99 protein-coding genes and 7 pseudogenes (2 of these 106 cut by a window edge) are annotated in these 115343 nt (G+C 64.6%); 76 read left to right on the forward strand and 30 right to left on the reverse strand.

Going from position 1 to position 115343, the window contains the following annotated elements; translation table 11 throughout:
• The 4 genes and pseudogenes from QM693_RS06895 to QM693_RS06910 all read left to right on the forward strand — a co-directional run.
• Window positions 1–181, forward strand: a pseudogene (locus QM693_RS06895) (transposase) (its annotated part extends 145 nt beyond the left edge of the window); the annotation flags it as partial.
• 891 nt (window positions 182–1072) lie between these two features.
• Window positions 1073–2068, forward strand: a complete 996-nt coding sequence (locus QM693_RS06900) for an NADP-dependent oxidoreductase (protein WP_283335107.1) — start codon at window positions 1073–1075, stop codon at window positions 2066–2068.
• Between the two features lie 105 nt (window positions 2069–2173).
• Window positions 2174–3040, forward strand: a complete 867-nt coding sequence (locus QM693_RS06905) for an alpha/beta fold hydrolase (RefSeq protein ID WP_283335106.1) — start codon at window positions 2174–2176, stop codon at window positions 3038–3040.
• A 395-nt stretch (window positions 3041–3435) separates the two neighbouring features.
• Window positions 3436–4038 carry a TetR/AcrR family transcriptional regulator gene (locus tag QM693_RS06910; RefSeq protein ID WP_283335185.1) on the forward strand — a complete coding sequence of 201 codons (603 nt, stop codon included), beginning with the start codon at window positions 3436–3438 and terminating at the stop codon, window positions 4036–4038.
• A 67-nt stretch (window positions 4039–4105) separates the two neighbouring features.
• On the opposite strand, the pseudogene QM693_RS06915 reads toward QM693_RS06910, so the two are convergent.
• Window positions 4106–4357: pseudogene (locus tag QM693_RS06915) on the reverse strand (AMP-binding protein); the annotation flags it as partial.
• 65 nt (window positions 4358–4422) lie between these two features.
• On the opposite strand from QM693_RS06915, the pseudogene QM693_RS06920 reads away from it, so the two are divergent.
• Window positions 4423–4701 (forward strand): annotated as a pseudogene (locus QM693_RS06920) (transposase); the annotation flags it as partial.
• Between the two features lie 235 nt (window positions 4702–4936).
• Window positions 4937–6142: an IS110 family RNA-guided transposase gene (locus QM693_RS06925; RefSeq protein WP_283351837.1), complete on the forward strand. Its 1206-nt coding sequence runs from the start codon at window positions 4937–4939 to the stop codon at window positions 6140–6142.
• A gap of 46 nt (window positions 6143–6188) precedes the next feature.
• On the opposite strand, the gene QM693_RS06930 is transcribed toward QM693_RS06925, so the two are convergent.
• The 3 genes from QM693_RS06930 to QM693_RS06940 all read right to left on the reverse strand — a co-directional run bounded on the left by QM693_RS06930 (window position 6189) and on the right by QM693_RS06940 (window position 9212).
• The gene (locus tag QM693_RS06930; protein ID WP_283351838.1) at window positions 6189–7211 is read right to left on the reverse strand and encodes a LacI family DNA-binding transcriptional regulator; all 1023 of its coding nucleotides are present in this window, start codon (window positions 7209–7211) and stop codon (window positions 6189–6191) included.
• A 358-nt stretch (window positions 7212–7569) separates the two neighbouring features.
• The gene (locus QM693_RS06935; protein WP_283335103.1) at window positions 7570–8352 is read right to left on the reverse strand and encodes an SDR family oxidoreductase; all 783 of its coding nucleotides are present in this window, start codon (window positions 8350–8352) and stop codon (window positions 7570–7572) included.
• Window positions 8349–9212, reverse strand: a complete 864-nt coding sequence (locus QM693_RS06940) for a sugar phosphate isomerase/epimerase family protein (RefSeq protein WP_283335102.1) — start codon at window positions 9210–9212, stop codon at window positions 8349–8351. Before QM693_RS06940 ends, QM693_RS06935 begins: the two co-directional genes overlap by 4 nt.
• A gap of 163 nt (window positions 9213–9375) precedes the next feature.
• On the opposite strand from QM693_RS06940, the gene QM693_RS06945 reads away from it, so the two are divergent.
• From QM693_RS06945 to QM693_RS37770, 3 genes are all read left to right on the forward strand, one after another.
• On the forward strand, window positions 9376–10728 hold the full coding sequence (locus tag QM693_RS06945) for an MFS transporter (RefSeq protein ID WP_283351839.1): 1353 nt from the start codon (window positions 9376–9378) through the stop codon (window positions 10726–10728).
• Window positions 10725–12482: an FAD-dependent oxidoreductase gene (locus QM693_RS06950; protein ID WP_283351840.1), complete on the forward strand. Its 1758-nt coding sequence runs from the start codon at window positions 10725–10727 to the stop codon at window positions 12480–12482. The genes QM693_RS06945 and QM693_RS06950 overlap by 4 nt, the downstream gene beginning before the upstream one ends.
• 164 nt (window positions 12483–12646) lie before the next feature.
• Window positions 12647–12943, forward strand: coding sequence for a hypothetical protein (locus QM693_RS37770; RefSeq protein WP_283351841.1), 297 nt, complete (start codon window positions 12647–12649; stop codon window positions 12941–12943).
• A gap of 728 nt (window positions 12944–13671) precedes the next feature.
• Here the strand turns inward: QM693_RS37770 and QM693_RS37590 are convergent.
• The 3 genes from QM693_RS37590 to QM693_RS06970 form a co-directional block, all read right to left on the reverse strand.
• Window positions 13672–14244 carry a DUF3263 domain-containing protein gene (locus tag QM693_RS37590; protein ID WP_349307488.1) on the reverse strand — a complete coding sequence of 191 codons (573 nt, stop codon included), beginning with the start codon at window positions 14242–14244 and terminating at the stop codon, window positions 13672–13674.
• A gap of 889 nt (window positions 14245–15133) precedes the next feature.
• Window positions 15134–16477: an APC family permease gene (locus QM693_RS06965; RefSeq protein WP_283351842.1), complete on the reverse strand. Its 1344-nt coding sequence runs from the start codon at window positions 16475–16477 to the stop codon at window positions 15134–15136.
• Window positions 16478–16506: 29 nt separating this feature from the next.
• On the reverse strand, window positions 16507–17385 hold the full coding sequence (locus tag QM693_RS06970; RefSeq protein WP_283335098.1) for a carbon-nitrogen hydrolase family protein: 879 nt from the start codon (window positions 17383–17385) through the stop codon (window positions 16507–16509).
• Between the two features lie 205 nt (window positions 17386–17590).
• Here QM693_RS06970 and QM693_RS06975 point away from each other — a divergent pair, with 205 nt between their 5' ends.
• From QM693_RS06975 to QM693_RS07035, 14 genes and pseudogenes are all read left to right on the forward strand, one after another.
• The gene (locus tag QM693_RS06975) at window positions 17591–18487 is read left to right on the forward strand and encodes a LysR family transcriptional regulator (RefSeq protein ID WP_283335097.1); all 897 of its coding nucleotides are present in this window, start codon (window positions 17591–17593) and stop codon (window positions 18485–18487) included.
• 119 nt (window positions 18488–18606) lie between these two features.
• Window positions 18607–20439 (forward strand): serine hydrolase domain-containing protein, encoded by a 1833-nt coding sequence (locus QM693_RS06980; protein WP_283351843.1) that lies wholly within the window; start codon window positions 18607–18609, stop codon window positions 20437–20439.
• Between the two features lie 251 nt (window positions 20440–20690).
• Window positions 20691–20921: a DDE-type integrase/transposase/recombinase gene (locus QM693_RS06985; protein WP_283335095.1), complete on the forward strand. Its 231-nt coding sequence runs from the start codon at window positions 20691–20693 to the stop codon at window positions 20919–20921.
• 606 nt (window positions 20922–21527) lie between these two features.
• Window positions 21528–21991, forward strand: a pseudogene (locus QM693_RS37775) (transposase); the annotation flags it as partial.
• A gap of 201 nt (window positions 21992–22192) precedes the next feature.
• On the forward strand, window positions 22193–22387 hold the full coding sequence (locus QM693_RS37780; protein WP_502942620.1) for a transposase: 195 nt from the start codon (window positions 22193–22195) through the stop codon (window positions 22385–22387).
• A gap of 122 nt (window positions 22388–22509) precedes the next feature.
• Entirely contained in the window at window positions 22510–22698 is a 189-nt protein-coding gene (locus QM693_RS06995) for a hypothetical protein (protein WP_283335094.1), read from the forward strand.
• A gap of 72 nt (window positions 22699–22770) precedes the next feature.
• The gene (locus QM693_RS07000) at window positions 22771–23985 is read left to right on the forward strand and encodes an oxidoreductase (protein ID WP_283335093.1); all 1215 of its coding nucleotides are present in this window, start codon (window positions 22771–22773) and stop codon (window positions 23983–23985) included.
• A 47-nt stretch (window positions 23986–24032) separates the two neighbouring features.
• Window positions 24033–25769 carry an FAD-dependent oxidoreductase gene (locus QM693_RS07005; protein ID WP_283351844.1) on the forward strand — a complete coding sequence of 579 codons (1737 nt, stop codon included), beginning with the start codon at window positions 24033–24035 and terminating at the stop codon, window positions 25767–25769.
• 154 nt (window positions 25770–25923) lie between these two features.
• A complete protein-coding gene (locus tag QM693_RS07010; RefSeq protein WP_283335091.1) occupies window positions 25924–26454 on the forward strand; it encodes a winged helix-turn-helix transcriptional regulator in 531 nt (176 codons plus the stop codon).
• A gap of 1677 nt (window positions 26455–28131) precedes the next feature.
• A complete protein-coding gene (locus tag QM693_RS07015) occupies window positions 28132–29130 on the forward strand; it encodes an NAD(P)H-binding protein (RefSeq protein ID WP_206031602.1) in 999 nt (332 codons plus the stop codon).
• A 64-nt stretch (window positions 29131–29194) separates the two neighbouring features.
• Complete coding sequence (locus tag QM693_RS07020) at window positions 29195–30565, forward strand: hypothetical protein (protein WP_283335083.1); 1371 nt, start codon at window positions 29195–29197, stop codon at window positions 30563–30565.
• Window positions 30566–30647: 82 nt separating this feature from the next.
• The gene (purU, locus tag QM693_RS07025; protein WP_283352168.1) at window positions 30648–31520 is read left to right on the forward strand and encodes a formyltetrahydrofolate deformylase; all 873 of its coding nucleotides are present in this window, start codon (window positions 30648–30650) and stop codon (window positions 31518–31520) included.
• Window positions 31521–31566: 46 nt separating this feature from the next.
• Window positions 31567–32397 (forward strand): bifunctional 5,10-methylenetetrahydrofolate dehydrogenase/5,10-methenyltetrahydrofolate cyclohydrolase, encoded by an 831-nt coding sequence (locus QM693_RS07030; RefSeq protein WP_349307489.1) that lies wholly within the window; start codon window positions 31567–31569, stop codon window positions 32395–32397.
• 360 nt (window positions 32398–32757) lie between these two features.
• On the forward strand, window positions 32758–36036 hold the full coding sequence (locus QM693_RS07035; RefSeq protein WP_283335082.1) for a protein kinase domain-containing protein: 3279 nt from the start codon (window positions 32758–32760) through the stop codon (window positions 36034–36036).
• 442 nt (window positions 36037–36478) lie between these two features.
• On the opposite strand, the gene QM693_RS07040 is transcribed toward QM693_RS07035, so the two are convergent.
• A complete protein-coding gene (locus tag QM693_RS07040) occupies window positions 36479–37813 on the reverse strand; it encodes an MFS transporter (protein ID WP_240960385.1) in 1335 nt (444 codons plus the stop codon).
• Window positions 37814–38050: 237 nt separating this feature from the next.
• The gene (locus QM693_RS07045) at window positions 38051–38992 is read right to left on the reverse strand and encodes an NAD(P)H-binding protein (RefSeq protein WP_095869821.1); all 942 of its coding nucleotides are present in this window, start codon (window positions 38990–38992) and stop codon (window positions 38051–38053) included.
• A 288-nt stretch (window positions 38993–39280) separates the two neighbouring features.
• On the opposite strand from QM693_RS07045, the gene QM693_RS07050 reads away from it, so the two are divergent.
• The 8 genes from QM693_RS07050 to QM693_RS07085 all read left to right on the forward strand — a co-directional run bounded on the left by QM693_RS07050 (window position 39281) and on the right by QM693_RS07085 (window position 46286).
• Window positions 39281–40480, forward strand: coding sequence for an acyl-CoA dehydrogenase family protein (locus tag QM693_RS07050; protein ID WP_167114308.1), 1200 nt, complete (start codon window positions 39281–39283; stop codon window positions 40478–40480).
• A gap of 70 nt (window positions 40481–40550) precedes the next feature.
• Window positions 40551–41018, forward strand: coding sequence for a flavin reductase family protein (locus QM693_RS07055; RefSeq protein ID WP_240960373.1), 468 nt, complete (start codon window positions 40551–40553; stop codon window positions 41016–41018).
• A complete protein-coding gene (locus tag QM693_RS07060; protein ID WP_095869824.1) occupies window positions 41015–41299 on the forward strand; it encodes an antibiotic biosynthesis monooxygenase family protein in 285 nt (94 codons plus the stop codon). Before QM693_RS07055 ends, QM693_RS07060 begins: the two co-directional genes overlap by 4 nt.
• A 185-nt stretch (window positions 41300–41484) precedes the next feature.
• Window positions 41485–41676, forward strand: coding sequence for a ferredoxin (locus QM693_RS07065; RefSeq protein WP_095869825.1), 192 nt, complete (start codon window positions 41485–41487; stop codon window positions 41674–41676).
• Complete coding sequence (locus QM693_RS07070) at window positions 41673–42869, forward strand: cytochrome P450 (RefSeq protein WP_095869826.1); 1197 nt, start codon at window positions 41673–41675, stop codon at window positions 42867–42869. The genes QM693_RS07065 and QM693_RS07070 overlap by 4 nt, the downstream gene beginning before the upstream one ends.
• Window positions 42866–44257 carry an MmgE/PrpD family protein gene (locus tag QM693_RS07075; protein ID WP_283335080.1) on the forward strand — a complete coding sequence of 464 codons (1392 nt, stop codon included), beginning with the start codon at window positions 42866–42868 and terminating at the stop codon, window positions 44255–44257. The genes QM693_RS07070 and QM693_RS07075 overlap by 4 nt, the downstream gene beginning before the upstream one ends.
• Complete coding sequence (locus tag QM693_RS07080) at window positions 44254–45066, forward strand: HTD2 family dehydratase (RefSeq protein ID WP_283335079.1); 813 nt, start codon at window positions 44254–44256, stop codon at window positions 45064–45066. The genes QM693_RS07075 and QM693_RS07080 overlap by 4 nt, the downstream gene beginning before the upstream one ends.
• A 5-nt stretch (window positions 45067–45071) precedes the next feature.
• Complete coding sequence (locus QM693_RS07085) at window positions 45072–46286, forward strand: NAD(P)/FAD-dependent oxidoreductase (protein WP_283351846.1); 1215 nt, start codon at window positions 45072–45074, stop codon at window positions 46284–46286.
• Here QM693_RS07085 and QM693_RS07090 read toward each other — a convergent pair.
• Window positions 46250–47209 (reverse strand): LysR family transcriptional regulator, encoded by a 960-nt coding sequence (locus QM693_RS07090; RefSeq protein WP_095869829.1) that lies wholly within the window; start codon window positions 47207–47209, stop codon window positions 46250–46252. The genes QM693_RS07085 and QM693_RS07090 overlap by 37 nt on opposite strands.
• A 115-nt stretch (window positions 47210–47324) precedes the next feature.
• Between QM693_RS07090 and QM693_RS07095 the strand changes: the two genes are divergently transcribed.
• The 11 genes and pseudogenes from QM693_RS07095 to QM693_RS07145 all read left to right on the forward strand — a co-directional run bounded on the left by QM693_RS07095 (window position 47325) and on the right by QM693_RS07145 (window position 58754).
• Window positions 47325–48533 carry an FAD-dependent oxidoreductase gene (locus QM693_RS07095; protein ID WP_095869830.1) on the forward strand — a complete coding sequence of 403 codons (1209 nt, stop codon included), beginning with the start codon at window positions 47325–47327 and terminating at the stop codon, window positions 48531–48533.
• A 43-nt stretch (window positions 48534–48576) separates the two neighbouring features.
• Window positions 48577–49740: a CaiB/BaiF CoA transferase family protein gene (locus tag QM693_RS07100; protein WP_283335078.1), complete on the forward strand. Its 1164-nt coding sequence runs from the start codon at window positions 48577–48579 to the stop codon at window positions 49738–49740.
• Window positions 49741–49742: 2 nt separating this feature from the next.
• The gene (locus QM693_RS07105) at window positions 49743–50597 is read left to right on the forward strand and encodes an HpcH/HpaI aldolase/citrate lyase family protein (protein WP_241031741.1); all 855 of its coding nucleotides are present in this window, start codon (window positions 49743–49745) and stop codon (window positions 50595–50597) included.
• A gap of 414 nt (window positions 50598–51011) precedes the next feature.
• A pseudogene (locus QM693_RS07110) lies at window positions 51012–52487 on the forward strand (aldehyde dehydrogenase); the annotation flags it as partial.
• A complete protein-coding gene (locus QM693_RS07115; RefSeq protein WP_240960383.1) occupies window positions 52479–52904 on the forward strand; it encodes a nuclear transport factor 2 family protein in 426 nt (141 codons plus the stop codon). The pseudogene QM693_RS07110 and the gene QM693_RS07115, both read left to right, overlap by 9 nt.
• Before the next feature lie 67 nt (window positions 52905–52971).
• Entirely contained in the window at window positions 52972–53991 is a 1020-nt protein-coding gene (locus tag QM693_RS07120; protein WP_095869833.1) for a fumarylacetoacetate hydrolase family protein, read from the forward strand.
• 2 nt (window positions 53992–53993) lie between these two features.
• Complete coding sequence (locus tag QM693_RS07125; RefSeq protein WP_095869834.1) at window positions 53994–55199, forward strand: VOC family protein; 1206 nt, start codon at window positions 53994–53996, stop codon at window positions 55197–55199.
• 51 nt (window positions 55200–55250) lie between these two features.
• Window positions 55251–56048 (forward strand): SDR family NAD(P)-dependent oxidoreductase, encoded by a 798-nt coding sequence (locus tag QM693_RS07130; protein ID WP_283351847.1) that lies wholly within the window; start codon window positions 55251–55253, stop codon window positions 56046–56048.
• Window positions 56045–56764 (forward strand): alpha/beta fold hydrolase, encoded by a 720-nt coding sequence (locus QM693_RS07135; RefSeq protein ID WP_206031601.1) that lies wholly within the window; start codon window positions 56045–56047, stop codon window positions 56762–56764. The genes QM693_RS07130 and QM693_RS07135 overlap by 4 nt, the downstream gene beginning before the upstream one ends.
• Window positions 56761–57834 carry a maleylacetate reductase gene (locus tag QM693_RS07140; protein ID WP_095869836.1) on the forward strand — a complete coding sequence of 358 codons (1074 nt, stop codon included), beginning with the start codon at window positions 56761–56763 and terminating at the stop codon, window positions 57832–57834. The genes QM693_RS07135 and QM693_RS07140 overlap by 4 nt, the downstream gene beginning before the upstream one ends.
• Window positions 57831–58754 (forward strand): hydroxyquinol 1,2-dioxygenase, encoded by a 924-nt coding sequence (locus tag QM693_RS07145; protein ID WP_167114301.1) that lies wholly within the window; start codon window positions 57831–57833, stop codon window positions 58752–58754. Before QM693_RS07140 ends, QM693_RS07145 begins: the two co-directional genes overlap by 4 nt.
• A 9-nt stretch (window positions 58755–58763) precedes the next feature.
• Here the strand turns inward: QM693_RS07145 and QM693_RS07150 are convergent, their stop codons facing one another.
• The 6 genes from QM693_RS07150 to QM693_RS07175 form a co-directional block, all read right to left on the reverse strand.
• Window positions 58764–59666: a LysR family transcriptional regulator gene (locus QM693_RS07150; protein WP_095869838.1), complete on the reverse strand. Its 903-nt coding sequence runs from the start codon at window positions 59664–59666 to the stop codon at window positions 58764–58766.
• 91 nt (window positions 59667–59757) lie between these two features.
• Window positions 59758–60321, reverse strand: coding sequence for a hypothetical protein (locus tag QM693_RS07155; protein ID WP_283351848.1), 564 nt, complete (start codon window positions 60319–60321; stop codon window positions 59758–59760).
• Window positions 60322–60407: 86 nt separating this feature from the next.
• Window positions 60408–61373, reverse strand: coding sequence for a LysR family transcriptional regulator (locus tag QM693_RS07160; protein ID WP_283351849.1), 966 nt, complete (start codon window positions 61371–61373; stop codon window positions 60408–60410).
• A gap of 226 nt (window positions 61374–61599) precedes the next feature.
• Complete coding sequence (locus tag QM693_RS07165) at window positions 61600–63918, reverse strand: ATP-binding protein (RefSeq protein ID WP_283351850.1); 2319 nt, start codon at window positions 63916–63918, stop codon at window positions 61600–61602.
• A 10-nt stretch (window positions 63919–63928) separates the two neighbouring features.
• Window positions 63929–64075, reverse strand: coding sequence for a hypothetical protein (locus tag QM693_RS07170; protein WP_167114292.1), 147 nt, complete (start codon window positions 64073–64075; stop codon window positions 63929–63931).
• Window positions 64076–64094: 19 nt separating this feature from the next.
• The gene (locus tag QM693_RS07175; protein ID WP_283351851.1) at window positions 64095–64670 is read right to left on the reverse strand and encodes a TetR/AcrR family transcriptional regulator; all 576 of its coding nucleotides are present in this window, start codon (window positions 64668–64670) and stop codon (window positions 64095–64097) included.
• A gap of 325 nt (window positions 64671–64995) precedes the next feature.
• Between QM693_RS07175 and QM693_RS07180 the strand changes: the two genes are divergently transcribed.
• The 4 genes from QM693_RS07180 to QM693_RS07195 are packed head-to-tail and all read left to right on the forward strand — an operon-like array spanning window position 64996 to window position 68973.
• Window positions 64996–65601 carry a cupin domain-containing protein gene (locus QM693_RS07180; RefSeq protein ID WP_283335072.1) on the forward strand — a complete coding sequence of 202 codons (606 nt, stop codon included), beginning with the start codon at window positions 64996–64998 and terminating at the stop codon, window positions 65599–65601.
• The gene (locus tag QM693_RS07185) at window positions 65598–67577 is read left to right on the forward strand and encodes an acetoacetate--CoA ligase (RefSeq protein WP_283351852.1); all 1980 of its coding nucleotides are present in this window, start codon (window positions 65598–65600) and stop codon (window positions 67575–67577) included. The genes QM693_RS07180 and QM693_RS07185 overlap by 4 nt, the downstream gene beginning before the upstream one ends.
• Window positions 67574–68017, forward strand: coding sequence for a hotdog fold thioesterase (locus QM693_RS07190; protein ID WP_133987342.1), 444 nt, complete (start codon window positions 67574–67576; stop codon window positions 68015–68017). The genes QM693_RS07185 and QM693_RS07190 overlap by 4 nt, the downstream gene beginning before the upstream one ends.
• Window positions 68018–68019: 2 nt before the next feature.
• Window positions 68020–68973: a fumarylacetoacetate hydrolase family protein gene (locus QM693_RS07195; RefSeq protein ID WP_179443364.1), complete on the forward strand. Its 954-nt coding sequence runs from the start codon at window positions 68020–68022 to the stop codon at window positions 68971–68973.
• Here QM693_RS07195 and QM693_RS07200 read toward each other — a convergent pair.
• The 4 genes and pseudogenes from QM693_RS07200 to QM693_RS07215 all read right to left on the reverse strand — a co-directional run.
• Window positions 68970–69782 (reverse strand): annotated as a pseudogene (locus QM693_RS07200) (IS481 family transposase); the annotation flags it as partial. The gene QM693_RS07195 and the pseudogene QM693_RS07200 overlap by 4 nt on opposite strands.
• Before the next feature lie 422 nt (window positions 69783–70204).
• A complete protein-coding gene (locus tag QM693_RS07205; RefSeq protein ID WP_095869845.1) occupies window positions 70205–71065 on the reverse strand; it encodes an oxidoreductase in 861 nt (286 codons plus the stop codon).
• A 78-nt stretch (window positions 71066–71143) separates the two neighbouring features.
• A complete protein-coding gene (locus tag QM693_RS07210; RefSeq protein WP_095869999.1) occupies window positions 71144–72082 on the reverse strand; it encodes a VOC family protein in 939 nt (312 codons plus the stop codon).
• A gap of 49 nt (window positions 72083–72131) precedes the next feature.
• On the reverse strand, window positions 72132–73652 hold the full coding sequence (locus tag QM693_RS07215; protein ID WP_283351853.1) for a bifunctional 3-(3-hydroxy-phenyl)propionate/3-hydroxycinnamic acid hydroxylase: 1521 nt from the start codon (window positions 73650–73652) through the stop codon (window positions 72132–72134).
• A gap of 130 nt (window positions 73653–73782) precedes the next feature.
• Here QM693_RS07215 and QM693_RS07220 point away from each other — a divergent pair, with 130 nt between their 5' ends.
• Complete coding sequence (locus QM693_RS07220; protein ID WP_166680756.1) at window positions 73783–74682, forward strand: ABC transporter substrate-binding protein; 900 nt, start codon at window positions 73783–73785, stop codon at window positions 74680–74682.
• Between the two features lie 259 nt (window positions 74683–74941).
• Here QM693_RS07220 and QM693_RS07225 read toward each other — a convergent pair whose 3' ends face one another.
• The gene (locus QM693_RS07225) at window positions 74942–75907 is read right to left on the reverse strand and encodes a LysR substrate-binding domain-containing protein (protein ID WP_167114277.1); all 966 of its coding nucleotides are present in this window, start codon (window positions 75905–75907) and stop codon (window positions 74942–74944) included.
• A gap of 122 nt (window positions 75908–76029) precedes the next feature.
• On the opposite strand from QM693_RS07225, the gene QM693_RS07230 reads away from it, so the two are divergent.
• The 10 genes from QM693_RS07230 to QM693_RS07275 all read left to right on the forward strand — a co-directional run bounded on the left by QM693_RS07230 (window position 76030) and on the right by QM693_RS07275 (window position 86882).
• Window positions 76030–77328: a cytochrome P450 gene (locus QM693_RS07230; RefSeq protein WP_283351854.1), complete on the forward strand. Its 1299-nt coding sequence runs from the start codon at window positions 76030–76032 to the stop codon at window positions 77326–77328.
• 18 nt (window positions 77329–77346) lie between these two features.
• Window positions 77347–77673 carry a 2Fe-2S iron-sulfur cluster-binding protein gene (locus tag QM693_RS07235; protein ID WP_164060992.1) on the forward strand — a complete coding sequence of 109 codons (327 nt, stop codon included), beginning with the start codon at window positions 77347–77349 and terminating at the stop codon, window positions 77671–77673.
• A gap of 1 nt (window position 77674) precedes the next feature.
• Window positions 77675–78913 (forward strand): NAD(P)/FAD-dependent oxidoreductase, encoded by a 1239-nt coding sequence (locus QM693_RS07240; RefSeq protein WP_283351855.1) that lies wholly within the window; start codon window positions 77675–77677, stop codon window positions 78911–78913.
• Window positions 78914–79341: 428 nt separating this feature from the next.
• The gene (locus QM693_RS07245; protein ID WP_283351856.1) at window positions 79342–80049 is read left to right on the forward strand and encodes an MFS transporter; all 708 of its coding nucleotides are present in this window, start codon (window positions 79342–79344) and stop codon (window positions 80047–80049) included.
• Window positions 79989–80618 (forward strand): MFS transporter, encoded by a 630-nt coding sequence (locus QM693_RS07250; RefSeq protein ID WP_283351857.1) that lies wholly within the window; start codon window positions 79989–79991, stop codon window positions 80616–80618. Before QM693_RS07245 ends, QM693_RS07250 begins: the two co-directional genes overlap by 61 nt.
• A gap of 70 nt (window positions 80619–80688) precedes the next feature.
• The gene (locus QM693_RS07255; protein WP_095869852.1) at window positions 80689–81708 is read left to right on the forward strand and encodes a fumarylacetoacetate hydrolase family protein; all 1020 of its coding nucleotides are present in this window, start codon (window positions 80689–80691) and stop codon (window positions 81706–81708) included.
• A 174-nt stretch (window positions 81709–81882) separates the two neighbouring features.
• Window positions 81883–83076, forward strand: coding sequence for a thiolase family protein (locus QM693_RS07260; RefSeq protein ID WP_061042174.1), 1194 nt, complete (start codon window positions 81883–81885; stop codon window positions 83074–83076).
• 242 nt (window positions 83077–83318) lie between these two features.
• Complete coding sequence (locus QM693_RS07265; protein WP_283351858.1) at window positions 83319–84299, forward strand: ornithine cyclodeaminase family protein; 981 nt, start codon at window positions 83319–83321, stop codon at window positions 84297–84299.
• A 10-nt stretch (window positions 84300–84309) separates the two neighbouring features.
• A complete protein-coding gene (locus tag QM693_RS07270) occupies window positions 84310–85794 on the forward strand; it encodes an NAD-dependent succinate-semialdehyde dehydrogenase (RefSeq protein WP_283351859.1) in 1485 nt (494 codons plus the stop codon).
• A 68-nt stretch (window positions 85795–85862) separates the two neighbouring features.
• On the forward strand, window positions 85863–86882 hold the full coding sequence (locus QM693_RS07275; protein ID WP_283351860.1) for a dihydrodipicolinate synthase family protein: 1020 nt from the start codon (window positions 85863–85865) through the stop codon (window positions 86880–86882).
• A gap of 1276 nt (window positions 86883–88158) precedes the next feature.
• Here the strand turns inward: QM693_RS07275 and QM693_RS07280 are convergent.
• The gene (locus tag QM693_RS07280) at window positions 88159–88953 is read right to left on the reverse strand and encodes an SDR family NAD(P)-dependent oxidoreductase (protein WP_283351861.1); all 795 of its coding nucleotides are present in this window, start codon (window positions 88951–88953) and stop codon (window positions 88159–88161) included.
• A gap of 1616 nt (window positions 88954–90569) precedes the next feature.
• Between QM693_RS07280 and QM693_RS07285 the strand changes: the two genes are divergently transcribed.
• Entirely contained in the window at window positions 90570–90896 is a 327-nt protein-coding gene (locus QM693_RS07285; protein ID WP_283335055.1) for a 2Fe-2S iron-sulfur cluster-binding protein, read from the forward strand.
• The gene (locus QM693_RS07290) at window positions 90896–91330 is read left to right on the forward strand and encodes an FAD-dependent oxidoreductase (RefSeq protein WP_283351862.1); all 435 of its coding nucleotides are present in this window, start codon (window positions 90896–90898) and stop codon (window positions 91328–91330) included. Before QM693_RS07285 ends, QM693_RS07290 begins: the two co-directional genes overlap by 1 nt.
• 420 nt (window positions 91331–91750) lie before the next feature.
• Here the strand turns inward: QM693_RS07290 and QM693_RS07295 are convergent, their stop codons facing one another.
• Entirely contained in the window at window positions 91751–92500 is a 750-nt protein-coding gene (locus QM693_RS07295) for an IclR family transcriptional regulator (RefSeq protein WP_283335053.1), read from the reverse strand.
• Window positions 92501–92759: 259 nt separating this feature from the next.
• Between QM693_RS07295 and QM693_RS07300 the strand changes: the two genes are divergently transcribed.
• Genes QM693_RS07300 through QM693_RS07335 form a run of 8 tightly spaced genes read left to right on the forward strand, consistent with a single transcriptional unit; the run spans window position 92760 to window position 100445 of the window.
• Window positions 92760–93794 (forward strand): NrtA/SsuA/CpmA family ABC transporter substrate-binding protein, encoded by a 1035-nt coding sequence (locus tag QM693_RS07300; protein WP_280780093.1) that lies wholly within the window; start codon window positions 92760–92762, stop codon window positions 93792–93794.
• Window positions 93791–94651, forward strand: coding sequence for an ABC transporter permease (locus QM693_RS07305; protein ID WP_411194594.1), 861 nt, complete (start codon window positions 93791–93793; stop codon window positions 94649–94651). Before QM693_RS07300 ends, QM693_RS07305 begins: the two co-directional genes overlap by 4 nt.
• Window positions 94648–95454, forward strand: a complete 807-nt coding sequence (locus tag QM693_RS07310) for an ABC transporter ATP-binding protein (protein ID WP_280780094.1) — start codon at window positions 94648–94650, stop codon at window positions 95452–95454. Before QM693_RS07305 ends, QM693_RS07310 begins: the two co-directional genes overlap by 4 nt.
• Window positions 95451–96494 carry an ABC transporter substrate-binding protein gene (locus QM693_RS07315; protein ID WP_283335051.1) on the forward strand — a complete coding sequence of 348 codons (1044 nt, stop codon included), beginning with the start codon at window positions 95451–95453 and terminating at the stop codon, window positions 96492–96494. Before QM693_RS07310 ends, QM693_RS07315 begins: the two co-directional genes overlap by 4 nt.
• Window positions 96491–97597 carry an LLM class flavin-dependent oxidoreductase gene (locus QM693_RS07320; RefSeq protein ID WP_283351863.1) on the forward strand — a complete coding sequence of 369 codons (1107 nt, stop codon included), beginning with the start codon at window positions 96491–96493 and terminating at the stop codon, window positions 97595–97597. The genes QM693_RS07315 and QM693_RS07320 overlap by 4 nt, the downstream gene beginning before the upstream one ends.
• Window positions 97594–98748, forward strand: a complete 1155-nt coding sequence (locus QM693_RS07325) for an LLM class flavin-dependent oxidoreductase (protein WP_283335049.1) — start codon at window positions 97594–97596, stop codon at window positions 98746–98748. The genes QM693_RS07320 and QM693_RS07325 overlap by 4 nt, the downstream gene beginning before the upstream one ends.
• A complete protein-coding gene (locus tag QM693_RS07330; protein ID WP_283335048.1) occupies window positions 98745–99452 on the forward strand; it encodes a class II aldolase/adducin family protein in 708 nt (235 codons plus the stop codon). Before QM693_RS07325 ends, QM693_RS07330 begins: the two co-directional genes overlap by 4 nt.
• 51 nt (window positions 99453–99503) lie before the next feature.
• Window positions 99504–100445, forward strand: coding sequence for an ABC transporter substrate-binding protein (locus QM693_RS07335; protein WP_283335047.1), 942 nt, complete (start codon window positions 99504–99506; stop codon window positions 100443–100445).
• A gap of 678 nt (window positions 100446–101123) precedes the next feature.
• On the opposite strand, the gene QM693_RS07340 is transcribed toward QM693_RS07335, so the two are convergent.
• The 4 genes from QM693_RS07340 to QM693_RS07355 all read right to left on the reverse strand — a co-directional run bounded on the left by QM693_RS07340 (window position 101124) and on the right by QM693_RS07355 (window position 105409).
• On the reverse strand, window positions 101124–102071 hold the full coding sequence (locus QM693_RS07340; protein ID WP_283335046.1) for a carbohydrate kinase family protein: 948 nt from the start codon (window positions 102069–102071) through the stop codon (window positions 101124–101126).
• The gene (locus QM693_RS07345) at window positions 102071–103474 is read right to left on the reverse strand and encodes a sugar porter family MFS transporter (RefSeq protein ID WP_247251708.1); all 1404 of its coding nucleotides are present in this window, start codon (window positions 103472–103474) and stop codon (window positions 102071–102073) included. The genes QM693_RS07340 and QM693_RS07345 overlap by 1 nt, the downstream gene beginning before the upstream one ends.
• A complete protein-coding gene (locus tag QM693_RS37595) occupies window positions 103471–103704 on the reverse strand; it encodes a hypothetical protein (RefSeq protein WP_349307435.1) in 234 nt (77 codons plus the stop codon). Before QM693_RS37595 ends, QM693_RS07345 begins: the two co-directional genes overlap by 4 nt.
• Before the next feature lie 835 nt (window positions 103705–104539).
• Window positions 104540–105409 carry a LysR family transcriptional regulator gene (locus QM693_RS07355; RefSeq protein WP_283335045.1) on the reverse strand — a complete coding sequence of 290 codons (870 nt, stop codon included), beginning with the start codon at window positions 105407–105409 and terminating at the stop codon, window positions 104540–104542.
• A gap of 104 nt (window positions 105410–105513) precedes the next feature.
• On the opposite strand from QM693_RS07355, the gene QM693_RS07360 reads away from it, so the two are divergent.
• The 4 genes and pseudogenes from QM693_RS07360 (at window position 105514) to QM693_RS07370 (ending at window position 108681) form a co-directional block, all read left to right on the forward strand.
• Entirely contained in the window at window positions 105514–106542 is a 1029-nt protein-coding gene (locus tag QM693_RS07360; RefSeq protein ID WP_283335044.1) for an NAD(P)H-dependent flavin oxidoreductase, read from the forward strand.
• A gap of 38 nt (window positions 106543–106580) precedes the next feature.
• Window positions 106581–106991, forward strand: a pseudogene (locus QM693_RS37785) (LysR family transcriptional regulator); the annotation flags it as partial.
• Between the two features lie 97 nt (window positions 106992–107088).
• Window positions 107089–107448: a LysR substrate-binding domain-containing protein gene (locus tag QM693_RS37790; protein WP_411194593.1), complete on the forward strand. Its 360-nt coding sequence runs from the start codon at window positions 107089–107091 to the stop codon at window positions 107446–107448.
• Between the two features lie 42 nt (window positions 107449–107490).
• Window positions 107491–108681 carry a YbfB/YjiJ family MFS transporter gene (locus tag QM693_RS07370; RefSeq protein ID WP_283335043.1) on the forward strand — a complete coding sequence of 397 codons (1191 nt, stop codon included), beginning with the start codon at window positions 107491–107493 and terminating at the stop codon, window positions 108679–108681.
• A 59-nt stretch (window positions 108682–108740) separates the two neighbouring features.
• On the opposite strand, the gene QM693_RS37600 is transcribed toward QM693_RS07370, so the two are convergent.
• Window positions 108741–108887: a helix-turn-helix domain-containing protein gene (locus QM693_RS37600; RefSeq protein WP_283335042.1), complete on the reverse strand. Its 147-nt coding sequence runs from the start codon at window positions 108885–108887 to the stop codon at window positions 108741–108743.
• On the opposite strand from QM693_RS37600, the gene QM693_RS07375 reads away from it, so the two are divergent.
• A complete protein-coding gene (locus QM693_RS07375) occupies window positions 108855–109025 on the forward strand; it encodes a hypothetical protein (protein WP_283335090.1) in 171 nt (56 codons plus the stop codon). The two genes, QM693_RS37600 and QM693_RS07375, sit on opposite strands and share 33 nt — an antisense overlap.
• Before the next feature lie 664 nt (window positions 109026–109689).
• Complete coding sequence (locus tag QM693_RS07380) at window positions 109690–110940, forward strand: reverse transcriptase family protein (protein WP_283335041.1); 1251 nt, start codon at window positions 109690–109692, stop codon at window positions 110938–110940.
• Window positions 110941–110952: 12 nt separating this feature from the next.
• On the opposite strand, the gene QM693_RS07385 is transcribed toward QM693_RS07380, so the two are convergent.
• Window positions 110953–111699, reverse strand: a complete 747-nt coding sequence (locus tag QM693_RS07385) for an SDR family oxidoreductase (RefSeq protein ID WP_283335040.1) — start codon at window positions 111697–111699, stop codon at window positions 110953–110955.
• A 180-nt stretch (window positions 111700–111879) separates the two neighbouring features.
• Here QM693_RS07385 and QM693_RS07390 point away from each other — a divergent pair, with 180 nt between their 5' ends.
• The 3 genes from QM693_RS07390 to QM693_RS07400 all read left to right on the forward strand — a co-directional run bounded on the left by QM693_RS07390 (window position 111880) and on the right by QM693_RS07400 (window position 114418).
• Complete coding sequence (locus tag QM693_RS07390) at window positions 111880–112707, forward strand: NADPH-dependent oxidoreductase (RefSeq protein ID WP_283335039.1); 828 nt, start codon at window positions 111880–111882, stop codon at window positions 112705–112707.
• A 514-nt stretch (window positions 112708–113221) separates the two neighbouring features.
• Complete coding sequence (locus QM693_RS07395; RefSeq protein WP_283351864.1) at window positions 113222–113554, forward strand: MFS transporter; 333 nt, start codon at window positions 113222–113224, stop codon at window positions 113552–113554.
• A gap of 309 nt (window positions 113555–113863) precedes the next feature.
• Window positions 113864–114418 (forward strand): TIGR03086 family metal-binding protein, encoded by a 555-nt coding sequence (locus QM693_RS07400; RefSeq protein WP_283335037.1) that lies wholly within the window; start codon window positions 113864–113866, stop codon window positions 114416–114418.
• A gap of 286 nt (window positions 114419–114704) precedes the next feature.
• On the opposite strand, the gene QM693_RS07405 is transcribed toward QM693_RS07400, so the two are convergent.
• On the reverse strand, window positions 114705–115343 hold the 3' portion of the coding sequence (locus QM693_RS07405; RefSeq protein ID WP_283335036.1) for a dihydrofolate reductase family protein. 6 nt of this gene lie beyond the right edge of the window; the window shows 639 of its 645 coding nt (coding positions 7–645); its start codon lies beyond the right edge, outside the window; the stop codon is at window positions 114705–114707.

The raw sequence follows: 115343 nt of genomic DNA on the forward strand, positions 1-115343 counted from the left end.
ACGCACCGGCGCCTCCACGGCCGAGCTCCGGGCCAGCGGGGCGGCGCGGCTGGCGTCCCGGCCAGGCGAGGTACCGTCCGAGTCCGTGTTGGAGGACGAGAACAGGCAGCTCAAGACCCAGATCCGGAAGCTCGAGGCCGAGCGGGAGATCCTGCGCAAGGCCGCGCAATATTTCGCGGGCGAGACGTGCGCCACGAGGCGCTGGGTTGGTCGAGAGGTGGTGAAAGACCGCCTCCCTCGGGTCGTCGCAGTGGCCTGAGTGAAGCTGGGGCAGCCCTTGCCGGGGAACGATGGTCAAGGGTGGCAAGCGGCCCCGACGAAGGCGAGTCGCGCCGGAACTACCAGACGGTGCGGGCTCGCTGAGCAAGGTCAGAAGGTACAGCGCGAGCGAACCAGTGGTAGACGCTCCATAAACGGGAAGCCGGCTCAAACCTGGTGGATATCGGGCCGGTATGCAGCGCACCGAACCTGGGCCGTTCGACCCGGGTTTCGACTCCGAAGCCGTGTGTCTCGAGCGGTGAGGAGGCCGCGCCGAATGTCTGCGGCGTAGGCGCGGCGATGCTGCCGGAGTACAGCTGGGTGCTCCCTGACCGATCGATCACCTGGTGAACGTGGGAACCGCCTTAGTGGAAGGACTGGAAGGTCAGGAGGGAAGGTCGCCGGTGAACACCGACGAACCCGAGCACGTAGCGGGATTGAGAGAACTAGCGCGATTTCAGCCTGGCCGGTTCGTTTCCGGCATCGGATCGGCTTCGAGGCCAGACCTTGACAAGGGTTATGAGCACACTCATAATTGAGTTTACTCGGCTAGGGTGCGGAGTGAAGCTCACGAGATGGACATGGCCAGTGCTCATCGTTCACGGTGACCGTGAACCGATGGTGCCGGTCGCGAATGCCACCGAGGTGGCGCGCCGTCTGCCGGGCGCACAAATGGTTGTACCCAGATTCCGGTCATTGGGGTCGACTTTCCAAACTCACCGCGAGTTCGGCGCCGCCGCAAGGGACTTCCTCTGCCGTGAGCAGCGTGCCCTGCGTCAGCCCGGGTCCATCACCGAAGAAGGAGTATCACGCTATGAGAGCGTTCGTCGTCGACAAGTACAAGGGTCCACTGCAGGAGCGGGACGTGCCCGAGCCCGTAGTCGGGGAGGGTGATGTGCTCGTCCAAGTGCAGGCCGCCGGACTCAATCAACTCGACGAAAAGATCCGGGCGGGCGAATTCAAGCAGATCCTGCCGTACACGCTGCCGCTGATCCTCGGCAACGACGTGGCCGGCACCGTCATCCGGGTCGGCGCGCGGGTACGGGGATTCAAGGCCGGTGACGAGGTATTTGCCCGGCCGGACAAGGACCGCATCGGCACGTTCGCCGAACGTATTGCCGTCGCCGAGACCGATCTGGCGTTGAAACCGGCATCGATCAGCATGGAGGAGGCGGGTTCGCTTCCCTTGGTGGCGTTGACCGCGTGGCAGGCACTCGTCGAGCGCGGCAACGTACAGCCCGGGCAGAAGGTCCTTATCCACGCCGGTGCAGGGGGAGTCGGGTCGATCGCGATCCAGCTCGCCAAGCACCTGGGTGCGATTGTCGCGACCACGGCCAGCGCCACCAACGCCGACTTTGTCCGCGAACTCGGTGCCGACACCGTCGTCGACTACCGCAGCGAAGACTTCGAGCAGGTCCTGGGTGGCTACGACCTGGTTCTGGACAGCCTGGGCGGGAAGAATCTCGAGAAGTCGCTGCGTGTGTTGAAGCCGGGTGGCACGGCGGTCGGGATCGCCGGACCCCCGGACCCGGCCTTTGCTCGTGAGGCCGGGCTGAACCCGATACTGCGCCTGGCGACCATCGCCCTCAGCAACCGCATTCGCCGCCAAGCGCGAAAGCTGGGTGTGAACTACCAGTTCCTCTTCATGCGCGCCGACGGCGATCAGCTACGCCGCATCGCGCACCTGGTCGACACCGGGGCGCTACGTCCAGTCGTCGGACGTGTCTTCCCATTCGATCAGACCATCGAGGCTCTTGGGCGGCTCGAGCCAGGCGGCATCCGCGGCAAATCCGTGATCAGCAACACCTGACCGTACGCACCGACCGGACCAACCATCCCGTCTTTACGCCAATCTCACAGCACGAATAGCACCACCTCACAACACGAACGGCAGTCGACAGCGCAAGGGAACATCATGAACACCAGCAACCACACACCCGAGAACATCACCACCACGTACAGAGACGCTCCGGCACGCACCGTCACCGCGGGCGGAGTCACCTACGCGTATCGTGAGCTGGGACCGAAAGGCGGAATCCCCGTCGTCTTCTTCGTCCACCTCGCCGCGACCCTGGACAACTGGGACCCCCGCATCATCGATCCCATAGCCAAGAATCACCATGTCATCGCTTTCGACAACCGTGGCGTCGGTGCCTCCACCGGCACCGTTCCCGACAGCATCGAGGCGATGGCCGACGATGCCGTGACGTTCATCAACGCCCTCGGCTTCGACAAGGTCGATATTTTCTCGTTCTCTCTCGGCGGCATGATCGCCCAGGACCTCGTCGTCAAACACCCTGAACTGGTGCGCAAGCTGATTCTTGCCGGCACCGGCCCTGCCGGTGGGAGGAACATCGACAAGGTCGCAGGCACCACCTATTACGACACGCTGCGGGCGACCCTGACTCGGTCGGACCCGAAGGAGTTCCTGTTCTTCAACCGCAACGCCACCGGCAAACGTGCCGCGAAAGCGTTCGTGAAGCGCCTCGAAGAGCGCACTGCCGACCGCGACGCATCCATCAAAGTGAAAGCATTTCAGACACAGCTGAAAGCGATCAAGAAGTGGGGCCGGGCAACGCCGGTCGATCTGTCCACGATCACTCAGCCCACCCTGATCGCCAACGGCGATAACGACCGAATGGTGCCCTCGGTACTCTCCGGCGACCTCCACCACCGAATCAAGGGCTCCGAGCTCATCATCTACCCCGACTCGGGTCACGGCGGCATCTTCCAGAACCACGACAAGTTCGTCCCCGCAGTGCTCGAGTTCCTCGCCCACTGACCGGGCACGTGCATCGTGTTCGTGCGCACGAGACACTACGAAGCAGCGCGGTTGGCCATACATCGCGAAACGAGCGGAGCAGTTGGTCGTCGCCGATGTAGTCAATGTGTAGGTAGGCCAGGTTCAGCGTGGCGAGCTCACCGACCAGGTGCCATGACTGAGCCCGCACGTCCACGCCGCCGAGTGTGAACGGCTGCCAGAGTGGGGAACTGGTCACATGAGGGTTGATCGTTTACGTCGATCGGTCAAGGAAGGTCGCCGCAGACTGGAGTCGAGCATGCTAGGCCATCCACGTCGACGAGGGATGGTGCGCGAGGGCGATGCATCTCCAGACCCGGGTGACTATACTCAGAACCGAGCGTAGTCAAGAATCTAAATCCGAAGGATTCCCCGTCATGTCAGTCACACCCCGGTCGGTCGGTCGTCGCGAGCGGAACAAGCAGCAAAAGCTCGACCGCATCACCGCGGCCGCTCGCGAGCTCTTCACCGAGCACGGGGTCGACGAGGTCACCACTCAGCAGATCGCGGACAAAGCCGACATCGGTACCGGGACGCTGTTCCTCTATGCGAAGACCAAGAGTGAGCTTCTTCTGCTCGTGCAGAACTCCAGTTATGCCGACGCGCTCACCAGAGGCAGGGTGGCCGCTGAGAGCACGACCGACGTGCTCGAGGCGGTGATCGCGATCGTCCGTCCGGTCGTGGAATGTAACCGAACCCAGATCGACAACGGGCGAACCTATTTGCGGGAAATCGTGTTCGGTGACCCTGAGGAACCCCATCATCGTGACGCGCTTGACCTGACCGTGCAGACCGAGGAAGCGATCGCTGCCGTATTGAACCGCGACGAGAGTGTCAGCGCACGCGATGCAGCCACGTTGGCACACATCGTATCCGCGATCATGCTCCTCAGCATGGCGGCCACGACCAACATCGCCAGCACCGTCGACGACATAGTGCAGGACATCGAACACCAGGTTCGTGTCCTCCTCCAGCACTGAAACCTCGTACAGAATTGAATACCTCCGTAACCGCCTTGCACGTTCCGGGGTTACGGTGCTTGGCGCTGGACTCGAGGAATCCGCTGTGTCCTTCGGCGCCCATGGGCAGGGCCGGGGTGCCTTCGAAGCAGAAGTACGCCACGGCGTCGGAATCGGCGAGTTGGTAGGCGATCTCACGGGTCTTCAAGAGAACGTTGAGGGGGACGACGACGGCGCCCGCCTTGAGAGCCCCGTAGTACATGATGGGAAACCACGGGATGTTGGGGCTGCTGAGGGCAATCTTGTCGCCGGGCTGGATGCCTCGTTCGACCAGTAGGGACTGCCCCGGCTCTGGTTGACACCTGACCTGTGAGGGATCGCCCTCACGGTGGAAGGATGATCGACATGCCGAAGCCGTACCCGGAGGAGTTCCGCGGCGACGTCGTCGCCGTGGCCCGCAAACGCGAAGCCCCGCTGGAGCAGATCGCGAAGGATTTCGGGATCTCCGAGACTTGCCTGAAGAACTGGCTGCGCAAGGCCGACATCGAGGACGGCACCCGACCGGGCCTCACACGAGACGAATCCGACGAGCTCCGCGAGGCCCGCAAACGTATCCGGCTGCTCGAACAGGAGGCGGAGGTGATGCGCCGGGCGGTGGCCTACCTATCGAGGGACGTCAACCCGTTACCCTTTTCGTAGTCGGAAACAACCCGCTTCCGACCACTGAACTGGACACCTCGGCATGACTACGTCAACCTGTCGCACAATGATCAATTTTGTGATGTCACCGAGGTGGACAGGCGATGAGTGATCGCTGATAGGGGCCGGACCCGCACATACAGGCCGTCGTAACGTGGATGCCGAGACTCACTCGCCACACCCAGCAGTGCACAACATCTCTTTCTCACGAGAGGATGCGATGACCGTCCCGACACACGAACAAATCGAAGTCTTCCTCGGCGTCGACGTAGGCAAGGGACAACACCACGCCGTCGCCGTATCCCGCAGCGGCACCATTTTATTCGACCGGACACTACCCAACGACGAAACCCGCCTCCGCGAACTCATCGGCACACTCACCCACCACGGCCCGACAATCCTCGTCGTCGATCAACCAGCCACCATCGGCGCACTTGCCGTCGCAGTCGCCCAAGACGTGGGCATCAGCGTCGGCTACCTCCCAGGATTGGCGATGCGACGCATCGCCGACCTCTACCCCGGCGAAGCGAAGACCGACAAGAAAGACGCCGCGATCATCGCCGACGCGGCACGCACACTCCCACACGCGATCCGACACCTGCAGACGACGGACACACAGGTCGCCGAACTGTCGATCCTCAGCGGATTCGACGACGACCTCGCCATGCAGATCACGGCCACCAGCAACCGACTGCACGGCTTGCTCACCCAGATCCATCCCGCACTCGAACGCGCCATCGGCCGGCACATCGCCCACCCTGCCATCCTCGAGCTGCTCGAGCACTACCCAACCCCAGACCGGATCCGCCGGCTCGGACACTCCCGCCTCAGGACACGGCTGAGCAAGAAGGCCCCACGCATGGGAGCAAGACTGGCCGGCGACATCACCACTGCACTCTCCGAACAGAACGTGGTCGTCATCGGAACCAGTGCTGCCGAGACCGTCATTCCTAAACTTGCAGAGCAACTTTCATCACTGCAGCGGCAACGATCAGACGTCGCGGCCAAAGTCGAAGCGCTGGTCGAAGCGCACCCTCTTTACCCGGTCCTGACCTCGATGCCCGGAGTCGGGATCAGGACCACCGCCCGCATCATCACCGAAACCTCCGGCAAGCACTTCGCCACCGCCGGCCACCTCGCCGCCTGCGCCGGCCTCGCACCGGTCACCCGCCGATCCGGGTCCTCGATCCGCGGTGAGCACCGATCGCGACGCGGCAACAAGAAACTCAAACGCGTGCTCTATCTGTCCGCGTTCGCAGCCCTGCAAGACCCCGACTCACGCGACTACTACGACCGCAACCGAGCCCAGGGCAAAAGCTACAACCAAGCCCTCGTCGCACTCGCACGTCGTCGCTGCGACGTCCTCTTCGCAATGCTCCGCGACGGCACCACCTACCAAGCCCACCCGCGACCCTCAGCTGCTTGACGAACAGCATAGGGGCACAAAATCCGGCTACACCGCTTCTGGCTACCTAGCCGGTGGACGCGGAGCGTAGCGGGGCTGGGCCGGTGGTACCCCGGATCTGAAGGCTGACCGGGAAGACTCGCTTGCCGGGTTGTTCCGGTGTGTTGTCGTCGAGTCGTGCGAGGAGGAGCTGGACCGCTTCGGCGGCCATGTCCTCGATGGGCTGGTGGATGGTGGTGAGGTTGATCATTGCCCATCGCGCTTGTGGTGAGTCATCGAAGCCGATCACGGACAGTTCGGCGGGTACGGACACGCCGAGACGCGCGGCCGCGTCCAATGATGCGAACGCCAATTCGTCTGTGACGCAGTAGATCGCTGACGGTGGATGATCCATCGACAGCAGTGATGTCGCCATGTCCACGCCGTGCTCGTGAGTCATGGTTGCCCGGCGGATGTAGTGGTCGGGTAGGGCGATGCCGCGGCGTTGGAGTGCGTGCCGGGCGCCGTCTTCGCGGGCGGCACCATTGGTGCGGTCGCGCGGTACCGACAGGATCGCGATGTCGCGGTGACCGAGGGCGGTCAGGTGCTCGATCACCAGCTCGCCGGCACCTTCGTCGTCGGAGAGGACCACTTCGAGAGAGAGGGTGGGATCGTCGCGGCTCAGGAGCACCACTGGGGTGTTTCGTTCGAGAACTCGGCGCACGGTGCGGGATTTGCGGCGAGCGGATACGAAGATCATCCCGTCCACGGTCGCCGGGTCGAGGACGTCCACGCTGTCGACGCCCTCGGGGACGTCCGGGTCGCGTATGAGGGCCATGCGATAACCACGTTCGCTGAGCCGGTGCTGAATGGCGTCGACGACGGTGGGGTAGAACGGCGAGGTCAGGTCGGCGACCACGACACCGATCGCCCGCGCCCGTCGGGTGACCAGGCTGCGAGCCGCCGAGTTGGGGACGTAACCGAGTTCCCGGGCTGCGGCAAGTACCCGTTTGGTCGTCCGCTCGGCGACGGCGGGGTCTCCTCGCATGACACGGGAGACTGTCGACTGGCTCAGTCCCAGGTAGGCGGCGAGATCGACACTGGTTACCACGTGCGGATCATACCCAACGGTGGGCCGGGTTCGGATGACGTCGCCGCGGGCTCCGAGGCCTGGGCGTGGCGCCGTGTGGTCGGCCTCGAACGACTTCGACGGGTCGTCCTCGCACACACCTCGATTGCTGGTGGGTGTGCCTTCCTCGCGGGTTTCATCGGACAACCCCTCCCTCCTCGGTCCGGGATTGGTGTTGCGGGAGTGGGGGAGATTGGCGGCGGGTGCGCCGCGGTCCGGGATTCCCGGCCGCGGCACGCGCGCGGATCGCCGTCGAAGTATGCGCCGGCAACGGCCGTACCTCCGGTTCGGCCCGGCCGAGCGCGGCGCCGGGGGCCGACCCGGATGCGGCTACCCACTGTCAGGCGGTGTTCCGGCCACCGCTGAGGTCCAGTGTCTGTCCGGTGACGTAGCTGGCCTCGGTCGAGAGCAGCCAGGTCGCCAGGGCAGCGAATTCTGCTGTGCTGCCGACCCGGCCCATGGGAACCCGGGCCAGGAGTGCGGCGTTGCGTTCGGGACTGAGGTCGTCGAGCATCCGGGTGTGCATCATCGAGGGTGCGATCGCGTTGACGGTGACGTTGTGTGTGGCGACCTCCTTGGCGGCGGTTTTGACCAGGGACACCACGGCCGCTTTCGATGCGGAGTAGGCGGCCTGGAAGGGATTACCTTCCCGCGCCGAGATTGAGGACAAGATGGCCACCCGGCCGTAACCCTGCTCGGTCAGCGTGGGAAGTAGTGCGGCGAGGCCGTGGAAGCAGCCGTCCAGGTTGACACTCATGGTCTTCGACCAGCCCTCGAACGGCATGGCCGTGATCGTGGTTTCCGGTCCTTGGATGCCGTGCGCGAAGAGTGCGCCATCGAGGCGTCCATGGGTGGCCAACACACGGGCGAGGGTCTCGTCCCAGGCTGCACGGTCGGTCACGTCGAGAGCCGCGATGTCGCGGCCCGTCCCGTCCCCGTCCCCGACGACGTCGGTGCACACCACCGAGGCGCCTTCGTGGATGAGTCGGTCCACTGCCGCTGATCCGAGGCCACCGGCAGCGCCGGTGACGAGGATGACGCGTCCGGCGAATCGGCCGGGATAGAACGTCGAGGGGTCGGCGGTGGTGACGTGCAGGGAGTCGGTGGTGTCGACTGCGGTCATCGAATCGCTTCCGTTCGTTCGGTGTCGGCGGTGGTGATCAGCTGTTGTGTTGCGGTCATGAGTCTGTGCAAATGTTCTGTGATGCCGTGTGATTCGACGAAGGCGACGTCGGGAACTTCCACGCTGACCGGGACGTCGGGCAGCGCCGCGAGGATCTCGATCAGGGGAAACGCGCCGTCCCCGGGCACCTGACGTTTCGCGCGCGATTCGATCTGGCGGTCGGACCCGTTGGTGTCCTGACCGAGCGGCATCCGCGGTGGCGCCTCCAGGTGTGGGACCGCGGCGGGACCGTCGCACAACTGGATCACCTGCACCGCTCCCGGCGGAGCAGCCGCGAGGTCGCCGACGGTGCCCCCGGCGCGGACGAAGTGCAGGACGTCGAGCATGATCCCGCACCCGGTCTGTTCGGCCACGGCGGCGGCGGCGTGGAAGGTATCGACCTTCTGATACGAGATCGGCTCGATCGAGGCGGTGATACCGAACTCGTGGGCATCGCGCACCAGCGCAGCCAGGGAATCGGTCAGGCGATGGCGGTCGTCGTCACCGCCGATCACGTTGAGTACCCGGGCACCGAGGGCGGCGCCGGCCTCGAGCACCGGCATCCACTCACCGCGATTGCGCATCCCGTCGAGGGTGAACACCTCGACATCGAACACGCTCACACCGGTGTCCTCGAGTCGGGCGAGGGTCTGCGCCGACATCGGGGAGCCCGCGGCCATGGGGTACCGGGTCTCCGACGTGGTGGCGGGATGCACCCGCGTACCGATGGAGGTGAAGCCGCAGTCGGCCGCAGCTTCGACCAACTCGGGAGGGGGTAGATGCAGAGCCGACAGGTGGGCCAGCCCGATGGGTCGTGTCATGAACAGTCCTTTACGCGGTTTTCAAGGGTGGGAGTTGACGGACAGCTGCGCCCTACTTATGCTGTGAATCACAAATTTACTACGTAGTCATTCAAGCACTGCGCCCCCTCGGCCGCAACCGCCCCTTCGGCTCGGGCTTCACTCCTTAGAAAGAACCCCACCCATGACTGTTTCGAATGTTCCAGCCTCGGAACCTTATTCGTCCTCCGGCCGCACCGGACCGGTCGACGGCGAGGCGCCCGCACCGGCACCGACCGGCTCCCGGCGGGCGGCGATGGCCAGCACGGTCGGTGCGATCGTCGACTGGTACGACTTCTTCCTGTACGGGACCGCCGCCGCCCTGGTGTTCGGACCGATGTTCTTCCCCTCCGAGGACCCGACCGTGGGTGTGCTCGCCTCGCTGGGCTCGTTCGCGGTCGGGTTCGTCTTCCGCCCGATCGGTGGGGCGATCTTCGGCCACTTCGGTGACCGGGTCGGCCGCCGGAAGATGCTGGTGATCACCATCTTGATCATGGGTCTGGCCAGCACCGCCATCGGTCTGCTGCCCAGCTACGCCGCCATCGGCATCGCGGCCCCGATCCTGCTGGTCAGCCTGCGCGCGGTGCAAGGCATCGCCGTCGGCGGCGAATGGGGCGGAGCGGCCCTGATGGCGGTGGAGAACGCGCCGAAGAACAAGCGCAACTTCCTCGCCAGCGGGGTACAGATCGGATCGTTCCTCGGCCTACTCCTGGGCACCCTGGCGTTCTCGATCGTCACCAATCTCACCACCGAGGCCCAGTTCGACACCTGGGGCTGGCGTCTGCCGTTCCTGGTCAGCATCCTCTTCGCGCTCGTCGGGCTCTGGATCCGCAGCGGCGTCCCCGAGTCGAAGGTGTTCGCCGAGCTCGAAGAGACGAAGAAGAAGCAGGCCGCACCGCTGCTCGAGGCCCTCAGGACCAGCCCCAAGCAGATCCTCGCGATCATCGGGATGCGCCTGGTCGACCAGAGCACGTTCTACATCGGCTTCACGTTCTCGCTGGTCTACGTCAAGAACTACACCGACACCCCGCCGAGCAGCGTGCTCACCGCATCGATGGTCGCCCTCGTCCTCGCCGTGCCGACCACCTCGCTGTGGGGGCTGCTCGCAGACCGGTTCGGTGCCCGCTGGTTCTACATCGTCGGCCCGCTGTGCGCGGCCGCGGCCGGTGTCCCGTTCTTCTCCGCCCTCGAGAGCGGATCGATGCCGATGATGATTCTCGGGTTCTTCATCCTGATCAACCTCGGACACAACATCTCCGCCTCGGTGCAGCAGACCTGGTTCACCGACATGTTCGACGCCCGCATCCGCTACAGCGGCGCAGGCTTCGGCTACGCCGTCGCCGGGGCCGTGGGCGGCTTCGTGCCCCTGACCGCCACCGCCCTGCTCGGCGACAGCGGAAACTGGACCCCGGTGGCCATCCTGCTCGCCGCCGCGTCCCTCGTGGCGCTTGTGACCGGACTGTGGTCGTACAAGTGGACCGGGCAGGGCCGGCGATGACCGACACCCTCTCGTGCGATCTGCTCGTCATCGGCGCCGGAGCCGGTGGCCTCGCTGCCGCCGTCACCGCCGCCTACCACGGCGCGAAAGTCATCGTCGCCGAAAAGGCCGACGTCTGCGGCGGGGCCACCGCCTGGTCGGGCGGATGGATGTGGGCGCCGCGCAACCCCCTCGCCCGCGCCGACGGCGTCGACGAGGACATCGAATTGCCGCGCACCTACCTGCAACACCGGCTCGGGAAGAACTTCGACGCCGCCAAGGTCGATGCGTTCCTGGCGCAAGCGCCGCGCATGGTCGGGTTCTTCCACGACAAGACCAGGCTGCAGTTCGTACCCGGAACCACCATCGCCGACATCCACGGCGGCACCCCCGGCGCCGGAACCGGACACCGATCGGTGGCACCCCAACCCATCGACGCCTACAAGATCCCCGCCCCGGTTCGGGCGAAGCTGCGCTGGCAACTCTACGAAACCTCATTCCTCGGCATGGGAATCATGGCCGGACCCGACCTCCAGGCGTTTCTGCACGCCACCCGCTCCCCGAAGGCCTTCGGGCACGCCGCACGCCGCGTCACCCGGCACATCATCGACCTGGCCACCGCACGCAAGGGCATGCAACTGGTCAACGGCACCGCCCTGATCGGCCGGCTCCTGGCTTCGGCCGACGAACTCGGCGTCGACGTCCGCGTCTCGTCGCCGGCGCGCACGCTGACCACCGACCACTCCGGGGCGGTGACCGGGGCACAGCTCGACGGCCCCGACGGCACGGTCACCATCCACGCCGCCCGGGGAGTGATCCTCGCGACCGGTGGCTTCCCGAGCAACGTCGAGATGCGCAAAAAGTACTTTCCGCGCACCCCGACCGGGCGTGAACACTGGACCCTGGCGCCCGACACCACCACCGGCGACGGGATCGCGCTCGCCGAATCCGCCGGCGGCCGGCTCGACACCACCCTGGCCTCACCGGTCGCCTACTGCCCGGTGTCGCTGGTGCCGTACCGCAATGGCGGGACGGGGGTGTTCCCGCACATCCTCGACCGCGGAAAGCCCGGTGTCATAGGGGTATTGGCATCAGGCAAGCGGTTCGTCAACGAGGCCGACGGCTACCACGACTACACCACCGCGATGATCGACGCCGTTCCCGACGGGCAGCAAGTGTGCTCCTGGTTGGTCTGCGATCACCGGTTCCAGCGCCTGTATCCGTTGGGCATGTCGAAGCCGCGCCCCATCCCGGTCTGGCCGTACCTGCGCTCGGGTTACCTCAAGACCGGCCGCACCCTCACCGTGCTGGCACAGCAATGCGGCATCGACCCCGCCCAACTCCACACCACGGTCGCATCGTTCAACGACAATGCCCGACGCGGAAAGGACCCCGAATTCCACCGCGGCGAAACGCCGTTCAACCGCGGCTCCGGGGACCCGGACAACCCGTTCCCGAATCCCTCACTCGCCCCACTGGAGAAGGGACCGTTCTACGCCGTCAAGGTCGTACCCGGAAGCTTCGGGACCTTCGCCGGTATCGTCACCGACGCCTCCGCGCGTGTGCTCGACGATTCCGACACCCCGATAGCAGGCCTCTACGCCGTGGGATCCGACCAGGCCAGCGTCATGGGCGGGCACTACCCGTCCGGCGGCATCAACATCGGACCTGCCATGACCTTCGGATACATCGCAGCACGACACGCCACCAGCGCCACGGATTCGGAGGAGGAGTCCGGCAACACCAACGTCCGTGACGCACAACCTGCTGGTTGACACCAATGTCAGCGGTCGGACGACGCCGGCGGACGATTCGAGAACGTCACCGGCGCCGCCCGACCCACCCACCCCGCCGATCCTCGACGACATCACGGCAGTGCTCTGTCGGCACGACCCACCAGCCCGCCGCTTCCGAAGTCCGATCAGACCTGTGAATTCCCATGAACTCTCGTGAGTATCGCCAATGGCGCCAAAGGCGCCGCGCCACCTGGATCGAAGCCAACCGCACACGCAGCCACCCTGATACCGAGGCGGAGCACCTCATCGAGTTCGCCAGGACGTGGGCACCGTACGGGGGCGCTGCCGAGGAGGAAATACTTGTGCACTTCGGCATGACAACATCCCGATTCATCGAGCGATTGTGGCAGGTGATCCCCGAATCGGACTGTGCCCAAACCGAGATACGTAATTTGGCGAACGCATACCCTCACCCACGGACCGGCGACCTGGACCGCTGACCGTCCGACAGGTCGGAACCTGAGTGGAGATCGGGATAGGCAAAGCCGTCGACAGGTGCGACATGTGGAATCGCCACGACAGTCGCATTCTCGACAGCCCCTGACTGTTAAGGGAGGGTTCCAATGGCTGTGCGGCCAACTCAGGGCTTGGTTGTCTCATCCTCATACACACGCGCTGACGAGTTTAAATTTAGTTTAGGTGTGGTCGACACTGGGGTCGGATGGTCTGGGTCAAGCCGGAAAGCGAATCTCCTGCAACTGAATCTTCGGTGCTGCGTCTAGAGGTCCTACATAGAGCACGTTTCCGGGGTCGTCTCCTGCTGATGTCTTCGGAAGCCCACTTCGCACTCGTGGCGAACAGCGCAACCGCGGTGGAGGTGTCGGCGATCGCTGCGGCGAGGGAGATCAGCACTGGCCCGCCGCATCAGACGATCTCCTGGGAAAGGGCGTCGAAGGAATGGAGGGCGGTGTGTTGGAAGGCAGGTACGAGCGCAGGGGTGATTGTCCGGGTGGCGGCTTGGATTGGCGAGGCAGTTAATCCATCGGCGACGGCGGCTGCAACGACTCCCCACCCGTTCAGAGGAAGGACACCGATGGCCATCAGTATCGCCGGGCTCGTCGCGGCGATCAGTATCAGAACCGGACGGATCCGCGGTGGCTGATTCTCGTGTGCGCTTCCCAACTGCGAAACTTGGTCATCGGGGAGGTTGCCTCGCGATAGACCCACATCAATTGTGTTCTTCGAGACTGTCGCAACCGATCTCGTCTATAATCTGCTTCACTCTTGCTTCGAATCGTTTGGTTGACATTCCAAAGTTGACGAAAATATCTTCCTCGGATGGACCCCCGTAGGGGGCCCATCTCCGCGCAAAGGTGAGTATGTCCTCGACTTCTCTACTGCGTTCAGGGAGTTGGGTACGTCGGCGCTCTGCCTCACGTCGTCTATCGCGCCATCGACGGTAACGACGGATCTCCATCTCAACTGGTGTTGTTCGCGCAATTTGTAGATCCGGTGTTTCCCCCTGGCGTCCCCCGGTTTCGGTTGCTGACATGGCATTCTCTGTTTCGAAGTGAAGACCTGTGTCTAGTCGACCAGGTGGCGGGGGGTTAATCGCAGGTTTCGGGGTTCGGATCGACCGAATGTGTTGGTAAGGACGGTGTGTGATGATGCTGTACGGCGAGTGCCGCCAGAACGGATGGGGAGTACACCCGGTCAAGGGTCGCAGCATCGCAGGGGACGACCGGCCGCTGCTGGTGCCGTTGTATCGCGGCCAAAAGTAGTCGTCGGTACTCGGCGACATCGATGCCGAATTCGGACTGGATCGTTCCGGGTGTAGGTTCGCCGATCGGTGCCCAGAAGATCGCGAGATCGAGGACGTCGTCGAGATGAACGCGTGGCGCCATCATGGCCGCTTTCTGGCTTGTTGCCGGAGCCGTTATTGCACCCGTGGGTGGCGTGGTGATGTGCGGTTTGTTGCGCGCGATCTCTGCGTCATCGCCTCGCGGTCATTCTCGTGTGGAGCGCGACCGGATTTTGAGGATGATCAACTCGGAATCGTTCGCGTCGCTGAGTGTGCCGAGAAGAGTGAATGGCTGACTATCTGCCAGGGGCGCCTCGTGCGCGAGTGTTTGTGCATATCAATCCTGAGGGTCTGGGATCGTGAGCTGCTTCGCGGAGTGTCGAATGTAGTGCGGGCCAGTGCTGTTAGTTCGAGCGAGAGTGGTTCCGCCTGCTCGGCAGCTACCGATGGGCGACTCTGTCGTGTCGGATCTTTGGGCTGCGACCGATTCGCCGGCGAGATGGCCCGGATTGGTACTTAGGAACTGTGCGGTGACATCAGGGTCGACGATATGCGCGGTGCTCCATCGTTCGGTTGCGTACGTTTGTGCCGCAACCGCAAGAAGCGATCCTGCATTCGGCACGCGGCGGCGCAGGACGATCGACATGACTGTGATGACGGCATGGATCAGAAGGAATAGCACTGTGAACGGTCCTGCTGGTCGGAGATTAACGATATTTCGGTAATAGTGTGTCGTTGCGCGTGATTCGCACCGTGCTGGCGCGGCCCGTGGCACGACCGGGCACGTCAGGACCGCTGTTCCTGCTCCACGACCCAGCGTAGGGCGCGCCTCACCCGGCCGGTGACGGCGTCGCGATACCGCACGACGCCGCCGGGCGAGGAAGGGGAACTACGCGGTGGCTCTGTCGGTGGCCACGGTGTCGTCGTCGAAGGTCATTTCCGGTGCGGGTCGGCGGAAGCCCTTGGTCAGAACGGCCAGATAGACAACGCCGATCGCCAACCATACGCCGCCGATTTGGAGAGCGACGTCACCGAGCCTCGTGAGCAGATAGACGGAGACGGCGCCGCCGATGACCGGCATCACCAGGTACGAGAAGAGGTTGAGGGTGCGACCGTGTCTGTGCTCTCGGACCAGGTGGGCGATCACGCAGACGTTGACCACGGCGAAGCCGAGGAAAGCGCCGAAGTTGATGAACGAGGTGGCTGTGGTCAGGTCGAGTTTCATGGCGATGACACCGGCGGCCGCGGTCAACAGCAGGTTGTTGACCGGGGTGCCGGTCTTCGCCGACAGCCTGCCGAAGACGGCCTTGGGCAGTACGCCGTCGCGTCCCATGACGTACATGAGGCGGGCGGCGGACGCCTGCAGGGCGATGCAGGAGGCAATGGATCCGGCGATGGTGACGAAGTTGATGATCTCGGCGTACGTCTCGCCACCGACCTGGACCTTCAGATGGTAGGCGGCAGCGTCGACGTCGGCGAAAATCGCACCCGGGTGGACGAGTTGCATCACGAAGGACAGCACGAAGAAGATCGCGCCGGCGGCGATGACGCACCCGACGATGCCTCTGCCGATCGTCCTCGCCCCGCCCCTGGCCTCCTCGCCCAGCGTGGAGAGGGCGTCGAAGCCGAGGAAGGAGTACGCGGCGATGGCGGCGGCCGCAGTGACCGCGCCGATCGAAGTGCCGGAGTTCCACAGGGCGTCCGTGGCGGGCGCGGAGGAGCCGTGTTTGCCGAGGAAGACGACACACAGGGTGGCGAAGAGGACCAGCGACCCCAGAGCGATGAACATCAGGACCTTGTTGACGCGGTCCGCGAGTTTCATGCCGAAGACGTTGATGGCGGTGGTGATGCCCACCGAGACGATCAGCCAGACCCACTTGGGTATGCCAGGGAACTGGGCGTTGAAGTAGATCGCCGTGATCAGCCAGCCGACCATCGGAATGAAGAAGTAGTCGAGCAGCATCGCCCAGCCGGACAGGAAACCGATGCGGCTGTCGAGCATCTTGCGGGCGTAGGTGTAGACCGACCCGGAACCGGGCACCGCGCGCGCCATCTTCGCGTAACTCAGCCCGGTGAGCACCATCGCGAGGGTGGCGACGGCGAACGCCGTCGGGGCCACGCCGCCGCTGGTGGCGGCGACCACGCCGAAGATCGTGACGACGATGCCGGGGGAGATGTAGGCCAGGCCGAACAGGATGACGGAGAAGAGGCTCAGGTCGCCTTTCAGTCTCATGGTGTTCCCAGTTGTCTCTGTCTCGCTGTTCATCGTGGGGGCTCCTCGGTGGTGCGGGCGGCGGTCCAGGTGGCGGGGTCGATACGGCCCCCGTACAGCGGGAGTTCGAGGGGCGCGTCACCGGGGCGGAACTGGTCCCAGACGCGGTTGAGGCCAGCGGTGCCGTAGCGCCGGACGTTGCTGACCTCGTCGAGGTCGATCACGTCGGTGAGGGTGGAGTCGCCGGCATCGACGGTTTCGGCGCGCACCGTGCCCTGTGGATCGACGACGAGGCTGCGGCCGATCCCGGACGGGGCGGCGGAGTTGACGCTGGCGACGAAGACCTGGTTGGTGATGGCGTTGGCGCGGCTGAGGACGACTTCCTGCGCGCGGTCGTTCGTCGGGGTGCGGACCACGTTGACGATCAACTCTGCGCCCATCCAGGCCAGATGGCGGGAGACCTCCGGGAACCAGGTGTCGTAGCAGATGGACAGTCCGATACGGCCGACCCCGGCGAGGTCGACGACCTCGAACCGGTTGCCGGGTGCGGTCGTCTCGTAGGGGCGCCACGGGCAGATCTTGCGGTACGCGGCGAGGCGCTCGCCCTGCGGCGAGTAGACGGCTGCCGTGTTGTGGACGCGACCGTCGGCGCCGCGTTCGTAGACGCTGCCGGGTACCAGCCAGATGCCCAGGTCGCCCGCGAGTTCGGCGAGGGCAGCGTCCCGTTTGCCGTCGAGCGGCTCGGCGGCCTTCTCCGGCGCGGCCGGAACGCCTGGGGCGCTCTCGCCGAGGTGTAGCTCGGGGTAGACGACGAGGGCGCCTGGTGCGCGCAGCTTCACGCGCCGCTCCACGTCGGAGATGAAGCCGGCGAGGTCGTCGGCCGGGCGGCCAGGCGCCTGGGCGAGGATCAGGGGCAGGGGGCGGGCCATGCGGGGAACACCAGCCAATCGAAGGTAGGGCTCTGGAGGGAGCAGTTGATGGTGGTTCAGGCGCCGGGGGCGGTGGGCCGGGCGGCCGAGGTGAGACAAGCGTGGGCCCCGTCACATATAATTTCAAATACTTTCTAGGGCTGACTTGCATGCCTTTGAGGCATGCAAGGTCATGTCTCCTCCGTCTTCCGAGAGGCCACTACCAATGGAACTACGGGTGCTGCGCTACTTCCTGACCATCGTGGAGACCGGTTCCGTCACCAAGGCCGCCGAGGAGGTCCGCGTCGCCCAGCCCTCGCTGTCGCGCCAACTGCGCGGCCTGGAGGCGTCGTTGGGCATGACGCTCTTCGACCGCGGCGGCAAACAGCTGATCCTGACCGCCGCCGGCCGGCGCTTCCTTCCGTTGGCCCGAGATCTGGTCGCCCGAGCGGACGCCGCCGAGGCCGCAGTCGGAGCACTTGCTTCCGGTCGCGCCATGCGGATCACCGTGGCGGCGCCGCCCACCACCATCACGGACGTGATCGCACCGTTCCTGTCCACCTGGGGACCGGAGGATCCGCTCGTCACGGTGCAGGCGGAGAGCCCGGCCCGTGCGTACCAGGCCCTGGGGAGGGGCGCCGACGTAGCCATTTCCACGGCGCCTCCGAGGCGCCGTTTCGCCGGGCTGCCCGTGGCGCGGCTACCGCTGTGGGCCTATGTGCGGGCCGACCACGCCTGGGCGAACCGGGACGGCGTCACGATCGGGGAACTCGCCGCGGCGCCCCTCATCGTCCTCACCCCGGCGCACGGCACCCGACGCGTCCTGGACCATGCCGTGCAGGACGCAGACGCCTCGTACGACATCGTGCTCGAATGCGACACTCCGCACGTCGCCCAGGCCATGGCGGCGTCAGGCCACGGAATTGCGGTGGTCTCCGACGATCCCCGCTTCGACCTGCACCCGCTGCTCATCCTCGACGGCGCGGGCGAGCCGCTGCAGATCCATCTGCACGCCGCGTGGGACCCCAGCCACTATGCGCTGCGCAGCATCGAGACCTTCGCCACGGGGCTGTCACGCTTCTGCGTCGAGCAGTACGGGCCTCAGGTCACCGCCCGCAGATGAGCTGGACGTATACCTGGCGGGCAGCCTGATCAGACCGGACAGGCATTGGACGGCGGCCCCGGCGGGCCCCAGGATGCGGCGATATCCGTATCTGCTGCCGGCCCCAGAGGACACACACCATGCCAAGACCGTTCTATGCCCGACGGCTGAGCCGTGCCATCGTCGTTACCGTCGCACTCGCGGCGGCGTGCACCGTCTCGCCAACGACGATCGCAGCGCCCGCCGAAGCCGTGCCCGTACCGGGCGATCCGCTCACCGGAAGCGGGGCGGTGAACCGGACCGAACTCACCGCCGGCCAACTCACCGAGGGCGCCGCCACGGACACGGTCCCCGACAGCGCCTTCGCACTGCCCGCCCAGGCAGCACCACCCACCCACAGCTTCGAAGGCACCCTCACCCTCAACGGTCTCTCCGCCACCGGCGGCTTCCGCGTACTGAAAGACCCGTACGGATACGGAGATACAGCGGCCACCCGGCACCTGCCACCGGTCGACATCGCCCTCGTGCAGAATGGCAGCCACCTCGTCCCGGCCAAGCGCGGGTTGCAGTACACGGGGAACCAGGCGTGGAACCTGGCGGTGGGCCCCGGCCGCGCGTGGAACGAGGACGGCGACGGCGAACGCACCCGCGCCTCACTGCCGTTCGCGCTCGTCGAACGCAACGCGAACTGCGTGCACAACGGCACCCTGATGTTCCTCTTCGACGCCACATCGGTCTCCGAAATCCGCTACCAAATCACCACGGAGACCTGCGTATACTTCCAGCTCGACATGTGGGGCCAGGTACCGGCCGACTACCGGCCCGGCCCCGTCGCCGGCGCCGAGAACCTGCGCGACGCGTACGCCTCCGAGGTCGGGGACCGGCTCCCGACCAAACCCATCTCGGCGCTGGCCACCGACTACCCGGACAGTGGGGTGGACGTAACGAAGTTCAGCGCCGGCATCACGCCGTCCGCGCTGAGCACCTTCGGCTTCTACTTCGGCGGAGTGCACTATGTGGGCAACTGCCGGACCCGGCAAGGGGAGTACCCGTTCTGCGGCCAGATGCTGTTGCCTTCGTACTCGACCGCGAAGTCGGCGTTCGCGGGAACAGCCATGCTGCGGCTGGCGAAGCGCTACGGCCCTGCCGTGGCCCAGGAGAGGCTCTCCGACCGAATCCCCGAGACCGCCGGCAACACCGCCTGGAGCGGCGTCACCCTCGACCAGACTCTCGACATGGCCACCGGGAACTACATCTCGCACGGCTACGAGACCGACGAAGCGGGCCCCACCATGGCGGACTTCTTCGCAGCCGAGCCCTACGCCGACAAGATGCGACTCGCCCTGTCCTTCCCGCGTAAGGCCGGCCCCGGCAGCCAGTGGGTCTACCACACCTCGGACACCTTCCTCGCCACCCGCGCGATGAACAACTACCTGCAGGACAAGGCCGGTTCGGACGCCGACATCTTCGACATGCTCCGTGACGACGTGCTCGAACCCGTCGGCGTCGGGCCCGACTCGCTCGTCTCCTCCCGCACCGACAACAGCCCCGGCGGAGCAGCCTTCGGCGGGTACGGCATGTTCTGGACGCAGGACTCCGTCGCCCGGTTCGCCAAGTTCCTCAACAACGACCACGGCGCCGTCAACGGCACGCAGATACTCGACCCGGCACTGCTCACGGCTACCATGCAACGCGACCCGGAGGACCGGGGCATGACCACCACCGGCGCCAAGCCCATGAAGTACCAGAACGGCTTCTGGGGCCAGGAGTTCACCTCCGCCGACAACCCCGCCTACACCAGCCCCTTCTACGTACCGTTCATGTCGGGGTACGGCGGCATCACGGTCGCGATGATGCCGAACGGCGCCACCTACTACTACTTCAGCGACAACAACGAGTTCAGTTGGAGCGCCGCCGTCGCCGAGGCCGCCAAGCTCGCGCCCATGCCCGGCGCGGCAGTTGGTGCGAGATAGACCCAGCGAACGTACCCTTATCGGCATGGGATGCGCTTCGCCTGACTATGACCGTTGACGGGGGTGCCCCACCCGAACCCCTTCCAGGTTCGATCGGAGACTTCATCCAACGCCGCGCTTGTGGTCGGCCCCACCGCCGACGACGACGAGGTCGTCGCGCAGGTCTGACCTGCGGTGAAGGTGAAATGTATCTGTGTGCGATTAAGGATGAGCATTCGAAGAAGGTTCTGGGGTGAGCGGTGGCGGATCACATGCGCACCGAACTGGTCCTCGAAGCGCTGAACATGGCTGTCGACGAACGTGGCGGAGACGTCGCAGGCGCAATCATGCGCTCGGACAGGGGAAGTCAATATACCGCCGAGATCATGAAGCAGGCGTGCGCACGGTACGGGTTGCGGCGTTCGCTGGGCGCGACCGGCATCAGGTCATGCTCGAAGCGCCTGGCGTTGCGCCGGTGTGGTGGACGCGGGTTGCTCCGCTGATCGTGGAGACGATGACCGCGCGCTGCGCCGAGTGGGTTCGCTGGTTCAATGCGGACCGGTTGCATTCGTCGAACGATCGGGTCTGGTGCGGGTTGGTTCGACATCCCTCCACTGCGTGGATGCTTCCCCGCCGTGGAGGGATGTCCTCACACTGGAGGCGTTCTCGATACGAGAAGTTTCGCAGCGACGTCATCGCCCTCGCACGCAAGGGGGACTGCAGCTGCGCCAGATTGCGACCTCGGTTTCAGCGAGGATTATTTGTGCGGATGGTTGAAAGCGCGACGACGGCATCAAGACAGGTGGCGCCTCGACCTCGAACTCAGGCGAGTCCCCGAACTGAAAGAAGCCGCCAACCGATCAAACCGCGGTTGCGTTCATGAAGATGGTGTACCGACCGGATTCGGATCTGACCGGCGTGTCCTAGCCCAATAAAGGCGGCCATCGCGTGACTCTTCGAGAGACCGACCAAAGTCACTCGATGAAGGACCACGCGATGACCACTGCCCACGATATCGACCTGCACCAGTTCCTGACCGACCGCCGCACCGACGCCAGCCCCGACCTGCTGCGCAGCCTGCTATCCACGTTCATCGACGCGCTAAACTAATGGGTGCCGAGGCCAGCAGCCTGTGCGGTGCCGATTTCGGTGAACGCTCCGACGACCGCACCAACAGCCGGAATGGCTACCGGCACCGCGACTTCGACACCCGTGCCGGCTAACTCGACGTCGCGATCCCCAAGCTGCGCTCCGTTCGTAATTCCCGGACTGGTTGCTGCAGCGCCGCAAAACGCGCCGAGAAGGCCCTGACCTCGGTGGTGGCCCCCTGTTACCTGCTCGGCGTCTCCACTCGCCGGATGGAGAAGCTCGTCGATTCCCTTGGCATCACCAGCCTGTCCAAGGCGCAGGTGTCCGTGATGGCGAAGGACCTCGACGCCCAGGTCGAGGCGTTCCGCAGCCGACCGTTGGATGCAGGCCCGTACCCGTTCGTCGCAGCCGACGCCCTGGTCCTGAAGGTCCGCGAGAACGGTCGGGTGGTGAACGTGCACGCCTGGTGGCGGTCGGGGTAAACGCCGAGGGCTACCGCGAGATCTTGGGGATCGAGGTGACCTCCGCCGAGGACGGTGCCCGGTTGGTTGGCGTTCTTCCGGTCGCTGGTCGCCCGCGGGCTGTCCGGAGTGCGGTTGGTGACCTTCCCGAAGCAGATCTGGCGTCAGACCTGGTCGAACAATCCCCAGGAACGGCTCACAAGGAGATCCGGCGCAGAACCGACGTGGTCGGGATCTTCCCCAATCGCACCACCCTGATTCGGCTTGTCGGCGCGGTACTCGCCGAGCAGCATGACGAGTGGATCGAAGGCCGCCGCTATCTCAGCCTCGACGTGCTGGCCCGCTCCCGCGGTGTCCACCCCGACGGCACCGCCACCGAACCCACGCAGGAGGTGACTCAAGCGGCGCTGACCGCATAACCACCCAGACGAGGAATCACGCGACGATGTCGTACACCACCTCACGGGACTTGACCCAAACCGCTGCGAGAATTTGAGGGCACAAGTCGCGCAGTCGCCGATCTCTCAGTAGGACGATCCGAATGAGCGCGAATCACTACCTAAGCATCGTTGATGATCTGTACTCAAATCAGATCGTCGAATACTCGATCGACTCGCGCGATGTTGCCGAACCTCATGGTGCGATCGACCGTCTGCGGACCTCTTTGATCACGCTGCCGAACGAAACCGACCGCTCGGCACACTGCGTGGCGTTAGTAGGCACCAAATAGTTCCTAATTGTCACCCAACTGTGACGGACTTAACGTCTTCGGTGACTCGATTTCCAACCGTAAGGCGGTCAGATGCAGACGAACTATGCCGAAGAAGCTGTGTTGAAAGATACAGACGATCTACTGTTTTCGCCTCTTCGAATCAATACCATGACGGTCCGTAACAGGTTTCTTCTTCCTGCCATGCAGCGTGGCTCGCGGGGTTACAAGCCAACTGTGGGCATGGCGGATACGCTGCGCTCGACCGCTGAACGGGGCCCGGGAATAATCATTTCCGAGGGGGCCGCACCAGACCATCCGGCGGGGTACTGGCAGCCGGCGTTCAGCATTCTCGGCCGTGACACCATCAAGGAATGGGGACATGTCGTCCGTGAGGTCCTCAGTACCGGCGACGTAGTCTTGTTGATGCAGCTGTGGCATCCAGGTGCCCTGCGACTGGTTGTCGACGGTATTGAGAATCCACATCCGGACCATCCTGCATGGAGCCCATCAGGGTTGATCCAGGAGGGCCGTACCAACGGTGTTGCAATGTCGAAGCAGGACCTTGAGGATACCAAAAATGCATATGTCGAGAGTTCTCTTATCGCCCAGCGGCTCGGCGCACACGGGATTGAGTTGCATTGCGCTCATGGCTACCTGTTGGATCTATTTTTGTGGCATGAAACGAATAGGCGAACCGATGAATACGGCGGTGAAACCCTAGCCGACCGCGCCGCATATCCTGCTGAAATAGTTTCGGCAATCCGTGCTGCGACGGGCCCTCAATTCATAATTTCAGTGCGTTTCTCGCAGTGGAAGGAGGTGGATTACGGAGCCAAAATCGCGGCGCATCCTGACGAACTGGGCCCGTTTCTGGAACGTTTGCAGCAAGCGGGAGCCGACGTCTTTCATGTGTCGGCTCGCAGATTCGACGCTGTCGCCTGGCCGGAACTCGACTCTAGACGGAGTGTCGCTTCCTGGGTGAAGACAATGACAGATCGCCCGGTCATGACGATCGGCAGCGTCGGGTTGTCCACCGATCTCGCGAGTGATGTCTTCGACAACCAAGACCCCGTACTGCAGGTGGAGGATGACATCATCCGTGTACGGCGCGGTTTGGAGGCCGGCGACTTCGACATGATCGGGGTTGGTAGGGCGCAGATTTCGAATCCGGACTTCGTCGAGCGCGTACGCAGGGCCGACTATTCGAATTTACGAGACTTTCGAAAATATCGCGATTTGGCCGAAGCATACGAAAGCTACTCGCATGAGGGGCAACTCGTGGACCAGTCGCGGAAGAAGGATTAATCGATGAGCCTAATATGTGAATATTTTCAAACCCTAGGAGTTTTATTGTGACAACCGGGACGCCGAAGTACTGGTGGATGGAAGGGCTTTTCAATCCCCCGCCCCGACCTACTGGTTTCTCGACAACTGATCGAGATGAGTTCGATGTAATCATTGTCGGTGCCGGAATGGCGGGAATGTGTGCTGCAATTTTGGCTCACGATCGTGGTGCCGAGGTCCTTCTATTGGAGGCATCAGATGAAGTCGGCGGTACAGCTTACAAGTCCGGCGGGGCGATGTGGATTCCAGACAACTCACTTATGCACGTCTTAGGAATTCGCGACGATCGCGATAGCGTCTTGCGCTACGTTGTCCAGGTCGCGCATCCCGACCAGTACGACGCCGATGCCGAATACTACGGCGCAGAAGAGTGGCAGTGGGAAACAATAGGCGCGTTTTACGATAACGCCGCGAAAGCGATTGATGCGCTGGTTGCGGCAGGTGCCTTCCGGGTCACCACCTGGCCATCCTTTACGGAACGGTACCCAGCCATTGTCAGCTATCACCCGGAATTGGATAACTCTATTCAAGGATTTTTACGGCATCTAGGACCAGCGCGAGAGGACGGCTCCGCTGCACCTGGAGCAGATTTGGTCGATCAACTGGGGGTAGCCGTTAGAAGCCGGGGTATCGAGGTGCGCACAGATCATCGTGTGCAGCGGCTGCTGCAAGATGAAACTGGTGCAGCCGTCGGAGTTGGGGGGACGTGGGGTGATCCCATCTACGCGAGACGAGGGGTGGTTTTCGCTAGCGGTGGCTTTGCACATAACGCGGATTTGATCGATGAATACTGGCGCGGGCCGCTTTACAGCAGTTGCGCAGTTGCCACCGCACAGGGTGATTTCATCCCTATCGCGCACGAGGCCGGAGCTGAACTCGCTCACATGCAGAATGGCTGGCTGTACGAGGACATCTTGGAAAAGGCTGCCATGAATCGCGTGAACGAGGATAAAGGTATTCCCGTTCCGCCCGGAGACAGCATGATTTATGTCGATCGCAATGGTAACAGGGTCGTCAACGAGAAGCTTGTGTACCAGGACCGAAACCGCGTCATATGGGACCGCGACAAGAACGGCGACTATCCGAACAGGGTTCTATTTATGGTTTACGACGATTACGTCGCCCACGACACCAAGCCGACCCTGTTCTGGGATACGTTTCGCACCCCTAAACCTTACATTATCGAAGGTCAGACATGGGAGGAGATCACCGAGCGCATCGAGGCGCGCTTGAAGAGTCTCACCTCTGTCATCGGTGATTTCGAATTGTCACCTGGCTTCGCCGAGCAACTGGGGCAGACGGTCGACAGATTCAACGGCTTCGCCCGCGCGGGTGTCGACGAAGATTTCCACCGTTGCGAGAACATGTCCGAATACGACTGGCATGGCATCCCGAGGCCAGGTAACGAAAAAAATCCGGGAATGTTTCCGTTCGCCGAGACCGGGCCATATTACTGCGTGCTGATCTGCGGGATGGTGCTGGACACCAACGGAGGGCCCAAGACGAATTCGAACAGCCAAGTCCTGCGTTCGGACGGGTCCGTCATTCCAGGGTTGTATGGGGCCGGAAACTGTGTTGCATCAATAGCCGGTGATGGCTACTTATCTTTAGGGAGCACACTCGGACCCGCCGCCACATTTGCGTACCTCGCCGCCGAAAGTGTAGTGCAGGAGGCACCGCGCGATACTGAAGCTACTCGTGCGCGGTACACTGCAGATACGTTGACGACCAGCCAAAACAGCTAGATATTCACTCGAATTCAGCAGCTACGGTCAGCGTTGCGTGTTAGCATGAATCGATACTGACACGCAACGTTGGCCCATAGTTCCGCCAATCGAGACAGTCTCGAGCGGGACCAAAATCGCCCGAGAGGTCGCGTCGGTCTAAAGGGAGTAACCTATGGGCGCGGATTATGAATCGCACCGTCTTTCCGCAGTGGATCGGATGATGACAAGGATTCGTGAACTTCTCCAACAAGCACCTGCGGTAACTGACGAATCCGAGGAAATATTCGGATTCGTAGCGGCGCTGCTTGTCGAATTTTCTTGGAATCGCAGTGCGCCGGTTGTGGGCATCGTAGGACACGTTGGCAATTACTGGAGAAACTGGCTCTTAGTCATATTACGTGTCGGACCATTGCGTCCGTCGATGATTCAGCGGCTACTGGACACAATGGACCCGTCACACCCGTTGTCGCAGAAAATACTTACGCACAATCTTCGGATGCTCGAACGCGATGGACTACTAAGCCGGACCGTGGTCGCCGACGCGCGGAAGCACGTGGTGTATGACCTCACGCCACTAGGTCGGAGTCTGTCCGACCTAGTGATGAACCTGATCGAGTGGGGATATGCGCGATCAGACCAAATCAATTGCGCACGTGCAGAATACGATGCATCTAACCACGGTGGCGGCGCAGGCGAAGTGTGAGCTTCATCCAGACCGGCCTCCACGGGTTATCCGCATCTGGTTCTCGGCGAGTAGACCATCGAGGCGCCGGGTATCGGCAATCATGTCGCGACGCATCAACGCCGCATAGCGGGCGTAGAAACCCTGCACGACCCTTCGAGAGTTCCTGCGACGCACGCCACAACGACCAGGGCTCCAACTAGGGGATCCCTTCAGTTACAGTCCGTGCGTGAGGCGTTATCGCTGGCTGTGGAAGGCGTGTGTGGTCGCGAGCGCCGTTGCAGTCCCTCGGGTGTTTTGTTGGGAGACGCTTACGACAACGCTGTCCTCGGTGCGACGGTCACCGTCCTGCTAGGTGCTGCGGTGTTCTTTGGAGTGGTTACTATTCGGGGCGGCATGCACAGCTCCGTCGACGAGGAATCGCCCCAGTGGTGCTCGTGCGGACCCGAATCGTAAGGGCCATTCCTGAAGTAGGCGTGTGACGGAGCAGACAGTCAAAGCTTTATCCTAAATGGTCGCTGTGGCGGCTCGCCGCGGATAGGCCGGCCGCGCACCGATTCCGGGCTCACCGTGGTTGGTGCGGAGGCCCCGCCGTTCGCCTGCCGCAGCCTTGGGCGACTGGCGGCAGTGAGATCTCACCAGCGGTGCGTCACGGTTCAGCAGGTGGGGTCTCTTGCTGTCAGCCATCGATTGGTTCGGAGATCGGCACCGGCCCGAGGCAGCCCCGGATAGCGCATTTATACAGGTCGGTCTCCCTGAGTAGACCTTCGAGGCTGGCGTAGATGTCTTGCCGCACGTCACACGGTCCGTATCGATTGGATCCACTCGCCTCCCATGACCCAATCCCGAGCTGAACACGGCGCGGTGCCCCCACCTGCGAGATCGAATCGCGGTGGCGGTTACCCGGAGATCCGTATCAGGATTTGAATGGCATGGAGCCGCAGAATCCCATGCTTGCGGGCATAGCACGGCACGTTGCCTTGGCCGTAGGTTGTGCGGAAAGGCTCCGCTGCGTCGTGAGTTCGGAGAGTTCGAGGAGGCTGATCGGTCAAGGAGACGGTCATTTCTCTGAGCGCATATGCCTCGCACGGAGCGGATAGCTGTTCGGGGTGTCTGCCCCACATACGCTATGCAAATGTCCTCCTATGCGAGGCGAGGTGCAGATACCAACGCGACGACGGTGTCGGGCACATCCACGATCGGATGCCGATGGGCGTGGACCCGGGAAACTGGCCCTCTGGCTCGACCTAACCAACACCGACGTCGACTACGCCTAGCCCGCTCCGTGATGGCGCCCGGCACCCGGAAGCCTTGGCCACCTGACCGGTGTCCAAGACCGTCAACAACGTCCGGATCGATGGCAAAGACCTCGTGAAGCCGACCGCAAGCCGAGGACGACATGGTAACCACGGTGTGACCCTCGTGGAGTCTCGGCGGAGACCCACTTCGGAACCGCCAGGCGCCGTCGAAGAGGCTGACGATGGCACGGTGCCACAGAAGGGGAAATGCCGTCTCACCTCGACCGGATACGACCCACCTTGCGTGGCGTCCCCGGATCAGTGCCTGAGGCGGCCCTGGACGCCCGCGGTTCTGCGGTCTCGATCATGCATCTCACACATGGTTCGCTAGAACTTCGTGCTATTGCCCACGTCACTCCCAGCAACGAAGCTTGCAACGTGCGTCGCTCGACTCCGGCTCATGCTGACCCCGTCAAGCCGCACCGCATGGACAAAGATTCGTGATCTACAACCGGAGGAAGATGTGACCCAAATTGTCATCAGTGGAGCCTCGGGCGATTTGGCTCGCCGCGTGACGCAAGGTCTCCTCGAAAGAGCTCCTCTGTGCAACCTGACACTTGTGACTCGATCGCCCGAGGCAATCGAAGCAGGCGGCCCGAACGTCAGCGTGCGGAAGGGCGATTACGAGAAGCCCGAGCTATTGGACGAGGCGTACCACGGCGGAGACATCCTGTTTCTCATCAGTGGGCTCAATCTCGGGCGGCGGACAACCGAACACCGTAATGCGATCCGCGCCGCAGAGAAGGCGGGGATACGCCACATCGTCTACACATCGGTCGGCGGAGTACAACCCGGCAACCCGGCGCTCTCAGCCATCGACCATTACCAGACCGAGCTCGATCTCCGAGCGAGCGGACTGTCGTACACGATCCTGCGCAACGCGCTCTACGCGGAGATCGTCAGTGCGATCTGGCTGGCACCTGCCGCACGCGACGGCGTACTCGAAATGGCCACCGGCCACGGTTCCTTAGCGCCCGTCTCCAAGGTGGACGTCGCGCGCTGTGCGACCGCAATCCTCGCCGACCCCGCCGACCACGATGGCGCTGTCTACGAGATCACCGGTCCTGAACTGTTGAGCATGGACGACATTGTCCGACTTGGTTCCGAGGTCTTCGGCACAGAGATCGCCTACAAGCCGGTATCGGAGGAGGAACGGCTGCAGTTCTTCGACTCGGTCGGTCTCCCGCGGACGTACGACCCGAACATGCCCCCCAGCGCCGAAGGCCACATGTGGGCCAGCGACGAGCTGGTGTCGGCCGATCTGGCGGTGGCCCAGGGCTACCAAGCACTGCTGTCCGGACATGTCGAGCAGATCACGGGGGAGGCGCCCGCGCCGTTGCGATCCGTCCTCGAAAAGGTAAAGGACACCCCGTACGACCGAATCGGTTCGGCGTCCTGACCGCTCGCACCCCGAGCGGAACCACATATCACGTCAGTGCGATCAGAAAGAGAGTAATAGCGCCATGAGTGTCGACCATGCGGTCCAGCAAGGCCCCGGAGCAGCGTCCGTCGGTGACGTTCCTTCCTACCCCGACGTGCCGACCTACCTGAACATCCTAGGTAGCCTCCATATCTGGGAAGGCGACGGGTGGAAGAAAGAATCGATGTCGTGGAAAACCGGCGCGTACATCGCGTCGAATCTCAGCGGCATCCCCGAGTTCACCTTCAGTGGACCCAACGCGCGGGCCTTGCTCTCACGGCTCAGTATTAACAACGTCGACAAATGGCCCATCGGCAAGTCCAAGCACCTCGTCATGCTCGACGAAAACGGATACATCGCCAATCACGGTCTCACAGTGCGCGACAGCGAGGACTCGTATCGCCATTTCGCGGCGATGCCCTGGGCCCTCTTCAAGGCCCCGTCGCTGGGACTAGACGTAGAAATCGGTATGCGGGACATCTTCATCTTTCAGGTGGCGGGCCCGAAGTCGCTGCAGATACTCGAACGCCTCACGGGTGAATCGTTGCGCTCCTTGCAATTCCTGGGCATTCGGCGAATCCAGGTACCCGGAATCGATGCCACGGTGGAAATCGAACTGTCGCGAATCGGGATGTCGGGGACCCTCGCTTACGAGGTGCGTGGCCCCCTCGAACACGGACCAGCGGTGTTCGACGCCGTGTACCGGGCGGGCGAGGATTTCGACATCACGCGCCTGGGATGGCGGACTTACGTCGTGAATCACACCGAGGGTGGCTTCCCTCAGCAGGGTTGTACCTTCCTCCCTGCTGCTTTCGCCGACCCGGAATTCGTCTCTCATCCCCTCTTCGGAGCTGCTCTGCCGCCCAAGCAGGTGAGCGGCCAATTGAGTGGGAGCGCAAATCCCACCGACATCACGGCGCGACTCCGCACCCCCTTCGAAGTCAACTGGGGCTGGATGGCGAAGTTCGACCACGACTTCCTGGGCCGGGAAGCCCTCGAGGCGGAGGCTGCCGCACCGCGCCGCAAGACGGTGGTCCTCAGGTGGAACAAGGAAGACGTACTCGACGTGTTCGCGTCGCAGTTCGAGCCCGGGGAGGAATACCGGCACTTCGAGTTCCCGACGACGCCGCAATCACCAGCGGGCGACCATGCGGACATCGTCACCAAGGACGGCAAGCAGGTGGGTATATCATCGCTGGCCGTCTACTCCTACTACTTCCGCGAGATGATCTCCCATTCCACCATCGACATTGAACTCGCCGAGATCGGCACTGAAGTCGTCCTGCACTGGGGCAACCACGGCGAACGAATCAAGCAGATTCGCGCGACGGTGGAGCGGTTCCCCTACCTCGACCTCCCGGCGAACAAGGATGTCGATCTGGAGTCGTTTCCGTCAGGAGTCGTCGCGCACTGAGTGCATGACCGACTCCGACCTACTCGTCCCGTCACACGATCCTGGCGGCGACGACCACTTCACACGAAAGGACAACAGCACGATGTCACGAACCAGTCGCGACGTGGTCGACCTCGGCACTTTGATCGTGCAAGGCGACGACCGTCAGGGAATCGTCGCGGCGGTCTCGTCCTTGCTCGCGAAATACGGCGCGAACATTGTCTCACTGGACCAGCACTCGACCGACCCTGCCGGCGGCAGATTCTTCCAACGCACGACGTTCCACTTGGAGGACCTACCGGCACAGATTCCGTCCCTGTCCGACGAACTCGACAACGTTCTAGGCATGTTGGGACAGTCGTACAGGTTGACTGAAGCTCGCAAGCCGAAGCGCGTCGCCATCATGGTGTCCAAAACGGATCATTGCCTCCTCGACCTCCTATGGCGGCAGCGTCGTGGCGAAATCCACATGAACGTGGGGATCGTCATCGCGAACCATCCCGATCTCGGGGACGACGTTCGCGGATTCGGCATTCCGTTCATCCACATCCCCGTAAACCGGGCGTCACGGGCACAGGCGGAGGCGGAGCAGTTGAAGCTTCTCACCGACAACGTCGATCTCGTTGTCCTCGCTCGCTACATGCAGATTCTGTCCGGTGATTTCTTACAACAGGTGGGAGTGCCGGTAATCAACATTCATCACTCATTCCTGCCCGCTTTCATCGGTGCGGGGCCGTATCAGAAGGCGAAAGATCGAGGCGTCAAACTGATCGGCGCCACGGCCCACTACGTGACCGAGGACCTCGACGAAGGGCCGATCATCGAGCAGGACGTCGTGCGGGTCTCGCACGTGGAGACTGCAGCTGAGCTGCAACGAAGAGGTGCGGACGTTGAGCGCCAGGTGCTTTCTCGCGCCGTTGCCTGGCACTGCGAGGACCGGGTAATCAGAGACGGGAACCAGACCGTTGTCTTCTGATTCTCGTCTAACCACGGTAGGAGAGGGAGTCGGCATGTCGGCCCGATTGCTGAACGGCCGCGAGGTGTCGCGAGTCATGCGCGAAAAGCTTGGGACCCAGGCACAGCAATACTCGAGGGACTTCGGTCGGCGCCCGGTTCTGGCGACGGTACTGGTCGGCGACGACCCCGCCTCGCACACCTACGTGCGTATGAAAGCCGCTGCCTGCACCGAGGTCGGTATCGAATCGCGCCGAGTGCATCTCGACGCGGGGTTGAGCACGAATGCTGTCTGCGCGGAAGTTCGGGCGCTGTCTGAAGACCCCAATGTAGATGGGATTCTTCTGCAGCACCCGGTGCCACCCGGAGTGGACGAACGCGCTGCGTTCGACGCCATCGATCCGGCGAAGGATGTCGACGGTGTCACCCGAGACTCGTTCGCGGCCATGGCATTGGGAACCGCGGGCTTCGAATCCGCAACCCCCGGCGGCATCATGAGATTGCTCGATTCGTACGCCATTGCACTCAGTGGGCGGCACGCAGTCGTGATAGGTCGCAGCCCGATCCTCGGCAGACCGATGGGAATGCTTCTGCTGGCTCGTGACGCGACGGTAACCTACTGTCACTCACGCACTGCGGATCTGAGCTCCCACGTCGAGTCGGCCGACCTAGTCGTGGCGGCGGTGGGGTCCCCCGGACTGGTCCGAGGCGAGTGGATCAAACCCGGTGCTGTCGTGATCGACGCAGGCTACGCGGACAACAAAGGTGACGTCGACTTCGACTCGGCGTCTCGCAAGGCGTCATACATCACGCCTGTGCCAGGGGGCGTCGGCCCGATGACCATCACCACGCTGTTGGAGCAGACAGTCCGCGCCGCGCGAGAGCGCTCCATGAGCTGATCGATTTGTCCGGGTGTTCTCGTGCAGCGAGACGACTGCCGGAACGGAAATCCTCGTTCTTGCGCCGACCTGTACGCGCCTTGCCGATTCTGGTTGTCGTCGTCGTTGTCATGCGGCAGCGCGAGAACCGCCCACTGCAAAACGCTGTCCACGTCAGTGCGGTACTGGTCGGCTTGTTCAAGAATCGAGGTCATCGCTTACTCAGGCCAATCCGGCGCCGGCGCGTTCCGAACGGGACCACACAACTGAGATGGACGCCTCGGCTCGTGGGATCGGCGATATCCTGGGGGAACATCGTCGAGAGGTGAGCAATGTGGCGTTCGTTGGCCGTGCCTCGAGCGGGATGAATCGATGTAATCGATGACTGATGTCGATCCGTTCGCGACGCAGCGCGACGTGGCCGGTTCGGTCACGGCGGAGCTGGCTGCTGCCGGATTCGAGGACGCCCAAGAGATCGGCAGCGGAGGGTTCGGCGTCGTCTACCGCTGCACGCAGGCTGCGCTCGACCGCACCGTAGCGGTGAAGGTCCTCACCGTGGACCTCGACGAGGAGAATCAGGCACGGTTCCTGCGCGAACAGCGCGCGGCAGGAAGGTTGACCGGACACCCCAATATCGTCAACGTTCTCCACGCCGGTGTGACCGACAACGGTCGCCCCTTCATAGTGATGCCGTACTACCCCCAGGATTCTCTCGATGCGCAAATCCGACGTCGCGGACCGCTTCCACTGGACGAAGCGCTGCGGCTCGGAGTGAAAGTAGCGGGCGCCCTGGAGACCGCGCACCAACTGGGAATCCTTCATCGCGATGTCAAGCCCGGGAACATCCTGTTCACCGACTACGGTGAGCCGGCGCTGGCAGATTTTGGGATCGCCCACATCTCTGGCGGGTTCGAGACCACTGCGGGCATTGTGACGGGTTCACCGGCGTTCACCGCCCCCGAGGTCGTGGCCGGCCAACCAGCCAGTCCAGCCGCCGACGTCTACGGTCTCGGTGCGACACTGTTCGCCGCGATGACCGGGCACGCAGCGTTCGAGCGCCGGAGCGGAGAGCAATTGGTCGCCCAGTTTCTCAGGATCACCACAGAACCCGTCCCGGATCCCTGCGAGCACGGCGTTCCGCACGATGTCGGTGCGATTATTGAAGTTGCCATGTCCGCAGACCCGGGGCGTCGTCCGTCCGTCGCGGAACTGGGTCAGCAACTCGAGACTTCCCAGCTTCACCACGGGTTCGCGGTCGACAAAATGGCCCTTCGCACCGAAACGGGAGTGACACGAGAACATGAAAGTAGCCCGCCGATACGCACACATTTACCCGCGGCAACAGATACGTTAGCCGGACGCCGGGGGTCCCCCACAGGTCGTCTGCCCCTGGAGTTGACCAGCTTCGTTGACCGCCGCACCGAACTAGCAGAGGCGAAGAACGCGCTGTCGACCTCGCGACTGGTGACGTTGACTGGGATCGGTGGGGTCGGCAAGACCCGGCTGGCGTTGCGGGTCGCCACCAAACTGCAGCCCGATTTCCCTGACGGTGCGTGCCTGGTCGAGCTAGGTGAGCTTCGTGACGAGTCACTGTTGGTGGGCATGGTGGCGAGTGCGTTGGGACTACGCGACCAGTCGACGAAACCAATACACGAGGTACTCGTCGACTTCCTCGTCCCCCGCAAACTGCTACTGATACTGGACAACTGCGAGCAGATTGTGGATGCGGTGGCCGAGCTCACCGAAACCCTGCTACGCAGCTGTCCCGAGCTTCGGATCCTCGCGACCAGCCGTGAAGCACTCGACATCGGCGGGGAAGTGGCGCAGCTGATCCCGCCGCTGCCTGTACCGGATCCCGATCACCTGCCCAGAGGGCTGCCCCGCAATGACGCGGTAACGTTGTTCGCCGAACGGGGAGCCGCCGCCGTCCCGGGGTTCGCAGTCACCGAGGCCAACAAGGTCACCATTGCCCGGATCTGCCGGCGCCTGGACGGGTTGCCCCTAGCGATCGAATTGGCTGCGGCCCGGATGCGGGTGATGACGCCCGAGCAGATCGAGCAGCGGCTGACGGACCGTCTCGCGCTGCTAACGCGCGGCAGCCGGAACTTACCTTCACGGCAGCAGGCGTTACGAATGTGCATCGACTGGAGCCACGGATTGTGTAGGCCGGTCGAGCAACGGGTGTGGGCTCAGCTGTCAGTGTTCGCCGGCAGCTTCGAAATTGATGCTGCAGAACAGGTGTGCGGCGGTACCCTGACATCGGAGGCGCTACTCGATACCGTGACCGGCCTGGTCGACAAGTCGATTGTGACCCGGGTGGAGTCGGGCGACACGGTACGGTTCCGGATGCTCGATACCGTGCGCGACTACGGCCGCGAAAAGGCGCACGAGACCGGTCAATATCCCGAACTCTCCCGCCGACACCGAGATTGGTACGAGCAGTTGGTGATCAAAGCTGAAGGTGACTGGATCAGTCCCCGACAACTCGCGTGGATCAACAGACTCGCGCTGGAGCAGCCGAATCTGCGAGAGGCGCTTGAATTTTCGGCGTCCGATAGTCCCGAAGCCGGAATTCGCATCGCAGCCGCGCTCTACCACTACTGGTATACCCGGGGGTTGTTCAGCGAGGGGCGGCGCTGGCTCGAGCGCCTCCTCGCCTGTCAGACCGGCGCACTTACCCGAGACAGGGCCAAGGCGTTCTTTGCGTGCAGCCTCCTGGCCGGCGTGCAGGGCGATCTTCGCGCCCAGGCCGCCTTGGTAGAGGAGTGTCGCACTCTCGCCAGCCAGACGACCAACCCGATGCTACACGCTCACCTCGATCTGGCCGCGGGGGCCTTAGCACTGTTCAGTGGGGATCTTCCCGGCGCACGCTCGCATTTCGAGAATGCCATCGAGGCGGAAGCCACACAGGGAGACCTCACCTTCCAAGTCATTGCTCTCGGCCCCCTTGGAACGACTTACGCACTACTGGGCGATACGGAGCGGGCCATCGAATGCTACGAGCGCCTCCTCGCGATCACCGAGTCGCGGGGAGAATTCGTGTATCGGTCGTATGCAATGTGGGCGTTGGCTGTTGCGGTTTGGCGGCACAATGACCGCGCGCGAGCGGTACGGCTACTCGAGCAGGCACTGCAACTCGGTCGGAAAGTTAAAGACTGGTTGAGCACCAGCTGGTGTCTGCAAGCGCTGGCATGGATCGCAGCCGAGGAACACAACCCCCGCCGTGCGGCCGTATTGTTGGGAGCCGCAGAGCAGCTGAGCCGATCGGTGGGAAGTCCAACAGTGGTGGTATCCGCCCTGGTGGTCTACCAGGAGGAGTGCGAAAAGCAGACCCGCCAGGCGATGAGCGGGCAGGCGTTCGCCACGGCCCACGAGCGCGGTGGGGCACTCGGTTTCGACGCTGCCGTCGCCTACGCGCTGGGCGAGCAGGTTCCGCCGACATCGATATCCGCTCCTAGCTCGACGAAACTGACGAAGCGGGAACATGAGGTCGCCGAATTGGTCGCCGAAGGGTTGACCAACAAGGAAATCGCTGCTCGCCTTGTCATCTCGCCACGCACCGCGCAGGGGCATGTCGAACACATCCTGACCAAGCTGGGATTCGGCTCACGCGCACAGATCGCGGCATGGGTCGTCGAATCGCACAATAGGCCCTCCTGAACCACCGACCGACACTGGACTGCTGAATGCCGGCCTGGCGTACAGACAAGATCGACGATGCCGCGGTCGAACGCGCTTGTCGCGTAGCGCAGATGAATCGGCTACAACACCGCACGTCCTCCTGTGTCAAGCCCCTAGATCGGAATCCGCGGTGTCATTGGGGTTGGTGGCACCAATTACCTCACTGGCTCTCTCGGCACCGAGCACATAACGTACGGGCTAGAGTCTGGTCCTGGATTGTTGGTCGTGCTCGGGCATGTGGTGACATGGGGATACGCGCATTCGAATCGCGGCCTCCGGTTCCCACTTCCACGCTCGTATGAGGAGGAGCGGCACGTGACTGCGATAGTGCTCGCGGGACCGGGTAGCGCCAGACAACGCGAAGGGCACGCTCTCGGCCGACCGCGGAGTGCCTGCCCTTCGTCCGTATGTGTCGCGTAGGTCAGTGCTGGTATGTCGCCAGGTCTCGGTCCTTGCTCTCCTTCGTCAGGACAATGAACACTGAACTGACCACGGCGAGCGCGATCATGTAAGCCGCCACCAGGCCTGTGCTGCCGTCCGTAGCAGCCTGCAACGACACGAGGATTACGGGGGTGAAACCCGCGCCGAGGAGCGTGGCTGCCTGGTAGCCGAGAGAGGCACCCGTGTACCGAGCGGATGTGCCGAACTGTTCGGCGATGTACGCAGCCATCGGCCCGAAAGTCGCCGACTGGAACACGCTGAAGCCCAACACGAAAGCGAGTGCTACCAGTACCACGTTCCCGGAGGACAGCATGGACAGGATGGGGACGACGAACACCGCGAACCCGGCGAGGCCGGCCAACATGACCGGCCGACGGCCGATTCTGTCCGAGAGGCGCGCGAATCCCAGCAGTGCGAAGATGGCGATGAATTGGCAGATCGCGAAACCGATGAGGACGTCCGACCGTGTAGCACCCGACCTCGTGGCATAGCCGATGGCGAATGTCGCGAACATGATCTGTATCGCGACGCTGGCCATGCATCCCCCGGCCACGAGGACGACGTTCTTCGGACGGCGCAGGATGCTCATGAGCGGCGGCGGCGTGACCGGGACAGTGGCGGAATCGCGCTCTGTGCGCCGCGCCAAAGCCTCTTTGAAGACTGGGCTCTCCGAAACTCGACTTCTGATGAAGAGACCGAGCGCGAGGAGGACAGCGGAGAGTAGGAACGGGATGCGCCAGCCCCACAGGAGGAAGTCCTCCTCGGGCAGCACGGCCACGATCGCGAGTGCGATGGTGCCCAGCAAGGAACCGGTGGGTGCTCCCGCGTTGGTGAATGCCGCGGCGAATCCGCGTCCGCGTCCACCGACGTGTTCCAGCGACATCAGTGTGGCGCCGCCCCACTCGCCTCCGATGGCGATGCCTTGGCTCACGCGTAGCAGGACGAGAATGATCGCGGCCCAAGAGCCGATGGCTGACGCAGGAGGAACGAGCCCGATCAGGAACGACGCGCTGCCCATCACCGTCATCGAGACGAGCAACATGGACTTTCGGCCATATCGGTCCCCGAAGTGACCGAAAATTATGCCGCCGAGCGGGCGCGCGAGGTATCCGGCGGCGAACGTCCCCAGGGATGCGATGGTGCCGGCTACAGGCGTGAGATCGGAGAAGAAGACGGGCGCGAACACGATCGCCGCAGCAGTCGCGTAAAGCAGGAAGTCGTAGTACTCGATGGTGCTGCCGAGGTAACTCGACAGCACCACTCGTCGAATCTCCTTCTTCTTCGTGTCGGCGTCGGTGACGAGCGGCGGGTCCATGCTGGGAGTTGGTCGTAGTGGGGTCGGATCGACGGGTGAGCTCATGGTGCCTTCCTTGTGGGGAGTTCGAGGGCGCGCGCTGCTGCGTAGTGATCGCTCGAACCGGAGGCAACGGCGGCGGGAGACAGTCGCGGGCCGCGGTGCGCCGGCCGCCCCCGCCCGGCTCGGATGCTGCCGCCGGGCGAGCCGAAGGTGACGGACATCTGGTGAGAGAAAGTGGTGCCGAGACCCGTGTTTTCAGGAGATGGCGGCGTCGATCTTGTCGTAACGGACCTCACGCACCCGCTCCATTACGGAACGGAGCGGCTCTGGGGCACGCCCGGTGATTTGCTTTACGTGATGGCTCAGAAGAGCCTGGTAGCCCTGTGCGACAGCCACTTCGGCGGAGACAAGTTCGTCGCTGGCCCATAGGTGCCCGTCCGGGCTAGGGGGCATGTTCGGATCGTAGGTGCGGGGAATCCCGATCGAGTCGAAGAATGCCAGCCGGTCGCGTTCGGTGATCGGTTGATACTCGATCGGTGTCGAGTGGATCTGCGCGCCGAGGGCTGCGATCTGATGAAAGTCCAGCAATTCCGGGCCTGTGATTTCGTAGACCGCGCCGACGTGGCGGGCGGGGTCCATGAGACAGGCGGCAGCGCTACGCGCGACGTCGCCCTTCGCAACGGGAGCCAGAAGCCCATCCCCGGTTGCCTGGGCCAAGATTCCTGACGGCACGGCGGGTGCCACCAGGATGTTGCTGACGATCTCCGCGTAGAGGGCGTTCCGCAGAATGGTGTACTTGAGCCCCGACGCGCGGAGATCCAACTCCGTCTGATGGTGGTCGATAGCGGACAGCGCAGGATTGCCCGGCTGCACACCGCCGACCGAGGTATAGACGATGTGACCGACGCCTGCCTTTTGAGCTGCTTCGATCGCGCCGCGATGCTCGGAAATTCGACGTCCGAGGTTGAGGCCGCTGATGAGGAAGAGTGTGTCGCCGCCTACGTAGGCTTCCTGGACAGAGGCTGGGTGCTGGTAGTCGCTATGCCGGATCTGCACAGTGTCGGAAGCGAGGCCAGCCAGTTTCTCCGGTGTGCGGGTGGTGAGGATCAGCTCCCGGTGCGGATCGGCTGCGAGCAATAGGCCCGTTACCCTCCGGCCTAGGTCACCCGATGCTCCGCTGATGATAATTCGACTCATGTGCACTCCTCGTATGCACGGCCCTGATCCGCTGGGCCGCCTTCGCTCAAACTGGTTGTGATGCAAGCTACATCGGACCACCGTCTGTGGCGTGGGTCCACATCCAAAATTGTCGTCGTTGTCATGCGCGGTGAGTATCGACCGCAGCCGATGTGTTTGGCGTATGAGGTCCGCAAACTTTGTGCCATTGCGACGAGGCGGTCGGCATCACATGCTGGTGTGGTCCGACGTGATCGCAGTCACTAGCAGCAGCCTGATCGCGTCCTACCGAGTGAAGAGAGACATAACATGGCACAGCTCGCCAGCACGGAACTGCCGGATCGCGACAAGATCCAGGTCTCGGATGCCGACCTCGTCGCCCGGGCTGCGGCCCTCGTCCCGCTCATCCGCGAGTACGCGGAACAGGGAACCAAGGACCGCCACATCGCACCCGAGGTGATCGACGCAATCTCGGAGGCGGGCTTGTTCCATCTCATGGTTCCCACGCGCTGGGGAGGCCAGGGAGCGTCGTTCAAGACTGCGGTCGACGTGACCGCCGAAATCGCCCGCGGTGACGGCTCGACCGGTTGGGTCACCGCACTCATGATGGTGGCGACCGGCTTCGCTAGCACGTTCTCCATGCAGGCGCAGGAAGATGTGTTCGGGGTGAACCCGAACGCGAGGATCTGCGGGATCTTCTCCCCGGGTGACCGCAGCGAGCCCGTCGAAGGGGGCTACCTGATGAGCGGCCGCTGGCCCTACGCCTCGGGCTCCTTCGCCGCCCAGTGGGCCAGCCTGACGATCACGCTGGAGGATGGTGAGCAGGGAATGGCGCTCGTCCCCGCAGAAGCCTTCACCATCGAACCGACGTGGTTCGTCGCCGGCATGCAGGGAACGGGTAGCGACACCGTTGTGGTCAAGGACCACTTTGTCCCGGAGTACCGCGTGCAGCGAGTGAAAGACATGTTCGCGTCGAACTTCCGCTCTCCGTTCACCGAGGAGCGGACGGCATCGATGCCCTTCAACGCCGTTGCCGCCGGCATTCTGGTTGCGCCGCAGATCGGACTGGGACGTCACGCCCTCGAGTTGACACGCGCGAAGCTTCCGCTGAAGCCGGTCGCGTACACGGCCTACCGCCAAGCCAAGGAGTCGCCTACCCACCAGATCGGTGTCGCGAAGGCGGCCACCAAGCTGCGCCTTGCCGAGATGTTGATGGCTGGCATGTGCTCTGACATCGACACCGCCGCCGAAAGCCACCAGCTGCCCAACTTGGAGGTGCTCGCGCGCATCCGCAACGACACAGGCGTGGTGGCGGAGCTGATCAAAGAAGAGATCGACTACCTCCTCACCGCGAACGGTGCCGGCTCGTTCGCCGACGTCAACGTGCTCGGACGGGTGTGGCGCGACAGCGAGACCGCGGCCCGGCACGCACTCGTGACACCCGAGATCGGGCGCGAAGCGTACGGACGTCAGCTCCTCGGAAACGATGATCCGACCATCGGATTGTGAGATGACGATGACCTCCGCCGTCGAAGGGAAGGTGTCCGATGTGCTGAGCCCAGCCGATTACAGACGGGTCATGAGTCACGTCCCAACCAGCGTCTCGATCATCACCGCGATGACCGACGCGGGACCCACCGGAATGACGGTGGGTACCTTCACCTCCGTCTCGCTCGACCCGCCGTTGGTCGCGTTCTACGTGGACCAGGGTTCCACGACCTGGCCGGTGCTGGCTGAAGCCGAGTACTTCGGAATCAACATCTTGAGGTCGGGATGCGGAGATGTGTGTCGGGCGTTCTCGCGACGTGGGCAGGATCGCTTCGCCGGTGTGGTGTGGCAGCCCTCAGATCGGGGAGTGCCCCTCCTCGAGGACGCGATCGTCACCGTGGAGTGCTCGCCGCACCGCGTCGACCGCATCGGTGACCACCTGCAGGTAGTGGGTGAAGTCGAGGATCTCATTCAGCAGGGAATCGACGAGCCGTTGATTTTCCTGCGGGGCGGTTTCGTCGACATGTCGGCAATTGCCGGCCGGTCGGTGGAGGCGTGATCTCCGAGCACCTCGAGATCCAGCTCCGTCCGGGAGCCGGCGGCGATCTCGAGGCAGCTTTCGACGAGATCCGGTCGCTGCTTCTGGCAGCGCCGGGATGCTCGGAGGCAACCTTGTCTCGGAGCGTGGATCGGGACGAGACGTATCTCCTTCGCGCTTTGTGGAACCGCGTGGAGGATCACACCGAGTTGTTCGCCGCGTCCGCTGCCGGAACGCGCGTCCGCGAGTTGATTCAGCCGCTGTGCGCTGCCGTACCACGGGTCACGCACTACGAGCACTGACTCCGCCGCGCCGTCGGGGCGGTCTCGCGTGGCGCCCTGGCATACGCAAAAGCTATGACCGGTCCGCCATATTGATATTTGTCGGATAGCTCATCCGGGTCAAGAATGTGGTGTACGACATACCGACCGCTCCTGCAGCTCAGGCGCAACGGTCGCAGCCATCCCAATCACGAAGGATTCTCGCGATGATCGAGGTCAAAGTAGATTTCGCGCGGTGTGACGCGAACGGCACCTGTGCCGCCCTCATGCCCGATGTGTTCCAGATCGCCGACAACGGCCTACTCGAGCAGGTCGCGACGACCGTGCCGGCCGACCGGGACCAGGATCTCGACGAAGTTATCCTCTGCTGCCCGATGGGGGCGATCTCGCGCGCATGAGCACACTTCACGCTTTCGACCCGTTTGCACCCGACTCGCCCAGCCACACCGGTGGTTCCGCGGACGGCGCGTCGCTCGTACAGGGCGACTACGGATACGCCGTTCTCGACTTCGACCTCGCGACCAAGGTTCTTCGGGACACCCGTTTCATCAATGCCGCCCTGACGTTGATGGAACAGTTCGGCATCACCGACGGGCCCGTCCATGACTTCCGTGCCAAGAGTCTGATCATGGCCGAAGGCCCCCGACACATGCGGCTCCGAACCCCGTTGGCGCGCTTCATGGGTCCCACCACGGTCGAAGACATCCGCGCGGTCCTGCGCGGCATCCTCGAAGACATCGATCCGGGAAAGGACGCCGCCGGACCTGTCGATTTCCACGCGGCCGTCGACCAGAAGATCCCCGCGAGGGTGTACTGCCACTTGGCGGGCGCGCCGGCCGAGGACGCCCCTGTCGTGGCCAGTCTGTCTGCGCGGACACTTGCTCTACTGCAAAGGGATCCGAGTCTTACCGAGTCAATACTCAAGGCCTACGACGAATTGTTCGATTACCTTGGCGACCTGATCGCGCGCAAGCGGCAGGCCGGACTCGGTGACGACATGCTGTCTTTCCTCATTCGTCAGGAGGCCGAAGGAAAACTGACCTCCGAGGAACTGCTCAGCGAAGCGACGGCGATGCTCGAAGCCAGCTCCGTGAACACGGCACACCAGACCGGTCTCGTGGTATGGACGCTGCTCCGTGACAGGGCGGCATGGGCCAGGCTCGTCGAGGATCAGTCGCTGATCCCGGCCGCCGTCGTCGAGGCCTGCAGGTTGTACCCCCGCCCCGGCATCGTCAGCAAGATCGCGTCGGTCGACATCGAGCTCGACGGCACGGTCATTCCCGCCGGGTCCGACGTGCACGTCGCCGTCTGGTCGGCGAACCGCGATCCAGAGCGTTTCGCGCAGCCCAACGCGTTCGACCTCGATCGAGAGCGAAACCAGCCGTTGACGTTCAGCACCGGTCTGCACGGATGCCTGGGTCAGAGCCTGGCGAAGGTCGAGATGGAAGAAGTGGTGCGCTACCTTTTGAACCACTACCCCCATGCCAGAGTCGTGGAGAACGGAACCGACATCGGACACGCCGGCGGCAGGTGGCTGGTCGGATCTCTGGCCGTGGACCTCAATCCCTCAACGACGGCGACGACATCGTGACGAGCGACTCCCCGTCGCTGACCGAGCGGCTCGCGACGTTCTGGGCTCGAACAGGCTACGACGATCTGCCGAAAGACGTCGTCGACGGAATCAAGGACCACATCCTCGATACCTTGGCCGTCGCCCTGGTCGGCACGACAACTCCCGAAGTGAGCGGTGTCGTCGACGCGCTGTCACGCTTCTCGGCCGGCGATGCCGGCAGCCTGGTGTGGGGGACCGCCACACGCCTCACCCCGGCGCACGCAGCCCTGGTCAATGGAACTTCCGCGCACGCCAGAGATTTCGACGACGGAGGCGGGCCCGGTCACGCGGGGTCGACCGTACTGCCCGCGGCGCTCGCGGTGGCCGAAAAAGCAGGGAGTACCGGTCGGCAGGTCATCGCCGCCACGGTCGCCGGTTACGACATCGGGTATCGAACCCTGCAAGCGGTCGGCGGATTCGCAGCACACACAGACCGAGGATGGCATTCGAGCGGTACGATGGGCAGCTTCGCCGCGGCGGCAGCGGCAGCGAAATGCCTCGACGCGGACAAGAACGCCTTCGCCGATGCACTGGGAATCGCCGGATCGTTCACCGGTGGGGTGTGGGCATTCATCGACGACGGTGCCTTGACCAAGCGTCTGCACCCGGGCAAAGCGGGTGAGACGGGTGTCGACGCCGCCGTGCTGGCGACCGGGGGAATCACCGGCCCCCGGCGAATATTCGAAGCGAAGTGGGGCGGCCTCTACGCTGTTATCGCCGGCGGCACCGGCCATACCGATCGGGCGCTGACTGGACTGGGGACGGACTTCAACGTCGCCTCGTCGTACCTCAAGCCCTACGCGTGCTGCCGCGGTTGCCATTCGGCCGTCGACGTGATGAAGGACCTCGTGACGAATCGGGGCCTGACGCCGGAAAACGTTCGCTCCATAGTGATCACTGCAGGTACGACCGCGGTGAACATGCTGTCGGTGTACCCGATCGACACCGTGTTCGACGCCCAATTCAGCCTTCCCTACGCGGTGAGCCTCGCGCTGTGCGCAAGCGCCCTGGGACTCGATGACTACGACCCACCACGGCTGAACGATCCGCGGATCGCCGCGACTTTCGCCAAGGTCTCCATGCGCGTCGACGACGCCATCGAGATCGAGGACGGACCCCGGTTGGACATCGAGTTGACCAACGGCGAAACCCTCGTCGTCGAGGCCGGGAACCCGACGTATGCACGTGGGTCCGCTCAGAACCCGATGACACACGACGAGGTCGTCGCGAAGGCAACGCTCTTGCTCGAACCTCTCGGAGGCGACATCGCCTCCCGGTTGGTGGCCGCCGTCGAGGCACTCGACGACGCACCCAACCTGTCCGAACTGCTGTCCGTTCTCGCCGCCGAAAGGGTGCCGACCCCATGACTTCCCCAGACAAGATCGCACGCACGGAGGTCATCTCGGCCGAACCGGTTGAGGCGATGGCTGCGCTGCTGGACATCGATGTTCCTCATGCGATCGGTGACACGGTGCCACCGATCTGGCATTGGCTCCACCTGCTTCCCCGCGACGCTGAGAGCGACCTCGGTGAGGATGGCCACCCCGTTGTCGGTATCCCCGCGCCTCCCGGCGGTGGACGCCGCCGGATGTTCGGTGGTGGCCGCGTCACCGCCTTCGGCAGTCTACGTATCGGCGAGCCCGCCACGAAGGTGACGTCCATTGCCAAGTCCGTGGACAAGGTGGGACGCACCGGCGCCCTGACGCTCGTCACGGTTCTGCAGGAGATCACGCAGGGCGGTGAACTGATCATCCGCGAGGAGCAGGACATCGTCTACCGCGAGGGAGGGTCGACCCCGCTTCCCACGCCTGCTCCGTCGTCGGCCCAGGTGAACGGCCCCACGCTGTCCCTCGCTGTCGACGAGAAACTGTTGTTCCGTTTCTCGGCACTGACTTACAACACGCACCGCATTCACTACGATCTCGATTGGTGCCGCCGAGAGGGATACGACGGCCTGGTGATCCATGGGCCGTTGCTAGCCTTCATGATGGCCGATCACATGCGTCGACAGGACATCTCGTTGCAGGGCAAAACATTCGGATACCGTTTGGTGTCGCCGATGACCCGCCCGCAGACCTTCACCGTGGTTCCGCACGTCGACGGACTGGAACGCGGTGCCGAAGCACACAGCGCCGCCGGTGTCGTGTGCGCCACCAGTACGGTGACGGGGAGCTGATCGCTATGTCCACCACAACGGACGTCCTCATCGTCGGAGGATCGGTCGCCGCTATCCGCGCGGCCGAGACCGTTACCCGGCATGCGCCCGACCTCGGCGTCACCATCGTCAGCGACGAAGCGCATCCCCCATACGAGCGTCCTCCGCTCTCGAAGATCGGGCTCGGCGACGACCTGGATCTCGCGGCGTTGACGTATCCGTCCGTGGCGGATCTGCGCGCACGGGGGGTCGAGTTCGCTCTGAACACCCGTGCCACCGCACTGGACGTGGCGGGTCGCCGCGTCGTCACGTCGAACGGCGAGGTCGAGTATGGAGCCGTCGTCATCACCACCGGGTGCGATCCCATCTTCCCGGAGATGTTCCGCGGGCTGCCGGACGTGTTCGCGCTCAGGCAATTCCAGGATGCACAAGCTTTGCGTGCCGCGGTGTCCGATCACACCAAGTCAGTCGCTGTGATCGGAGCCGGATTCATCGGCGGCGAGTTCGCGGCGACGTTGGTCAAGGACGGCCGCGATGTCACGATCGTCGACCTCGCGGAGAAACCCCTCGGGCGCTTCGGCGACCAGGTTGCGGCGGCTTATGCAGCCCTGCACCGTGAGTCGGGAGTGACACTGCGCCTAGGTGACGCGGTCGTCGGCGTCGAGGACAGTTCGGATGGCCGCGTGCTCCGTCTCGCCGGGGGTGACACCGTACCCGCGGACGTCATCCTCGTCGGTATCGGCGTGCGCCCGTCGACCGAATGGCTGGAGAATTCCGGAATAACCCTGAACAACGGTGTGGAGTGCGACGCGCACTTGCGCGCAGCGGATCGTGTGTACGCGGCCGGTGACCTCGTGCGCTGGCCGAACGGTCGGTTCGGTACCTCGATGCGCGTCGAGCACTGGACCAACGCTGCGGAGCAGGGGCGTGTCGCGGGAACGAATGCTGCCAATACGGTGTCCGGGCTGCCGCCCGTGGAATGCGTCACCGTTCCGTACTTCTGGTCGGATCAACACGGTGTCCGCATCCAGTTCTCAGGGTTTCTGACCGGTGCCGAGGAGATCGTCGAGAGTAAGGAACCGGGCGGTTCGCTGTTCGTGTACAAGCTCGGCGACACCGTGACCGGAGTGTTGGCATTCGAACGTCGCGCGGAATTCGTCAGGATTCGGGCGATGCTGCGACGCGAAACCCGCTGGGACACAGTTCAGGGAATGCTACCCGTCGGGTCCTCGCTCGTCTGATCCGGGCTGGTGGGGTCGTGGTTATCGAGGTTCCGGATAATGTCGCCGAACCGTTCGGCGACGGGGGTGATGACGCCGTCTCGGCGGCTCACCACGCCGAGCGGAAGGTCCGGCCATCCCTCTTCGACGGCAACTTTCGCCACGCCGGGATGCTGTTCGGCCAGCTCGCGACTCAGAACGGACACCCCGACACCGGCAGTAACGAGACTGGCGGCCGTTTCGACGGTAGGCACGGATATCACCGACGCCGGGCTGCCTCCTGCTGTTGCGAACCGGTCGTCCAGCAGCCGGGACAAGCTCCGTGCGCCCGGTAACCGCGACGGAAGGACCCACCGTTCGTGTCGGAGGTCGGACAGGTGCACTCGGTCCTGCGTCGCGAGCCACGATGAGCGCGGCACGACGAGAGTCAGCGACGAGTGGGCGATGATCGTCATGGAGAACGCGACATCGTTGATCGTCGGCAGCGGCTCCTCGGCGAGAACGGGCACGACAGCGAGGTCGAGATACCCGGTAGCCAGGTTCTCCAGCAGCACTTGGGGATTGGCATCGGTGAGCTCCAGTGTGATGCGCGGGTGTTCGGCGAGGAAGACCGCAACTGCGGCACTGACGACCCGCCACATCCCGATCGGCTCCGCGCCGATCCGAAGATCGCCCTCGAGGCCCTGCCCCATTGACCGAAGCGCGGAGGTGATTCTCTGTTCTTCGGCGACGAGCCGCCGGCCGGCGCTTTGCAGATAGCGGCCCGCATCGGTCAGGGCGATACCGCGAGGGTGCCGGTCCAGCAGGCGAACGTCGAGCTCGGCCTCCAGCTTCGTCATCGCGCTGCTGAGAGGCGGTTGCGAGAGGTGCAGAATGCGCGCCGCCTCGGTGATGGACCCCGCATCCGCGACGGCCAGAAAGTATTTGACGCTCCGGATGTCCATGCGCCAAGTGTATGGCAACGGTGCTGCAATGGTATTGGCCTTACGGGGCCGAGTAAAGGATCGTGAACATCGGAGCGACAGCCCAGAGTTGTCGTGAACGCAGTACGGAGGAATCGTGCAAGAAGACCAGCAGGTAACAATCGTCGGAGCCGGGCCGACCGGTTTGCTGACCGCGCTGGGTTTGGCCCAGCACGGAATCAGTGTATCGGTGGTCGAGCGTGCGCCCGCGTTGCAGGACACACCGCGAGCGATCGTCTACCACTGGTCGACGCTGGACGGTCTGTCACGGCTCGGCCTGTTGGAGAAGGCATGTGGGGCGGGCTTCCTCAAGCAGGACTATGCATATCGGGTTCGAGACACCGGGGAGATCATCTCCTACGGGCTTGCTGCCCTGAACGGCAAGGTCGAACGACCGTACAACCTGCATCTGGGGCAGGGTGCGCTCGCCAAAGTCATCCTCGAGGAGCTCGACACGTTCGCCAACGCGCGGGTGCTGTGGGACCACGAGGTCACCGGCATCGATCAGGACGAGTCGGGCGTGACCGTCTCCGTGCGCGGCGTGGACGGCGACACGGTTCTCCGGTCGCAGTGGCTGGTCGGAGCGGACGGTGCGAGCTCGGCCGTTCGACGCACGTTAGACCTGGGCTTCGAAGGTATGACGTGGCCGGAGCGCTTCGTGGCGACGAACGTCCGCTTCCCGGACGACCGCGACGGCTGGGCCCAGTCGACGTTCTACGTCGACGATGTCTACGGGGCAATCATCGCGAAGATCGACGAGTCCGGCGATCACGGGATGTGGCGCTACACCTATATGGAGGATGCCTCGCTTCCGGCCGATTCCATCGACGAACGCATGCCGCGGTTCCTGTCCGCCGTGTTCGGACCCGAAGTGGCCGCCCGGACCGAGGTGGTCGCGGCATCGCCGTATCGGATGCACCAGCGTTCCGCGTCGTCGTTTCGAGCCGGCAGGGTGCTTCTTGCCGGCGACGCCGCGCATGCGACCAATCCCACAGGCGGACTGGGGCTGACCATGGGCTTGTTCGATTCCTACGCGCTCATCGAGGGCCTCGGGGCAGTGGCGCAGCACCGCGCCGACGACGAGGTGTTGACCGCGTACGCGGACCAGCGTCGGGCCGCGTTCGTGGACAAGGCGAGTCCGCGCGCATCGTCGAACAAGAAGCTGCTCTTCCACTCGTCGGATCCCGTCACGCGCGACCAGGACCTCGAGATGTTCCGGCGCATGTCTCGCGACCCAGAATTCGCCGCAGAAGTTCTGTACTTCACCAAGACCCTCGAAAGTCCGTCTCTGCTCTCGTCCGTGTAGGACGCGCCGCCTCGGACGCCACTCGAAACGAAAGAACTGCAACATGAATCCTCTTGATGGACTCACGATCGTGTCGTTGGAGCAGGCCGTCGCCGCTCCCTTCGCCACACGACAATTGGCCGACCTCGGCGCGCGCGTCATCAAAATCGAACGACCGGTCGTCGGTGATTTCGCGCGAGGCTACGACGAGACCGTCAACGGCCTCGCCAGTCATTTCGTGTGGTTGAACCGGTCCAAAGAGTCCGTGGCCCTGGATCTGAAGAGTGCGGAGGGCCGAGAAGCGGTGCAGGCTTTGGTCGACCGGGCCGACGTTCTTGTTCAGAACCTCGCCCCCGGGGCGGCGGATCGGCTGGGGTTGGGCGCCGAGGAGCTCCGTGCTCGGAATCCGCGGTTGATCCACGTGTCCATTTCGGGTTACGGAACGGGTGGGCCGTACTCGTCGAAGAAGGCGTACGACCTGCTCGTCCAGTGCGAAGCTGGCCTGGTATCCATCACCGGTACCGAGGACGAACCGTCCAAGGTCGGTATCTCCATCGCCGACATCGCGTCGGGAATGTACGCGTATTCGGGTGTGCTCACCGCCGTGATTAAACGGGAGCGCACCGGCGAGGGCGCCACGATCGAGGTGTCGATGCTCGAAGCGTTGTCGGAGTGGATGGGCTTTCCGCTGAACTACGCGATATACGGGGGCGCGTCCCCCTCCCGCACCGGAGCCCGGCACGCGGCGATTGCTCCATACGGTCCCTTCACGTGCGGCGACGGCAACCAGGTCTTCCTCGGCATCCAGAACGAACGGGAATGGGCGACGTTCTGCACCTTCCTCGGATCGCCGGAGCTGGCGCGAGACGAGCGCTTCGTGCGCAACTCCCTGCGTGTCGAGCACAACGCGGAGTTGCGCGCCGTTATCGAGGGGGTCTTCCAAGCCTTCACGGCCGAGCGGGTGGCCGAGCTACTGGAAGTGTCGGGTATCGCCAACGCTCTGCTGCGCACCATGGACGGTCTCGCGGAGCATCCGCAGCTCGAAGCGCGGGGCAGGTGGCGCACCTACCAGTCGCCGGTCGGGGAGTTGCGCGCCCTGATTCCACCCGTCACCATGTCCGATTCGACCCCCGTCATGGGTCCGATCCCGGACGTTGGGCAGCACACCGAGGCGATTCTGGCGGAGTTCGGGATCGCACCCGAATCCACGGTTCCGGCGGGGTTCTGACCGTGTCGACAAGTGTCTCCGCGCTCGCGGAGACCACGGCGCGAGTGCAGGAGGCCACGACGTTTCTGTTCGTTCCCGGGAACCGCAGCGACCGGTTCGACAAGGCGCTCGCCACCGGGGCGGACGTCATAGTCCTCGATCTCGAGGACTCGGTGGCACGAGGAGACAAGGCCACAGCGCGAACCGAGGTCGTGCGGTGGTTGTCCGAGGGCGGACGCGCATGCGTGCGCGTGAACTCGGTGGGCGACCCCGAGCACATCGGCGACGTGGATGCACTGTCGGATCTGCCGGGACTCACCGCTGTCATGGTCCCCAAGGCGGACGATTCCGTCCGGTATCTCGATCTCCGCCAGCGACTCCGGTGCCCCGTCATCGCGCTGATCGAATCCGCGGTCGGTGTGGACCGGTCGGGAGTGATTGCCGCCGACCCGGGCGTTGCACGGCTGGCGTTCGGCCATCTGGACTACGCCGTGGATCTCGGCGCGGAACCAACGCGTATCGCGATGCTCCACGCTCGGTCACAGCTGGTGCTCGCGTCACGAGTGGCGAACAAGCCGGGACCGGTGGACGGGGTGACGACGGCACTGAACGACGGTGCGGTTCTCGCCGACGACGTCCGCTATGCCATCGAACTGGGCATGGCCGGCAAGCTGCTGATCCACCCGTCGCAAGTAGAGCCGAGCCGTACGGCTTTCCACCCCAGCGACATCGCCGTCGCTCACGCACGGAAGATCGTCGACGCCGCTGCGTCGGGTGCGGCGGTGCGTGTGGACGGCTTCATGGTCGACGCGCCGGTGTTGGCCCGCGCCCACGCGGTTCTGCGCGCTGCGGGCGCCCCGACCCCCCACGTCGACTGAGACGATGCTGGTCGGTACGACGCCGGTCAGTACGACATAGACAGGATTTGGTCGCGGTCGTACCGGAGATGCGGATGCTGCTCGCGCAGATGGTGCTGAACCTCGTCGACCAGAAGGTCGTCGGTGCGCCCTTCCATGAGCTCCCCGCACGGACATTGCACGTAGCGTCTTCTCTCACCCGTCATGTCTCGACAATAACCGGCGGTCAGGTCTCGGTGTGTCCTCCCATATCGCTCAACCAGCGACAATGCGTCCAGAGTATGAGGACGGGGAACATCCTGGCATTGCGATGACGGGCACGTCAGCACAGGATCGACAGTGATCGGGATCTCGCCGGTGCAGGCGACAAGCCGGCCGTATGCGCCCGCCGACACCGAAGTTCGGGATCACGCGACCTCGCAGCAAGGAGAACTTATGTCCGTCACCGTCGACCGGCCGAGCAGCCTCGACCGCACCCGCTTCTTCATCGACGGCACCTGGATCGACCCGGTGCGCACAGAACTCCGGGACCAGATCGAGGCTGCCACCGGCGAGCGCATCGGGGTGGCCGCGCTCGGGAGCGAGGCCGACATCGACGCAGCCGTTCGCGCCGCCCGTCGGGCCCTGGACGAGGGCCCATGGGGCCGAACCACGGCTGCCGAGCGCGCCACCGTGCTTCGTGCTTTCGCTGACGCCCTCGACGCCCGAGCGGTTGACACGGCAACGCTCGTCAGCCGCGAAAACGGGATGATTCTCGGGCTGTCGCAGGCACTGAACGGCGGAGCCCCGGGGGCTCTGCTGCGCATGTACGCGGACATCGTCGAGAACCTGCCGCTCGAATCGGTCCGCCCGAGCCAGGCGGGATCGACCATCGTCCGCCGCGTGCCAGTGGGCGTCGTCGGTGCGATCGCTCCGTGGAACTTCCCGCAGGCCCTGGCGATGTTCAAGATTGCGCCGGCGCTGGCCGCCGGGTGCACCGTTGTTCTCAAACCGTCCCCCGAGACTGCGCTGGACTCATATGTATTCGCCGATGCAGCGCAGGAGGCGGGCCTGCCGCCCGGTGTCCTCAACATCGTCCTCGGCGACCGCGACGCCGGCGCGGCGCTCGTCTCACACCCTCTGGTCGACAAAATCGCGTTCACCGGCTCGACCGAAGCAGGGCGCATCATCGGTCAGGAGTGCGGTCGGCTGCTTCGCCGTTCCACTCTGGAACTGGGCGGAAAGTCCGCGGCCATCGTCCTCGAGGACGCCAACCTCGAGACCTTCCTCGCGGGCTTGGACAACGCATCGTTCCTGAACAACAGCCAGACCTGCACGACGCAGTCACGCATCCTCATCGCACGCTCGCGCTACGACGAAGTGGTGGATGCCGTCGCGAACTTCGCCGACTCGTACACACTGGGCGACCCGCTGGACCCGTCGGTAACCATGGGACCCATGGCGACCCCCACCCACCGAGACAAGGTGCTCGGCTACATAGACATCGCGAAGAACTCGAACGCACGCCTGGTGACGGGCGGTGGTCGGCCCGACGGTCTCGATCAAGGATGGTTCGTCCAGCCCACGGTATTCGCCGATGTCGACAACTCCGACCGTCTGGCGCGCGAAGAGGTATTCGGTCCGGTCATGGCTCTGATCCCGTTCGAAGGAGACGACGAAGCGGTCCGAATGGCGAATGACAGCAACTACGGCCTCGGTGGATCCGTATGGAGCGTTGACGAGGATCGCGCCCTCGGAGTGGCTCGTCAGGTCCGCACGGGCACGATCGGCCTGAACTACTACACCCTTGATCTCGGCGCACCCTTCGGAGGATTCAAGGACTCCGGCCTCGGACGAGAACTCGGCCCCGAGGGCCTCGATCCCTACCTCGAGTACCAGTCCGTGTACGCCTCGACGCGGTACCTGGAGTCGACCACGTCGGCCGGAGCTGCCCGGAACGCAACGGCATCCAGCCCCGCCGAGGTCGTCGCCGCGTACTTCGCCGGTGTCGCCGCCGGCGACGCCGCCGCGGTGGCGGACCTGTTCGCCCCGGATGCCCTGTTGCATAACGCAGCGGGCACCCTCTCCGGCGCGGAAGCTATCGGACGCATGTACGAAGGTGGCTTGAAGGCAGGGAAGATGATCCCCTCGCCCAGGACACCCGTCGTCGACGGGGAGAACGTGTCAGTGGAGATCGACCTGAACGCCAACGGCTCGCAGATCGTACTGGGAGATTTCTTCACCGTTCGAGACGGCAAGATCACTCGGCTCGCGATCTACAGTCTGACCCCGGACGGCGGGCGCCTGCTCAACGACGTGGGTGTCGATCCGTCCAGCCGCACGCCGTAATCGGTGGCAGTGACCCCGGGTCTGTCAGCACCACCACACCAAGCATCAAACGATCACAGGGAGCATAATGAAGATCGCAGTCTTCGGTCCGAATCGACGAGTCGGCGTTGTCGTGGGCGATGACGTCGTCGACGTCAACGGTGCGTACGCCAAATATCTGACCGAGCGCACGGACAGCGTGCGTCCGGCGGCGCGAGCGGCGCACGAGGTGCCAGCCGAGCTGAATTCCTTCATCGAGCAGGGGGACGACGCACTCGCCGGTGCAAACACGGCGCTCGACTTCCTGTCGGAGGACAGCGACAAGACGGGCGTCGACGGCGAACAGCTCGTGTTCCCCCTGAACGCAGTCACGCTGCACGCGCCGATCGAAGGGCAGTCGCGAATCTTCGCCGCACTGGCCAACTTCGCCGACCACATGCAGGCCGCTGCCGACAACACCTCTAACGGGAGTGACAAGGCAACCCTCGACCGGCTGGTGTCCGGTGGTCCGAAGTACTTCATCAAGGACCCGCGAGTCGTCTCGGCCGACGGTGACGACCTGGCCTACCCGCGCCGGACCAACCTGCTCGACTACGAGGCGGAAGTGGCCGTCGTGATCGGTAAGCGTGCCAAGGACATCGCGGCCAACGACTTCGGTTCGTACATCTGGGGTTACACGCTGGTCAACGACTGGTCCATCAGGGATAACGTCTCGTTCGGACCGGACTTCCAGTACTCGAAGAACTTCGATGGCGCCGCAACGGTTGGTCCCTGGATCGTCGTCGACGAGAGCCTGGATCCGCAGGACATCCCGGTGGAAGCACGCATCAACGGCGAGGTTCGGCAGAGCGGGAACACCAAGTCGATGATCCATAGCTTCGCGTCGCTCGGGGAGTACCTGTCCAGGGATTCGACGCTGTTCCCCGGGGATCTGATCAGTGGGGGGACGCCCAAGGGGACGGCCGTCGATTCCAGCACCCGCGACGCCGAGGGAAAGTTCGCGGACGATTCGCTCTTCCTGAACCCGGGTGATGTTGTGGAGGTCAGCTCCACCGCACTGGGCTCCATCACCAACACGATCTCCGGATCGCGCGGCGGGAAGAAGTAGTCATGGCCGCGAAGAAATACTCGGTCGGTGGTGTCTCGTACGACCGACCATTCAAAATTCGTCGTCTCAACCATTTCGGCATCAGCGTCACTGACACCGGAACAGCCGTCGGCTTCTACCGTGATGTCCTCGGCTTCGTGGTCGCAGACATGCTCGATCTGCAGAAGTACGATCCCGGTGTGTGGTTGGACGGCCTGTCCGACACCAAGATCTACTTCCTGCGGCACAACAGCGACCACCACACCCTGGTGCTCATGCCCCGTTCGTGGGTGGACAAGAACGACAACCCTGCTCGGGACGACATCACGGTCAACCAGATCACCTGGCAGGCAGGATCGTTGCGTGAGGTGGTGCAGGCTAGGTTGTGGCTCGAGGAGCAGGGCTCCACGATCGAGCGGTACGGCCGCGACCCCGGTTCCAACTGGCACACCTACTTCCCAGACCCCACCGGTCACACCAACGAACTCGAGTACGGCATCGAGCAGGTGGGCTGGGACGGCGTCAGCAAGCCGGAAGTGATGTGGCCCTGGGCCAACGAACATCCCGCGCTTCCCACGAAGTCGGAGGCGAGCGAGCTCGAGGAAGCCGAGGAAAAGGGCATCGACCTCACCTCGGGGCACCGCTGGATCGACACGCTACCCAAGACCTACGACGTCGGCGGAGTGTTGCTCGCCCGTCCCTTCAAACCGGTCCGCATCGGTCCGGTCAGCATCTTCGTTGCCGATCTCGATGCGGCGGAACACTTCTATACCGAAACGCTCGGACTGGTGAAGAGCGAGGAGTCGACCGTCGAGGGTCACCGCGTGCTCTTTCTGCGCGCCAACACCGAACACCACAGCATCGCACTCTTCCCGCTCGAGGTCCGGAGTGCACTGGGATTGAGCGACAACACGACCCTGCTGTCCTTCGGCGTCCAGCTCGGTTCCTACGAGCAGTTGCGGGACGCGAAGACCTTCCTCGAAGAACGCGGCGTCAAGCTGATCGATCTGCCGCAGGAGATTCACCCGGGCATCGACTACGCCATCCACGCGGTCGCGCCGGACGGTCACGTGATGCAGCTCTACTACTACATGGAGCAGGTCGGGTGGGACGGCACAGTGCGCTCACCTGAGAGCCGACGCCGCGTCGAACCCGGAGTCTGGCCCGAGACGCTCGAACCCATGTCCGATACCTATGGCGGCGAAACGTTCTGGGGTCCGCTCGGGTGACCACGCATCCGACCATCACCATTCATCGTCATCACGAAGTGAGGAAAGTACGTGCCTGAGCACAACGCTGAGAGGCGAGTCGCGGCGGTCACCGGTGCAGCGCAGGGACTCGGCGCCGAAATCGCGCAGCAAATCGCCGAAGACGGATTCTCCGTCGTCCTCCTGGACATCCAGGAGGACGGGCTCGAGACATCGAAGAAGCAGATCGAGACCATCGTGTCCGGCGTCGAGGTGCTCACGCTAGCGGTCGATCTAACCGACGAGGTAGCCGTCGTCGCTGCGTTCGAGAAGATCGACCAGCGGTTCGACCGTCTCGACGCACTGGTCAACACCGCCGGAGGCAGCGGAACGGATCCGGTGCGCTCGCTCGACGACCTCGGCGCCGACGTCTGGCGGCGGGTGCTCGACAACAACGTAACCAGCGCCTTCCTCTGCAGCCGACAGGCAGTGCCACTCATGCTGCGACACGGCTACGGCCGGATCGTGAACTTCTCGTCCGCGGTCGCCAACGGCCTGGCAGGTCCCTCGGGCACCGTAGGTGCCCGGCTGCCGTACGCCGCATCGAAGGCTGCGATCAACGGCTTCACGAAGCAGCTGGCTAAAGACCTCGGCGCAACGGGCATCACCGTGAACGCGGTCTCGCCCGGTCTGGTTCTACCGACCGCCGGCCGGGTGCGGACCATCTTCGAGGCGCTGTCCGACGAGACGCAGGACGCGACACGCGCAGCTATTCCACTGGGCCGCACAGGAACCGGTACGGAGATCGCGGCCGCAGTCGGATACCTCGTGTCCGAACATGCCGGTTTCACGTCGGGATGCATCCTCGCGGTCGACGGAGCTGCATCATGAGCGACGTGCTCGACGTGCCCCTGGTATTCGTTCCGGCGCTGGGATCGGACGCTCGCTCGTGGCGGCCGGTAGCCGACATCCTCGGCGACAAGGTAACCAGCGTCGTGGTGCGCGGTCACGGCAGTTCGATCGAGTACATGGCCGACCGCGTACTCGAGCAGAGCCCGCAGGAATTCTTCCTCGTGGGAAACTCCATGGGTGGGTACGTCTCACTGGAGATCGCGCTCCGGAGAACGGGTCGCGTGCGAGGCCTGGTACTGCTCAACTCGTCCGCAATCGCTGCCGATTCCGATCGGCGCGCGAATTCCCAGCGCCTCGTCGAGAAAGTTCTAGCAGGGGAATTCGACGAAGCGGTGACAATGATTTCGAGCGCTGTCGCCCCGCAGCGGCCGGACGTCGCCGAAGCCGCGGCCACGATGGCGCGAGATCTCGGTGACGAGGTGTTCATCGCACAGCAGACGGCCGTGTCGAACCGACGCGACCGGCGCTCCGAAATCGCCACGCTCGACGTGCCCACACTCGTGATCGTGGGTGAACACGACGCGATCACCCCGCTCGCGCTCGGTTCCGAAGTCGTCGACTCGGTCCCGCATGCGGAACTGGTCGTCCTCCCCGGGGTCGGCCACCTCTCGACTCTCGAAGCGCCGGACGCCGTGGCTTCGCACCTGCTGTCCTGGCTGTCGCGCCAGGTCACTTCCGCGAGGACGGGGCTGTGATCGAGTTCGACCACACCACACTCGGGCAACGGGTGCTGTTCGCCCGCGGGCAAGCGGTCGACAACATCGTCTCGGCCGTGGGGGACCTGTCCGCGTCGCGCGTGCTGCTCGTCGCTGATTCGTTCGTGACGAGCCTCGCGGACGAGATGGCTCACCGGGTACCGGTCGTGGCTCGGATCGACGATGTCGTCCAGCACGTGCCGGTCGCGAACGGTCGCGCTGCTGTCGACCTCGCGCGTTTAGAGGCTGTCGACGCGGTCGTGTGCATCGGCGGCGGCTCGTCGACGGGGCTCGCCAAGTTCGTTGCCCGCGACACTGGGATCCCGATCGTTGCCGTCCCGACCACGTTCGCCGGCTCCGAAGCCACCGACGTGTGGGGACAGACGGACGGGGATCGCAAGACCACCGGATCCGATCCGAAAGTTCTGCCCCGAGTCGTGGTCTATGACGCGGCTCTCTTCGCCTCGCTGCCCGCCCGACTGGCGGTGGCGTCGGGGCTCAACGCCGTCGCCCATGCGGTGGACGCTTTCTGGGCGCCGCGTGCCGACCCGATCGACACGGCACTTGGCACCGAGGGCCTCCGTGCGCTCGTTCCCGGCTTGCGGGCTATGTCCGAAAACCCTGACAATCTTGACGCGCGAGAGGCCACGCTCTACGGGGCCTACCTCGCGGCCGTGGCGTTCGCCTCGGCGGGCAGCGCGCTGCATCACAAGATCTGCCACGTTCTGGGTGGTGCATTCGGGCTGTCACACGCCGACACGCATGCCGTGGTGCTGCCCTACGTGATGGACTTCAACGGCCCCGCCGCGCCCGATGCAGCGCGCCGAGTGTCGGACGCCCTCGGTGGCTCGTCGGCTGCACGCGGGCTCTACGACCTCCGCCGGGACCTGGGTGTCGTCGACTCTCTCTCACAGTTGGGTATGCCGGAGGACGGCATCGACACCGCCGCCGAGCGCATCATCGCGGCGGTTCCTGCCTCTAACCCGCGCCCGGTCGCGCTGGCCGATCTGCGCACTCTTCTCGCCGCCGCGTGGGCGGGCGACCCGATCGATGAGCAGGAGCGAGTATGACGATCGAGCAGGAGCGAGCGAACGCCGAGCTGAACCCGTCGACCGAGCAGGCCGCGCGTGAGCAGGCCGCGCGTGAGCAGGCACTGGTCGACACCGTCCTCGGCTCGTTCGGCGAATCGCCGAACGCCCGATTGAAAGAAGTCATGAAGGCGGTGGTTCGGCACGTGCATGCCGCAGCCCGCGAGGTCAGGCTCACCGAAGCCGAATGGAACACGATGATCGCGTTCCTCACCGAAACGGGCCAGACGTGTACGGACACCCGGCAGGAGTTCATTCTGCTGTCCGACGTACTCGGACTGTCCATGCAGGTGATCGGAATGAACAATCCATCGGTCGCGAACGCCACCGAGGCGACGGTGTTCGGCCCGTTCTTCGTGGAAGGTTCACCCCGAATCGAACTTGGACAGGACATGTCGTTCGGCGCGAAGGGGGAGCCGTGCTGGGTGACCGGCAGTGTCCGCGACGTTCACGGTAAACCCGTTCCCCGCGCGCGTATCGAGGTGTGGGAGGCGGATGAGGACGGGCAGTACGACGTGCAGTACGGCGACGACCGCGTCGCGGCACGTGCGCACCTTTTCGCCGACGACAGCGGGGAGTTTCGATTCTGGGGTATGACTCCAACTCCCTATCCGATTCCGCACGACGGTCCGGTGGGGCGGATGCTTTCGGCCGTAGGTCGTTCCCCCATGCGCGCGAGTCACCTGCATTTCATGGTGACTGCGCCTGGCTTACGGCGTTTGGTGACTCACATCTTCGTCGACGGTGACGAGATCGGCTGGAAGGATGCCGTGTTCGGCGTGAAGGAGTCGTTGATCAAGGCGTTCGAGCGTCACCCGTCGGGACCCACTCCCGACGGGCGCGTGGTGAACGGCTCGTGGAGCGACGTCACCTTCGACATCGTCCTCGCCCCCGGGACCTGATGGTAAGGGTCACTCGTCCTCTCGGTCGATATCCGAGCTGGCGAAGTGGCCCGTCACGAATTCGAGAAATGCTCTCGCTGGGGTTCCCGTCGGCCCGTAATTCCGGGTGATCGCGCCGTAGAAGCGAAATGCGTTGGCGTCGCTGATCGGAATCGTGACCGTCGGTGACTGCTGATCGGCCTGGGGAACCGGCACGATGGCGATGCCGCGGCCGTGCCGGACCAGTGCGCGCAGCGTGGACAATTCGGTGGCTTCGATACCGATGGTGGGAGTAAGACCGGCTTCGTCGAAGAGGCGGTCGACGACTTGGCGCAGCCCGTAGCTCGGGCCGAGAGCGATCATTGGCCGCCCAGCAATTTCGGCAATGGTGATGGACTCGCGATCGGCGAATTCGTCCCCGGGCGGGACTTCGAGACAGAGAAGTTCTCGGCCCAGCGGCACCCAGGCCAGATCTTCCGCGTTTGGTCGAGGTGCGACGAAGCCGACGTCGATCCGGCCGTTTCGCACGGCATCAACTATGGCGTCCGCGGCGCCTCCCTCGAGTTCGAACGTGGTCAGCGGTGCAACCAGGTGGTATTGGTCCAACAGGGAGGGGACGAGCCAGGATCCGAAGGAATGGAGGAATCCGAGGGACACCACTCCGCGCTCGGGATCCACCAGAGTTCGGATCCGTTCTTCGCCCTGGGTGAGCTCCTGCATTGCTCTGACCGCGTGGGCCCGGTAGATCTCACCGTATTTGTTCAGCCGGATCCGGTTCTGATTCCTGTCGAATAACTTGACGCCCAATTGACGTTCGATTCTCGCCAGTGCACGCGACATAGTCGGCTGGCTGATGTGGAGATGTGTGGCGGCGTTGGTCACGTTCTCGGTTCGCGCCAGGATGACAAACCATTCCAGCTCACGTAGTTCCATGGTTGTAAAGCACTTCCTCTCATAGCGCCAAAGGCGTATCGGTGTCCACGACCCGCAGACGAACCGCGTGTCCACTCGGGTCGGACAGCGCCTACCCCAAGGTGGTTCCGCCCAAGGTCGCAACGAGCGCGCTAGCGGTGTCAAAGTTGACGAAGCCTGCACGGTGAAGTTCCGGAACCGTCACCTGGGCAAGAAGTTCCACGGTGCCGGCGTTCGAGAGAGGGAGAAGCGTGACCCCATCTGCGACTCCCGCTGTGCGGATATCCGCGGCCAAACATGCGAGACCACTCGCTGTTCCCACGAATCGCAAGGTTGTCGGGCCAGAGGGGGTCGCCAATTCGAGTTCTCGAAGTGCCAGCCGCGCCTTCCGCGCAGTCGAAGCGAGCAGAATTTCGACGTCGAGCAGCACGAAGGGCCGATTTGCGGATGCCTGCGCGTGGTCGACCAGCCTCCTTGTGTACGCGTCCGTGGCCAGTTGCAGATCGCGGGCACGGATTCGTTCCGTCCCTTCGTCACCGGGTGGCGCAGTTCGGGGTGAGGCGTCCGGATCGGTCCGGCTGCGTTCGTATCCGACGGCAAAGGCAGGATGATGGCCACCGTCGACGAGATCGAGTGCGACGTGAACGTGCCGCTCGCGGAACGTCGCCGATCCCACGGCGGAGAGGTGCCCTAAGCCGCGCGCCGCGGCGGGGAGTTGCTCCCCGAGCGGTGCCTCATTCGGGCACGACACGTATTCGGTACTCAAGCCGACACCGGCCAGGCGGCAGGTACTGTTGTCGGCAGCGCACGTCTCGGATCTCCTTCGGACGGCGCGCGGTCCGGTCGCGCCGGAAACGGCGAGACACCGGCGACGAATTTCAGGAAACGCCGTGCGGCCTGGCTACTCGGGCCATGCCTGCGGATGACCGCCCCGTAGCACCGGAACGCAGTCGGGTCGCTGAGCGGGACGGTGCCAGTCGCGGACGGGTGTCCCGATGGGGCGGCGGGCACGACCGCCACGCCCAGTCCGGCCGCGACCAGGGCATGCAGTGTGGGGAGTTCGGTGACTTCGAGCTCGATGCGAGGGCCGAACCCCGCGTCCCGGCATAGACGGTCCGTGGCCTGGCGCAAGCCGTGTCCAGCCTTCAGTGCGACCATCGGCTCGCCCGCGACATCGGCGATCGCGATATGGTCATGGCCCTCGAACGCATGGCCCGCGGGAACCCTCAAACACAGGGCCTCATGCCCGAGCGGTATCCACACGAGATCGTCCGCGGCCGGCTCGGGAGCTACGAAGCCGATGTCAATTTTTCCCTGCCGCACGCTGTCTACCACGGAATCGCTAGCGCCCCCGTGTAATTCGAAGGACGGGCTAGACGCGACACCGCGATATCGCTTGAGTAGATCCGGTATCAGCCACCCACCGAAGGAATGCGCAAACCCAAGAGACACCGAGCCTCGATCCGGATCGACCAGGGTGGCGATCCGTTGTTCCGCACGGTCGATCTCATTCAGTGCTCGTAACGCGTGGGCCTGGTAGAGCTTGCCGTATCTGTTCAGTCGCAGCCGGTTCTGGTGGCGGTCGAAAAGCTGCACTCCAAGCTTGCGCTCGATTCGGGCCAACGCCCGCGACAGGGTCGGCTGGCTGATATTCAACCTTATCGAAGCCTCCGTGATGTGCTCGGTTTCGGCCAGCGTTGTGAACCACTGAAGCTCGCGCAATTGCATGGTGAACCTGCCTAGGGGAGAACGCCGTCGCTGGCGGATACCTTCCGGTGGTCCAGCGCTGGGGTTCCAGTCGACAATTAGGACCATCCCTCGCACCTGGGTCCTCGGGATGGGAAGTCCACCTTCCCCCGCGCGGAACGTCCGCGACAGCGTGGGAACACTTAGAAGCTACGTAATTGGGCATCTACGTACCCTGTGACGTGGGACACCGATTCGGGGACGCGCGTCACGCCTTCTTGCCGAGGGCGGCGGCTGCCCACAGACCGGCCTCAGTGCGTGATTTGACGCTAAGCTTCGCCAAAATGTGCTCGACATGAACCTCGACTGTGCGCGGAGAGAGCACCAGCTTGCCGGCTATGGCACGATTGCTGAGACCCTCCGCCAACAGCGCCGCTACCTCCGTTTCCCGCGGCGTCAGCAAGCCGGCCGCAGCCACCGTGTCCGTCGGGTCCGATGGGACGGCGGCGACCGACCCTAGCGCCAAGCGCATCCGCTGGCCGCGGTCCAGTCGCCGGCCGATGTCGTGATGGCGGGCGAACAGGTCGTCCCCGAGCCGATCCTGGACGGCGGATTTGATCGCCTGATAGCGCGAGCCCAGCATGCCCGGTACTTCAGTATCGACAATGGCCAGCAGTTCAGCGACGACCCCCAACAGCTTCGCCGCCTTCTTGGGGTCGCCGTCGTCCAGCGCGATGCCTGCCATCAGATCGAGGACGACTGCACTGCCGAAGTCATCGTGATAGTCCCATCGCAATGTGAGGCTCTGCTCGGCGTACTCCTCGGCGACATCGAGGTCCTGACGCGTCCACGCGTCGAATCCCAACATCCACAGCGAATAGGAGCGGCCCCACGTATCGCCCAGACGTTCGCTTCGTTCGACGGCTTCCCGGCCGGCGTCGGTGGCACCTACATGATCTCCGGATATGCTCCTGACGAATCCGAGTAGGAACAAGGTCATCAGCAGACCCTCGGCATCCGCGTGCTCGAGGTGGGCGGTGTAGGCCATTTCCAGAGATGAGCGGCTAACCTCGAAATCTCCGGTGATCAACGCGGCCAATCCTGTCCACGTCGCGGCGCGCGCTGCAATGCGCGGATCACCGATCTTCCGGGCGATCGTTTCCGCTTCGTCAAGAAGCTCCCGGGCAGTATGCGTTTCGCCGTGCAGCGCCTCAATCCACCCCGCTGCCCACAGGGCATTGCCACGCTCGGCGCAGACGGTCATATCGTTGGCAAGAGCACGCTCCAGCCAGCGGCGACCCTCACGGAGATGGCCATTCATCCAGAAGAAGCGGAGGTCCGCGGCGAGCTCCAAGGCGCCATGAGAGCCGGGAGCCGCGTGGAGGAGATGGTCAAAGGCTAGCTCGAGGTCGGTGAGGTCAGACTCCCACCGCTGGACCATACCGGGTTGGCGCGGGCCGAAGAAGTTCTCGGCGGCTCTGGTCGCCCACGTTCGGTAATACTCCGTGTGGGCACGCCGGACGCGACCGTAGTCTTCGCCGGTCCCGGCTTGAGCCCGCCCGAACTCGCGCAGGGTTTCCAAGAACCGATAGCGCATGTCGCCGTGTGTCGTCTCGGTGAGGACGATCGACTTGGATACCAAGCCATCGAGCGCGTCGAGCAGTTTGGTTCCTTGCAGTGGTGGGAGCCCGCACACGGCGCGGATCGTGGGAAGATCGACGCTGCCGCTGAACACGGCCATTCTCTCCCAGAGCAGCTGTTCGGTGGAGGAGCATAGGTCATAGCTCCACCGCACCAGGGCATCCAAAGACCGGTGGTGCGGCGCGGCGGTGGGGTCACCCGAGGTCAACAGTGCGAATCGGTCGTCGATGTGAGTCAGCAGCTCGTGCACCGACAGCGATCGCAGCCGCATGGCAGCGAGCTCGATAGCCAGCGGCATTCCGTCCAGATAGGTGCACAGCTGTGCGATCTCCGCCGCAGTGCGGTCGGTGATCTCGAATTGATCGTTGACCGCCTTGGCCCGGGCTTTCAGCATGGCCGCGGCCGGATACTCGCAAAGTTCGTCGGCGGTGAGGACGCGATGATTCGGGGGGATTTCCAGCGGGCGAACGGCGACTACACGCTCGCCTCGGATTCCTAATGGCTCTCTGCTGGTAGCCAATACTCGCAGCTCGGTGGAGGCGGCGAGGAGCGCGGACACCAATCGCCGGCATCCGGGAAGGACGTGCTCGCAATTGTCCAGTATCAACAGCATTGAGCGATCGGCCACATGCCGCCGGAGCTGTTCTTCGGCATCCACGCTGGCCGGTGCGCTCAGGCCGATTTGTGTCACCACGGCTTCGGCGACAGTGTCTGAACTGCGTTGCGCGCCCAGCTCGACGAACCATACGCCGTCTCGGAAGGCCCGGTCGAGCTTGGCGGACAACGCCTCAGACAGTGCGGTCTTGCCCACGCCACCGGGTCCGGTGAGTGTCACGAGGCGGGTAGCGGTAAACAGTTCACGTGCGCTCGCCAGCTCGCGCTGGCGCCCGAACAATTCCGCCGCTGGTGGCGTCAGTGCTCGAGCCCGCGAGACTTGCCTACCCATCTCGGGCATTTTACTCCAGCGCCGACAGCGCAGTGAGCAGGGCGTAGTCGAGCGCGGACAGCGCCAGATCGGTGGCCTTCAGGCCTGCAAGCGGGTGCCGCATTGGGTGCCGAACGTCGTCCTGCTCCCACACGGTTTCGCCAAAGAACGAGGCCACGGAATGTTTGCGCCTCCTCCTACCTGCCGATGCCTTTCAGGGCGGCGTCGACCATGGCATCGGTGGCCTCCTCGTCCAGGTCCCCGGTCTGGAACAGAAGTCGGAAGTAAATTGGAGCGTAGAGCATTTCGGCGACGACATCAGGGTCGATGTCATCCCGCACGGCACCTTCGGCGACGGCGCGCTCGATCAAAAGCCTTGCGGCGTCGGCGCGTCCTTTCCAGAACCGTTGCTTGAACTCCTCGAGGGTTGCCGGATCATGCTGGCACTCTGCGATGAGCTGCGCGATCAGTCGCCCCTCCGGCCCACTGTAGACGCGTGCGAGTGACGCCAGATGTGCCCGCAGTGCATCGATAGCTGGGCCCTCGTCGTGGATCGGGGTCTGCGCCACGTGGTTGTCGAGGAAGGAATCGATGACTACAGCCGTCTTGCTGGGCCACCACCGATAGATCGTCATCTTGCTAACACCGGCATGCTTGGCGATGCCTTCGATGGACAGCTTCTGCAGCGACACCGGCCCAGGTGGGGTGTCGTTGAGCAACTCCATGGTTGCCTGCAGGACCGCCTTGCGGCTTGCTTCACTCCGTACGGCCATGCCCGAAATGCTATCCGGTCCGTCTCGGATCGCAACTACCCGGGCCCTGGCCTCGTGGTGGTGGTTTGCACTGGCGCTGGTGATGGACACCACATTGCTGTACGGTACGTATCGAATTGAATCGAATCGGGAGGAGTGGTTGAACCGGAACCCACGGAAACGGTCGGTCTCGAGCTCGATCGTCGACTCGAGCCGGGACGCAACTCGACGGAATCGAATCCTGCGTACCCCATCGGAGAACGGGAGGTCGCGTCGTGGCTCCCGAGGAAAAGCCGTACCCATTCGCCACTCAGGCAGTGAACTGATTTCAGAAAGGCAGCACACAATGAATCAGCCCCAGGCGCGAACCGCCTCTATTCGTCGGGTGGTGACGGCGGTCGACGAGCAGGGCCGGTCATACGTCCTTGCCGACGGCAAGGCCCCCAACATTTTCAGGTCACCGACGGTTCCCGGATTCGGCGCCGCGCAGGTGTGGGCCACCGAACCGGGACCGGTGTCCAACGACGGCCGCCTCGACCCAGCTTCCGCCGACGCCGAGATCCCGATGTACCCGGAACTGGGTGGCACGATCTTCCGCGTCGCCGACTTCCCACCCGACAGCGTGTACGAAAAGGCCGGGAAGGACCAGCTATTCTCCGACATCGGCGGCGACCACGCGCGAGAGGAAGCGACCCACAGCGGCAACCGCCACTTCTGGTTCCACAAGACCGACTCGATCGACTTCGCCGTCGTAATCGAGGGCGAGATCTGGCTACTTCTCGATGAGGGCGAGTGCCGGCTCGAGGCCGGTGACGTGATCGTCCAGCGCGGCACCGCGCATGCCTGGTCCAACCGAACCGACGAGAACTGCCGGGTGGCGTTCCTTCTATTCGGCGCCTTGCCGGTATCGACCGACGACACCCAGAGCGAATTGGCGGGGCAGTCGTCGTGACAGAAACACCGGGGGAGGTTCTGTGGTGCCCCGATCAGGCCCGCACAGAGGACAGTGAATTCACCAGATTCGTCACCTGGCTGACCACATCGGGTCTCGTGACGCCGGGAACGATCGACGACTACCACGCACTGTGGCACTGGTCGGTCACCGACCCGAATGCGTTCTGGCGCGCGTTCGCCGACTACATCGGCATCGTCGTCGACACCCCGGACGGCGAACCTGTCGTGCCCGACACGATGCCCGGCGGGCGATGGTTCCCGGGAACGACGGTCAACTACGCTTCATATGCGCTCGCCGACCACGACAACGCCGACGAGGCCATTGTGGCCATCGACGAGGACGGTACGACAACGACGACCACATGGCACGAGCTCCGCCGGCAAGTCGGCGCCCTCGCCGCGTTCCTGCGACAATCCGGGGTCCAGCACGGCGACCGCGTGGTTGCAATCCTGCCCAACCGCACCGAAGCGGTGGTCGGGTTCCTCGCCGCAGCCTCGGTCGGGGCGGTGTGGTCGATCGTCGCGCCCGAGTTCGGCGTCGGCGCCATCGTTTCGCGGCTGCAGCAACTCGAACCCGTCGTGCTGATCGCGGCGAGCGGTTACACCTACGGTGGCCGCCGTCTCGATCGCAGTGACGTCCTTGCCGACATCGTCGCTCAACTGCCGAGCCTGCGCGAAATCGTCTGGGTCGATACCGCTGCGGGTGTTCCCGCCACGTCGATGCGTACGCACTCCTGGCAGGACGTCGTGGCCGCCGAGCCCGAATGGGAAGCCGACCAACTACCGTTCGACCATCCCCTGTGGGTGCTGTTCTCCTCGGGCACCACTGGCATCCCGAAGGGGATCGTCCATGGACACGGCGGCGTCGTCCTTGAGCACCTCAAGACACTGACCCTGCACGCCGACCTTCGCCCCGGAGACAAGCTGTTCGTCGTCGGCACCACCAGTTGGGTGGTGTGGAACATGCTCGTCTCTGGGCTTCTGCGCGGGGCCACCATCGTTCTCCTCGACGGCAACCCCGCCCATCCCGACATCGACCGGGTCTGGCGAGTCGCTGCCGAGAACAAGGTGACGATGCTCGGCCTCGGCGCTGCCTACACACACGCCAGCATGCGCGCTCAGCTGCGCCCAGGAACCGACCACGACCTCTCCGCGCTCCGGATGATCCAGGTCACCGGCTCCCCCCTGGCACCGGACGCCTTCCGGTGGGTCTACGACGCCGTCGGGCCGGTGTGGCTGGCTTCGGTCAGCGGGGGCACCGACATCGCCGGAATCTTCCTCGGCGGCGCGCCGACCGAACCGGTGCGTCTGGGACGCCTCCAGCCGCCTGCGCTCGGGGTTGCCGCCGCAGCATGGGACACCGCCGGCCACCCGGTGGTCGGCCAACCCGGCGAGCTGGTGATCACCAGCCCGATGCCGTCGATGCCGCTGTACTTCTGGAACGACCCCGACGGCTCGCGCTACCGCGAGAGTTACTTCTCGACGTACGCCGGTGTGTGGCGCCACGGCGACCTGGTCGAATTCGACACCGACCGCAGCTCGGTCATCGTCGGACGATCGGATTCGACACTGAACCGCAACGGCATCCGGATGGGCCCAGCGGACCTGTACCGGGTGGTCGAGGCGTTGCCGGAGGTCGAGGAGGCACTCGTGGTGGGTGTCGAGGAGACCGACGGCTACTACATGCCGATGTTCGTGCAGTTGCACACCGGAACCGATCCCGAAGCCGCGATCACGGCCATCCGCAACGCTATTCGTGCGGCGCTGTCACCACGGTACGTCCCCGACGACATCATTGTTGTCTCGCGGATTCCGCACACCCGCACGGGCAAGAAGCTCGAGGTTCCGGTCAAGCGGATTCTGCTCGGACACTCCGTGGACCAGGTGGTCGACCCGGGTTCGGTCGACGATGCGCAGGTACTGACCGAGATCCGTGACCGCACGATACGACAGCGCCAGGTGAGCGTGCCATGACGATCACCGAGCCGGTCCGCAGGCTGCTGGCGCAGGATTCGAGCCTGGCCGAATTCGGAATCGAGGTGCTCTCGGCGGGGGAGGGGCGGGCGGTACTGCACATGGTGATCGATGAGTCCGTGGCGAACGGCCACCGCATCGCCCACGGCGGGGTGATCTATGTCCTCGCCGACAGCGCCTTCGCGTGTGCCGCCAACAGCCGCACACCCGGAACAGCCACCGCCGGTGCGTCGATCGAGTACTACACCCCGGCACACGTCGGAGAGGAATTGGTGGCCGAGGCAATCGTCCGGCACCACACCGGTCGGCACTCCCTGGTCGACGTCACCGTCCGCAGCGGCCCTCGTGTCGTCGCGGAATACCGCGGCCGGGGGGCAGTCCTGCGCCGCCCGGATAGTGCGGTCGGCCACCGAACCGCCGACCAATCGGAAGAGAGATGAGGATGGACCAGAAACGATTCACACTGGGGACCTTCGACGCCGGCAACGGCCCATTCCCCGGACTGGTAGTCGACGACGACGTGTACGACATCAGTGCATTCACAGCCTATGACTCGACCGCCGCGCTACTCGAGGACTGGGACTCCGCGTTCAAGACACTGGCCGAGGCCGCGGTCTCACCCACTACGCCCGGAACACCCGCGTCGGAACTGCGAACGCTGCCGCCGGTGACCCGGCCGGGCCAGATCTACGGGGCCGGAGCGAACTATCGCGAGCACATCATCCAAATGGCGGTAGCGCACAAGCTGGGCACCGCCGGACTGACGGACGAGGAGCTCGCCGAGGAGGCCGGCCACGACATCGACGAGCGCAAAGCGCACGGCGAACCGTATGTGTGGACCGGTGTCCCTTCGGCGATCAGCGGCGCGTACGACGACATTCTTCTTCCTACCGGATGGTCCGACCACGACTGGGAACTCGAGCTCGGCGTGGTCATCGGTCGTCGTGCTCACAACGTCACGGTGGCCGGCGCACTCGACTACGTCGCCGGCTACACGATCTGCAACGACCTCACCACACGAAGCCTGGTTCCGCGCAGGGATATTGCGATGATGGGAACGGACTGGATGCGGGCGAAGAACTTCCCGACGTTCTACCCGACCGGCCCGTGGCTCGTTCCGGCAGCTTTCGTGCCAGACCCACTGAACCTGGGTATCCGGCTTCGCCTCAACGGTGACACCATGCAGGACAGCACCACGGGCGACATGGTCTTTGGCCCCGCGGAACTGATCTCCTACATCTCGCGCTTCGTCGAGCTCGAGCCCGGAGACATGGTGATCACCGGATCCCCGCCCGGCAACGGCTCGCACTGGGGCCGGTACCTCCGCCAGGGGGACGTCCTCGAATGCGAGATCGATGGTCTGGGCATGCAACGCACCCGCTGTATCGACGCCTAGTTGTACTGACCTGAGAGGTTAGGTCCGCGGGTGGCGGGTGGTTGGCCGCCGAGTCCGGTGTGGCCGCGGTGGTGACTGTAGGTGTGCAGCCATCGCGGGAACTCGTCGCAGCGTTCGAGGTCGCTGGTGTAGAGGCGGGCGTAGGCCCATTCGTCGGCCAGGGTGCGGTGGAAGCGTTCGACTTTGCCGTTGGTTTGGGGTCGGTAGGGGCGGGTTCGGCGATGCTTGATCTCACCGAGTGCGTCTCGGAACGCGTGTGATCGGTAGCAGGAACCGTTGTCGGTCAACACCTTTTCGACCGTGATGCCGTGCTCGGTGAACCACGCGTTGGCGCGTAGCCAGAACGCGGCGGCGGTGGCTTTGCGTTCGTCGCCCAACAGTTCGGAGTAGGCCAACCGTGAGTGTGCGTCGATCGCGGTGTGCAGGAAGTGGTAGCCGCGGACCGGACGGTAGTACTTGTCGACCTCGCCGCTGCTTTTGTCGGCCCGGGCATTGCGGCTGCCTGCCGAGCGACCGACCTTCCGCCATCCGCCGCCGGCGGGGATCTTGCCCAGTTTCTTGACATCGACATGAACGAGATCGCCGCAGTGCGGTGAGTGCATGCGACGGATCACCCGTCCGGTCGGGCGGTCGAGCCACCGCAGTCGAGCCAACCCGTACCGGCTCAGGACCTTGTGCACTGTCGAAACATTCAGACCCAGCAGATACGCGATCCGGGCCGGACCCCAGCGGCGGATGACGCGGACTTTGATGATGCGCCGCTGGGTGCGCGTCGGGGTCTGGTTCGGGCTGCGATGTGGCCGGGACGTCACCAACGTTGGATCAGTACACCTAGTCGCCGCGGAAGCTGCCCGCCGGAGGAGGCCGGGTGCTTGCGTTGGCTACGAAAACGTGGACATTAAAATTAAGAGGTTCGTCAGCTCGAATGCGAACGCGTCCGGACGGCCGTTTCCATGTACGCCACGCTGTTGATCGCCTCACCGCTGCGGGTTGACGTATGCAAATGGGTGCGGGCTCGCTCGACGAGCAACCCGCACCCATTCTCGTACATACAATCTCACTCACCGACGGTGGAGGGCCGGAGGTGTGAATCCCACCGTTGACCCCGCGGACTCATTCTTGGAGGCGATCTTGCTCGCCAAGCCATGACCCGCTCTGAACCGGTCAACCAGATCAGAGCGTCTTCCGCGGGGCGTTTCACGATGCGGGGGAGCGGGGCCGCGCACCCGGCTCACGCCCTTCCCGACCCGTGCGGAGGTTCTGGTGGCAGCGGACGGGAACGTCGATCAGCCACCGCAGGCAGGAGTTTTGGTGGTCGCACCATGACAATCTCGTCGATTCTTCCGTCGCGCACCTTGTTGGCATACTCGGGATCGGCGAGGAGTTGCCGGGCAAGCATCAGAGCATCTCCGTGGCCGGATACGATCGCGTCGGCACCCGTCTGCGGATCGGTTGTGCTGCTGAGGAACAGCGGGACATCGCCGACTGCCCCGCCTCCCGCCGGTGAGGTTCCCGGTGGGAGGCGGTCCTCGGTCATATGAACGTTCTTCGGGCTTGCGGTGAGAATCGGCCGGTCCTTGCCTGGCATTCCCATCCGCCCGAATCCGGCGAAGGCTTGGGAGAAGATCGCGGTCCCGTGGGAATGCACGGCGGCGGTGAACCGCCCCAGGTCGGGGATGAGATCGTCGGAGTCGAAACGGAGCAGTGGCCGGAACGGTGCCTCGTCAACTCCTCGTGACGTGGCCGCTGACCCTCCGACGATGATCATGCCGACGCCGGTGGCGCGCTCGGTGAGGAACGCAATCGTTTGTCTGCTCGGACGTCCGCCCTTGTGCTGCTGCAGGACCGCCATCGGACCCATGACGATGCGGTTGGCGATCTCGAGTCCGTTGATACTCGGTGGCTGGAAGAGCCCTTCGCTCGGACGAACAAGGCCCGGGCGGAGTCTGTCATAAATTCTTCCGGTGACGTCTGTGGCAGTCGTGACTGCGGATGTTCTCTTCGGTGCGACGAATTTCGGAGCAATCGGTGTGTACGCCGCATCGATGGGCGAGAAATCCGACGGAGGCCCTCCGGTCGCATCTGTCGTCACCGTGGGGTGCGAACGCGACCGGAGGGCTCCTTGCGGGTGCCCGGGTAGCCCGGGCTGCGGTGTCGGTACGCGAGGCCCCTATACCGGGGGTGCCTGGAACAGGCCCTTGTCCGGATCGTTGAACATCTGCTTGCTGATCCATTCGTTCATTGAGTCGGCGGTGCCCCACTCATCGGAGGTCTCCGGTTCGCTGGTGTCGTACAGGCTCGGGTGCCAGGTGTCCTCGTCGAGAAGTTCGAGTTCGGTGGTGTACTCCATCGTGTTGCCGTTGGGATCGTGGAAGTAGGTGAAGGTGTTGTCGCCGGCGCGGTGTCGGCCCGGTCCCCAGATCTTCGGGACCTCGGCTCGAATGAGCCGTCCGCTACCGCGCATGTATTCGTCGAGCCCACGCATCTCGAACGACACGTGATTGAGCGCGGTATGGGGGCACCGGGCGATCGCCATACTGTGATGCTGCGGTCCACAGCGCAGGAACCACATGAGCCCACCCATGTGAGGATGGACGAGGGTGTCGGAGAGACGCAAGTCGAGGTGCTTCACGTACCAGGCCAACATCTTCTCGGGCTCAGGCGAGTTGAGAACCACGTGCGACAGTCGCACGGGAATGGCTTCACGTTCCTCGATCTTGCGGTGTGTGCGGGTCTCGACGTCGGCGGAAACTTCGAGGACGCGACCTTCGAGGTCGAAGAACCGGAATCCGTAGCCTCCGCCGGGCGTCTGCAAGATGTCGGGTTCGCTGATCAGCGCGACGTTCGCACCGCCGAGGCGGTCGGCGAGCTGATCGACGGATTTGGGGTCTGCTGCGCCGAACGACACGAGATCGAGTCGCTTCTCGTCGGCGCGTCTGACACGCACGATGTACTGCTCAGGCGAGCCTTCGGCCGCGAAGTACGTCAAATTGCTTTCGCCGCCGACATCGGTCAGGCCCCAGTTGTTGCCGTAGAACGCGACCTGCTTGTCGTATTCGGGGACCGCTATGTCGACGTGACGTAGGTGGGTGATCGGACTGAATGACACGGAAATCTCCTTCGGGTACCAGTTCAGGGCAGTGACGGGCAAGGGCTCGTCACTGTGGCAGGGGCGCGGCCTGGACGGCGGGGGCGAGCGCCGCTTTGAGGGTGGGGACGAGTTCGAGCAGTAGCCCGAGCTCCTCACACGTGTCGGCGACACCGAGCACGTACCGGTCCGGGCGCAGGACCACGGCCTTGCCATTCACCGAGGCGAGCAGGTCGGAGAACGTCTCCGGGTCGGTGAGCACCACGGTCTCGCCATCACCGGTGAGCGCCCCCTGAAGCTGTGGTGACAACCCGGCGATCATGTCCTCGGGTGCTGCCACGAGGAACCGGACGCCGACCAGATCGTCGAGGCGTGTTCCGTCGGACAGCCGGGGCTGCAGGGAAAGTCGGCCCGCACTGTCGTTGAGTTCGGCGGTATGCAAGCCGGGACCGAGCGCCGGCGACGGGGGTGCAGATGCACCGGGGTTCGCGCGCACGTAGGCGTCGCGATGTTCGGCGGTCTTGCGGTCCGTGGTCTGCAGAATGCCTGCCATCGTCGCCGCCTGCTCCACCCAGTAATGGGCGTGCGGACGCCGCTCGCTCTCGTAGGTGTCGAGCAGGTCCACGTCGGCGAGACCCCGCGAGACCAGACTCAGCTTCCAGATCAGGTTGGCGACATCGCGCATGCCGGCGCACAGTCCCTGGCCGAACAGTGGCGGAGCCTGATGGGCGGCGTCCCCGGCGAGGAACACATTGCCCGCACGCCACCGCTCGGCAACCCGTGCGCGGAAGGTATAGATCGCGGCCCGGTCCGGCGTGAATCGGTCCGTCGGCAGAACGCCGTGGCTGATGCGCTCGATGGCGGCCGCGGTGGTGATCTCCTGGGGATCATCGTCCGGCATGACCTTGAACTCCATCCGGACCCGCTTGCCGGGAAGGCGAACCCACAGTGCCGGCCGACTGTAATGACCGAGGAACACCATGTCGCCACTGATGTCGGGCTCCCCGTCCAGTAATCCGTCAACGACCAGCCACGGATCATCGCTACCGAGGCTTTCGGTCCGGACATCGAGCAGTCGCCGCACCGTCGAGGTAGCCCCATCAGCTGCGATGACCCATCGCGCGGTGAGGGTCTCCGTAGAGCCCTCGGCGTCTGTGACCACACAGCGAACCCCGTCGGCAATGTGCTCCAGATCGGTCAAGGTGGTCCCCGAGCGAAGTGACACGCCGGCCTGGCGGTCCACCTCGCTGCGCAGCAGTACCTCAATGTCGGGCTGATGGAACATGACGTCGTCATGCCATGCCTGTGTTCCGAGTTTCCCCGTTGGATGTGAGAACAGCGTCTCGCGTGCTTCATTCTCCATGCGGAAGTCCGTCATCGGCTTACATCGAGCCATCGCCTGTTCGCCCAGGCCGAGGGCTTGAAATGCGCGAAGGGTCTCTCCATCGAAGTGCACCGCCCGAGCCTGTGGCCACATGCTACTTTCGCGTTCGATCCCGATCGCTGAGATCCCGGCCTGGCCGAGAAGAGCGAGGGCGGCCACCCCCACGGGGCCGCCGCCGACGACCACCACTTCGTAATCCCAAGACACGTGAGCTCCTTGCTGTACTAGACGTCTCGTATCGATTTCCGTACTCTAACCCCATGCGATGTGGATCACAATCACTTTCTGTAGCGATATGTACGAGGGCTTCGAAACAACTCACACGGAGGCACAGTCGATGACGGTGCAGCAGTCGGTGTTCGTCGTCCCCCCGGTCGTGGCGGTGGCGCAGCATCGGGGGCTGTTCGCCGCAGCGGGCGTCGATGTGGAGACAAAATTGGTGGGGTCCTCCCACGAACAGCGCCGGGAACTCGACGAAGGCCGAGCGGATGTCGGCATCACCGCGACAGACAACCTGTTCGCCTGGAATGCAACGGGTTCGGACATCGCGGTGATAGCACAGATCGAAACGACCACCGATCTTGCCTTGACGCTTCGGCCCAAATTGCTATCGACCGATGGTCTCGACGTGATTCGTCTGGCGGTCGACGCCCCTACGAACGGCTTCGCCATCGTCGCGTACTCGATGATGGCGCGGCTCGGCCGGACGAAAGACCAGTACGAGGTCGTCGAGGTGGGTGGCGTGCGCGAACGGTTCGAGTCACTGATCGCCAACACGGCGGACGTGACTCTCCTGGCGCCGCCGCTGGACGAGATCGGCCGCGATCAGGGGATGACCGTTGCCATGCGGATAGCGGAACTGGTGCCGTCCTACCCCGGCCTCGGAATCGTGTCCACCCGAAAGGTCCTCTCGGGAAAAATGGACGAAATTGTCCGGTATCTCCGAGCTTTGGCCGCGGCCCACCGGTGGATGCAACAGGCGGCGGCATCCGAGGTCGAGCAAGAACTGCTCGCCACGGGGTTCGGACAGGCTGCGGTCGCCTCTGCTCTCGCCGCGGTGCCGCAGACCCTGGCCCCCTCCGGTATCGGCATTCGGGCGCTCGCCCAGCTGCGCGATGACCTCGGCATGATCGTCCAGGGTGCACCGGAGGCCGGTGATCTGATCGACCTCCGCCCGCTGCAGGCCGCCGGGCTCGTGCCGATACACAACCGCGAGGACGGCTGCGAACCGCTCTGACGGTCCGAATCCGGGACACCGGTCGAATGGACGCCGCCGAGGCAAGCAGAAAATGGCCGGCCCTCGAGCGCAGATCGCGGCGGCGTGTGTGCGCTGGGTCGGCGCGCGCCAGTGGCACTCTGCGATTCACCGGGGCGCACCGGGAACGCTGCAGGTGCCACCGAACCGAAACTGGCGCGAACCCGCGTCCACGTGTCCGAGAGATGTCGGCGGTCTGCGCAGCACGTCTGACGGGGGAGTGGGTATACGAGAGACGGGTTCACGGAGTGACTTTCGCCGACATCAGGTCGGGCGCATCGGAGTGTTGATGCGATGACTCCCCGGCCCGGGACAAGCTGTGCACGAGGTGATCGAGGAAGACCTGTGCCCGCGGGCTGAGGGTCATGTGCCGGGGCCAGGTCGCGACCACGCTGGTGCGGCCGGCACGAGGGGTGAGCGGTCGCGTCACCAGGGGTCGTCCTTCGGAGGTGGTGTCGGGAGAGTTGGGACGGGACATGAGCAGGCCGTATCCGACTCCTCGCCCCACCAGAGCCCGGACGAGATCGATTGTGGGAACGGCGGTGCCGACAGTGGGTTGTACCCCCTGCTCGGCGAAGATTCGATGGGTGTTGGCCGTGCTCGGCGCCGAGTCGAGCAGAACGAGAGGTTCCTCGGCGAGCTCGTGCAAGGCCACGCTGATCCGGTCGGCGAGTCGATGGTCGGCCGGCAGCACGGCCATGACCTCGGTCTCGTACACCACCCGCTTGTTGAGGTCCGAGGGTAGAAACATGTCGTACAGAACCGCGAAGTCCAAGGTGCCGTCGGCCAGTGACGGCAGCAGCTCGTCGTCCCCACCGACCCGGACCCCGACCTTGGCCTTCGGGTGTGCGCCGGCGAAGTGCGCGAGCACCGGCGGCAGCACCGTGGCGGCGAACCCTACATAGCAGCCGACCCGGATGGGGCCGGTGATCTCCCCACGCGTGGCAGCGAGATCACCGACGAGGGAGGACACTTCGTCGACGAGATGACGCGCACGATGGGCGAAGTACTGTCCCGCCGGCGTCAGCTGCAAACCCTTCGCCTTGCGGCGCACGCACAGTTGCTCCCCGACGATTCGCTCTACCTCCGAAACCGACTGTGACAGACCTGATTCGGATATGTGCAACGCCGCCGCAGCCTCCGACAACGTCCCATATCGCGGGAGGGCGGAAAACAACTCGAGCTGGCGGACGGTGAGCTGACCCATGTGAAACTTCCGTTCAACTGAAGATATTTGCCATTTTTATTCACTTTACGAGAAGTACTCGGTGATGTGAACTAAGTCTCAACCCCAATGTGGTGCACAACACGCACAAGATGGAGAACGACATGACCGACACGGCAGCCACGCGGCCAATGTCCTGTCCGGTGACCCACGCCCCGGCTTCCGCCGGCGAGAGCGCACTTCCGCTGAGAGGTACCGTCGACCCGGCTGACTTTCCCCCGGCACCCGAAGTCGACTGGGTGGCACCCGGTGAACTTGCCGCCGACCCGTACCCGACGTACCGGCGTCTTCGCCACGAGGCGCCGGTGGCGTGGGTCCCGGCCGTGAACAAGTACCTGGTCACCAGCTACCACGAATGCCACGAGATCGAGTGCGACCAGCAGATCTACACCGCCGATGTCGGGGGCAGCGGCGCGACCATGCTGCGAGCGCTGGGTGGGCATCCGATGCTGCGCAAGGACGATCCCGACCATGCGTCCGAACGATCGACGATCAATCCCACCTTGCGTCCGAAGATGGTCAAGTCCGTATGGTCCGAGGTGTTCACCCGCAACGCGCGTACCTACCTGGACGTCCTTGCCGATGCCGGTCCTGGGGCTGCCGAACTGAACCGGGACTACGCAGCGCCGGTGGCGTCGCAGAACCTGGTCGATCTGCTGGGGCTGCCGGATGTCGATGTCGAGGACATGCGGCGGTGGTCTCATGCTTTCATCGCCGGCACCGGCAACCTGCTCGACGATCCGGACATCTGGGTCCGTTGCGAGCAGGCCCGCACCGAGGTCGACGCCCTGCTCGATGTCTTGATTCCCTTCTACGAGAAGCATCCGAATGAGTCGATGACCTCGGCACTGGTCGGCAGCGGACTGCCTCGGCAGGCGGTGGCCGCGAACGTCAAGCTGACCATCACCGGGGGAATGAACGAGCCGCAGCACATGATCACCAACATGGTGTGGGCGCTGTCGAGGCATCCGGACCAGCAGCGGCGGGTGTCCGAGGACCGGTCGCTGTGGCCGGCGGTGTTCGACGAGACCGTGCGTTGGCTGTCGCCGATCGGCATGTACCCCCGTCAGACCACCCGCCCGGTGGTGCTCGGGGGGGTGCGCCTTCCCGCCGGTGCGGCCATCGGTGTGGTGGTTGGCTCCGCCAATCGCGACGAACGCTACTTCGACGCCGATCCCGCGGTGTTCGACATTTCCCGCCCACGCCGCCCGCACCTGGCGTTCGGCAGCGGGGTACATCTATGCGCCGGCCACTGGGCGGCCAAGAGCGCCGTCGGCGAGATCGCGGTGCCCCTGCTCTACGAGCGCTTCCCCGACCTGCGCATCGATATCACCCGCGAAACCCGATGGGACGGATGGGTGTTCCGAGGACTGACCGATCTTCCGGTCACCTGGGACAACTGAGAAAAGAGAGAGACCGCCATGTCAAAAGTCACCTTCCACCAGCCCGACGGGCGCAGCGATGTCCTCGACGTCCCCGACGGCACATCCCTGATGCGCGCCGCGGTCACCAACTCGATCCCCGGCATTGTCGGCGAATGCGGCGGACAGGCCATGTGCGCCACCTGCCATGTCTACATCCGATCCGCGCATCTGACGGATCTACCCGACGTCGGCGAGGACGAGGACGAGATGCTCGACTGCACCGCCACCGCCCGCGACCCGCAGCGGTCCCGTCTGGGTTGCCAGATCCTCGTCACCACCACCCTCGACGGTCTCGAGGTCGATCTCCCGGAAAGCCAGATCTGACATGAGCGCGACGGTCATCATCGGCGCGGGCCATGCCGGGATCCAGCTCGCCGACTCCCTGCGAACCCGCGGCCACGATCGCCCGATCACGTTGCTCAGCGCCGAATCGGAACTGCCCTACCAACGCCCCCCGCTGTCGAAGGACTACCTCGCCGAAGGCGATCCGCAACCGTTGCCGCTGCGTGGCGCCGAGTTCTATCACGATCACGAGATCGACCTGCGGCGCGGCACCGCTGTCACTGGAATCGACCCGCGCACCCGCACCATCGGGTGCGCAGACGGCACCCGGATGCACTACGACGATCTCGTTTTGGCCGCCGGCTCCCGCAACCGACGCCTCACCCTTCCCAGCGCACAGGGACCCGGGGTGCACTACCTGCGGACAGCCGCCGACGCCGCCCTCCTGCACGACGACCTCGACCGCGCGACGGCCGCCGTCGTCATCGGCGCCGGTTTCATCGGACTCGAATTCGCCGCCGCAGCGGCCCGGCGCGGCATCGACGTCACCGTCGTCGAATGCGGTCCCCGGCCACTCGCCCGCGCCCTGACCTATGCCACCACCGACCAGCTCACCGTCACTCACCGCGCCGCGGGTATCGACTTTCAATTCGACGTGCAGGTGTCGGCGATCGAACACGCCCACGGACGTGTCTCCGCCGTCGTCGGACACGACGGCCGCCGCTTCCCCGCCAACCTCGTGGTCATCGGTATCGGCGCGGACCCTCAGACCGATCTGGCCGCCGCCGCAAACCTGCGAATCGACAACGGCATCCACGTCGACGAATTCCTACGCACCAGCGACGAGCACATCTGGGCGATCGGCGACTGCGTCAGCTTTCCCTGCACACACGCCGGGACCAGGGTTCGGCGGGAATCGGTGCAGAACGCGGTCGACCAGGCCCGGGCCCTGGCGGCCACACTCACCGGGACCCCCACCGGCTACCAGGACCTCCCGTGGTTCTGGAGCCACCAAGGCAGCTGCAAGATCCAGATCGCCGGCGTCGGCGGTCCCACCGATCGCACCGTTGTCCCCACCGACCCCACCACCGGAAAGTTCTCCACTTTCCGCTTCCGCGACGACGTCCTCGTCGCCGTCGAATCGGTGAACCAGCCCGCCGTGCACCTCGCCGCCCGCAAAGTACTGTCCGCACCGCGGCGGCCGAGCCTGACCGACCTGACCCGGGCCGGCTTCGATCTCAAATCGCTCTCCGCGCGATCCGCCGCGATCTCCGCAGGCTGAACAGTCCCTGCACCACACCGCCCAACTACGACACACCCGCGTGTCGCACCCGCGCACAGTCCTGCGCTCCCGGCGTTTCGCAAACCCGCTGCCACAACAGCTCTCAACTGCGGTTCGAGAGAGCCGAGCGCGCCGCACCGGAGCCTTCGACGGATCGGCACCTGAACCTTCGGTAGCTCTCAGCGGCACGCGGACCGCCCACGGAGCGACAACGAACGGCGCCGCTGGTTCGGCGTGGTCCTCCGCCATCCCTTGCGGGCAGCTTCTACCGTTCAACCGTGGAAGTTCCACGGGTGCATGAAATTTACGAACTCCGTGGGATAGGTTGAGATAGCCCGCAGGCGATGTGACGCCAATTACACGAAGCGATCCCCGCTCGTCTCGAAATACCAATGCTCGATTTCCCTCCCTGTCGAAGGTGTGTGCCCATGGTCAGTAATGAAGAGATCCGGCGCGGATGGCCAACTATCGTCATCGCTGGCTTCGGGTCGGCGGTCGGCATCTCCGGATTGCTGCTGTACACAATAGGTTTGTTCACGGCCGACCTCGAAAACGCCATCGGACTGAGTAAGACCTCGTACGGTCTCGGTCTGCTGCTGGTCAGCGCGGGGGTCGCAGCAGGAACGGTATGCACGGGGCGCGCGATCGACCGCTTCGGGACGAGGAGAGTCATTGTTTTCGGGCAACTGTCCTTCGCATCCGGATACCTTGCCCTCGCGACAATCGTCGACACCGTCCCCGTCTTCCTTGCGGTCATGTTCGCACTCGGCTTCCTCGCCAGCGCATCCGGCCCGGTCGGATTTACGCGAACGGTAAGCCTGTGGTTCGTCAAGTCGCGCGGGTTTGCCCTCGGACTCGCGATGACTGGGATCGGTGTCGCCGCGGCCGTCGCTCCGCTCGTCGTCAATGGCGTCATTGTCGAATATGGTTGGCGCGCAGGGTTTCTTGTGCTCGCTGTGATCGCCGCGAGCGGTATCGCTCCCGTGCCCGCCTTTTTGAAAGAGCCCTCGGCAACGGCCACTCAGGGGAGGACGACGACCTCGCCGAGTGCACTGAACTCGATGTGCCTGCTCCCGTGCGTGCCCGCTCGACTTTCGCCGCGATTCGTCGAGACCGGTGCTTCTGGAGATTGTTGATCACGTTCTTCGTGATGTCATTCGCTTTCACGGGCTTGCTCACACATTTCGTTCCAATGTTGCGGTCGATGGATGTGGAGCCGTCGCAGGCCGCGACCTTGGCGTCCCTGATCGGATTCGCTGTCATCGGAAGTCGGGTCATAGTGGGATTTCTGCTCGATCATGTCCGCCCGGGACTGGTTGCCGCAGGGGTCTGCGCCTTGAGTGCTGCCGGTACATGCTTCCTGATCGTCGGAGGCGTCGCTTTCGCTCCACTCGCCGCCATTGCCTTGCGGCTGGCCATCGGCGGCGAGATCGACATGATCGGCTTCTTCACCGCTCGGTACTTCGCACTCGCGGGATACGCCCGAGCATATTCCTGGATGTACACGGGCTTCGTCATCGCGGCAGGCATCTCGCCATTGCTCATCGGGATGTTGTTCGATGCCCTCGGCACGTACTCAGCAGCACTCATCCTGTGCGCAGCATTGGCCGCCATGTGTGCATGTGCCTTCGCCACACTGCCGACGCCCACTCCGCGGACTTCGCCGGCTTCTCTCATCCCGCAACCCGCCGAAACGGAGTTGTAGATGATGTCATCAAACCTATTGCGGTTCGAGACGTATCGTATAGAATTACGGAACAAACTAGGAGGCCACAATGAAGCTAGGCAGGGTGGTGCGACCGACCCCGGACGGTCCGCGCGCACGAATCGTCGCGGTGCAGCCCGATACCGAAAGGGTGATCGACCTGGCGCAGGCATATGCGCTGACGCTGCAACGCTCGGGTGCGGAGCCGGAGCGCGCGTCGAAGATTGCCCGCTCCATCTTTCCGTCCAGCATGGCCGCCGCGATCGGTGGCGGCGATGTCTTTCTGGATGCTGCGCACGAGGCACTCGGAGCCGCGGACGACGCATCACTGCCGTTACTCGAGGTCCAGTGGTGTGCAGCGGTGGATTCCCCGGTGATCCGGGATGGGCTGACCTTCAGTCAGCACATCGTCAACTTCAGTGAGAAGGTCGCACACGCGCTGCCCAATCCGAACATCTACAAAATTCCGGGGTACTTCAAGGGCTCGACCGCGACGGTGTACGGGCACAACGAAGAGATTCCCTACCCGGACTTCACGGACGCGTTCGATTACGAGCTCGAGATCGGCTACATCGTCGGCCGGCGAGGACGGAATCTGACGCCGGACGATGCGTTCGACCACGTCTTCGGCATCACGATCTTCAACGATTTCAGCGCGCGAGACGTGCAGGGCGCAGAGATGGCGATCGGCATGGGCCCGCAGAAATGTAAGGACTTCGCCTACGGCATCGGCCCATGGATCACCACCATGGATGAGGTCTCGTCCATCGAAGGATTGACGGGATCCGTGCGGGTCAACGGCGAACTATGGTCCTCCTGCGTCGCCGAGGACATGGTGTACACCCCCGCCGAATTGGTCGCATATGTCTCGATCGCCGACTACCTCCAGCCCGGCGACATAATCGGTTCCGGCACTCTGGGATTCGGGTCTGGACTCGAACTCGGCAAGACACTCTCACCCGGTGACGTAGTGGAACTCGAACTCGAATCCGTTGGCACATTGCGGTCACCGATCAGTAAGACCCGCGAGAAGGCCCCGTGGTGGCCTGAGCCGCGGCCGTATCCCTTCGAGGTCCAGGACGTCAACTAAACGACGTACGCGGTGCCGAGCCGGAGGCCGGGGTGCTGGCAGGGAGCGCGGTACCTTCCGCCAGACTCTTACGAGCCCTCGGCCTCCGGCAGGGCCCACGCCCAATCGGGGCACATGTCCCGGCCGACATCTATGCCGACGCCAACGCACGATTACGGCGCGAAAGGAAGTTTCATGACCAACGCTGTCATCGTGGACGTCGTCCGCCTCGCCTCCGGTAAGGGCAAGCCGGGCGGTGCGCTGTCCGGCACGCACCCGGTCGAACTGCTGGCACACGTGCTCCGCAGCATCGTCGAACGCAACGGCATCGACCCCGCACAGGTCGACGACGTCATCGGCGGCTGCGTCGGACAGGCCGGCGAGCAGGCCCTCAACATCTCCCGGACGGCAGTGCTGTCGGCGGGATTCCCGGATTCGGTTCCGGCCACCACCGTCGACCGCCAGTGCGGCTCGAGCCAGCAGGCGGCGCACTTCGCCGCGCAGGGCGTGATCGCCGGCGCCTACGACATCGTGATCGCCTGCGGTGTGGAGTCGATGTCCCGCGTTCCGATGGGCACGACGACCATCGGTCAGGACGCGTCCGGGCCGGGCATCGCCGCCCGCTACCCCGAGGGACTCGTCAACCAGGGCATCTCCGCCGAACTGATCGCCGCCAAGTGGAAGTTCGACCGCGACACCCTCGACGCGTTCTCCGCGCAGTCGCATCAGCGTGCCGCCGACGCCCTGTCGAAGGGCCTGTTCGACAAGGAGATCGTCCCGATCTCGGTCACCAACGCCGCCGGTGAGACGGTGACCCACACCGCCGACGAGACCGTGCGCGCCTCCACCACCGCCGAGGGACTGTCCGGGCTGAAGTCGTCGTTCTACTCCGAGAAGTACGCGGCCCGGTTCCCCGAGGCGCAGTGGCACATCACCCCGGGCAACTCGTCGCCGCTGACCGACGGCGCGTCCGCGGCGCTGATCATGAGCGAGGAGATGGCGTCGAAGCTGGGGCTGACCCCGCGGGCACGGTTCCACTCGTTCGCCGTTGCCGGTGACGATCCGGTCTTCATGCTCACCGCGCCGATCCCGGCGACGAAGAAGATCCTCGCGAAGTCGGGGCTGAGCATCGACGACATCGACGCCTACGAGGTCAACGAGGCGTTCGCGCCGGTGCCGCTGGCGTGGGCGCACGAGTTCGGGGCCGACCCGGCCAAGCTCAACCCGTGGGGCGGCGCCATCGCGCTCGGGCACGCACTCGGCTCTTCGGGCACCCGCCTGCTGAGCACGCTGGTCAACAACCTCGAGGCCACCGGCGGACGCTACGGCCTGCAGACCATGTGCGAGGGCGCGGGCATGGCCAACGCCACCATCATCGAACGCATCTGAGCCGAGCCGGGGACCACTCCCGCACCGTCCGATCCTCGACAGGGCTGTGCGCTACCACGGACAACTCCACCCCACCGGGCTTCGTCCCCGAAGCCCGGTACCTCCTTGCTACCTCTCGGTCGGTGGACGTCTCGGGCCTCTCATAGTTCAGCGAACCGGGACGAGCTCGGGCTAGAAACCCGCAACCCAATCCGATACGATCCGTATAGTATCGAAACCTTCTGGAAAGGAAGGGGAGAAGATTGACACTCCTGCTGGACGACGCCGCGGTGCAATCGGCCTTCGACTGGGCCCCGGCCATCGCCGCGTTGCGCGACGCCTATGCGGCGGCTCCCGACGATGCTCGATTCCCGGCCCGGACCATCGCGCGCGGCGGCACCTCGTTCCTGCGGTTGATGAGCGGCGCGCCGGGCAGCGGCGGCTTGATGGGCGTAAAGACCATCGCCGGCGCGATCGGCGTGCGCCAGTTCTCGTACCTCATCTCCCTGTTCGATCAGGAATCCGCGGAACTGGTGGCGCTGCTCGACGGCAATTCGATCACCGGCTACCGCACCGCGGCCACATCGGCGCTGGCGGTCGACCTGCTGGCTGCACCCGGACCGGTCACGGTTGCCGTCATCGGCTCGGGCTTCGAGGCGAAGAAACATGTTCGTGCCCTCGCGGCAGTGCGCAAGCTCGAAGCCGTGCGTGTGTACAGCCCGCGAGCGGAAAGTCGGGCGCGCTTCGCCGACGCACTCGCCGATCTGGACACGTCGATCATCGCCGCCGAGTCACCTCAGACAGCGGTTGCAAACGCGTCCGTGGTGATCTGCGCGGCGCGATCTTATGACGAGTCGCCGATCTTGCTGGGCGCGTGGCTCGAACCAGGAATGACCATCGTCTCGATCGGATCGACCGTGCGGGAGCAGCGCGAGGTCGATCCGGAGGTGATCGCCCGCGCCGACGTCGTCATCGCTGACGTCCTGGAAGAAGTACTGCACGACAGTGGCGATCTCATCGCCGCGACTCAGGCGGGCATCGACGTCACCGACCGGATCGCCGCGCTGTCCGACCTCGTGTCCGGAAGGCACCCGGGGCGCACGACCACCGAACAGATCGTCGTGTACAAGTCCGTTGGCTCCGCCGTTCAGGACTTGGCCGTCGCTGCTATGTGCGCGGACGCCGCCCGCAAGTCCGGGCTCGGGTCCGAACTGCCTATCCGCATCCCACCGGTTCACAAGTAAAGGACCCACCATGAGCACTGCTGCCACCGAGAGCCGAACGGTCGCGGACCACACCCTGTTCCGCCACGCGGCGTACATCGACGGACAGTGGATCGACCACGGTGAATCCGGGCGTTTCACCATCACCAACCCATCGACCGGTGAACAGCTGGCCGATCTCCCCTCGCTCAGCCGCCCGCAGGTCGCCGCGGCCATCGACGCAGCACACCGCGCCCTGCCCGGCTGGCGGGCCCAGTCGGCCAAGCAACGCGCCCAGATCCTCCGGCGCTGGTTCGACCTCGTCAACGAGCACGCCGAGGATCTCGCGCGGTTGATCGTCCTCGAGGAGGGCAAGCCGGTAACCGAAGCGCGCGGTGAAATCGCATATGCAGCATCGTTCATCGAATGGTTTGGCGAAGAGGCCAAAAGGGTACGCGGCGATGTCTTCCCAGCACCCGATCCCGCGAACCGCGTCCTAGTGCTGAAAGAGCCGATCGGGGTGTGCGCCGCGATCACACCCTGGAATTTTCCCGCGGCGATGATCACCCGCAAGGTCGCACCGGCGCTAGCCGCGGGATGCACCCTGGTCGTCAAGCCAGCCGGGCAGACCCCGCTCACCGCGCTGGCTCTCGCGGAGCTCGCCACCCGTGCCGGGGTACCGGCGGGCGCGTTCAGTGTGGTGCTCGGAAAAGCGAGCGAAGTCGGCGCGGAACTCACCGGCAACCCGCTGGTGCGGAAGGTCAGCTTCACCGGGTCGACGGAGGTCGGACGGCTGCTGCTCCAGCAGTCGGCGGCGACGGTGAAGAAGACATCGATGGAACTCGGCGGAAACGCGCCGGTACTCATCTTCGACGACGCCGATCTCGAGGTCGCCGTGTCGGGTGTGCTCGCCGCGAAGTACCGCAACACCGGTCAGGCGTGCATCAGCGCCAACCGGGTATACGTGCAATCCGGCATCTACGAACGGTTTACCGCGGAGCTGGCCAACCGGGTCGCCGAGCTTCCAGTCGGCGACGGATTCGAACCGGGCGTCGTGCTGGGCCCGCTGATCGACCAGGCCGCTGTCGCCAAAGTGGAAGAACATGTGGCCGACGCCGTCGACCATGGGGCACGTGTGGTGTGCGGTGGTGCACGACACCACCGGGGCGGGCAGTTCTACCAGCCGACGGTGCTGGCCGACGTCGTAGCCGGTATGAAGGTCACCCGCGAAGAGACCTTCGGCCCGATCACACCGCTGATCCCATTCACCGACGAGGCGGAGGCGATCCGGCAGGCAAACGAGACCGAATTCGGCTTGGCTGCCTATGTGTTCAGCCGAGACGCCGAGAGAATCTGGCGCGTGGCGGCCGGCATCGAAGCCGGCATGGTCGGAATCAACTCCGGCCTGATCTCCAACGAAACCGCGCCCTTTGGCGGCATCAAGCAGTCCGGCCTGGGACGGGAAGGGTCGATCTACGGCATCGACGAGTACATGGAGATGAAGTACCTCGCGTGGGCGGGCAGCGGCGCGCGCTGACCGCCGCCGTTGAACCGGTCAACACATCGACACCAGTCAACTGATCGAAACCGGAAGGAACGCCTGTCATGGCTGTTTACACACGCTCCGAAGCCCGCGAATGGGCCCGCGAGAAGCTCGTCGGCGCCGTCAACTGCACCATTCCCTCATTCACGAACGACCTGCGCCACATCAACGAAAAAGCAATTCGCCACGACATCCGCCTCGCCAAAGAACACGGATTCATCGGCAGCCTCGGTATCTCGGAAATCAGCATCACACTGCCGGAATACCTGGACTTCCTGCGGATATCCAAGGACGAGGCCGGCGCTGACTTCTACATCGTCCACCACGCGAGCTGGAACGACCTGGATCAGAACATCGAAGCCGTCCGGGGCGCAGAGGATGCCGGTGCCGATCTAGTCCTGCTGTCCTACCCGCCGAATTTCTACCCGGAGACCGAACAGGAGATTTTCGACTACACCAAGGCCGTCGCGGACGCGACGAACCTGGGTATCATTCTGTTCCCGATGGTGATCTGGGGATTCAGCGGCCGCATTCACCCCTCCGATATCCCTACCCGTCTCATACGACGCATGATCGACGAGATCCCCAATGTCGCGGTGGTAAAAGCCGAAGGCGGCTTCCCGAGCATCCAGAGCGCGATCGAATGCCATCGTCTCTTCGGTGAGGAGGTCGTCATCTCGATCCCCATCGAAGGCGAGTTGATCCCGCTCTCGCAAGTGATCCCCATTCAGCTCTCGGCTACCAGTGATCACGAATACTTCGGCCCCGTGATTCCGCGTGTGATGCAGCTGCTGCGCGACGGCAAATACGATGACGCCACCGAAATTTACTGGCAGTTGCATCCGGCCCGCAAGATCAAGGCGGGACTGTTCAACGGAATGCACGGAGGATCTTTTCTCAACCGCCAGGCGTGGAAGTTCCAGGGCTGGTTGCAGGGCTACAATGGCGGGCCCCTGCGGCAACCTACTCAGCGTATCCATGACCACCAGATGGCCGCGCTGCGCAAGGGTTTGATCGACGCCGGACTGGAGCCGAGCATGGATCCGTTTCGAGAGTTCTTCATCGGCCGCAACCCAGCCTGAACGGAACCAACAAAGGAAGTGTCTCCTGGACAGTCCTGGATCAGCGTGGGTAGTAATTCGGCGCAGTCCGGGGCGATCGACTAGTCGCCTTGGTTGGATGAACAGCCTTTTGGCCGGCGATGGCGTCACCGTCCTGGTCGGTGACCTCATCGCCTGCAAGTTCACTCGACCGATCAGTTACATCCCAACCGCTAGCCGCACTGTTCACGAGGCGTTTCGGGTCCGGGCAGCACATCAGGTCCCTGGAAGATGCTCGAAACGAACATCCGCAGCTACCCAGCGTCGAGACCGAGTTGCCCAGAATGGGTTTCACCCGACCTTAGAACTGTTGTTCCAGGCTTCATCGTGACTGGGAGTAGTCGACGTATCGAATCGGGAACTCGCGACCTTGAAGGTCTTCGAAATGCTCTTGCTTGTCATCCATTCTGCGATTGCATGCGTCAGCCGCACCGCATCGATCAAACAAATCCTCACGAGTATTGCCATCGCGCGAGCCGATGCGCGGTGGTTAGTCATCGCAGCGAGCGCGCAACAAGAGCCCTCTTGCCACTCCACTTGGGAGCAGGCTTAGCCGAGGCGAACGGCGTGACCCCCTCGTGGCGGCCCCGTAAGTCTCTGTTTGGGGGTAAGCCCACCGGGCTCAGCAAAGTGCGTAATCAGAAGTATGAGGTGTGTAACGGCATAGCAGCGTCGCCGCCCGGGCACCGCTCCTCCGAGCGTACGGACGGAAAGTGTTGCAGCAACTACAGATCGCCGAGTTGAGCAGACAGGATCTACACCCCAACTTTCAGGAAGGGAAGTTGACGAAGTCTCCCAACAGGTGTGGATTGTCAGAGGGTGGCCCCGATAGCTTTCTCGAGCCACCTTCGTCCGAAGATCGATAACAGCGCCATCGAGCGCCCGTGACGTTGTCGCGGCGCCGCTGCTTCGTCGATGAGACGCCCCGATCGCGTCGGTCGAAGGCGCTTAGCGTCGCCGACAACCCCGATCGCGGCCGGAGTAGGCGTTCCGAACTCGTTCCCGGCGTCGGCTGCGATCCTCGCGGACTAATCGTCGTCGAGGTCGACAAACGACTATCGCCGAGTCCTCTTCGGTTTATTGCCGGGTCGCACGCTGCCGTCCAGAAATAGTCTCCTAAGAAAGCTCCATGCCGGTGGCGCCAACGCCACGTCCTCGTACGACTGCCATGCACCAGGTCGCTCGTTCCCACCAGTGGCCCTGGGACGACGAGCCCGCACCTGCTGCCGAACTCGACGGCAGGCGCGGGACTTATGGGTTAGACGAGGCTGTAGCCGCCATCCACGACGAAGGTCTGGCCGATGATACCGGGAGCGGCATTCGAGACGGCGAAGACGGCGGCCGACGCGATCTCGTCCGGATGGACGATCCGCTTCTGCATACTGGTTTCAATCTGGCGCTGTGCCTCGGCATCGCGCGATTCCTCGTCTGGAAACAGCGAAAGCCAGCTGTTAAACATCCCGGTGGGCCCGGTGATCCCCGGCGCGACGCTATTCACGCGGATGTTCTCTGCCGCGAAGTCAGCGGCCATACAGCGGACCAGGTGGATCGCGGCGGCTTTGGCCGCACAATAGGCGGCGTTCCCCTTCTGTGCGACGATGCCGACCTGCGAGGTAAGGACCACGATCGCACCGCCACCGGACTTCCGAAGATGGGGAAGCGCCGCGCGAGCCGATGCGTAGGGGCCGAACGCGTTGACGGCAAACTGTCGGTTCCACCCCTCCGGCTCGGTTTCATCGATCGTCCCGAGACCATTGATACCAACGCAGCAGACGATCGCCTCAATACCGTCGAGCGCCTCGGCGGCCTCGTCGATCGCGCGTTTGATGTCCACGGCGTCCGTGACGTCACCCACTGTGTTGAACTCCGCAGGTGAATCGAGGACCACCTTGTTGATATCGACGCCGGCAACCCTGCGACCGCTCTCAAGCAACTTCCGAACCGTTGCGGAACCCATGCCGGTCGCGGCACCGATCACGACCACCTTCTGGGGGTCAATGAACGGACCAAGCGGTGGGAGGTACATCTTTTCAGGGGAATACGCAGTGGTCACTTTCGCCTCGCAAATAGAGTCGGAATGGAAGTTGGGTGTTATGACAGGCGATGGCAACGCCCGGAATCACTCAACACCGGCAAGCATCCACAACGATTGGCGGATCGACCAGATCCACTCGTGCGGGCCGCGCGGTACCGGTGGACAGTAGGTGTCCGGTGCCGCGAGCTCAGTCGGGTCACAACGGAAATAGCGACGGAAGCCGCCCGGTCGCGTGCTGGAGGAGGGGCGGGAACGTCCCGCAGCAGAATCAGGCGTATGTCGCGAGAGGTGGAGTGGCGACGGTGTCCGTGCGGGTTCGATCGCCACTCAAACCCCAGGAACCGCAAAAACTAGCTGCGAGACCTTTATCCACCTCGAAGACCAGGTGGGCCGATATTCTGATCGATTCAGAGACATCCCTGGGTTGGGTGAGAGCAACCTTGAGTTCGGCGGAGTCCGTTCCGAAGTGGGCGCCCAGTAGTTGCATCTACCTGCTCGTGCGCGACGCGGGCGGGTCCGCTGGTCCGCGTGCGTGGTTCATAGATCCACCAGCAAGGGGGCGAGCGAGATCGTGGAGGCAATGATGCCTCCGATCCCGGCGACGACTCCCAGTAGGGCCCACAGCGACGCCGCTTCGTCCTCGGCTATATCGGACCGTGATGTGGCGAGGGTGCCACAGGCAACCGCACTCAACCCTAAGACAAACCCGACTCCGGACATCCAGAACGACGCGATTGACAAGGTTCCCATAATTATCGACGCGCGGGGAAGTCGCGAGCAGTGTGGTCGGCCTTGCGGCGCGGAGCCGGAGTAACCGGCGGCGTCCACTTCGCGAGGAATTGTGGCAGGCATGATCCTCCTCCGGGGTATCAATGGCACGCGGCGATGGGGACGGAGTTTCGCAGCGACATTATGAGCGCTGATCCTGACGTCATCGTATGAGCACCCCGGCACGTCGTCCTATGTCCTACGTGGACAACACTTCTGCATCAGCTGTCCACCTCGGCGATCTCGACGTGTCTCCCTCATCGACAGTGAGCGTCGGTCAGGAGGGACGAATTCAGTCACGGGCATCGCTACCGGTATTTCCCGTTGAATCCGACATAGGGTCAGGAGCCGAACCTCCGCGCTGCCCACCGGGTAGTCGCAGATGGGATGAATTCCTCACAACTATTTGTCCCTGATGCTGCGCGCGATGTCCTGCCCGTACCAACTCACGTGAGTTCCATGACCACATTGGGTGTCGAGTATGTCCTTGGCGATCGAAAGTATAGTGATTGTCCTTGCTGAACGCGTCGCGACGCCGCTTCGCTCTGACGCGTGTCGCGGCCAGTGTGTTCGGACCCTCTGGTGAATTCGGGACGACCATGCTCTTGCTGAGGTTTGACCCGCTTTGCGGCGTCGCTTCGTCGATCCTTTGATAACGAACGCGGTCCGGCATGCAGTGGACCACTAGCCCCCAGATCGAGGAACCACTGAACTTTGACGTCGAGGTTTGCATCCCGCAGCAAGTGGTTCCTCGGTATCGACGCGACCGGCACTTCAGCTCCGATCCGCAAAAGCCTAGCGTTCGGCAACTACGGACACGCTGGAGATCCCTGGTGCCCTTGAACGCGACAGAAAGAGTGAGACAGATGCCCAAAGTTACTTACGTCGGGGCTGACGGCGGCACAACAACCACGCTTGACGTCCAGGACGGGACCAGCGTCATGAAGGCCGCGGTACTCAATGGCGTCGACGGGATCGTGGGGGAGTGTGGCGGGAACCTGATGTGCGCCACTTGTCACGTGTATGTCGCTCCCGAATGGACCGGCCGACTGAGTGAGCGTGACGAAGTCGAGGAGGAGATGCTCGAGGAGGCGTCCGCACCGGTGAGGGAGGAAAGCCGCCTGTCGTGCCAGGTCTTGGCTAAGCAGGACCTCGATGGTCTGGTTGTGCACCTCCCGGAGAGCCAGATCTGATGACACGAACCGTGATCGTCGGTCCCGGCGTAGCGGCAGTCCAGACCGCTCTCGAGCTGCGGCACCGCGGGTATGCCGGCGATATCACCCTCATCAGCGAAGACATGGAAGAACCGTACGATCGGCCGCCACTGTCCAAGGAGTTTCTCAAAGGCTCGGTCGGCCGCGACACCCTCGGCCTGCTTCCGGCGCAGACCGCGAGCGAGCGAGCGATCACCATGCGCCTGGGAAGCCAGGTCAGCGACCTCCGGACCTCGGAGCAGCAGGTCGTACTCTCAGACGGTTCAAGCGCCAGTTACGACTACCTCGTTCTCGCGACGGGCGCACACAATCGCCCGTTGCCGGTACCAGGTGCGGACCTACCGGGCGTGTGGTCCCTTCGAGGGCTCGATGAGGCGGAAGGGCTACGCAGCGCACTCGCTGAAAGGGCATAGACCTCATCGAAGGAACTACCGACATGGAGGAAGAGCGCGATCCCATCGGCGCGTGATCGGGAAGAGATGGCCGAGTTCAGTGGGCGCCGGTGCACAGGTGGGCGGTCCCGCTTACGACGGGCGACTGATCTTCATCGACACCGAAGACTTGACAATCGATCCGAGCCCCCCGCTCCGATCCGGATCCGGATCCGGAAGTGCGCACACCCGGCAGACACCGGAGAGATAATCGGCGGCAGACGGCGCCGCCGCAGATGCGTGCCGACCTAAGTGATTTCGGGACGCGGGGTCACTGTGTTGCGAGGAGTCCGGATACATCCGAGGCTCTCGGATCTATCGACGTGCCTAGATGCAGTGTCGGCGGTCACCCATGGGGCGCCGGGGTGGCCTCGTGTCCGAACACCACTAAGCTCGGTCGCCTCAGAGCAGGACTGCGGCGATCTCGTCGGCGGTGACGCGGGCGAGGTCGACGAAGAATGGAATGCGCGCGTCGATCATGAGTTCGGTGGGCCCGCGCAGGCCGAGTGCGAAGCGAACGACTCCGTCGGAGTCGCGGATCGGCAGTCCGATCGTGCGGAAGTCGGGAGTCAACTCCTCGTCGTTGAAACCGTATCCGCGTTCGCGGGTGCGGACGAGTTCTTCCCGGATGCCGGCCACGTCGGTGATGGCGCGTGGGGTGGTCGCCGCTCGGGGCAGTGATGCGATGTCTTCGTCGTCGGTGTCGGACCACGCGAGGAAGACCTTGCCGAGTGCGCTGGCGTGCAGCGGTAGCCGCACCCCTTGCAGTACGTGTCCGTCTGACTCTCTCCAGCGGCTGAACCCGAGGAGGACGACGTCGTGGCCGTGTCGCATGGCGAGCGACGCGGACGCACCCGTCGTCGCGGCCAGCTGCTCGAGATAGGGCTCGGAGAGGTAGATGCGGTGCTGGCGGTACGAGATCTGCCCGTAGGCGGCCAGCGCGCTGCCGAGCCGGTAGCGGTTGGACGTCTTGTCCTTGTCGAGGAAGCCGGCATCGACCAACGATTGGAGTAGGCGGTGGGTTGTGCTCACCGCCAGGTCCTGACGCTTGGCGATTTCCGATACGCCCAGCTCCTCGCCTCCGTCGAAGCAGGTGAGCATCGTCAGTGCCCGTGTCACCGTCTGCACTCCCGTGGCACGTGAGTCGGTCACGAGCAATCCTTCCTGTGGAGGCCGTCGGCCGAATGTGGGGGCGCTCTCACGCCCGGATGTTGGAGACCCTACTTTCCATCAACTGGAAAATGAAGGTCCGGTCCAACCGGGATTTTCGGGGAAAACTCGGCGAACTGCGTTTCTGTACGTTGTCAAGGTTTCCGATCTGCAGAAAACAAACCGGAGGAATTCGGACGCGGAGAACATAGCGTCAACGGTCGTCACAGCTGACGATTCATCCGTTGAAGGAGCTACCCACATGTCCCGCATTCGCCGATTGCCACGAGCCGCCGCAGCGCTCGCCCTGATCCCGCTTGCCGGGTTGGCGGTGGCGTGTGGATCCTCCGATTCCTCGGGAGGCGCCAGTTCCGGCGCCGAATTCACGCTGAAGGTTTTCGATCCGGGCAACTCCGGTGCGATCGCCGTCGGTAAGCGTGACGGAACCTATGACGAGGCGTTGGCTCCGCTGGGTGCCAAGATCGAATGGGTAAAGACCACACCGGGATTCAGTTCCAACCTCAAACTATTCAACACCGGTGAACTCGACATCCAGACCGGCGCCTACAGTCCTGTGGTCGGTGCCCTCTCCAAGGATGTCGGTGTCCGCATCTTCGCCACGTCCGACCCCTACAACAAGGATCAGGCAGGCATCATCGCCAGACCGGAGTCCGGGATCACGTCGGTGGCGGATCTGCCCGGCAAGCGGATCGCGGTCAACCCGGCCGGTAAGGGTGAGTACATCACCCTGAAGGCCTTGACCCAGGCCGGAATTCCTGTGGACTCCGTCGAGCGTGTGCCGCTGCAGCAGGCGGATGCCGCCTCGGCGTTCTCCACCGGTCAGGTCGACGCCTGGGCGTCATTTTTGATCCCGTACCAGGAGGCGAAGGCGAAGGGCGCGGTCGAGATCGCCACCGAAGCGAGCATCGGTTCGGTGGACAGCACCATCATCGCCGGCCGAACGAAGGTCCTCGAGGAGCATCCTGACGTGGTCGAGAAGTTCCTCGAAGTGACGCAGCAGCTCACGGAAAAGCAGCAGCAGGATCCGGCCGCATTCGAGAACGTCTTCGAGAAGACCGGCCCCAGGGCACTGTCGGGTCAGCGACTCGACGACGCGATTGCGCTCGGTGGCCAGATCACGAACTTTCGGTACCCGACCGCAGCCGATGCCCTCGACCTGGAGTCCATCTCGGCGCTGTTCGCCGAGAACGGTGTGATTCAACAGCCGCTGAAGGGCAGTGACGTGATCTTCGATCTCCCGGCGGCGCTCGACACCACCTCGGCCGAGGGCAAGTGACTGCGGTGGTGACCCTGTCGAGTTCGGTGCGCAGCGACGCGCCCGCGGCTCCGAAGCTGGAGACGCCCCGCTATCGCCGAACCCGTGAGCGGCCTCGATGGATCTCGATTCCCCTGCGGTTCCTCGTACCTGCCTTGCTCGTCGCCGCCTGGTCGGTCGGGTCGTCGTCGGGGCTGTTGAGCCCGGAGATCCTCGCCGGGCCGCCCGCGGTGTGGCAGGCGTTCGTGGAGCTGTATCAGTCGGGTCAGTTGCTCGACTTCGGCCTCGCTTCGCTGCAGCGGGCCGCACTGGGCGTGGGATGCGGTGTCCTGATCGGGCTCGTCCTCGGTGTGTTGTCCGGCCTCTCCGCACTCGGGGAGGAGTTGATCGACTCGACGATGCAGATCAACCGCGCCGTACCCTTCCTGGCGCTCGTTCCGCTGTTCATCGCCTGGTTCGGTATCGACGAAACGTTCAAGGTTGTCCTCATCACGGTCGCCACCCTCGCCCCGATGTACGCGTACACCTACCTCGGAGTGCGGGGAGTCGACCGCAAGATGGTCGAGGCCGCCCGCGGGTTCGGGCTCATCGGCTGGCGACTGGTCTTCGGCGCGATCCTGCCGACCGCACTACCGGGGGTGTTGATGGGTCTGCGAATCTGCCTGTCGCTGAGCATCACCGGCCTGATCGCGGCAGAGCAGGTGGGTACCCGGGAAGGGATCGGTTACCTCGTGACGCTCGCGCAGGAGTACAACCGCACCGACTACATGGTCCTGTGCATCGTCATGTACGCGATCCTCGGCCTGGTCTTCGACGCGGTGGTTCGCGTGATCGAGAAGTTCGCGATGCCGTGGCGGCAGCTGTCGGTGACCCGATGAGCGCCGCAGAAGCACCGTTGCCACCGTTGGCGCCTCGCGAACGCACCGCGACGACCGCGGCGGAACGACGAACCGGGTCGCCCCTCGCGGTGTCGCTGTCCGCGGTGCGGAAGTCGTTCGGCGACAAGACCGTACTCTCCGGAATCGACCTCGAGATCACTCGCGGCGAGTTCGTCGTCCTGCTCGGCCCGAGCGGCACCGGAAAGACGACCCTGCTGCGACTGCTCTCGGGACTCGAACCGCCGGACGGCGGCGACGTCCTGGTCCCGAGACAACGCACGGTCGTGTACCAGGAGCCGAGGCTGATCCCGTCCAAGCGTGTTCTGGCGAATGTGTCGGTGGGGCAGAAGCGTGCACAGCTGACCCGCGACAACGCGCGGCGCGCGCTGGCCGAGGTGAACCTCGCGGACAAGGAACGTGCGTGGCCCGCCACCCTCTCCGGTGGCGAAGCGCAGCGGGTCGCGCTCGCCCGTGCGCTCGTTCGTGAACCGGAACTGCTGCTGCTGGACGAGCCGTTCGCGGCGCTGGACGCCCTCACGCGGCTGCAGATGCAAGATCTCGTCGGCGACCTCGTCGCCCGCCACCGCCCCGCCGTTCTGCTCGTCACCCACGACGTGGACGAAGCCGTCCGGCTGGCCGACCGCGTCCTGATCCTCGACAACGGCGGCTTCGCGGTGGATGTCGACATCGACCTCCCGCGCCCGCGGGACCGCAACGACCCCGAGGCGCTGCGCTACCGAGCGACCTTCCTCGCCCAGCTGGGCGTAGGTCGCCATTCCTCTACCAGACAGGACATTTCATGACGGTGACAACTGGCAGTGCCATCGACACGCTCTGGTACACCCGCTGCCCGGTGCCCACCGCGAGCGGCCTCGCGAACAACCTCGGGTGGCTGGGGCGCACCGCGGAGACGGCCGGAGTGCAATTCGGTGTGCTGCAGGACGCGGGCCCCGAACTGGCAGCGCGGCATTTCGATCACCAGCTGCCGGGCCTGATCCGTGAAGGCGGCAACGTCCCCGCTCTCGCCGCGCGGGCGGAAGGATCCCCGACCCGGCTGATAGGTCTCACCTGGATCGACGAGGCCCAGGCCATCCTGGTGCGCGGCGATTCGGAGGTCCGCGACGCCACCGGGCTGCGAGGACTCCGCATCGGGATCCCCGCCTGGGCCGCCGATCGTGCACGCAGCTTCCCGCGCGCCATGGCGCTGCACGGTCTTGCCTCCGCTCTGCGACTCGGCGGTCTCACGTTCGCCGACGTGCGCCTCGTCGAGGTCCCGACGACGCCGGCCCCGCAGGTACGCACCGCCAATCCCGACCGCAACACCACCTGGGGCGTCGAGCCGTTGCTGGCCGGTGACGTCGACGCGATCTACGTCAAGGGCGCCCGGGCGCAGGAGGTGGCACGACAGCATGGACTGGCGGTGGCGGTGGACCTCGATTCCACCGACGCCCTTCGCGACCGGGTCAACAATGGAACCCCGCGACCGGTCACCGTGCACGAAGACCTTCTTCAGCAGCGGCCGGACATCGTGATCGGGTTTCTCGCCGAGAGTCTGCGCGCCGCCGACTGGGCGGCCGCGAATGTCGAACAGGTCCGTGCGGTGTTCCAGACCGAAACCCAGTCCGGACCCGAAGGCGTCGTCGCCGCATACGGCGAGAACTTTCACACCGGCCTTCACTTGAGCCTGTCCGATGAGCGGGTGGATCTGCTGGGTGTGCAGAAGCAGTTCCTCTACGCCCACGGCTTCCTCGCCCACGATTTCGACCTCGCCTCGTGGGTTGCGCACGAACCGCTCCGGCAGGCGCGCGCGCAACTCCACGCCGAGACGGCGGCAGCGCAGTGACCGACTTCTACTGGGAACTTCCGACTCGCGGTGACGGACGCAGGGTCGCCACCGAACTCGGCACCCGCGGTGGTTTCGGGGTCGGGACCGCGCACAGCGTCGCCACCGATCTGCGTCCCGGCAGATTCGGCCCCTTCGACGAACTCGCCCAGGTGATCCACGCCGCGGAACTGTCGGGCGTCGACGGTGTGGTCGCGGGATACGACCCCTCGGGCGAGGAATCCTGGATCGTGGCCGCGGCCGCACTCCGGCAGACACGTCACGCACTGGTCGCCGTGGAATTCCACCCCGCCTTCGGAACCCCGGTCTACGCGTCGAAGATGTCGGCCACTCTGCAACGGCTCTCGGGTGGACGGCTGGAGTGGCGCCTCGCGGTGGAGACGGATCCCGCAGACGCGCGCTCGCGCGGCGATCGGGTCACCGGCCGCGACCGCTACGCCCGCGCCGCCGAATTCCTCACGGTCGCCCGCGGGGTGTGGAACGACGAGGAGATCCTTCCTGGTGGGTTCGGAGGCACCGGGTACGAGTTCGCAGGCGACTACTACGACGTGATCGACGGCGGCTTCCGGGGGATCCTGTCCGGACTGCCGTTCCCCGTCGTTCATCTCACCGGGGACTCCGAGGACGCCCTCGCGTTGTCGGCCCGCCACGGTGACGTGCATCAGTTCGCGCTGACCGAATCCGGCTTCGAGGGTCCCGCGCGGACCCTGGCGGCCCTGGCACGTGAGCACGGGCGATCGGTGCGGACGCTGCTGCGGGTACCGGTCATTGCGCGGGAGACATCCGGCGAGGCGTGGGCACGCGTCGAGCGCCTGTGGCGGGAAGTCCACCCCGGCCCAGGCATCGACGATCCCCGCGCGCTCGACCGGGGCGAGTCCCGGTGGGCGGGCTTCGACCGCCTCGGCCACCCGCAGAGCATCGGACTCGTCGGCAGCTACGAGGACGTCGCACGGCAACTGTCGTCGCTGCGCGAGCGCGGCGCCGACGGCTTCGTCCTTCTCGGACGCCCGCACATCGAGGAACTCCACCGCGCGGGTGAGCACCTTCTGCACCTGGTCGATCCCGCCGGACGCACCCTCGCCACACAGGAGGCGCACTCATGAGCATCGACTTCTACTGGCGCATCGGGATGGAAGGTGATCACGCTTCGTTGCGCACGCCGCGGCGCTACAACCGCGGCGACGCGGGTGGCCACCGACCCGGCAATATCGCTCCGGCGATCCGGGGCGGGGAACTCGACGGCTACGGGTACATCGATCACATGGCCGCGGTGGCGAAGGCGTCCGAGTCGGCCGGCTTCCTGGGCGGTCTGCTGCCGTCCTTCCCGATGACGGAAGACCCCTGGGCAACCGCGGCCGCGCTGGCCGCCGAGACCACCACGTACCGATTCATGGTCGCCTTCCAGCCCGGGTTCCTGCACCCGGTGCAGGCGGCCAGGATGTCCGCGAGCCTGCAACGCGCCACCGGAGGCCGGCTGGTCTACAACATCATCAGCGGCGGCGGCGGTGCCCCTCAGCTGTGGTGGGGAGACAAAGTCGATCACGACGACCGCTACGCCCGCACGTCCGAGTTCCTCGACGTCCTCCGAGGGGTCTGGGACGGAGAGCCATTCGACTTCGACGGCCGGTTCTTCCGCACCGCCGGTGCGGCCCTGGCTCCCGGTCTGGCCGGACAACCGTTCCCCGAGGTGTACTTCTCCGGCTCGTCCGCGGCAGCCGTCGCCGCCGCGGGCACGCACTCGGACTACTACCTGTCCTGGCTCGAGCCGTACGCAGACCTGCGGAAAAAATTCGACGGCGTACGAGAGCAGTCCGCGAAAATCGGGCGCACCCCCAAGTTCGCTGTGCGGATCGACATCGTCGCCCGCCACACCGAAGAAGCGGCCTGGGCGGAGATCGAGAAGGGCTGGGCCTTCGTCGACAAGGATGCCGCAAACCGGGCGGCGCAGGGCGATTCCGTCGGGGCGGCCCGCATCAAGGGCTGGGTACCCGAACACATCACCGGCTACCGGGACCTCGAAGTTCAGCCCAATGTCTGGTGCGGCTTCAGCCTGATCCGAGGCGGCCCCGCATTCGGCCTGGTCGGCAATTACGAGCAGGTCGCCGAACGTCTCGACGAACTACGCGCACTCGGCGTGGACGCCTTCGTCCTCGCCGGCAATCCCCACCTCGAGGAGGCGTACCGCGTCGGCGAAGAAGTACTTCCCCTGCTGCAACGCACATCACCCATCACCTCCGGACAGGACACGCTGTGACTACCACCGAGAACCGACTGGACCCGCAGATCGCCACGTTCGTCGACGCCGCGCGCCGCGACGCCGACAAGGCGTTCACCGTCTTCCGGAGCACCGGCACCGTGTCGGCCAACGGCACGGTCAACTTCGTCGAACGCGTGCCGGGCACCGAGATCGCGGTCGCGCTCAACGACCCCGGCCCGTGGGCAGACGATCCGGGTGTGTCACCAGTGGTCGCGACGTTCGACGGTGAGGTGCTCTCGGGCAACGGCTCTGCGGGATTCGTCACCGGTTACGCCGCCGTCTTCCGGCAGCACCCCGAGATCACCAGCGTCGTGCACATTCACACCCCGTGGCTGGGCGGGTGGGCGCAGACCCACCGCACTCTGCCGATCCGGTACGCGGCCTCGCAGCGCCTGACGCTCTCCCGCGAGATACACCCCCATATCGACCGGTCCCGGTCGGCGGGCGAGTTCATTCTCGAACGCCTGCAACACGACCCGGATCTGGTTGCCATCTTCGAAGCGAACGGCGGGGTCAACGTGATCGGCCGGAGCGGACTGCTGGACCTCGCGAAGTTCGTCGTACTGCTCGAGGAAGGCGCCCAGTTCCAGGCGATCGCGGAGTCGCTCGGCGGATCCGTCGAATTCGATCCGTCGAATCTCGCGGTGCAGTGGGGGCGCTCGGGTCTGGCCGACGAGGCACGCCGCCGCGGTCTCATCTAACACCATCGTCCCCCGTCCCCATAGGCAACCAAAACAGAACAGGTAGAGATCATGACAGTGCGCGTCGGATACTTCCCGCACAACAATTCGCTCTTCGTGCTCCGGCACACCGGAATACTCGAACGCCGGCTACCGGACATCGAATGGGTCGACCTTCGTGAACTCCCGTCGAAGCCGTCCGTCGATCCCGTCAATGCCCTTCCGACCCTGCATTCGGACTGGCTGTTCGACGACGGCGGATACGACGTGATCGGCACCGGTTTCACCCCGCCGATCACCGGCCTGGCCCACGGTCGTGACGTCGTCTACATCGGCATCTCCGGTCCCCGCGTCGAGAACGGCCGACTCGTCGTGAAGGCGGACTCGGGCATCGAGTCCGCAGCCGATCTGCGGGGGAAACGGGTCGGGATCGCCCATGGGTCCTGGCAGACCACGCTGCTGCTGTTCGCGCTCGACCGGGTGGGACTGACCTGGTCCGACATCGTGCCCGTCGACACGGACGTGCGCGAAGGCGGAGCCGAACTCGTCGGCGGCGCCATCGATGCCTGGGTCGGCGCCTACCCGGGACTGACGGAGATCGAAGCGGATACCGAGCTGCGCACTCTCGTCGAGACCGAGGGACTGTTCAGCCATCCATCGCTGTGGTTCACGCGCCGAGATTTCGCGGAGAACAACCCGGAACAACTGCGCGCGATCATCGAGGCGCTGCAGGAATCGGACGAACGGATCGAGCGGAATCCCCGCGCTGCCGCGCAGTACTTCGTCGACGACGTGGAGCGGCGAGGTGGCACAGCAAGTCTCGACGCGTGGGAGGCGGCGCTGCGCGGACGGCCGTTCGGCATCAACCCGGTCACCGACGAATTCCTGGATGAACAGCAACGCGCCGCCGACCTGCTGCTGTCGAACGGGTTGCTCGCACGACCGATTCAGGTGCGCGACGCGGTGGTTCCGTGGATCGGCGAGTTCGTCGGCACCGCACGCTCGACCGTCTAGGTAGCTCGCGGCGTCAGGTTCCGGGCGGCGAACTCGCCCGGCACCTCACGTGGCGCGACGCTCAAACCCGTACGAGGCGGCGGATCGACGGGTTGCGCTGACCTGGTTCGACTCGCCGACACTCAACCAGGAGCGGTGGAACAAAGCCTATGCCCTGTGGGTGTCGGGCATCGTGTACCTTCACCTCGGCGCACGGAGTTCGCGCTCGAAGTCGCGAAGTCCTCGCTCAGTATCCAACTCGCCGTCGAAGACAGAATCTGCACCGCACTCGCAATCGAAGTTCTTGCCTGAACCGCAGAGGCCATGGGCGATATCGTTCGCAGTTCTCGGGCGGTGACCCGGTCGTAGAGGGCCTTGCGTTGCGGGTTGGCCGCTGCCCATGAGTCGAATGCGAGTTGCCACTGCGCCCGTGCGACGGCGCCGCGCTCGCACGCGTTGCGGGTGTGGGCGATCACCTCAGATTCGACCTGCAAGGTCAGCTTCGGGGTCGACGCCGAGCTTCGCCTTGACTGCGGCCCCAGGCCGGGAACGTGGGTGCCGAGTTCGCCGCGGATGGTGGCGGGGGTGTGGCTGTGCCGGATAAACAGCCGTTGCACGTCGGGTGATTCCTCTCGTGAATAGGGTTGTGCATCAACGCCGGTGGCCACGCATGGTGTCCTCGGTGCCCGCGACAATCGTTCAGGTGAGGGCCGGGTCGAGCGTATGAAGGGCGTGCACTTCCGCCCGGGAGGGCGCGTACGCGCCGGATCGGCTGACCGTCAACGCACTCGTGTGTATCGCGCGGAGCAGTGCGGGTTGGACATCGGGCCAGTCCACAGCCGCGAGTCGATCCCGTGCTTGGGGTGAGCCGAGCAGGCCCGCGTCGAGTAGTCCGGAGAGTAGTCCGGCCATGAAGGAGTCCCCGGCACCGACGGTGTCGCCCACGGTGACCGGTGTCTGGTCGATGTGGAGCATGTCCCGGTGGTGAGCCAGTCGCGCGTAGGCGCCACAGGATCCGCGGGTGACGACCACCATTGCTGGTCCTGTCTTCACCCACCGCCGCATGATGTTCTCGACCGGCACGCCCGGGTAGAGCCAGTCGAGGTCCTCGTCGCTGGTCTTTACCACGTCGGACAGTGAGACCAGGTGCTCGACGCGGTCGACGACGGTGTCGGGCGAATGCATCAGTGCGGGACGGATGTTCGGGTCGTATGACACGGTACCGAGGAGCCGCATCCGTTCGGCGGCGACGACCACCGTCGAGCCGCCTGGTTCGACGGTGGCGGCGATGCTGCCGGTGTGCAGATGCCCGAACGGTTCCAGGTCCGGTAGTTGCGGGACCGCCCAGTTCAGGTCGAACTCATAGTTTGCGTGTCCGTCCGCGTCGATCCGGGCGAACGCGACCGACGTCTTGTGTGCGGAGTCGGTTCCGGGCGTGATCTGCACGCCGGCGGACTCTGCCCACTGTCTGAGCAGATTTCCCCGGGGGTCTTTGCCCCAGTGGGAGCAGATGCTGGCCGGGTGGCCGAGTGCGCCGAGTCCGACCGCGACGTTGAGCAGGCTGCCGCCGACGTGTTCCTGAGTGGACCCGGGCCTGGTGACGACGTCGATCAGTGCTTCGCCGAGGCTGAGTACGCGGCTGGTCATCAGTGCGCCCGTACCGCGGTCGGCTGGTCCGGGCCGTGGTCGAGTGCGACGCCGAGCTTGGCCTGCATCTCCTCGAGCGGCACACCCTTGGTCTCGGGCATCGCCTTCAGCACCCAGATCAGCTGACCGACCATGGCGAGGAAGAAGATGCTGAACGCGGCGCCGGCACCGAGGGCACCGATGATCGGCGGGAAGGCGAACGAGGTGATCGCGGCGAACACCCAGTGGGTCAGGCTGCCCAGCGACTGCCCCTGACCACGGATCCGATTCGGGAAGATCTCCGAGAGGAATACCCAGATCACCGAGCCCTGGCCGACGGCGTGGGCGGCGATGAATCCCATCAGCCCGATCAGCACCAGTATCGACGACGTAGAGGTGAACTCGCCACCGCGCGCATTTTCGTAGTAGAACATCACGGCGGCAAGGAATCCCAGGGACATCAGGTAGCCGATCGAGCCGACGATCATCAGCTTGCGCCGGCCGAGCCGGTCGATCAGGCTCAGCCCGACCATGGTGGCGACCAAGTTCATCGCGCCCACCCCGACGCTCATCAGGAACGCGGCGTTCGTGCTGGCGCCGGCCTCCTGCATGACCCGTGGCGCGTAGTACAGGACCGCGTTGATGCCCGACAACTGGTTGAAGACGGCGATCGCGACGGCGAGCAGGATCACCTTGCGGTGCCCGCGCGTGAAGAACGGCACCTTCGTCATGTTCGCGGTGGCCGCCAGCGACTCCCGGATCTCACTCATCTGGAAGTCGACGTCGGCTTGGGTGGCGCACAGGCGCTTGCTCGTTGCGGTCGCGTCGTCCCATCGACCGTTGGCGGCCAGCCAGCGTGGCGTTTCGGGAACGGTCGGCAGCATGAGGACGAATACCAGTGCCGGAACGATCATGACGCCGAGCATCCAGCGCCAAGCATTGTCGCCGGGGACCGCCGCGCGGATGACGGCGTTGGATGCATAGGCGATGAGGATGCCGAGCACGATGTTGAATTGCACCAACCCGACCAGGCGTCCTCGGTTGGCCGCGGGGGCGATCTCGGCGGTGTAGATCGGTGCACAGACGCTGGCACCACCCACGCCGATGCCACCGATGAACCGGAACAGCATCAGAATTTCGACGTTCGGGGCCAGGGCAGACCCGAGGGCGCCAAGAACGAAGAGGACGCCGATCACGTAGAGCGCCTTCTTGCGGCCGTACCGGTCTGCCGGCCGGCCGGCGACCAGAGCGCCGAGGATCGTCCCGATGAGTGCGGTGGTGACGGTGAAGCCCAGCTTGGCATCGCTGAGCGCGAACACCTGCTGGATCTGTTCCTCCGCACCGGAGATGACGGCGGTGTCGAATCCGAAGAGCAGCCCGCCGGTCGCGGCGACTATGGCACTGCGAACAACTATGGGTTTCACGAGATGTCTACTTCCTCTTGCGGTTGAAATATCGTGGAAAAGAAGGATTTCCGCGCACAGTGCGATGGGTTGGGCACCCACGCGCGGGGTCGAGTGGCTCGGAGCCAGAAGCGCCCTGCGTCTCGACGGATGTCGTGACCGCTGCGGGCGGCACCCTGCTCCAGCGATTCCGCCGCCAGGTATGTGTGTGCGATGCCCGTAGGGCACGAGGTTGTGGCTACGAACTTCATGTCACGCGCCTTTCCTAGCGGTTCGCTGTCGTAGCCGAGGCGGCGACCGATCGAGGCGGCCCTGCCTGATCCTCCGTCGCTGTATCGATGAGCCTGCGGACAGTTATAGCTGTGACGTGGCTCTCATGTCAACATATACGGGCCTAAACACATACATTCGGACACCAATAAGCAGATCAAAACAACACGCCGAAGTGGCTTGGCGGCCTGCAGTGCGATCACCTCCACGCCGGGGCGAGCCAGAGTTCCGGGCGCGCGCTGCCTGGAGGGGCGGAGTCTGCGGGGGCGCGACTGTCTCCACGAAAGCGTCAGGCGTGCGCGTGAAACTGTTGGCCCGGAACGGGATGCGGCCGGCGGGGCGGCCACCACCCCACAGCCTCAGCCCGCACAACTCGTTGGTGTTGGCGAAGGCACTCTCAGCGCATCCCGATGCAGATCTCGCCGGTCGTGACGCCGTCTTCGAGCACCTCGAGGGAACGGCCCCGGGTTTCGGCACCTTCGTCCACACACAAGCGCCGCCACGCCGACGACGAACGTGAACAACGACCCGGCGATGCCGATTTCCTTGACGAGCGACGGAAGCCGGACTGACGGTGCCTCTCGCGTCTGTCGTGCGGCGCGCTCTGATTCCCGCCCACTCGGGCAGGATGAGACAGTGGGCGATCGAACCGCAGCAGACCTCGAACGTGAACTCGCCATGCTCGTCTACGTACGCGGATGCAGGAGTCGCTCGCGTGGCCCGCAATGGTTTACGAAAGGAGCTCGATGTCCTGCGATCCCGCAATGCAGAACTGGAGCGGGGAGTCGCCCGGCTTCGCCTGCTCACCGGCGACGGTCAGTCGTGTTGACCGACGGCGGCACTGCCGGGTGGCGGAGAGTGCCGGATCGCGGCGTCCCGCAGTGCCCGCAGCAGCGGTGTCACCCGGTTGCGGCGGTACACGAACCTCACGACCGCGGGCGGCGCACCGACCAGCGGGATGAACTGGACGTTCCGATGGGTTACCCGCCTGCGGGCAACTTCGGGAACCGTGCCGACACCCCGATCGGCGGCGATCAACTCGAGCCAGTCGTCGAAGTTCGAGCACGTCACCACCGGGCCGTCGTGGTTCGGCCACAGATCTTCGGATGTGGTGCCGCTGAGGGTATTGATGACCAGGGGAAGCGTTCCGAACTCGGCCCAGTCGATCGATTCTCGGGTCGCGAGCGGCGACGCCGTCGAGACCGCCGCAATCCGCTGCTCCTCGAACAGCGGATGCTGCACGAACTCGTCGCCGGGAACATCCCGGCGGACGACGGCGGCGTCCACGGTGGCGTTGTTCAGTGCGGCGATGGGGTCGTCGTAGCGACGCGGAACGACGGTGGCGCGGGAATTCTTCTCGACGTCGTCGATCACCTGCTGCGCCCACGGATCGGGCAGGAGCCAACTGAAGCCGAGGACGAGGGATCGGTTGGTGTACAGCGCAACCGCGGAATCGAGATCGCCGAGGATGACGCGCACCTTCTCGACGAACCCGGCACCGTCCTCGGTGAGGGCAAGTGCCCGCGAGGTCCGGTCGAACAATCGCACGCCGAGCGAGGTCTCGAGTTGCTGCACCGTCCGGGTGAGCGCCGGCTGGGTGATGTGGAGTGCGTTCGCCGCCGCGGTGAACGAGCCTGCCTCGGCGATCGCAACGGCCGCCCGCAGATGCCGCAGTTCGATGGACATAACTCCCAAGCATAGATCCGGCCGAAGAGGCATTTCCGCTCCGCAATGCGGCGGTGCACGATGAGAACGGAAAGACCACGTACACATCGACCGAAAGGATCCTGGTGTTCGATCTCGAGGACGGCCTCCGAATTCCCATCGTCGGGGCGCCCATGGCAGGAGGACCGAGCACGCCCGAGCTCGTTGCCGCGGTCTCGTCCGCCGGTGGCCTCGGTTTCCTTGCGGCCGGGTACAAGACCGTCGACGCGGTTCGGCGTGAGGTCGACGCGGTCCGCGCGCTGACGAGCGCACCGTTCGGACTCAATATTTTCGTCCCCGGTCGCCCCCTGGCCGACCGTGCCGCGGTGGAGGCCTACCGGTCGTTGCTGCAGCCGCTCGCGGAGCGCAGGCAGGTGTCGCTGCCGGCGGTCGTCGACTTCGACGACGACGCCTTCGACGCCAAGGTCGACCTCGCGGTCGAGCGTGCCGTTCCCGTGGTGTCGTTCACCTTCGGCCTTCCGCCGCGCGACGTCGTCGATCGGTTACACGACGCCGGCAGCGCCGTGGTGGCCACGGTGTCCGATGTCGACGAGGCGCGCTCTGCCGCTCGGGTGGGCGTCGACGCGATAGGTCTGCAAGGAGTGGACGCGGGCGGGCACCGAGCGACGCTCGACCCCGACGCCGAGCCGGACCCACGTTCGACGAGGGACTTGGTCGAGGCGGCCCGCTCAGCGATCGACCTTCCGATCATCGCGGCGGGTGGGATAGCCACCGGATCCGACGTCGCGATGGCACTCGCGGCCGGTGCCACCGCCGTCCAGATCGGTACCGCTCTCCTCGACGCCGACGAGGCAGGGACCAAACCCGCGCACCGCGCCGCGTTGCACGACGCCCGCTTCACCGACACCGTCGTCACTCGCGCGTTCTCCGGTCGTCCCGCGCGTGGCCTGGTCAATGATTTCATCACCGACTTCGATGCTCACGCGGTGGCGGCATATCCGCAGGTACACCTGCTGACCAGTGGGTTGCGTGCCGCAGCAGGCGCAGCCGGTGACCCGCACGGCCTCGCCCTGTGGGCCGGTGTCGGCTATCGCAGTGCCCGTTCGGCCCCCGCAGGGGAGATCGTTCGGGACCTGTGGAGTGAAGCACGGTAATTCCCGTGGATATCGGCGATCTGAACTTCTTCCTGGCCGTGGCCCGCGCAGGCGGAATCTCCCGGGCATCGAAGGAGCTTCTGACGGTTCAGTCGAACATCAGCTCACGGATCCGCGCGCTCGAAGACGAACTGGGAGTGGAACTGTTCCGCCGCGATGCCCGTGGCGTGACCCTGACGAACTCCGGCGAACGTCTCCTGCCCTATGCCGAGCAGATCACTCAGCTCGTGCGGGAAGTGAGGCAGGTCGTCAGCGACGATCGAGATCCGGGCGGACGATTGGCGATCGGCTCCATGGAGACCACCGCGGGATCGCGGCTGCCCGGTGTGCTGGCAGCGTTCGGCGAAGAGTGTCCCCGAGTCGACTTCACCCTGGCGACCGACACCACGGACGCGCTGACCACCCAGGTGATCGAGCATCGACTCGACGGTGCGTTCGTCTGCGGGCCGGTGCGGCACCCGGACCTGGTGTCCGAGCAGGTCTTCATCGAGCAACTCGTGCTGGTGAGCGGCGTTCGCGTGGCCGATCTGGACTCCGTCATGACCGATGGCCGGCGGCACAGGGTTTCTCGTCTTCCGGGCCGGCTGCGCCTACCGGGCCCGCCGGGAGCGGCTCTTCGAGCAGCACGGAGTGCCGAGCCCGGATGTCCTCGAGTTCGGAACTCTCGAGGGCATCCTCGGGTGTGCGGCTGCGGGGATGGGCGTGACCCTGCTGCCGCTGGGCGTGGTGACCACGTCGCCGTTGGCGGCGGCCTTGAAGGTGCATCACCTCGCGCCGGCCGACTCGCGCGCAGAAACCCTGTTCATCCGCCGCACGGACTCCACCATGACCCCTGCCATGTCGCGATTCCTGTTCCATACTCACGAGTCCAGCCGCCCGGCCTCCCTGAAATCCGTGGCTCGTTAGCGGGGGCCTGTGCGCCAACCGAATGTTGTTGAAAGAGAATGCATGAACGCAATAGACAGCGCCGGCGAGCTGACCGCATACCGCACGCCGACATCGCCGTGGGTCACGGTCGGTCAGGTCGGGGCCGCATTGGCGGCCAGCATGGGCATCGGACGGTTCGTCTACACACCTGTGCTCCCACTGATGGAGGCCCAGGCAGGATTGACACCGTCGGCGGGCGCCGCTCTGGCGACGGCGAACTATCTCGGATACCTCGTCGGGGCACTGGCCGGAATCGTCCTACCCGCCTTGGTGCGCTCGGCGGCAGCCATGCGTGTCTCGCTGCTGATCCTGACCGCCACGCTGGCGCTCATGCCGGTGACATCGAACGAAACCGCCTGGGCCGCACTGCGCTGTGTTGCGGGTGCTACCAGTGCGATGGTCTTTGTCATCGCTGTCAGCGCCATGCACTCCACTCTGAGTGGGCAGGCGGCACACCTGTCGGGTTGGGCGTTCGGCGGAATCGGAGCAGGTATTGCCCTCTCCGGGCTCGTCGTCCTTCTCTTGCGATCGATGAGCACGTGGGGATCCGTGTGGTGGGCGGCCGCACTGCTGACCCTGATCTGCACCCTCGCGGCGTGGACTCTCACACCGGAACGCGCTCCGACGGCGCCGGCGGCCGAGCGCAGACGGTCGCGCACGCAGGGGCACCGCCGGTTCAGTGCGCTCTTCATCAGCTATTCCCTCGAGGGTGTCGGATACATCATCGCCGGCACCTTTCTCGTCGCAGCGATCGACCACACTGCAGGCAGCTTCGCCGGCAGTGGCGCCTGGGTGATCGTCGGGCTGGCGGCGCTACCGTCCGCTCCACTCTGGGCGTCTCTCGGCCGACGATGGTCTCGCCCGATCCTGCTGGTGATCGCCCTCGTCGTTCAGGCCGCCGGCATCGCGTTGCCCGCGGTGGCAGACGGCCTCTGGCCCGCCCTGATCTCCGCATTTCTGTTCGGGGGAACATTCCTCGGCATCAGTCAGATGTCGCTGACGATCGGCGCTCACCTCCAGTTCCCACGCGCGGTCGCGATCCTGACAACCGGATACAGCCTTGGTCAGATCGCGGGCCCGCTCATCGTCGCGCCACTGCTTTCCGATGGCTACCACCTGGCATTGCTCGTCGCTTCGGGCATCGTCCTGGCGGCAGCACTCGCCGCCGCGTTACTGACCACCCGGTTTCGTCAGCGAGCGACGGTCGAATGAGCAGGGCGTCGAAAGCAGTTGTGCGAGGCGGGGACGCGGCCCGCATGCGTCCACTCACATCAGGTCTGTCGAAACGAGTCGGAGCCACAGCCATAGCCGCGTGGTCGGATTGTCGAAGTCGATCTGGAATTCTTCGGCGAGGCGCGGGTGATTCGGTACCGAATGGTATTGCCGTGGACATGCATTCGGTCCGCCGCTTTGGACACGTTCGCGTTGGAATCGAAGTACGCACGCAGGGTGATCAGAAAGTCGGTGTGATGGGTGGCGTCGTACGCCCGGATCGCATCGATGACGTCGAACTTGTCGAGATGCTTCTCGGCGATGTACTTACCGATCTCCAGTAGGTTGAGTTCGGTCCAATAGTCCTCGAAGACAGCCGCTGCCGGGGTGTCCGCTCCTGCAGGGTCAGAGTCATCTCGCGCCGTAGGTCGTCGATCGGCTGGCCCGGCACCGTGGAGTATCCGAGGATGCGGCCCGAAGGATCGACGATGCTGGCGGCTCCGTTGGCTATCGAGGCTACGGCGTTGGCGAAGGCGAACAGATCGCCGAGACGCACGCCCGATACCGAATCGACCGCAGCACCCGCGACCGCTGTGCGTGCCATCGCGATCAGTCGTGTTTAATCCGCGTCGTCGCCGACGACGAGCACGGGAACGTCGTGACGACTGGACGCGGCCCGCAGGCCCTCGATCGGTGTTCCTCGTGCTTTGACGATCACGGCGGCGGTCTCGCTGACTGGGTCGATTGCGTACTCCGCCCAGCGGAGTCGCTCGATTCGACCTCGCGACCGATAGGGCCCCGCACGGCAGAGATCATGTGGCATTCTCACGAGGTGCGACGGTGCAGAGGTGAGAGTGGTGTGGCCGGTTCGCCGGCCTCGACCACGTCAGGGGTAACCCCTGGCTCGACAGTGTTCATCGGAGACACCGTTCGACGCGCGACCGTATGCTCCGCGTGCTTCGGCGCGCCGCAGACGACAGATATCGGTCACCTCGCACCGTCGCACACGTGACAACCGGCCGGGCCCTGCGGCCTGAAATTGCCCGTCGCCTCGCGGAAGTGGCGACCGCCGGAGCGTGGACCAGGGCCGGCCTGATGCTCCGCTTCGAGGAAGCCGGTGCACCGGATGCCGGACGAATCGCGTCACGGCTCCACGACCTGATGCCCACGCCGCCGGTCGACGGCGTCGACAGCGTCTATCGGCTGCTGTCGGATCTCCCGCAGATCGAGCAACCGGACACGGTCGTCGAGGTGTCCGGCAGTGACTGGAAGTTCGACGTCCCACGGTGGTCGCGCACGACGGGGGTCGCCGAGGCGGTCGGTCTCACCCCTGCCGAACTCGACTGGTTCGCAGACCCCGGCGGATGGTTGCGCACGAAAGCGACTCCGCTGCAGCACTACCGCTATCGGATCCGATCGGACCACCGGCTGCTCGAGGCACCCAAGGAACGCCTTCGAGAGGTGCAGCGCCGGATTCTGCGTTCGGTCCTCGACCGCGTCCCACCCCACGCCGCGGCGCACGGATTCGTCCGAGGTCGCAGCGTCCACACCTTCGCCGCTCCCCATGCCGGGCACGACGTCGTGGTGCGCATCGACCTCCGTGCCTTCTTTCCCTCCGTCTCCCAGACGCGGGTGAGGGCGGTCTTCGATGCCCTCGGCTACCCGACCCCGGTGTCACGCGTGCTCGCCGGACTCTGCACCACGGCCACCCCGCCGGGTGTCCTCGCGCAGCTTCCCTTCGATGCGGCCAGTCGACTCCGGGGTGCGCACCTGCCGCAGGGCGCACCGACCTCGCCGGCGCTCGCCAATCTCGTCGCCTACCGACTCGACCGCAGACTGACCGGCCTCGCAAGAACCCATCGGGCCTGCTACACGAGATATGCCGACGACCTTGCGTTCTCCGGCACGGAACTGGCGGTGGACCGACTTATCCACGCCGTCGGCCGGATCGTTGCGGACGAAGGCTTCTCGGTGCACCCGGCCAAGACCCGGATCATGCGGGCGCACCGACGCCAGCACCTGGCCGGTCTGGTGGTCAACACCCGTCCGCAGGCGGCGCGAGCCGACTACGACGACCTGAGAGCGCTGCTCTTCAATTGCGCTCGCTACGGACCCGATTCGCAGAATCGTGACGGCAGACCGCATTTCCGTGAATACGTCTACGGACGCATCGCCTGGGTCGGGGAATCCAACGCGAGCAGGAAACGGTCGCTGCACGCACTGGCCGCCCGGGTCGACTGGGCAGACCCGCGTCGCTGATCGGCCGCGCGGTCAGCCGCGGCCGATGTACGGCATGCCGGTGGCCATGATGGTCATCGTCGGCACGGTGACGTCCAAGGGGAGTTCGACCAGTCGGGTCACTGCGTCCGCGACGTACCGCGGGTCGAAGGTGGGTTCCGCTCGCATTGATCCGTCCGGTTGGCGGGCGGAGTGACCGATGCCTTCGGTCATGGCGGTTGCGGCGTTCCCGATGTCGATCTGGGTGCAGCAGATGTCGTGGTCGCGTCCGTCGAGCGCGATCGACTTGGTCAACCCCGACACCCCGTGTTTGGTTGCCGTGTAGGCGACGCTCGCGGGTCGTGGTGTGTGGGCGGACAGTGAGCCGTTGTTGATGATGCGTCCGCCGCGCGGTGTCTGGGCTTTCATCATCCGCACGGCCTCCCGGGAGCAGAGGAAGACCCCGGTCAGATTTGTGGCGACCGTCCGGTCCCAGTCCGCCGGTTCGATCTCGTCCACCGCGCCGGAGGGGCCGAAGGTGCCCGCATTGTTGACGAGTACGTCGAGGCGGCCGAATCGTTCGGCCACGGCGGCGAAGAGGCTGTGCACCGACTGCGGCGACGAGACGTCGGCCGGCACCACGACGGCGTCTTCGTGACCGTGCGCTGTCTCGTCCAGCTTTTCCCGCGCCCGCCCTGTCAGCACCACGTGATGCCCGGCGTCGAGCAGTCCGGTCGCGATCGACCGACCGATTCCCGAGCCGGCACCCGTCACCACGATCACCCGTTCCGTCACGTCCACTCCCTTGCATTACTAGTCCCGAACAGCTGTCGGAGGCCCCCGAATTGTCGCCGATCGGCGGCGTCGCTGCGGCTGTTCACGCGTCCCGTTCGCGGGTGTCGACGAGAACGCGGGGAGATCTCAGGAATCATGGTGCGCCTAATACTGGAGTGGGGGACGGTGGTCGGCTTTCCTGTCCGGGTGACTATCGCAGACATCGCACCCCGCACGGCGCTGCAGCAGCGCTACTGGGACCCCGCCCTCACCGAACCCGCGCAGTGGAATCCGGTTCTGGAAGCCCTGCACTCGCACCGGTCGGTCCGCCGCTACGTGCCCGATCCGCTGACCGACGAGACACTCGACGTGCTCGTGTCGGCTGCGCAGTCGGCCGCCACGTCGTCGAACCTCCAGGCGTGGAGTGTCGTCGCGGTCCGCAACGCTGACAGCAAGGCTCGTCTGGCCGCACTGGCGGGCGACCAGGCCCACATCATCGAGGCCCCCGTCCTGCTGGTCTGGCTCGCCGACTTCGCCCGTGTCCGCCAGCTCGCCGGCGACCGCGGCGCGCCGATCGAGGGCGCCGACTATCTCGAGAGCAGCTATATCGGGTTCATCGATGCCGCCCTGGCGGCGCAGAACGCCGTGACCGCGGCGGAGTCGCTCGGGCTGGGAACGGTGTTCATCGGGGCGCTGCGCAACAAGCCCGAGGAAGTCGCGGCGGAACTCGGCCTGCCGCCCCACGTGTTCGCGGTGTTCGGGCTCGTCGTCGGGCAGCCACATCCGGACGCCGACGCCCAGATCAAGCCGCGCCTGCCCCGAGCTGCGGTATTGCACCACGAGAAGTACGACCTGCCTGCCCAGCGCAACCACGTCGACGCCTACGAGGGGCGGATCGCTGCCTTCTACTCGGCGCAGCAGCTCGAACATTCCTGGATCGACAGGGTTCTGGACCGACTCGCGTCCGCGACACGGTTGAACGGGCGGGATCGGCTGAAGGAATCGCTCATCCGTCTCGGATTCCCCCTTCGCTAGAGGTGTGACGCGGCCACCGGTGCACGGTGGCCGTTCGAAGTCCGAAACCCGGTGAGTGGCTCTGCGGGACCACCCACCGGGTCTTCTGCGCGGAGGCCCTTCGTGAGCGCTTCCACTGGAACTGACTTCATGGAGCGGATTGTAGGGGACGCCGTGGACAGTGCCCGGTTCGGTGACGTCGAACTGACCTATCAGCTGCGCGAGGGCGGTCAGCGCGTCGTGCTCGTACCCGCCAGTGCCTTCGTCTCGTGGTACGACCCACGCTCGTCGCGCTCCAGCTGGCGCTGGAGACGCCCGAGCGAGTCGGCTCGGTGGCACTGCTCGAACCCGCTGTCCGTGGGATCAATTCAAAGCTGGGTTCCGACGATCGTCGGCTTGCTGGGAGCACCGTCACGCGTCGTTATCGCCTCGACCGTCTTGACCACGATCGGCGGGATTCTGGCAGCAATCATCATCGGTCCCGCGATGGACAAGACCAACCCGTTCCGCACTCTCGGCATTGTTTATCTCGGCGGTGCGGCCCTTCGTCGCGGCATTGGGGTGGGTGATCGGTGGCGGCAGCACCTGGGCGCTTCTCGGAACTGCATTCCTGCCGGGCACGTGTGTGACGGGCGGGCAGATGAGCGTCATCGCCCTGGCGACTGTGCTGTATCCACCCGGCATGCGGTCCACCGTAGTCGGCTGGGCCCTCGGGATCGGGCGCCTCGGTGGAATCGCAGGCCCGTTGATCGTCGGGTCTGCCCTCGGCGCCGGCTTCCTCCCACGCGACGTCTTCTTCGCGCTGGCGGTGGTTCTGGTCGTGGCGAGTATCAGCGTCCTGATGCTCGAACGACGCTCTCGCGCCTGACGACGTGCGTGAGCGGGAGCCAGAGAATTTCGATCGACAGCGGGAAGCCACCGGCGCTTCCCGTTCCGCTCAACGGACGAGTCTGGATTAGTGATCCGGGCGCTGCAGGACGGGCGCGCCTGTCGACAGATTCAGTATGTCGTGGGGGCCGTGGCCGGGAACGCTCGGCGATCTGCGCCCACGACATGCCCGCGGCGAGAGACTCGGTCACCGCCCTGGTGAGGAGAATCGCCGTACGCCGTTCCCGAGAAGGGCATCCGCCACGACGTACCTGTCCGGAGCCAGTCCACGACCGCTACCGTGCGAGAGGTGGAACTCATTCTCGCTGCCTCGGCCGAATTCGAGCGCGTGGTGCGCCAACTGCCGGTGGACTCATGGGACCTGCCCACGCCGTCACAGATTTCGGTGCGCGACCTGGTCGAGCACGTCGTGGTGGGAAACCGCTTCACTGCGCTCCTGCTTGCCGGCGTCGGTCGTGAGCAGGCCCGGAACATGCTCTCGGATGACCAGCTCGGAGTCGACCCGGTTGCCGCGGTGGCCGAATCGTCACGACACCAGGCCGAGGCCTTCGCCGCCGCACCACCGGAACAGCCGGTTCCCGGCCCGAACGGCGACGTCCCCGCCGAGGCGTTCCTGCGCTTCCGGCTCGTCGACCTGGTGGTCCACGCGTGGGACCTCCTCCGCGCGGCGGGTCTCGATGAAACTCTTGATCCGCCTGTGGTCGCCGGGCTGTCGCGCGTGGTGGAACCATATCTGGAGGACATGCTCGCCTTCGGTGCGTATGGCGAGGGCCCGAGTGGCACATTGCCTCCCGACGCTTCGCAGCAGGCCCGACTCCTCGACTGGTTCGGACGGCGGCCCTAGCGCAACGCCAAGCGATCGAGGGCCTCCCGCCGAGGATCCGCTTGCGGAACCGCCCGTCCCTCGGCGCGCTGTCGGCTACTCCAACGCGTCCCCGTCCTCATCGTCGATCCACTCCGGGACCGCTGAGGGTCAGACCTGCAACTTCGGTGAGGTTTTCGCCAACTATCCAGCGATCCTCGAACACCTTGCTCGTCAACGGCTCCTGCCGTGCTCCTTGTGTTCGACTCCGTGCCGCTCCACCTCGATCCCTTAGTAGGTGGATCCCCGACTGGCCGAAGAACCGGGTTCAGTCATGGCCGTTCTTGTTCCAGAGCTGATGGGTGAGACCGCTGGGTGAGGTGACGGTCTCGACGGTGAAGCGGTCTTCGATGCCGTTCAATCCCTCCCAGAGGGATACGCCTCGCCCGAGGGTGATGGGCACGATCACCAGGTGCATGAAGTCGATCAGGTCGGCTTGCAGAAACTGCCGCACGGTCGAGGGTCCTCCGCCGATACGGACGTCCTGGCCGTTCGCTGCTTCCTGGGCCCTGCGCAGCACCTCACGGGGTGGCGCGTCGACGAAGTGGAAGCTGGTTCCGTTGGCAAAGTCGATGCTCGGGTGTGGGTAGTGGCTCATGACGAACACTGGTGTGTGAAATGGCGGTTCGTCGCCCCACCAGCCCCGCCACCCGTCGTCGGGCCAATCGCCGCTGTGGGGCCCGAACTTGCGGCGCCCCATGATCTCCGCGCCGATGCCCTGGCCCCACAGGCTGGTCACGGCGCGGTCCAGAGTGATCGGGGCGTCTACCCGGTCGACCCCGTGGATGACGCGTCCGTCGAACCAGTCGAATAGCCGTTGCGCACCGCCGATCGGGGCGTCGAACGTCACGTGCTCGCCGGCGGCGTAGCCGTCGAGGGAGATGTTCATGTTGTGGATGCGGGTGCG

This window comes from Rhodococcus sp. IEGM 1305 (assembly GCF_030058635.1).
GTDB classification, from domain to species: domain Bacteria; phylum Actinomycetota; class Actinomycetes; order Mycobacteriales; family Mycobacteriaceae; genus Rhodococcus_F; species Rhodococcus_F opacus_D.

Bases quoted from the DNA above. Each gene is read 5' to 3' on its own strand.
- QM693_RS07260 (WP_061042174.1), top strand. From the start codon at position 81,883: ATGACCAACGCTGTCATCGTGGACGTCGTCCGCCTCGCCTCCGGTAAG.
- QM693_RS07340 (WP_283335046.1), bottom strand. From the start codon at position 102,071: ATGACCAGCCGCGTACTCAGCCTCGGCGAAGCACTGATCGACGTCGTC.
- QM693_RS07240 (WP_283351855.1), top strand. From the start codon at position 77,675: ATGAGCGCGACGGTCATCATCGGCGCGGGCCATGCCGGGATCCAGCTC.
- QM693_RS06965 (WP_283351842.1), bottom strand. From the start codon at position 16,477: ATGAGACTGAAAGGCGACCTGAGCCTCTTCTCCGTCATCCTGTTCGGC.
- QM693_RS07055 (WP_240960373.1), top strand. From the start codon at position 40,551: ATGAGTCACGTCCCAACCAGCGTCTCGATCATCACCGCGATGACCGAC.
- QM693_RS06940 (WP_283335102.1), bottom strand. From the start codon at position 9,212: ATGACACGACCCATCGGGCTGGCCCACCTGTCGGCTCTGCATCTACCC.
- QM693_RS06925 (WP_283351837.1), top strand. From the start codon at position 4,937: ATGACCGTCCCGACACACGAACAAATCGAAGTCTTCCTCGGCGTCGAC.
- QM693_RS07335 (WP_283335047.1), top strand. From the start codon at position 99,504: ATGACAGTGCGCGTCGGATACTTCCCGCACAACAATTCGCTCTTCGTG.
- QM693_RS07230 (WP_283351854.1), top strand. From the start codon at position 76,030: ATGACCGACACGGCAGCCACGCGGCCAATGTCCTGTCCGGTGACCCAC.
- QM693_RS07220 (WP_166680756.1), top strand. From the start codon at position 73,783: ATGACGGTGCAGCAGTCGGTGTTCGTCGTCCCCCCGGTCGTGGCGGTG.
- QM693_RS07020 (WP_283335083.1), top strand. From the start codon at position 29,195: ATGAGTGTCGACCATGCGGTCCAGCAAGGCCCCGGAGCAGCGTCCGTC.
- QM693_RS07190 (WP_133987342.1), top strand. From the start codon at position 67,574: ATGACGATCACCGAGCCGGTCCGCAGGCTGCTGGCGCAGGATTCGAGC.
- QM693_RS06975 (WP_283335097.1), top strand. From the start codon at position 17,591: ATGGAACTACGGGTGCTGCGCTACTTCCTGACCATCGTGGAGACCGGT.
- QM693_RS07290 (WP_283351862.1), top strand. From the start codon at position 90,896: ATGACACGAACCGTGATCGTCGGTCCCGGCGTAGCGGCAGTCCAGACC.
- QM693_RS06995 (WP_283335094.1), top strand. From the start codon at position 22,510: ATGAGCGCGAATCACTACCTAAGCATCGTTGATGATCTGTACTCAAAT.
- QM693_RS07100 (WP_283335078.1), top strand. From the start codon at position 48,577: ATGAATCCTCTTGATGGACTCACGATCGTGTCGTTGGAGCAGGCCGTC.
- QM693_RS07245 (WP_283351856.1), top strand. From the start codon at position 79,342: ATGGTCAGTAATGAAGAGATCCGGCGCGGATGGCCAACTATCGTCATC.
- QM693_RS07000 (WP_283335093.1), top strand. From the start codon at position 22,771: ATGCAGACGAACTATGCCGAAGAAGCTGTGTTGAAAGATACAGACGAT.
- QM693_RS07010 (WP_283335091.1), top strand. From the start codon at position 25,924: ATGGGCGCGGATTATGAATCGCACCGTCTTTCCGCAGTGGATCGGATG.
- QM693_RS07165 (WP_283351850.1), bottom strand. From the start codon at position 63,918: ATGGGTAGGCAAGTCTCGCGGGCTCGAGCACTGACGCCACCAGCGGCG.
- QM693_RS07225 (WP_167114277.1), bottom strand. From the start codon at position 75,907: ATGGGTCAGCTCACCGTCCGCCAGCTCGAGTTGTTTTCCGCCCTCCCG.
- QM693_RS07285 (WP_283335055.1), top strand. From the start codon at position 90,570: ATGCCCAAAGTTACTTACGTCGGGGCTGACGGCGGCACAACAACCACG.
- QM693_RS06945 (WP_283351839.1), top strand. From the start codon at position 9,376: ATGACTGTTTCGAATGTTCCAGCCTCGGAACCTTATTCGTCCTCCGGC.
- QM693_RS06905 (WP_283335106.1), top strand. From the start codon at position 2,174: ATGAACACCAGCAACCACACACCCGAGAACATCACCACCACGTACAGA.
- QM693_RS06910 (WP_283335185.1), top strand. From the start codon at position 3,436: ATGTCAGTCACACCCCGGTCGGTCGGTCGTCGCGAGCGGAACAAGCAG.
- QM693_RS07195 (WP_179443364.1), top strand. From the start codon at position 68,020: ATGGACCAGAAACGATTCACACTGGGGACCTTCGACGCCGGCAACGGC.
- QM693_RS07035 (WP_283335082.1), top strand. From the start codon at position 32,758: ATGACTGATGTCGATCCGTTCGCGACGCAGCGCGACGTGGCCGGTTCG.
- QM693_RS07355 (WP_283335045.1), bottom strand. From the start codon at position 105,409: ATGTCCATCGAACTGCGGCATCTGCGGGCGGCCGTTGCGATCGCCGAG.
- QM693_RS07040 (WP_240960385.1), bottom strand. From the start codon at position 37,813: ATGGACCCGCCGCTCGTCACCGACGCCGACACGAAGAAGAAGGAGATT.
- QM693_RS07090 (WP_095869829.1), bottom strand. From the start codon at position 47,209: ATGGACATCCGGAGCGTCAAATACTTTCTGGCCGTCGCGGATGCGGGG.
- QM693_RS07370 (WP_283335043.1), top strand. From the start codon at position 107,491: ATGAACGCAATAGACAGCGCCGGCGAGCTGACCGCATACCGCACGCCG.
- QM693_RS06900 (WP_283335107.1), top strand. From the start codon at position 1,073: ATGAGAGCGTTCGTCGTCGACAAGTACAAGGGTCCACTGCAGGAGCGG.
- QM693_RS07070 (WP_095869826.1), top strand. From the start codon at position 41,673: ATGAGCACACTTCACGCTTTCGACCCGTTTGCACCCGACTCGCCCAGC.
- QM693_RS07325 (WP_283335049.1), top strand. From the start codon at position 97,594: ATGAGCATCGACTTCTACTGGCGCATCGGGATGGAAGGTGATCACGCT.
- QM693_RS07255 (WP_095869852.1), top strand. From the start codon at position 80,689: ATGAAGCTAGGCAGGGTGGTGCGACCGACCCCGGACGGTCCGCGCGCA.
- QM693_RS07310 (WP_280780094.1), top strand. From the start codon at position 94,648: ATGAGCGCCGCAGAAGCACCGTTGCCACCGTTGGCGCCTCGCGAACGC.
- QM693_RS07045 (WP_095869821.1), bottom strand. From the start codon at position 38,992: ATGAGTCGAATTATCATCAGCGGAGCATCGGGTGACCTAGGCCGGAGG.
- QM693_RS07120 (WP_095869833.1), top strand. From the start codon at position 52,972: ATGAAGATCGCAGTCTTCGGTCCGAATCGACGAGTCGGCGTTGTCGTG.
- QM693_RS07065 (WP_095869825.1), top strand. From the start codon at position 41,485: ATGATCGAGGTCAAAGTAGATTTCGCGCGGTGTGACGCGAACGGCACC.
- QM693_RS07270 (WP_283351859.1), top strand. From the start codon at position 84,310: ATGAGCACTGCTGCCACCGAGAGCCGAACGGTCGCGGACCACACCCTG.
- QM693_RS37770 (WP_283351841.1), top strand. From the start codon at position 12,647: ATGAACTCTCGTGAGTATCGCCAATGGCGCCAAAGGCGCCGCGCCACC.
- QM693_RS37790 (WP_411194593.1), top strand. From the start codon at position 107,089: ATGGCCGGCGGCACAGGGTTTCTCGTCTTCCGGGCCGGCTGCGCCTAC.
- QM693_RS07050 (WP_167114308.1), top strand. From the start codon at position 39,281: ATGGCACAGCTCGCCAGCACGGAACTGCCGGATCGCGACAAGATCCAG.
- QM693_RS07160 (WP_283351849.1), bottom strand. From the start codon at position 61,373: ATGCAATTGCGCGAGCTTCAGTGGTTCACAACGCTGGCCGAAACCGAG.
- QM693_RS07300 (WP_280780093.1), top strand. From the start codon at position 92,760: ATGTCCCGCATTCGCCGATTGCCACGAGCCGCCGCAGCGCTCGCCCTG.
- QM693_RS07150 (WP_095869838.1), bottom strand. From the start codon at position 59,666: ATGGAACTACGTGAGCTGGAATGGTTTGTCATCCTGGCGCGAACCGAG.
- QM693_RS07125 (WP_095869834.1), top strand. From the start codon at position 53,994: ATGGCCGCGAAGAAATACTCGGTCGGTGGTGTCTCGTACGACCGACCA.
- purU (WP_283352168.1), top strand. From the start codon at position 30,648: ATGTCACGAACCAGTCGCGACGTGGTCGACCTCGGCACTTTGATCGTG.
- QM693_RS37595 (WP_349307435.1), bottom strand. From the start codon at position 103,704: ATGAAGTTCGTAGCCACAACCTCGTGCCCTACGGGCATCGCACACACA.
- QM693_RS07085 (WP_283351846.1), top strand. From the start codon at position 45,072: ATGTCCACCACAACGGACGTCCTCATCGTCGGAGGATCGGTCGCCGCT.
- QM693_RS07080 (WP_283335079.1), top strand. From the start codon at position 44,254: ATGACTTCCCCAGACAAGATCGCACGCACGGAGGTCATCTCGGCCGAA.
- QM693_RS07235 (WP_164060992.1), top strand. From the start codon at position 77,347: ATGTCAAAAGTCACCTTCCACCAGCCCGACGGGCGCAGCGATGTCCTC.
- QM693_RS07275 (WP_283351860.1), top strand. From the start codon at position 85,863: ATGGCTGTTTACACACGCTCCGAAGCCCGCGAATGGGCCCGCGAGAAG.
- QM693_RS07315 (WP_283335051.1), top strand. From the start codon at position 95,451: ATGACGGTGACAACTGGCAGTGCCATCGACACGCTCTGGTACACCCGC.
- QM693_RS37590 (WP_349307488.1), bottom strand. From the start codon at position 14,244: ATGTCGCCGAGTACCGACGACTACTTTTGGCCGCGATACAACGGCACC.
- QM693_RS06980 (WP_283351843.1), top strand. From the start codon at position 18,607: ATGCCAAGACCGTTCTATGCCCGACGGCTGAGCCGTGCCATCGTCGTT.
- QM693_RS07180 (WP_283335072.1), top strand. From the start codon at position 64,996: ATGAATCAGCCCCAGGCGCGAACCGCCTCTATTCGTCGGGTGGTGACG.
- QM693_RS07175 (WP_283351851.1), bottom strand. From the start codon at position 64,670: ATGGCCGTACGGAGTGAAGCAAGCCGCAAGGCGGTCCTGCAGGCAACC.
- QM693_RS06985 (WP_283335095.1), top strand. From the start codon at position 20,691: ATGCGCACCGAACTGGTCCTCGAAGCGCTGAACATGGCTGTCGACGAA.
- QM693_RS07135 (WP_206031601.1), top strand. From the start codon at position 56,045: ATGAGCGACGTGCTCGACGTGCCCCTGGTATTCGTTCCGGCGCTGGGA.
- QM693_RS07015 (WP_206031602.1), top strand. From the start codon at position 28,132: ATGCTGACCCCGTCAAGCCGCACCGCATGGACAAAGATTCGTGATCTA.
- QM693_RS06970 (WP_283335098.1), bottom strand. From the start codon at position 17,385: ATGGCCCGCCCCCTGCCCCTGATCCTCGCCCAGGCGCCTGGCCGCCCG.
- QM693_RS06950 (WP_283351840.1), top strand. From the start codon at position 10,725: ATGACCGACACCCTCTCGTGCGATCTGCTCGTCATCGGCGCCGGAGCC.
- QM693_RS07145 (WP_167114301.1), top strand. From the start codon at position 57,831: ATGACGATCGAGCAGGAGCGAGCGAACGCCGAGCTGAACCCGTCGACC.
- QM693_RS06935 (WP_283335103.1), bottom strand. From the start codon at position 8,352: ATGACCGCAGTCGACACCACCGACTCCCTGCACGTCACCACCGCCGAC.